Source organism: Streptomyces sp. NPDC059851 (assembly GCF_042732005.1).
Taxonomy (GTDB): domain Bacteria; phylum Actinomycetota; class Actinomycetes; order Streptomycetales; family Streptomycetaceae; genus Streptomyces.
Map to the genome: position 1 here is coordinate 1 of NZ_JBHWJJ010000024.1, position 81,991 is coordinate 81,991.

At 72.6% G+C, this 81,991-nt stretch carries 76 protein-coding genes and 1 pseudogene; 30 read left to right on the plus strand and 47 right to left on the minus strand.

From position 1 onward, the window contains the following. Positions 1 to 105 precede the first annotated feature (105 nt). From ACFV7Q_RS11310 to ACFV7Q_RS11405, 20 genes are all read right to left on the minus strand, one after another. On the minus strand, positions 106 to 1,008 hold the full coding sequence (locus tag ACFV7Q_RS11310) for a DMT family transporter (protein ID WP_385426737.1): 903 nt from the start codon (positions 1,006 to 1,008) through the stop codon (positions 106 to 108). A gap of 41 nt (positions 1,009 to 1,049) precedes the next feature. Next, positions 1,050 to 2,087: a D-alanine--D-alanine ligase gene (locus ACFV7Q_RS11315; RefSeq protein ID WP_385426740.1), complete on the minus strand. Its 1,038-nt coding sequence runs from the start codon at positions 2,085 to 2,087 to the stop codon at positions 1,050 to 1,052. Between the two features lie 125 nt (positions 2,088 to 2,212). Continuing rightward, positions 2,213 to 3,436 (minus strand): MFS transporter, encoded by a 1,224-nt coding sequence (locus ACFV7Q_RS11320; protein WP_385426743.1) that lies wholly within the window; start codon positions 3,434 to 3,436, stop codon positions 2,213 to 2,215. Then, on the minus strand, positions 3,436 to 4,764 hold the full coding sequence (locus tag ACFV7Q_RS11325; protein ID WP_385426745.1) for a Gfo/Idh/MocA family protein: 1,329 nt from the start codon (positions 4,762 to 4,764) through the stop codon (positions 3,436 to 3,438). The genes ACFV7Q_RS11320 and ACFV7Q_RS11325 overlap by 1 nt, the downstream gene beginning before the upstream one ends. Before the next feature lie 122 nt (positions 4,765 to 4,886). Next, positions 4,887 to 6,221: a M20/M25/M40 family metallo-hydrolase gene (locus tag ACFV7Q_RS11330; RefSeq protein WP_385426748.1), complete on the minus strand. Its 1,335-nt coding sequence runs from the start codon at positions 6,219 to 6,221 to the stop codon at positions 4,887 to 4,889. Next, on the minus strand, positions 6,214 to 7,098 hold the full coding sequence (locus ACFV7Q_RS11335; protein WP_385426751.1) for a sugar phosphate isomerase/epimerase family protein: 885 nt from the start codon (positions 7,096 to 7,098) through the stop codon (positions 6,214 to 6,216). Before ACFV7Q_RS11335 ends, ACFV7Q_RS11330 begins: the two co-directional genes overlap by 8 nt. Further along, positions 7,095 to 8,213: a DegT/DnrJ/EryC1/StrS family aminotransferase gene (locus ACFV7Q_RS11340; protein WP_385426754.1), complete on the minus strand. Its 1,119-nt coding sequence runs from the start codon at positions 8,211 to 8,213 to the stop codon at positions 7,095 to 7,097. Before ACFV7Q_RS11340 ends, ACFV7Q_RS11335 begins: the two co-directional genes overlap by 4 nt. Further along, complete coding sequence (locus ACFV7Q_RS11345; protein WP_385426757.1) at positions 8,210 to 9,310, minus strand: DegT/DnrJ/EryC1/StrS family aminotransferase; 1,101 nt, start codon at positions 9,308 to 9,310, stop codon at positions 8,210 to 8,212. The genes ACFV7Q_RS11340 and ACFV7Q_RS11345 overlap by 4 nt, the downstream gene beginning before the upstream one ends. Before the next feature lie 10 nt (positions 9,311 to 9,320). After that, positions 9,321 to 10,400: a hypothetical protein gene (locus ACFV7Q_RS11350; protein ID WP_385426759.1), complete on the minus strand. Its 1,080-nt coding sequence runs from the start codon at positions 10,398 to 10,400 to the stop codon at positions 9,321 to 9,323. Positions 10,401 to 10,839: 439 nt separating this feature from the next. Next, on the minus strand, positions 10,840 to 12,129 hold the full coding sequence (locus ACFV7Q_RS11355; RefSeq protein WP_385426762.1) for a nucleotide sugar dehydrogenase: 1,290 nt from the start codon (positions 12,127 to 12,129) through the stop codon (positions 10,840 to 10,842). Between the two features lie 41 nt (positions 12,130 to 12,170). Further along, complete coding sequence (locus ACFV7Q_RS11360; protein ID WP_385426764.1) at positions 12,171 to 13,262, minus strand: hypothetical protein; 1,092 nt, start codon at positions 13,260 to 13,262, stop codon at positions 12,171 to 12,173. Positions 13,263 to 13,301: 39 nt separating this feature from the next. Continuing rightward, the gene (locus ACFV7Q_RS11365; RefSeq protein ID WP_385426766.1) at positions 13,302 to 14,594 is read right to left on the minus strand and encodes a glucarate dehydratase family protein; all 1,293 of its coding nucleotides are present in this window, start codon (positions 14,592 to 14,594) and stop codon (positions 13,302 to 13,304) included. 68 nt (positions 14,595 to 14,662) lie between these two features. After that, positions 14,663 to 15,952 (minus strand): acetyl-CoA carboxylase biotin carboxylase subunit family protein, encoded by a 1,290-nt coding sequence (locus ACFV7Q_RS11370; RefSeq protein WP_385426769.1) that lies wholly within the window; start codon positions 15,950 to 15,952, stop codon positions 14,663 to 14,665. A 70-nt stretch (positions 15,953 to 16,022) separates the two neighbouring features. Next, on the minus strand, positions 16,023 to 16,922 hold the full coding sequence (locus tag ACFV7Q_RS11375) for a RimK family alpha-L-glutamate ligase (RefSeq protein ID WP_385426771.1): 900 nt from the start codon (positions 16,920 to 16,922) through the stop codon (positions 16,023 to 16,025). Positions 16,923 to 17,015: 93 nt separating this feature from the next. Next, the gene (locus ACFV7Q_RS11380) at positions 17,016 to 17,762 is read right to left on the minus strand and encodes an SDR family oxidoreductase (RefSeq protein WP_385426774.1); all 747 of its coding nucleotides are present in this window, start codon (positions 17,760 to 17,762) and stop codon (positions 17,016 to 17,018) included. 136 nt (positions 17,763 to 17,898) lie between these two features. Beyond that, positions 17,899 to 19,017: a homoserine O-acetyltransferase gene (locus ACFV7Q_RS11385; RefSeq protein WP_385426776.1), complete on the minus strand. Its 1,119-nt coding sequence runs from the start codon at positions 19,015 to 19,017 to the stop codon at positions 17,899 to 17,901. Between the two features lie 18 nt (positions 19,018 to 19,035). Beyond that, entirely contained in the window at positions 19,036 to 20,016 is a 981-nt protein-coding gene (cysK, locus tag ACFV7Q_RS11390; RefSeq protein WP_385426779.1) for a cysteine synthase A, read from the minus strand. Next, positions 20,003 to 20,857 carry a diaminopimelate epimerase gene (gene dapF, locus ACFV7Q_RS11395; RefSeq protein ID WP_385426781.1) on the minus strand — a complete coding sequence of 285 codons (855 nt, stop codon included), beginning with the start codon at positions 20,855 to 20,857 and terminating at the stop codon, positions 20,003 to 20,005. Before dapF ends, cysK begins: the two co-directional genes overlap by 14 nt. Positions 20,858 to 20,894: 37 nt before the next feature. Beyond that, a complete protein-coding gene (locus ACFV7Q_RS11400; RefSeq protein ID WP_385426783.1) occupies positions 20,895 to 21,716 on the minus strand; it encodes an arginase family protein in 822 nt (273 codons plus the stop codon). A gap of 113 nt (positions 21,717 to 21,829) precedes the next feature. Then, on the minus strand, positions 21,830 to 22,522 hold the full coding sequence (locus tag ACFV7Q_RS11405) for a YqcI/YcgG family protein (RefSeq protein WP_385426926.1): 693 nt from the start codon (positions 22,520 to 22,522) through the stop codon (positions 21,830 to 21,832). A 686-nt stretch (positions 22,523 to 23,208) separates the two neighbouring features. Between ACFV7Q_RS11405 and ACFV7Q_RS11410 the strand changes: the two genes are divergently transcribed. The 4 genes from ACFV7Q_RS11410 (at position 23,209) to ACFV7Q_RS11425 (ending at position 28,952) form a co-directional block, all read left to right on the plus strand. Further along, the gene (locus ACFV7Q_RS11410) at positions 23,209 to 24,666 is read left to right on the plus strand and encodes an amino acid permease (RefSeq protein WP_385426786.1); all 1,458 of its coding nucleotides are present in this window, start codon (positions 23,209 to 23,211) and stop codon (positions 24,664 to 24,666) included. A gap of 225 nt (positions 24,667 to 24,891) precedes the next feature. Next, the gene (locus ACFV7Q_RS11415; protein WP_385426788.1) at positions 24,892 to 25,764 is read left to right on the plus strand and encodes a helix-turn-helix domain-containing protein; all 873 of its coding nucleotides are present in this window, start codon (positions 24,892 to 24,894) and stop codon (positions 25,762 to 25,764) included. 292 nt (positions 25,765 to 26,056) lie between these two features. Beyond that, positions 26,057 to 28,204, plus strand: coding sequence for a PIG-L family deacetylase (locus ACFV7Q_RS11420; protein ID WP_385426791.1), 2,148 nt, complete (start codon positions 26,057 to 26,059; stop codon positions 28,202 to 28,204). A gap of 199 nt (positions 28,205 to 28,403) precedes the next feature. Further along, positions 28,404 to 28,952, plus strand: a complete 549-nt coding sequence (locus ACFV7Q_RS11425; protein ID WP_385426794.1) for a hypothetical protein — start codon at positions 28,404 to 28,406, stop codon at positions 28,950 to 28,952. A gap of 49 nt (positions 28,953 to 29,001) precedes the next feature. On the opposite strand, the gene ACFV7Q_RS11430 is transcribed toward ACFV7Q_RS11425, so the two are convergent. Continuing rightward, a complete protein-coding gene (locus ACFV7Q_RS11430; protein ID WP_385426797.1) occupies positions 29,002 to 30,495 on the minus strand; it encodes a hypothetical protein in 1,494 nt (497 codons plus the stop codon). 282 nt (positions 30,496 to 30,777) lie between these two features. On the opposite strand from ACFV7Q_RS11430, the gene ACFV7Q_RS11435 reads away from it, so the two are divergent. Both ACFV7Q_RS11435 and ACFV7Q_RS11440 read left to right on the plus strand, forming a co-directional pair. Further along, positions 30,778 to 32,355: a DUF6056 family protein gene (locus ACFV7Q_RS11435; RefSeq protein WP_385426800.1), complete on the plus strand. Its 1,578-nt coding sequence runs from the start codon at positions 30,778 to 30,780 to the stop codon at positions 32,353 to 32,355. A gap of 197 nt (positions 32,356 to 32,552) precedes the next feature. Then, positions 32,553 to 33,776 carry an acyltransferase family protein gene (locus ACFV7Q_RS11440; protein WP_385426803.1) on the plus strand — a complete coding sequence of 408 codons (1,224 nt, stop codon included), beginning with the start codon at positions 32,553 to 32,555 and terminating at the stop codon, positions 33,774 to 33,776. A gap of 308 nt (positions 33,777 to 34,084) precedes the next feature. Here the strand turns inward: ACFV7Q_RS11440 and ACFV7Q_RS11445 are convergent, their stop codons facing one another. The 8 genes from ACFV7Q_RS11445 to ACFV7Q_RS11480 form a co-directional block, all read right to left on the minus strand. Then, the gene (locus ACFV7Q_RS11445) at positions 34,085 to 34,324 is read right to left on the minus strand and encodes a hypothetical protein (protein WP_385426806.1); all 240 of its coding nucleotides are present in this window, start codon (positions 34,322 to 34,324) and stop codon (positions 34,085 to 34,087) included. Positions 34,325 to 34,437: 113 nt separating this feature from the next. Continuing rightward, positions 34,438 to 35,475, minus strand: a complete 1,038-nt coding sequence (locus ACFV7Q_RS11450) for a hypothetical protein (protein WP_385426808.1) — start codon at positions 35,473 to 35,475, stop codon at positions 34,438 to 34,440. Beyond that, a complete protein-coding gene (locus ACFV7Q_RS11455) occupies positions 35,472 to 38,828 on the minus strand; it encodes an AAA family ATPase (protein ID WP_385426811.1) in 3,357 nt (1,118 codons plus the stop codon). Before ACFV7Q_RS11455 ends, ACFV7Q_RS11450 begins: the two co-directional genes overlap by 4 nt. Before the next feature lie 39 nt (positions 38,829 to 38,867). After that, positions 38,868 to 40,037: an exonuclease SbcCD subunit D gene (locus tag ACFV7Q_RS11460; RefSeq protein WP_385426813.1), complete on the minus strand. Its 1,170-nt coding sequence runs from the start codon at positions 40,035 to 40,037 to the stop codon at positions 38,868 to 38,870. A 77-nt stretch (positions 40,038 to 40,114) separates the two neighbouring features. Then, on the minus strand, positions 40,115 to 41,947 hold the full coding sequence (locus ACFV7Q_RS11465) for an ATP-binding protein (RefSeq protein ID WP_385426816.1): 1,833 nt from the start codon (positions 41,945 to 41,947) through the stop codon (positions 40,115 to 40,117). A gap of 448 nt (positions 41,948 to 42,395) precedes the next feature. After that, positions 42,396 to 42,527, minus strand: coding sequence for a hypothetical protein (locus ACFV7Q_RS11470; RefSeq protein WP_385426818.1), 132 nt, complete (start codon positions 42,525 to 42,527; stop codon positions 42,396 to 42,398). Positions 42,528 to 42,929: 402 nt separating this feature from the next. After that, complete coding sequence (locus ACFV7Q_RS11475; protein ID WP_385426821.1) at positions 42,930 to 43,412, minus strand: hypothetical protein; 483 nt, start codon at positions 43,410 to 43,412, stop codon at positions 42,930 to 42,932. Then, a complete protein-coding gene (locus tag ACFV7Q_RS11480) occupies positions 43,409 to 43,648 on the minus strand; it encodes a DUF2397 family protein (protein WP_385426929.1) in 240 nt (79 codons plus the stop codon). The genes ACFV7Q_RS11475 and ACFV7Q_RS11480 overlap by 4 nt, the downstream gene beginning before the upstream one ends. 820 nt (positions 43,649 to 44,468) lie before the next feature. Between ACFV7Q_RS11480 and ACFV7Q_RS11485 the strand changes: the two genes are divergently transcribed. Both ACFV7Q_RS11485 and ACFV7Q_RS11490 read left to right on the plus strand, forming a co-directional pair. Continuing rightward, complete coding sequence (locus ACFV7Q_RS11485; RefSeq protein ID WP_385426824.1) at positions 44,469 to 44,942, plus strand: carboxymuconolactone decarboxylase family protein; 474 nt, start codon at positions 44,469 to 44,471, stop codon at positions 44,940 to 44,942. A gap of 132 nt (positions 44,943 to 45,074) precedes the next feature. Further along, the gene (locus ACFV7Q_RS11490) at positions 45,075 to 45,992 is read left to right on the plus strand and encodes an RNA polymerase sigma-70 factor (RefSeq protein WP_385426932.1); all 918 of its coding nucleotides are present in this window, start codon (positions 45,075 to 45,077) and stop codon (positions 45,990 to 45,992) included. A 25-nt stretch (positions 45,993 to 46,017) separates the two neighbouring features. Here the strand turns inward: ACFV7Q_RS11490 and cynR are convergent, their stop codons facing one another. Further along, positions 46,018 to 46,968, minus strand: coding sequence for a transcriptional regulator CynR (gene cynR, locus ACFV7Q_RS11495; protein ID WP_385426827.1), 951 nt, complete (start codon positions 46,966 to 46,968; stop codon positions 46,018 to 46,020). Positions 46,969 to 47,097: 129 nt separating this feature from the next. On the opposite strand from cynR, the gene ACFV7Q_RS11500 reads away from it, so the two are divergent. The 3 genes from ACFV7Q_RS11500 (at position 47,098) to ACFV7Q_RS11510 (ending at position 48,911) form a co-directional block, all read left to right on the plus strand. After that, a complete protein-coding gene (locus ACFV7Q_RS11500; RefSeq protein WP_385426830.1) occupies positions 47,098 to 47,688 on the plus strand; it encodes a carbonic anhydrase in 591 nt (196 codons plus the stop codon). Positions 47,689 to 47,825: 137 nt separating this feature from the next. After that, positions 47,826 to 48,296 carry a cyanase gene (cynS, locus tag ACFV7Q_RS11505; RefSeq protein WP_385426833.1) on the plus strand — a complete coding sequence of 157 codons (471 nt, stop codon included), beginning with the start codon at positions 47,826 to 47,828 and terminating at the stop codon, positions 48,294 to 48,296. 93 nt (positions 48,297 to 48,389) lie between these two features. After that, entirely contained in the window at positions 48,390 to 48,911 is a 522-nt protein-coding gene (locus ACFV7Q_RS11510) for a pyridoxamine 5'-phosphate oxidase family protein (RefSeq protein ID WP_385426836.1), read from the plus strand. A gap of 18 nt (positions 48,912 to 48,929) precedes the next feature. On the opposite strand, the gene ACFV7Q_RS11515 is transcribed toward ACFV7Q_RS11510, so the two are convergent. Then, entirely contained in the window at positions 48,930 to 49,487 is a 558-nt protein-coding gene (locus ACFV7Q_RS11515; RefSeq protein WP_385426839.1) for a hypothetical protein, read from the minus strand. Positions 49,488 to 49,687: 200 nt separating this feature from the next. Between ACFV7Q_RS11515 and ACFV7Q_RS11520 the strand changes: the two genes are divergently transcribed. From ACFV7Q_RS11520 to ACFV7Q_RS11530, 3 genes are all read left to right on the plus strand, one after another. Further along, positions 49,688 to 50,260 carry a dihydrofolate reductase family protein gene (locus ACFV7Q_RS11520; RefSeq protein WP_385426842.1) on the plus strand — a complete coding sequence of 191 codons (573 nt, stop codon included), beginning with the start codon at positions 49,688 to 49,690 and terminating at the stop codon, positions 50,258 to 50,260. A 145-nt stretch (positions 50,261 to 50,405) separates the two neighbouring features. After that, positions 50,406 to 51,614, plus strand: coding sequence for an FAD-dependent oxidoreductase (locus ACFV7Q_RS11525; protein ID WP_385426844.1), 1,209 nt, complete (start codon positions 50,406 to 50,408; stop codon positions 51,612 to 51,614). A gap of 121 nt (positions 51,615 to 51,735) precedes the next feature. Beyond that, the gene (locus tag ACFV7Q_RS11530; protein ID WP_385426847.1) at positions 51,736 to 52,938 is read left to right on the plus strand and encodes an erythromycin esterase family protein; all 1,203 of its coding nucleotides are present in this window, start codon (positions 51,736 to 51,738) and stop codon (positions 52,936 to 52,938) included. 109 nt (positions 52,939 to 53,047) lie between these two features. Here ACFV7Q_RS11530 and ACFV7Q_RS11535 read toward each other — a convergent pair whose 3' ends face one another. The 4 genes from ACFV7Q_RS11535 to ACFV7Q_RS11550 all read right to left on the minus strand — a co-directional run bounded on the left by ACFV7Q_RS11535 (position 53,048) and on the right by ACFV7Q_RS11550 (position 55,929). After that, positions 53,048 to 53,242, minus strand: coding sequence for a hypothetical protein (locus ACFV7Q_RS11535; RefSeq protein ID WP_385426850.1), 195 nt, complete (start codon positions 53,240 to 53,242; stop codon positions 53,048 to 53,050). Then, the gene (locus tag ACFV7Q_RS11540) at positions 53,239 to 53,652 is read right to left on the minus strand and encodes a hypothetical protein (RefSeq protein WP_385426853.1); all 414 of its coding nucleotides are present in this window, start codon (positions 53,650 to 53,652) and stop codon (positions 53,239 to 53,241) included. The genes ACFV7Q_RS11535 and ACFV7Q_RS11540 overlap by 4 nt, the downstream gene beginning before the upstream one ends. Before the next feature lie 97 nt (positions 53,653 to 53,749). Next, positions 53,750 to 55,195, minus strand: coding sequence for a sensor histidine kinase (locus ACFV7Q_RS11545; RefSeq protein ID WP_385426856.1), 1,446 nt, complete (start codon positions 55,193 to 55,195; stop codon positions 53,750 to 53,752). Continuing rightward, entirely contained in the window at positions 55,192 to 55,929 is a 738-nt protein-coding gene (locus tag ACFV7Q_RS11550) for a response regulator transcription factor (RefSeq protein ID WP_385426858.1), read from the minus strand. Before ACFV7Q_RS11550 ends, ACFV7Q_RS11545 begins: the two co-directional genes overlap by 4 nt. A gap of 261 nt (positions 55,930 to 56,190) precedes the next feature. On the opposite strand from ACFV7Q_RS11550, the gene ACFV7Q_RS11555 reads away from it, so the two are divergent. The 3 genes from ACFV7Q_RS11555 (at position 56,191) to ACFV7Q_RS11565 (ending at position 57,113) form a co-directional block, all read left to right on the plus strand. Beyond that, positions 56,191 to 56,505 (plus strand): hypothetical protein, encoded by a 315-nt coding sequence (locus ACFV7Q_RS11555; RefSeq protein WP_385426860.1) that lies wholly within the window; start codon positions 56,191 to 56,193, stop codon positions 56,503 to 56,505. 102 nt (positions 56,506 to 56,607) lie between these two features. Beyond that, positions 56,608 to 56,841, plus strand: a complete 234-nt coding sequence (locus tag ACFV7Q_RS11560; protein WP_385426863.1) for a hypothetical protein — start codon at positions 56,608 to 56,610, stop codon at positions 56,839 to 56,841. Then, complete coding sequence (locus ACFV7Q_RS11565) at positions 56,841 to 57,113, plus strand: hypothetical protein (RefSeq protein ID WP_385426865.1); 273 nt, start codon at positions 56,841 to 56,843, stop codon at positions 57,111 to 57,113. The genes ACFV7Q_RS11560 and ACFV7Q_RS11565 overlap by 1 nt, the downstream gene beginning before the upstream one ends. A gap of 88 nt (positions 57,114 to 57,201) precedes the next feature. Here ACFV7Q_RS11565 and ACFV7Q_RS11570 read toward each other — a convergent pair whose 3' ends face one another. Together ACFV7Q_RS11570 and ACFV7Q_RS11575 are read right to left on the minus strand one after the other, a co-directional pair. Next, positions 57,202 to 58,245, minus strand: a complete 1,044-nt coding sequence (locus ACFV7Q_RS11570; RefSeq protein ID WP_385426868.1) for a DUF6745 domain-containing protein — start codon at positions 58,243 to 58,245, stop codon at positions 57,202 to 57,204. An 18-nt stretch (positions 58,246 to 58,263) separates the two neighbouring features. Continuing rightward, positions 58,264 to 58,590 (minus strand): hypothetical protein, encoded by a 327-nt coding sequence (locus tag ACFV7Q_RS11575; RefSeq protein ID WP_385426871.1) that lies wholly within the window; start codon positions 58,588 to 58,590, stop codon positions 58,264 to 58,266. A 231-nt stretch (positions 58,591 to 58,821) separates the two neighbouring features. Between ACFV7Q_RS11575 and ACFV7Q_RS11580 the strand changes: the two genes are divergently transcribed. The 5 genes from ACFV7Q_RS11580 to ACFV7Q_RS11600 all read left to right on the plus strand — a co-directional run bounded on the left by ACFV7Q_RS11580 (position 58,822) and on the right by ACFV7Q_RS11600 (position 64,120). After that, on the plus strand, positions 58,822 to 59,778 hold the full coding sequence (locus ACFV7Q_RS11580) for an STM4015 family protein (protein ID WP_385426873.1): 957 nt from the start codon (positions 58,822 to 58,824) through the stop codon (positions 59,776 to 59,778). 11 nt (positions 59,779 to 59,789) lie between these two features. Beyond that, on the plus strand, positions 59,790 to 60,896 hold the full coding sequence (locus tag ACFV7Q_RS11585; protein WP_385426876.1) for an STM4014 family protein: 1,107 nt from the start codon (positions 59,790 to 59,792) through the stop codon (positions 60,894 to 60,896). A gap of 94 nt (positions 60,897 to 60,990) precedes the next feature. Then, positions 60,991 to 61,797 (plus strand): STM4013/SEN3800 family hydrolase, encoded by an 807-nt coding sequence (locus ACFV7Q_RS11590; protein WP_385426935.1) that lies wholly within the window; start codon positions 60,991 to 60,993, stop codon positions 61,795 to 61,797. Then, the gene (locus tag ACFV7Q_RS11595) at positions 61,794 to 63,191 is read left to right on the plus strand and encodes an STM4012 family radical SAM protein (RefSeq protein ID WP_385426879.1); all 1,398 of its coding nucleotides are present in this window, start codon (positions 61,794 to 61,796) and stop codon (positions 63,189 to 63,191) included. The genes ACFV7Q_RS11590 and ACFV7Q_RS11595 overlap by 4 nt, the downstream gene beginning before the upstream one ends. A gap of 11 nt (positions 63,192 to 63,202) precedes the next feature. Then, complete coding sequence (locus ACFV7Q_RS11600; protein ID WP_385426882.1) at positions 63,203 to 64,120, plus strand: STM4011 family radical SAM protein; 918 nt, start codon at positions 63,203 to 63,205, stop codon at positions 64,118 to 64,120. Here ACFV7Q_RS11600 and ACFV7Q_RS11605 read toward each other — a convergent pair. The 7 genes and pseudogenes from ACFV7Q_RS11605 to ACFV7Q_RS11635 all read right to left on the minus strand — a co-directional run. After that, positions 64,105 to 64,329: pseudogene (locus ACFV7Q_RS11605) on the minus strand (Dabb family protein); the annotation flags it as partial. The gene ACFV7Q_RS11600 and the pseudogene ACFV7Q_RS11605 sit on opposite strands and share 16 nt — an antisense overlap. A gap of 64 nt (positions 64,330 to 64,393) precedes the next feature. Beyond that, positions 64,394 to 65,362, minus strand: a complete 969-nt coding sequence (locus ACFV7Q_RS11610) for a branched-chain amino acid transaminase (RefSeq protein ID WP_385426885.1) — start codon at positions 65,360 to 65,362, stop codon at positions 64,394 to 64,396. Then, a complete protein-coding gene (locus ACFV7Q_RS11615; protein ID WP_385426887.1) occupies positions 65,359 to 66,777 on the minus strand; it encodes a phenylacetate--CoA ligase family protein in 1,419 nt (472 codons plus the stop codon). The genes ACFV7Q_RS11610 and ACFV7Q_RS11615 overlap by 4 nt, the downstream gene beginning before the upstream one ends. Before the next feature lie 63 nt (positions 66,778 to 66,840). Further along, positions 66,841 to 67,134: a DUF1330 domain-containing protein gene (locus tag ACFV7Q_RS11620; RefSeq protein ID WP_385426889.1), complete on the minus strand. Its 294-nt coding sequence runs from the start codon at positions 67,132 to 67,134 to the stop codon at positions 66,841 to 66,843. Positions 67,135 to 67,171: 37 nt separating this feature from the next. Further along, the gene (locus ACFV7Q_RS11625; protein WP_385426891.1) at positions 67,172 to 67,993 is read right to left on the minus strand and encodes a PhzF family phenazine biosynthesis protein; all 822 of its coding nucleotides are present in this window, start codon (positions 67,991 to 67,993) and stop codon (positions 67,172 to 67,174) included. Further along, positions 67,980 to 68,945 carry an ornithine cyclodeaminase family protein gene (locus ACFV7Q_RS11630; RefSeq protein ID WP_385426894.1) on the minus strand — a complete coding sequence of 322 codons (966 nt, stop codon included), beginning with the start codon at positions 68,943 to 68,945 and terminating at the stop codon, positions 67,980 to 67,982. The genes ACFV7Q_RS11625 and ACFV7Q_RS11630 overlap by 14 nt, the downstream gene beginning before the upstream one ends. Beyond that, a complete protein-coding gene (locus ACFV7Q_RS11635) occupies positions 68,932 to 69,585 on the minus strand; it encodes a prephenate dehydratase domain-containing protein (protein ID WP_385426896.1) in 654 nt (217 codons plus the stop codon). The genes ACFV7Q_RS11630 and ACFV7Q_RS11635 overlap by 14 nt, the downstream gene beginning before the upstream one ends. A gap of 329 nt (positions 69,586 to 69,914) precedes the next feature. Here ACFV7Q_RS11635 and ACFV7Q_RS11640 point away from each other — a divergent pair, with 329 nt between their 5' ends. Beyond that, positions 69,915 to 70,328, plus strand: coding sequence for a hypothetical protein (locus tag ACFV7Q_RS11640; RefSeq protein WP_385426899.1), 414 nt, complete (start codon positions 69,915 to 69,917; stop codon positions 70,326 to 70,328). Positions 70,329 to 70,489: 161 nt separating this feature from the next. After that, complete coding sequence (locus tag ACFV7Q_RS11645) at positions 70,490 to 70,654, plus strand: hypothetical protein (protein WP_385426902.1); 165 nt, start codon at positions 70,490 to 70,492, stop codon at positions 70,652 to 70,654. A gap of 64 nt (positions 70,655 to 70,718) precedes the next feature. On the opposite strand, the gene ACFV7Q_RS11650 is transcribed toward ACFV7Q_RS11645, so the two are convergent. Further along, positions 70,719 to 73,745, minus strand: a complete 3,027-nt coding sequence (locus ACFV7Q_RS11650) for a BTAD domain-containing putative transcriptional regulator (protein WP_385426905.1) — start codon at positions 73,743 to 73,745, stop codon at positions 70,719 to 70,721. Positions 73,746 to 73,954: 209 nt separating this feature from the next. Between ACFV7Q_RS11650 and ACFV7Q_RS11655 the strand changes: the two genes are divergently transcribed. After that, on the plus strand, positions 73,955 to 74,167 hold the full coding sequence (locus ACFV7Q_RS11655; protein ID WP_385426907.1) for an MbtH family protein: 213 nt from the start codon (positions 73,955 to 73,957) through the stop codon (positions 74,165 to 74,167). Positions 74,168 to 74,268: 101 nt separating this feature from the next. Here the strand turns inward: ACFV7Q_RS11655 and ACFV7Q_RS11660 are convergent, their stop codons facing one another. Both ACFV7Q_RS11660 and ACFV7Q_RS11665 read right to left on the minus strand, forming a co-directional pair. Beyond that, the gene (locus ACFV7Q_RS11660; protein ID WP_385426909.1) at positions 74,269 to 75,222 is read right to left on the minus strand and encodes an ornithine carbamoyltransferase; all 954 of its coding nucleotides are present in this window, start codon (positions 75,220 to 75,222) and stop codon (positions 74,269 to 74,271) included. 152 nt (positions 75,223 to 75,374) lie between these two features. Then, positions 75,375 to 76,784, minus strand: a complete 1,410-nt coding sequence (locus ACFV7Q_RS11665; protein ID WP_385426912.1) for a helix-turn-helix domain-containing protein — start codon at positions 76,782 to 76,784, stop codon at positions 75,375 to 75,377. 285 nt (positions 76,785 to 77,069) lie between these two features. Here ACFV7Q_RS11665 and ACFV7Q_RS11670 point away from each other — a divergent pair, with 285 nt between their 5' ends. The 5 genes from ACFV7Q_RS11670 to ACFV7Q_RS11690 form a co-directional block, all read left to right on the plus strand. Continuing rightward, a complete protein-coding gene (locus tag ACFV7Q_RS11670; protein ID WP_385426915.1) occupies positions 77,070 to 77,525 on the plus strand; it encodes a cobalamin B12-binding domain-containing protein in 456 nt (151 codons plus the stop codon). An 83-nt stretch (positions 77,526 to 77,608) separates the two neighbouring features. Continuing rightward, positions 77,609 to 78,943 (plus strand): methylaspartate mutase, encoded by a 1,335-nt coding sequence (locus tag ACFV7Q_RS11675; protein ID WP_385426937.1) that lies wholly within the window; start codon positions 77,609 to 77,611, stop codon positions 78,941 to 78,943. Positions 78,944 to 78,948: 5 nt separating this feature from the next. Then, complete coding sequence (locus ACFV7Q_RS11680) at positions 78,949 to 80,013, plus strand: asparagine synthetase A (RefSeq protein WP_385426918.1); 1,065 nt, start codon at positions 78,949 to 78,951, stop codon at positions 80,011 to 80,013. Next, a complete protein-coding gene (locus ACFV7Q_RS11685) occupies positions 80,010 to 81,272 on the plus strand; it encodes a glutamate synthase-related protein (protein ID WP_385426920.1) in 1,263 nt (420 codons plus the stop codon). Before ACFV7Q_RS11680 ends, ACFV7Q_RS11685 begins: the two co-directional genes overlap by 4 nt. A 131-nt stretch (positions 81,273 to 81,403) precedes the next feature. After that, positions 81,404 to 81,991: AMP-binding protein (locus ACFV7Q_RS11690; protein WP_385426923.1), on the plus strand; the 588-nt coding region annotated here is incomplete at its 3' end.

The window sequence follows — 81,991 nt, forward strand, 5'->3', positions numbered from 1 at the left end:
TAGCGGGGCTGGGGGGGTGGGGGGCTCGACCGGCCGCCGCCGGGAGGGGCCGGGCCGCGGCTCCTTCTCCGGCGCGCCGCGGCCCGGCCCGTTCCGGCGGGCGGGTCAGGACGCTCTGGCGCGCTGCGTGACCACGATGCACGCCAGGACGACGACGGCGGTGGCCGGCGCCGCGGGCGTGAGGTGTTCGCCGAGCAGGAGCACGGCCCAGACGAGCGTCAGCAGCGGCTGGGCCAGCTGGAGCTGGCTCGCCCGGGGCACCCCGATCCGGCCCATGCCCTGGTACCAGACGACGAAGGCGCCGAACTGCGACACCCCGGCGATGTACGCCATGCCGACCACGGCCTTCGCCGTGAGGTGCACGGGCTCGTGCGGGAGCGCCCACGCGGACACCACCGCGTTGACGGGGGCGGCGAGTACGACGCCCCAGGCGATGACGCGCCATCCCGGCATGTGCGCCGACAGCCGTCCGCCTTCGGCGTAGCCGGCCGCGCAGACGAGGAGGGCGGCGAAGAGGAACAGGTCCGCGACCGTCGGCCGCCCCTGGTTCTGGGACAGCGTGAAGGCGATCACGGCGAGCGCACCGGTCCCGGCCGCCGCCCAGAACACCTTCGAGGGGGAGCGCCGCGTGCGGACCGCGGCGATCGTCGCCGTCGCCATCGGCAGCAGGCCGATGACGACGGCGGAATGGGCCGTGGACGACGTCTGCAGCGCGAGCGTCGTGAGCAGCGGGAATCCGATGCCGCACCCGCCGGCGACGACCAGCAGCGCCGGCCAGTCCGCCCGCGCCGGGGCCGGTGCCCGGGTCCACAGCAGGGCCGCCGCCGCGATGACGGCGGCTATGACCCCGCGTACTCCCGTGGCGCTCCAGGGGCCGAACCCGTCGAGCGCCCACACCGTTCCCGGGAAGCTGAAGGAGAAACTCGCCACGCCGAGCGAGGCGAGGAACGTTCCGTTCGAGAGCGGCGAAACACGCGGTAACGCGATCGCACTGTGTTGTGCATCCATGATTCCCACATTGGTTCGAATGACTGGTCGGGAAGGTCTGATCAGCGCATGGCGAGGTCCACGATGCGCTCGATGAGGTCCGCGTACGTCCACCCGGCCCCGGACGCCGCGAGCGGCAGCAGGCTGGTGGCCGTCAGCCCCGGAAGTGCGTTGACCTCCAGGCACATGGGCTCGCCCGCGGCGTCGCAGCGGAAGTCCGTGCGCGAGTAGGTGTGCGCGTCGAAGCCGAGCGCCTCGTGCGCGCGCACGGCCAGCTCCTGGAGCCGGGACGCGAACTGCGCCGGGATCAGGGCCGGACACACCTCGCTCACCGCCCCCGGCTGGTACTTGGCCGTGTAGTCGAACAGCGGCGTGCTCAGTTCGATCTCGACGACGGGGAGCACCTGCCCACCGATCACGCCGACGGTGAACTCCCGGCCCGGCAGGAACGGTTCCACCAGGAGCTCGCCCTGACCGGCGCGCATGCCCGCGGCGATCCGCTCCAACTCCGCGAGGGAGTCGGCCCGGTGCACCGAAACGCTCGACCCGTCCGCGACGGGCTTGGCCACCACCGGCCCGGCGGCGAGCAGCCGCTGCACGTCCTGCGGCACCTCGTCCGTACCGGGTTGCCACAGCGCGCGCTCGGTCACGGGCAGTCCCGCGGCCCCCAGCACCGCCTGCGCCCGGTCCTTGTGCCAAGCCGCCGCACACGCGGTGCCGTTCGCGCCGGTGAAGCGGATGCCCGCCTCCCGCAGGCGTCCCTGGACCCGCCCGTCCTCGCCCCAGCCACCGTGCAGGGCCAGGAAGACGAGGTCCGCTTCGCCCATGAGCTCCCGTACCGGCCCTCCGGCCAGGGCGGCGTCCATGCGCTGCTGGAGCTGCCGCCGGACGAGACCGGACGGCGGCTCCTTGCCGACGGTGAAGCCGTCCACCACGTCACCGGGGCGCAGGGGACCGGCCAGGACCGGCGCCTCAGCGGCCGGATCGACCAGCACCACCTCGTGGCCGCGCTCCAGCAGGGCCCGGGCGACAGAGCCGCCCGACGCCAGGGAGACGTCTCGTTCCGGGCTCTCTCCACCACACAAGATCACGATTCGCATGCCGGGATTGTGTCCCCTCCTGCAACTTTCCGCACACGCCATCCGGCCGAAAACGGCCGGTCGGCTGCCGCGCACCATCCGACGGAACGACCCCCCGCCGGCCTTCGCCGGCGCAACGCACACCCTCAGGCCCGGGCCTCCGCCACCGGCTCGGCGTCCGCGCCGCGGGTGCGCAGGGCCCAGCGGACGACGGGCGAGATCAGCAGGCCGACCGCCGCGAACAGCACGCCGAGCAGCAGCCAGCCGGGGGCTCCCCAGCCGACCACCAGCACCGTGATCAGGGGCGGCGCGAAGATCCGCGACAGGGACAGGCCGGTCGAGTAGGTTGCCTGGTACTCGCCGTGGGCGTGGGCCGGGGCCAGGCCGAACGAGATGCTCCAGCCCGCCGCCGACTGCCACAGCTCGCCCGCCACGTGCGCCAGCGCACCCAGCGCCAGCAGCGCCACCGCGAGCCAGGTCGACCGGCCGCCCGCCGCGGCGAACAGCACGCACGCCAGCCCGATGACCAGCCCGGCCCGCCGGGCCGCGCGCGCCCCGCCCGCCGGTGTCTCGGTCCCCTTCGTCGCCTTCACCTGGAGCAGCAGCACGCACACGGTGTTGATGCAGAACAGGACGGACACCACCCAGCGGGGCGCGTTCGTCGCCCCGGCGATCCACAGCGGCAGCGCCAGCTCCAGCATGTAGAAGTGCATGGACATCAGGCCGTCCAGCACCGTGAACGTCAGGAACGGGCGGTCGCGCAGGGCCGCGAGCCGGGGCCCCGTGTGGGGCCGGCTCGCGGGGGCCACCGCGGGAATGCGCATCGTCGTCAGCGCGGCCAGCGCGAACGTCGCCGCATCCCCGAGGATCATCCCGACGTACCAGGGCCTGCTGTCGGCGACCAGCCCCAGCCCGGCGACCATCGCACCCACGGCGAGGCCGACGTTGGCGGTCTGCCGCATGACGGCCCGGATGCGTACGCGCTCGTCCGCGGGCACGAGCTGCGCGATCAACGCGCCCTGGGCGCCCCTGGTGCCGGCCAGGGACACGCCCGTCAGGACGGACACGGCCAGGAAGAGGGGGAAGGAGTCCACCAGGGTGAGGCACACCGAGCCCGCGCACTGCACGAGGAACGTGACGACCAGGAGGTTGCGCGGCCCCCTACGGTCGGCGAGGTGCCCCAGCGGCGTGCCGGCGACGACGGCGGCAGCCGCGCCGAGGCTGATGCCGAGCCCGAGCTCGGCCGCGCTCAGGCCCACGGACCGGGTCAGGTAGAGGGCGCTCACCGTCTGGTAGAGGCCGGTGCCGACGGCGTTGACCAGGTTGGCGAGAATCATCAGGCCGGCCGGGCCGCGCGGTACGGACGGCATCACGGCCGTGCCACCGCCCCGCCCTCCGCGAAACGGACCTCGTCGAGCGGCTCCAACCCCGCGCTCGTCGCCGTCCACAAGCGGTCGGATTCGATCACGATGTTGTAGTGGTTCGGGAAGTGGCATTCGTCGAAGCCCGCCACGGTTCCGATCAGCCGGCCGTCGGCCAGCCGTACCTCGTCGCCCACGGCGACGACCGTCCCCTCCTGGAACTCCACGAAGCCGAGGAAGCCGACGGCGTCGATCCGGTCGCCCGCCGCGCGGGGCCGGTCCGTGGTGGTGACCAGCTCGTGGATCTCGCCCGCCGGAATGCAGCGGGTACCCCACTGCGACAGGGTCATGCCCCGGTCATCGCTGGTGTGGAAGAGCAGCCTGACCATCCGGGTGGGCGTGGGCAGCTTGGACCGCCGCCGGCCCGACTCCGCGCGGCCGACCGCGTACGCGTCCTCCACCAGGCCGACGATCTCCACCCCCGTGCCGCACGACGCGCGCCCCGCCGCCACCTGGCTGCGGAAGTCGGCCAGGATCCCGTCGTACTCGTGCTGCAGCGAGGACTTGAAGGCGGTGAAGCCCTCCAGCATGTCGGCGCGCAGCACGGTCCCGTCGGCGAGTTCGGCGACCACGTCCTTCACCTCGCCGGTCGACAGCGCCCAGTCGAGTTCGACCCGGACGGGCACCCCGTCCTCGCTCACCAGGTCCAGCTCCGCGACGTACTCGATCCCGGAGCGGACGTCCCCCAGCCGGACCCCGGTGACGCTGAGGCCGCCGACGAGGGCGTGGGCCATGTCCAGGGCGTTGGGCCCGTTGTCGATCAGGCAGCCGCCGCCGCAGCGTTCGGCGTCGAGGTACCAGCGGTCGCCGCCGATGTGCTCCAGGATGTTCTCGTTGTAGCGGACGGTGAGCCGGGTGATCTGCGAGCGGTCCGCGGGAAGCGCCTCGCGCAGGCCGATCAGGTGCCGGTTGTAGCGCCGGTGGAAGGCGGTGAAGAGGGTGGTACCGGTGCGGTCGGCGGTCTCCGCCATCCGCCGCGCGTCGGCCGAGGTGATCGCCAGGGGCTTCTCGCAGCAGACCGCGACGCCGTCCTCCAGGGCGGCGATCGCCACCTCGGCGTGCAGGTGGTTGGGCAGCGTGATGATCACGGCGTCGCACACGCCCGCCGCGAGTAGCTCCCGGTAGTCCGTGAAGGCGGGCGTCCCCTCGTCCGCGAGCGGCTGAGTCCTGGCCGGATCCAGATCGCAGACTGCCGTCAGGGTCGACTCCGGGCACCGCTCGACGGCTTCCAGGAAGAAGGGGGCGATCGCCCCGAGACCTATGACGCCGTACCTCATGTGCAGGGCTCCTTCCCCCAGTTGTTCACGACGGGTTCTTCGGACGGGTTCTTCGGACGGGTTCTTCACTACGGGTCGTTCGCGGCTTTCGGGTCCGCTGCGCGCCGCGGCGCGCCCGCGGTTCACGTCCGCCGGCCCCTCACCCAGGCGCCGAAGCGCCGTACGATGTCGCGGCAGCTGCCCGCGTACGCCTCCAGGTCCCGCACCGCGACGTGCTCCTGCGCCGTGTGGGCGCCGTTGAGGTCCAGCCGGCCGGGGCCGCACGCGACCACGTAGCGGTCCGGGCCCGCGGCCCAGATCGCGTCGCAGGTGAACGCGGAGCCGTCCCGGATCCCGTCGTGGCGGTGGAGCCCCGCCCCGGCCAGGAGCCCCTCCATCTCCGCGTCGCGGTTGGACAGCGGCGGCAGACCCCGCTTGAGCCAGTCCAGGTGCACCACCCGTTCCCAGTCCTCGACCAGGCGGCGGGCGACCGGATTGTCGCCGAAGCGCCGCGCCAGCCCGTCGGCCATGCGCGGCAGGGCGCGTTCGACCGCGGCCGCCAGCTCGTCCGCGGCCGCCAGGTCGTGGTAGGCGATGTTCAGGCGCAGCTCACCCGTGCCGTAGACCCGGTTGTGGGCGTTGCCGGTGTGCAGACCGGACAGGCAGACCTTGGCGCCGAGCCGCTCCGCCAGCGGGCCCAGCACCTCCGCCAGGTGACAGGCCGCCGTGCCCAGCGCGAGCGTCGCGTTGTGCCCGTCGTACGGGTGGTCGTCGGTCGAGTCCAGGCCCGTCACGGTGATGCGCGGGGTCATCGCGGCACTGCACGCGTCGAACACCCGGCCGCCGGTCGGCTCGGCGAACACCATCAGCCGCCCGACGCGCCCGGACTCCACCAGCCACCGCGTGCCGTACACCCCCATCGCCCCGCCCTCCTCGCCGGGGACGGAGGCGACGAGCACCTGGACGTCCCGGGCCAGGGACGGGTCCTCGGCGAAGGCCGCGGCCGCCCCGAGCACCGCGGCGACCCCGGGGCCCTTGTCGTCCACCGCGCCGCGCCCGTACAGCACACCGCCGTCCAGCCGGGGCGGCAGGTGCGGACCGACCGTGTCCATGTGGAAGTTGAAGACGACGGTCCGTGCCGCGGGCTGCTCCCCGCCCAGCGCCACGACCGCCGACGGCTGGGCCCGTAGGAACGCATCCGCGTCCCCGCCCAGCGCACCGGTCACCTGCGCGGGCACGTCCGGCCGGTCCAGGAAGGACGCGGGCGGTGAGCTCAGCTCCCGCAGCGCGAAACCGCGCCGCACGGCGCCGTCGACGAACTGCTGCTGTGCCGCGGCGAACGCGGCCGGCTCGCCCCCCTCCAGCGGGGTCACCGTGTCCCGGTCCATCAGCCCGACCAGCCAGGACAGGTCGTCGGCGGCGAAGCCGACCGCCGGGGGAGCGGCGCCGTCCGGCAGCGCGGTCACGTGCTCAGCCACGGCCGGCCCCCTTCCCGGGCCGGGCCGCCGCCAGCGCGGTGAAACGGCGGGCGTAGGCGGTGTACGCCTCCTCCAGCGCGGGGTCCTCGGCAGTGATCCCCAGGTGCGGGATGAGCGCCACGTGCGGTTCGATGCTGTACCAGCCGCGGTAGCCCGCGGCCTCCAGCAGGTCCATGCAGGCCGCCACGCCGGCTTCCCCCTCGCCCGGCATGCCGAACTCCGCGGACCCGTCGGCCCGGCGGACGCCGTCCTTGACGTGGACGTGCTCGACCCAGGGCAGGGTCTCGCGCAGGAACGCGAGCGCGTCGTAGCCGTAGGCGAGGCCGTTGCCGACGTCGAACAGCAGCCGCAGCGAAGGGCTGTCGATACCGGTCACCAGCTCCACCGACTCCCGCGCGCCCCGGCTCGCCCAGCCGTGGCAGTTCTCGTGCAACAGCACGACCCCGGCGTCCTCGGCCATGGCCGTGAGCCGGCGCATGCGGCGGAACACCTCGGTGCGCCACGCGGACTCCTGCAGCCCGTCGTTGGGGTACGACATCACGCGCAGCCGGCGACAACCCAGCAGTTCCGCCCGGTGGACGGCACGCCGCAGGACGTCGGCCTCCATCGCGAAGTCATGGGTCACCGAGACCGCCCACCCCCCGACGGGAGTGTCCACCACCGGCACGCTCAGCCCCGCCGCGGCCAGGGCGTCCGCCGCGGCCCGGACCGTGTCCGGGGACAGCTCGTGCACGCCGCGGCGGTCCAGGGTGCGCAGCTCGATCGCCCGGAAGCCGAGGGCGCGGTGGATGCGGATCTGGTCCGCCAGCGCGGGCGCCGCCTCGTCCCCGATGCCGCACACACGGTCGATGCCGACGGGCGCTGCCGGGGCGTTCATCGGGTACCGTCCCGGTGCTCGGCGTGGCACTGCACGACCACGGAGGCGATCAGGTCGACGTCCGCCGGAGCCAGCCCCGGGTACAGCGGCAGCGACAGGGCCTGCTCCGCGAGCCGCTGCGCACCCGGGAACACGGCCGACGCCTCCGGGCCGGCCCCGGCGGGGCCGTGCGGGCGGAACGGCGGCACGGCCGCCTCCACACCGTGGGCGGCGAGCCGCGCACGCACCGCATCGCGCAGCGCCGTGACGATCGTCAGACCGTTGTACGGCGAGGGCCACGGCTCGGGACCCAGGACGAGCACGCCCGCCCCCGCGCCCCGCAGCGCCTCGGTGTACCGGTCGGCGAGCCCCCGCACCGCCGTGCTGCGGGCCTCCAGCTCCGGCAGCCGGCGCAACAGGAACGCCGCCACCGCCTCGTCCATGCGGCAGTTGAAGCCGACGCGGTGGTGCAGGAACCGCACCGCCAGGTCCTGGCCGTGGTTGCGGAGCATCCGGCAGGCGCGGGCCACGGCGTCATCGCCGGTGACGATGGCCGCCGCATCACCGATGCCGCCGAGGAGGTCGTCGGGGCCCAGCGGCACCACCGTCGTCACGCCCGGGGCCGGCGGCCGGTGGGGCTCGGGCCGGCCGGTCCCGACGACCGGCAGCCCGAGCCCGAGCGCCGCCGTGTGCAGAGCGGTCCGCGCCCCGCCGGACCCCGCCGGACCGAGGAGCACCGCGCGGGTGGCGGGCCCCACCGCGGCGGCGAGGACCTCCACCGCGGGGGCCCCGTCCTCGGGGGACACGTCCACGAAGACCGGGCGGGCGCCCGTCCGCAGCACGGCACCGGACAGGGCGTCGGGCGCCCAGGCGGGCACGAGCACCTCGTCCCCGGGTCCGCAGCCCAGCGCGCTCAGGACGAGCAGCAGGGCGCCCGCCGTGGAGGCACACCCCACCGCGTGAGCGGCGCCCAGCACACCGGCCAGCTCGGTCTCGAAGCGGGCCGCCCGGGCCTTCAGGATGAACTCGTCCGCCTCGGCGGCTTCCAGGACCGACTCCAGGATCTCGTCGGTGAGCGCGGCATAGCGGGCGCGGTCGCCGCGCAGCGCGATGCGCATCATGGTGTCCTCGGTCATCGAGTGCCCCCGTGGAAAGCGTGGATCAGGTCGCACACGCGGTCGACCTGTTCGTCGGTGAGGTCCGGGAAGAGCGGCAGGCCGACGGCCCGTTCTGCGGCGGCCGCCGCCACCGGAACCGGGTGCCGCGCGCCGCCCAGGTCGCGGAAGCACGGCTGGTCGGTCAGCGGCCGCGGGTAGTAGACCTCGGTGCCCACCTGATGGTCCGCCAGGTACCGGACCAGGTCGTCGCGGCGGTCGGACTCGATGAGGTACACGTACCAGACGGGCTCCGTCGCCTCCCCGGACGGGGCCGTGACCGGTGTGGTCACCGAGGGCGCGAGCGGCGCGAGCCGCCGCGTGTAGTGCGCCGCGAGCTCGGCCCGCCGCTGGATGTCCCGGTCCAGGGTGGCGAGCCGGGTCAGCAGCACGGCGGCCTGGATCTCGTCACAGAGGCTCCCCGTGTCCGCCCGCAGACCGGTGACCCGCTCGGCCAGTTCGTCGTCGTCGGTGAGGACCATCCCCGCGTCGCCCAGCGCGCCCAGGGTCTTGGTGGGGAAGAAGGAGAGCACCCCGGCCCGACCCCACAGACCGGCGTGCCGGCCCTCGACCCGCATGCCGATGGCTTCCGCGCTGTCCTCGAACAGGGCGAGCCCGTGCGCGTCGGCGAGGGCGCGCAGCGCCGCGATGTCCGCCGTCCGGTGGAAGAGGTGCACCGCCATGACGGCCTTGGTGCGGGGCCCGATGGCGGCGCGCACGGCCTCCGGGTCGAGGGCGTAGGACTGCGGGTGGACGTCCACGAACACCGGCTCGGCGCCCACGTGGACGACGCAGGACGCCGTCGCGAAGAAGCTGTACGCGGGGACGATCACCTCGTCCCCGGGTCCGATCCCGGCGGCCCGGAGCATCAGCGCGAGTGCGTCCGTGGCGTTGTTGCAGGCGATGGCGTTCCGGGCGCCGGTGTACCGCGCGACCTGTTCCTCCAGCGCGACCACCAGCCGGTCCGACACGAAGGTGCCGGCGGCCGCGGCCTGCCGGACGAGCGCGGACACCTCGGGCCACTGTCGGCGCAGGGAGACGGCTCCGCTGAAGAACGGCACGGATGAATTGCTGGCCATGAACGGCTTCTCACTCCTCATGAGCAGGGAACTCGGTCTGTCCCAGCAGGGACGGTGCCTCCCTGGGGACGGCTGCGGCGGAGGCGGCCGCGAGCAGCTCGGTCACGCGCAGGTGGAGCTGCGGGTCCGACCCCGCCGGACGCCCGCCCGTGCCGGCGAAGAACCGGTAGCAGTCCTCGACGAACGTGGTCAGGGGGGCGTCCGGCAGCAGGATCCGGCCGGGTTCGCCGGTGACCTGGACCTGCCCGAACGGGTCGTCCCCGCTGATCGGGTAGTGGGCGACGATCTCCCCGTCGGTCCCGCGCAGCCGCAGCCGCCGGACCCGGACCGGCGAGGTGAGGTCGCTGGCCAAGGTGCTGACCACCCCGCTGCGGTGGCGCAGCCGCAGCTCCGCCCCGCCGAGGGCCGGTACGCTGCCGGCCTCCGTCCGCAGCGGCCAGGACCAGGCGGCCTCGACGCCGTCGGCAGCCCCGCACAGGTGCAGCGCGAGCAGCACCTGGTGCGGCAGTTCGATCTCGAAGGCGCTGGAATGCGCGCCGTTCTCCAGGCTGCGCCGGAACCGGGGCTTGCTCTGCTCCAGGTGGAGCGAGACCAGACGGCCGATCCGCCCGCCGGCCAGCAGCGCCGCCACCTGCCGGGTGATCGTGCTGGACGGCCACACCGCGACCGTCAGCAGCTCGATGCGGGCTTCGTGGACCAGGGCCGTCAGCTCCCGTGCCGCGGCCGGGCCCTCGGCGTACGGCTTCTCCATGATGATCCGGCGGACTCCCCCCGCGGCCAGGGCCCTGACCGTGGCGATGCGGTCGGCGACCGGCGTGGCCAGGTGGACCACGGCCGACTCCGGCGCGTCGAGGGCCGCCAGCGCGTCCGGGAGCGAGCCCGCCCACCGGGTGCCCGGCAGCGGATCGGCCGGCCGGACCCGGTCGACGACGATCACCTCGCCCTCCGGTACGGTCCCGCAGCCGGCCAGCGCGGTCAGGCTGCGGTGGTGCAGGTCGCGCCCCGCGTGCCCGTACCCCACGATCACCGGTACGGGCCGCCCGGGCCGCCCGGCCCCGCGCGGCGGCGCGGCCGGCACTACTGCGCGCACGGTCACCGGTCTTCCCCCGGGAAGCCCCGACCTCCAGGCCGGGGAGCAATGGGTCCGCGGGGTGGAGCCGCGAAGTGGCGGCGTTCGCTGCACATCTGCTCTGACCTGCACTCTCATTCGTTGTCAGTGGCGGCTGTTGGCGTGCGAATCATGACGACGGCACCGATGGTCGAGCAGGTGACCGGGCGCGCCCGGTCCACGTCCCGGCTGCGTGTGTCGTCCACCGCGCGGTCAGCCCCGGAGGGGGGCGGGCGCGGTGCCGGCGGGTGTGGAACGAGTGCGTGGCGATGTCCCGCAAGGTCCACGCGCACCACTCCGCCCGCGTGATGCTCGTCCGGGCTGGTCCCGACCCGGCTAGTGATGATCTTGTAAGTCCCGCCACCTGCTAGGTGTCAGGCGAAGTGGGCTAGGAATCCCCTCCCTCCAGAGAGGGGAGGTGTCAAAGGTGGTGGATCCCGTCACCCGCTGCGGCGAGGTTCCAGGCGTCGAGCACCAGGGGGGCCGCGTACCACAGGGGGCGGTCGACGACCTGCCGTTCCGGGGTCATCAGCACCACGCAGTCGTGCTCCAGGACGGCGGAGCGGTTCCACTCGGCCCGGGCCACCTGCGCGCCGTCCACGCTGAGCACCTCCACGTGCGGGTCGACGTAGGACACCTTGGCGCCGCGCCGTTGGAGTTCCGCGATCACCTCCACGGAGGGCGAGTTGCGGACATCGGACACGCCGGGCTTGTAGGCCGCGCCGACGACGAGCACCCGGGCCGTGGCCAGTTCCTGGTCCGCGTCGGACAGCAGTTCCGCCAGCCGGTCGACGACCTCCAGCGGTCGCCGGTCCGCGCGCCGGATCGCCTCCTCCACGAGGGGCATCGACACGTTCGACTCGGCGGCGACCGACCGGAGGAAGCGGGGGTCGACGGGGATGCACTCGCCGCCGATCCCCGGGCCGGGACGATGGGCGAGGAATCCGTACGGCTTGGTAGCGGCCGCGTCGATCACGTCGTGGACCGACACGCCGATGCTGTTGCAGAGCGCCTCCAGCTCGTACGTGAGGGCGATGTTGACCAGCCGGAAGGTGTTCTCGAAGACCTTGGCGGTCTCGGCGACCTCAAGGCTGTCCACCGGCACGACGACCCGGCACACCGAGCCGAGCAGCTGCCGGGCCCGCTCTCCGCTCTCCGCGTTGATCCCGCCCACGATCTTCGGGGTGTTCTCGAGGTTCCACCCCTCCGCGTTGGCGGGGTTGATCCGCTCGGGCGCGTTGGCCACGAGGAAGCCCTCGCCGGGTGTCAGGCCCAGCCGCTCGCCGAGCAGGGCGGCGGCGCGGGCCGTGGTGCCCGGGGGGACGGTCGACTGGACGACGAGCAGCGCCCCCGGCTGCAGGTGCGCCGCCAGGACCTCGAAGACGCTGTCGAAGGCCCGCAGGTCCGGCTTCCCGTCCGTGGCCGTGGGTGTGGGGACGCAGACGACGACCGCCTCGGCGTGCTCCAGCGCGCTGCTGTCGCCGGTGACCCGGAGCGTGCCGGAGGTGACCGCCAGGTCCTCGTCGCGCACGTCGGTCAGGTAGGAGCGGCCGCTGCGCAGCGCGGCGAGCTTCGACTCGTCGATGTCGTACCCGGTCACGTGGTGGCCGGCGTTGGCCAGGCCCAGCGCGAGCGGCAGCCCGGTGTACCCCAGGCCGATGACGGCCACCCGGGTCGGGCCGGGTCGGGCGATGGTGACGTCCGATATCATGATACCCCCGTAAAAACCGGTGAAAACAGTGATGTTGCGGACTACGGCTGCTCGCCCCTGCTCAGTGCGGCGAAGCGGTGCCGGTTCTGCGCGTCGAGGCGGGCGAAGGTGCGGGTGATGTCGTCCTGGGCGTCCTGCTGCAGGAACTTCGCGTAGACGAAGCCCTCTTCGTGCAGGCAGCCGCGCAGGACCTTGACGTGGTGCGCCGATTTCCCGAAATGGACCCGCTCCAGACCGAGCTCGATGGCGATGCGCACCGGCTCGACGTAGCCCACGTTGACGTAGACGCGGGCGTCGTCCTGGTTCGCGCCGCTGTTGCCGTAGCGCAGCACGTTGAGGACGCCGTGCCCGTGGAAGCCCATGGAGTACCCCGCCAGCGCGTCCTGCGTGCGGGCCCCGCACCAGGTGGCGGAAGGGACGAGCCGGTCGAAGCGGCGGAAGGACTCCTCCGTGAACTCGACCTCCGGCCTGCGGTACTTGTCCATCAGCGCACGGTGCTGGTCGGCCATGACGGCCGCGAGTTCGTCGGCGTTCTCCGGGCGGACGAGTTCGATGCCGCTGCGCAGGAAGTGGTTCATGTCGTTGCGCAGGCGCTTGCGGGGGCCGCGCGGCAGCGAGGAGAGGAACTCGTCGATGTCGGCACCCGCCACCGGCAGGTAGAAGTCGCCCTCGTAGAACGCCCGGGCGAACCCGGCCCGTTCCAGTGCCTCCGCCAGCGCCCCGTCCGACCCCAGGGCGAACGGCAGGACGACCGCGTCGAATGCGTTCGCCGCCGCCCACTCCGTGATCTCGCCGACGAAGGTGCGCAGCGCCTCGGGGCCCGTGGCGTGGATGCGGGAGCGCAGCCGGACCGGCACGCCGACGATCAGGTGCGCGGGCGCCCGTTCCACCAGGGCCGGGTCGCCGGTGAACTCCCCGATCCGGAAGGTGAGGGGGACGTGCCGGTGGTAGACGTACGCCGGTGCGAAGGCGATCAGCCTGCCGTCGGAGTCCCGCTCGTGGAAGTACAGCGCACGGGCGCGACCGCGGTGCTCCTCCTCGACGAAAGCGAGGAACGGCTTGCCGAAGAGGCAGTCGCCGAGGTCGTCCAGCTCGGTCTCGCCGAAGTCGGCGATGTCGTCGGATACCTGCATGGTCGCACTCCTGCGGTCGCGCCGGGTCTCGGTCTTCGGTCAGAGGCTGGTGAAGCGGGGCACGGCCCCGGTCCAGTTCGGGTCCACCGCCTGCATGGGCGTGACGTCGTCCCGGGTGCGGACGCCGCACCGCTCCCACTGCTCGTGCAGCCGGGCCACCGCGTCCGTGTCGAGCTCGACCCCGAGCCCCGGCGCGTCGGGCACCTTGACCTCGCCCCGGTCGAAGGCGAGGGCGCCGGGCACCACGATGTCCTCCGTCTGCCACGGCGTGTGCGTGTCGCAGGCGTACGCCAGGCTGCGGGACACCGCACCGAAGTGGGTCATCGCGGCGAGGCTGATGCCCAGGTGCGTGTTGGAGTGCATGGACAGGGCGAGGCCGAAGGTGTCGCAGAGGACGTCCAGGGCGACGGACTGCCGCAGCCCGCCCCAGAAGTGGTGGTCGGAGAGGATGATCTGCGGGGCACCCTCGCGGACCGCTTCGGGAATGTCCTCGAACGCGGTGACGCACATGTTGGTCGCCAGCGGCATGGACACCCGGCGGGCCACCTCGGCCATGGCCGGCGTCCCGTCGACCGGGTCCTCCAGGTATTCGAGCTGGCCCTCCAGCCGCTTGCCCACCTCCACGGCGACGTCCACCGTCCAGGCGGCGTTGGGGTCGATGCGCACGGGGTGGTCCGGGAAGGCCTCGCGCAGCGCGAGCACGGTGTCGACCTCCGTCGCCGGGGGCAGGACACCACCCTTGACCTTGAGCGAGGTGAACCCGTACTCGGCGACCATGCGCCGGGCCTCCTCGACCATCGCCTCGGGGGTCAGTACCTCCCCCCAGCCGTCGGCCCCGTACGGCGTGGTCGGGTGCTCGCCCCACTTGTAGAACAAGTAGGCGCTGTAGGGCACGGCGTCCCGGATCTTGCCGCCGAGGAGCTCGTGCACCGGGCGCCCGAGGGCCTTGCCCTGGATGTCCAGGCAGGCCACTTCGAAGGCCGAGAAGACCGCGGCGCGGGTCTTGCTGGACGCGGCGTTCGCCATGGGGTAGCCGGCACCCACCGGGAGTTCGCGGGATGCGTCCCGGTCGAAGCCGGAGAGCACCTCGACGACGGTCCTGGCCAGCACGTTGGTGGCGAAGGGGTCGGTGCCGACCAGGCGGGGCGCCACGGCGCGCAGCCAGGTGAGCATCTGGTCGTCGCCGTAGGTCTCGCCGAGACCGGTGAAGCCGTCGTCGGTGTGCACCTGGATCACCGAGCGCAGGGCGTGGGTCTGGTGCACGCCCTCGGAGTTCAGCAGCGGCGGGTCCTTGACGGCGATGGGAGTGATGTTGACGGACGTGATGATCATGGGTTCGCTCTCCGGTCGGGCCTGTGGGAAGGCATGCCTGTTCGAACGGTCCTGCGGGGAAGAGGGGTTCAGGCGGTGTCGGCGGCGGTGTCGGCGGCGGTGTCGGCCGCGGTGTCCGCGATGACCGTCGCCTCGTGGAACCAGTCGTGCACCCGGGCGATGGCGTCCTCGACCTCCCGGCGGGTCTCCCCGGTCACCAGCGCGGACGCGATCATCTCCGTGCTGAGCTGCGCGGCGGAGAGTTCCGCCCCGGGCCGGGCGTGCCGGCGGTAGCTGCTGACCCCGGCGACCGGGCACTCGTCCGGGATCTCCACGAGCGTGCCCGAACGCGGCGGGAACAGCGTCAGACCGGCCATCCGCAGCGGCCGCGCCGGGATCGACGGGGGGTTGTTGCCCGTCAGGGACCGCAGGTGCAGCTCGGGCAGCCGGAAGCCGAAACCGAGCTCCAGCATGTCCTCGATCATGCCGCCGCCCATCCGTGCGGCGATCTCGTTGAAGAACAGGCCGGGGCCGCCCGTCCCGCCGTCCCGGCCGCGGAACACCTCCGCGTGGAAGACGCAGTCCTGGGGGCCGGGGAGGGCGTCCAGGGCCTTGACGGTCATCGTGCGCAGCTCTTCGGTGAGCGGGTCGTGCGCCTCCATCAGCGCACTGCGGATCGAGGTGCCGCGGCGGATGTCGAGGCAGGTGGTGTCGCCCTGGGTGGACGGCCACACCAGCCGGACCTCGCCGTCCACGAGCACCCCGTCGACGTGGAAGAGCTCGTGCTCCAGATAGGTCTCGGCCAGCAGGTGGGCTCCGTCGTCCGTGCCCAGCTCCGGGTGGCGGTCGAGGAACGCCGGGAGGTCGTCCGGTGTGTCCAGGACCTCGATGCCCATCGACCCGCCGCCCCGGCGCGGCTTCACCACGACCGGGTAGCCGTGCTCGGCGACGAAGTCGACCAGGTCCGTGGTGTGGGTGACCGCGGCGAACGGGAGCAGCGGGACGCCCGCCTCCCGCAGGATCGACTTCATCGCGTACTTGTCGCGGAAGGCGCTCACGCCCGCCGCGGTGTGGCCCGGGACGTTCATGGCCGCACGCAGCCGCGCACCGCGCAGCAGGTCGAACTCCGAGGGCGCCAGCAGCCGCTCGAAGGCCCACTTCTCGTGCAGCTGGAGCGCCAGGAGCTCCACGGCCGGATTGAAGTGGAAGTCCTCCAGGATCTCGACGTGGGCGTAACCGGCGAGCACGGCGGTCCGCTCGTCCGGGTCGGCCGGCAGGGCCGCCGCGTCCGTGATGAGGACGACATCGTGCCCCTCGCCCAGGAACTCGGCGTAGCGGCGCTGGGTGAGCGGGGTTCGGTTGAGTACGAGGAACCGCATGTTCTCTCCATGGAGGGTTGGCGGAGCGGGCCGGTCCGGCCCTGCTGCCGGAGTGCGCCGCGGACGCGTTCTACGACTTGAGCCGCTCGGCCAGGGCCTGGGCGAAGCGCAGCGCCCCGTCCTCGCTGAAGGTCAGGTTGAGCGAGGGCTCGCAGAGCTCCATCTCCAGCACCATGGGGGTGCCGTCCGCCCCGCGGACCACGTCGACCCGGCCGCAGACCAGGGGGAGGTCGAGGCCCAGGTGCGCCACCGAGGCGGCCAGCGCGGCGGCCGCGACGGCGCGCTGGTCCTCGTCGGCGTCCCGCGCCGTGCGGAAGTCGAGCGTCGGGACGTGCACCGTGCCGTCCGGCATGAGCATCGCGCCCTTGTGGATGGCGTGGCTGTAGACGCCGTCGAAGAAGGTCAGGTCGGTCTCGCCGTGCCGGTCGACGGACTCCACGTAGGGCTGGAGGATGACGTGGCTGCCGTTGGCGAGCAGCCGGGCGACGTGGCGGCCCGCTGCCTCCCCCAGCGATCGGGCGTAGCGCTGGACGTCCTTGGAATAGCAGCCGTCGGTCGGCTTGACGACGAACTCACCGGCCTCCGGGTGGGCGGCGAGGAAGTCCTGCACCGCCGGCAGGGCGGCCGACCTGGGTTCGATGATGGTGGTCGGGATGACGGGCACCCCGTGCGCGGCGAGGTCGGCCAGGTAGCGCTTGTCGAGGGCCCACCGCACCAGCGGCATGGGGGTGATGAGCCGCGTCACGCCGGAGATGCGCTCGCAGAAGTCCAGGAATTCGGCCTGCTTCTCCGCCCAGGTCCAGGGCGAGCGGAACACGACGGCCTCGAAACGCGACCAGTCGACGGTCTCGTCCTCCCAGTCGCACACCTCGGCGGTGATGCCGACCGTTGCGCACGCCTCCAGCAAGGGGGGCATGTCGTAGTCGATGGGAAGGCTGACGGCGTCGGTGACCAAGGCGAGGGTGCCCATGAGCGGCTCCAATACTGATGGGGTGGGAATGCGTCGGCGGTCGGGGGTTCCGGTTCCGGTTCGGGTTCTCGTTCCGGTTCCGGTTCCGCGCGCCTACCAGGGCACGACGTCTCCCCGGTGCACGTAGCTACCGGTGGGGCCGTCGTCGTCGAGCAGGGCCATGGCGACGCCGGTCGAGGCGCCCTCGGGGATGTCGAGGTCGCCCGCGCCGTCGTTCATGTCGGTCTTCGTGTATCCGGGATGGACGGCGTTCACCTTGATCGGTGTCCCGCGCAGTTCGTAGGCGAGGTGCACGGTCCAGGAGTTCAGCGCGCTCTTGGACGCGCTGTAGGCCGGCAGCGACTTGAACATGGGGCTGTACGCGTACGAGGTCGGGTCGCTGTGCGTGGCCAGGGAGGCGAGGAGGCTGGAGACGTTGACGATGCGGCCCGCCGGCGACTTCCGTATCAGCGGCAGGAAGGCGATGGTCGTCTCCACGACGCCGAACAGATTGGTGTCGAAGGTCTCGCGCCACTGGTGCAGCGGCTGCTCCGACGGCTGCTTGCCGTACTCCTCGATGCGGATTCCCGCGTTGTTGACCAGGATGTCGAGGCGGCCGTACTCGGCCTCGACGTGGGCGACGGCGGCGGCGATGCTGTCCGTGCTGGTGATGTCGAGCACCAGGGGTTCGACGTCCAGGCCGGTGCTGCGCAGGGCCGCCGCCGCTTCGGTGACGGCGTCGCGGTCACGGCCGCTGAGGAGCACGCGGACGCCCTTCTCGGCCAGTTGGCGTGCGATGTCACGGCCCATGCCGCGGTTCGCGCCGGTGACGAGGGCTGTTTTCGGGGACTGCCCGGACAAGTCGGACTCTCCATATCGGGAAGTGCGGAAGGGACCCGCGGACGTGCCGGCGTGCGGACGTGCGGTCATGTGGTCATGCAGTCATGCGGTCATGCGGTCATGTCATGCGGTCGTACTGCCGTGCCGACGTGGCCGGTCAGGAGACGATCGCCAGGAACTTCGCCACCGGCGGACCGAAGCGGTCGACGTCGACGAGGAAGGCGTCGTGGCCGGCCGGGGTCTCCACGGGCACGTACTCGACCTCGGCACCGCCGGCGGCCAGCCCCTCGGCGATCTCCAGCTGCTGCGCCGGGGGGAACAGGATGTCGGTCTGCGCACCCATCACCAGCGCCTTCTCGACCCGCATCAGGGACAGCGCCCCGGCGGCGCTTCCCCCGCACGAGTCACCGAGGTCGAACTGGTCCATGGCGTGGCTCAGGTAGAGGTAGCTGTTGGGGTCGAAGCAGTGCGAGAACCGCTGGGCATGGAAGTCCAGGTAGCTCTCGACCTCGAACTCCAGCCCGAAGGGCCCCTGGCCCGCCCGGCGCTGCGCGCTGATCCGGGTCCGGCCGAACCGGCCGTCCCACTCCTGCGCCGAACGGTAGGTCATCATGCCCAGCTTGCGGGCGGTGAGCATGCCCCGACGGGGATAGGTCTCCTCGTCGTAGCGGCCCCGGCGCCAGCCGGGGTCGGACCGGATCGCCTCGCGCTGGAGGGAGCGGACCGCGATCGAGAACGGCAGCGAGTGCACCGCTCCGGACAGGCTGATGTGGGTGCGCGCCAGTTCCGGATGTCGGGAGAGCAGCGCCAGCGCCGTCATCCCGCCCATGGACGCCCCCACCACGCAGGCGAGGCGGGTGATGCCGAGCGCCCGTACGGTGTGGGCCGCGGCGTCGGCGATGTCCTCGATCGACAGTTCCGGGAACGCGAGCCGGTAGGGCTCCCCGGTGCGCGGATCGACCGAGGCCGGTCCGGTGGAGCCCTTGCAGCTGCCCAGGGAGTTGACGCAGATCACGTGCCACAGATCGGTGTCGACGGGCTTGCCGGGCCCCACCATGGCCTCCCACCAGCCCGGGGCCGGGTCGCCCGCGTGCGAGGCCGCGTGCGCGTCGGGTGAGAGGCCCGTGAGGACGAGGACGGCGTTGTCGCGTTCCGCGTTCAGCCGCCCGAACGTCTCGTAGGCGATGCGTGCCCCGTACAGGGCGCCGCCGCGCTTCATCGGAAAGCCGGCCGGCAGGTCGATGAAGCGGGAGGCCGGGGGGATGAATTCCCTCATGCGCCTGCTCCCGTCGTGCTAGATGCCGGAGCCGGAGCCGGCGTCCAGCGAGGCCAGCCATTCGTCGTCCGACCCCTCGTTGACCCCGTCGAAGAGGAAGGTGGACAGGTAGCGCTCGCCGGTGTCCGGCAGCATGGCGAGCAGGACCGAGCCCTCCGGGGCGTCCTGCGCGATGCGCAGCGCCGTCGCCAGCGTGGCGCCGGCCGAGATGCCCGCGAAGATCCCCTCCTCGGCGGCGAGCCGGCGGGAGGTGTCGCGCGCCACGACCTCGTCCACGGTCACCAGGTCGTCGATGACGCTCTGGTCGAGGACGCTGGGCACGAAGTTCGGGGCCAGGCCCTGGATCTGGTGCGTGGTCCACTCCTTGCCGGCGAGCACGGCGGCGTTGCTCGGTTCGAGGGCCACGACGCGCACCTCGGGACGGGCGAGCTTCAGCATCTGGCCGACGCCGGTGAGGGTGCCGGTGGTGCCGAAACCGGTGACGAAGTAGTCCAGGCGCTTGCCGGCGAAGTCGCCGAGGATCTCCGACGCCGTCGTCTCCCGGTGGTACGCGGGGTTGGCGGGATTGTCGAACTGCCGGGCCCGGAACCAGCCGTGCTTCTCCGCCAGCTCGTCCGCGATCCGGTTGCCGCCCTTGCTGCCCAGGGCGCCGGGGAAGAGGATCACCTTTCCGCCGTAGGCGCGGATCAGCTTGCGCCGCTCGACCGAGTACGTGTCGCCCATGACGGCCACGAACCGGTAGCCGCGGGCCGCGGCCACCATCGCCAGGGCGATGCCCACGTTCCCGGAGGTGCATTCGACGATGGTGTCGCCGGGCTTCAGCTCCCCCTTCGCCTCCGCGTCCAGGATGACGGAGAGCGCCAGGCGGTCCTTGACCGAACCTCCCGGGTTGAAGGACTCCACCTTCACGTAGACGCTGGTGTGCTCGGGCGCCATCCGCTGGAGCCTGACGATGGGCGTCCGGCCGACGGTGTCGAGGATGCTGTTAAACAGGGGCATGGGGGAAAGTTCCTTCGTAAGCGAATGCGGCAGGCCCGGTCATGAGGATGTCCGCCGTGTCGTCCGGCCAGCTGATGTGGAGCTCGCCGCCGGGCAGGACGACGGAGACGCTGCGATCGACACGGCCCCGCCGCATCAGCACCGCCGCTGCGGCGCACGCGCCGCTCCCGCAGGCCAGGGTCTCGCCCGCGCCGTACTCGTGGACCCGCAGGCGTATGCGGTCGCGGGATTCCACCTGGGCGAAGCCCACGTTGACCGTCGGCAGGAAGAGGCCGGACTCCTGCACGGCCCGACCCACCTCGGCGACGGGCGCGGTGGCCGTTTCGTCGACCTCGATCACCGCGTGCGGATTGCCCATGGAGACGGCGGCGAACCGCAGGTGCGTCCCGCCGGCCAGCTCGGTCTCGTACAGGTCCTGTTCGTCGTCGAAACCGAACAGCGGAACGCTCCCCGGTGTGAACTGCGGTACGGCCAGGGCGATCCGGAAGGTGTGCGCGTCGAGCACGTCGACGGCGTGGGTTCCGCTCGGGCTGTCGAGGGCGAATCGCGGGCCCCGGGCCAGGCCGGCGCGGACGGCCCACGCGGCCACGCACCGTGCGCCGTTGCCGCACTGCTGCGAACGGGACCCGTCGGCGGTCCAGATGTCGAAGGCGACGACGGCTTCTGCGCTGCGCGGGTTCCTGATGCCGAGGACGAGGTCGCAGCCGACGCCTTTGTGGCGGTCGGCCAGCGCACGGCACAGGTCCGGTGAGGGGTCCTCCGCGTCGCGCAGGTCGAGCACCACGAAGTCGTTTCCGGCGCCGTGCATCTTGGTGAAGGGAAGCGTGGCCGGCGTTCTCATTGGTATCACCCGTGTTCAGACAGTCGGTCGGCGGCCGTCACCGTCGGGCCTGGGCGGCGTCGAACGCCGGGGCGACCATGTCGAGGATGACGGAGACGGCCTGCTCGGCCTCCTCGCTGTCCGCGGGCGCGTTGAGCTCCGCGAGTTCGACGCCGATGAGCTGCTCCGCCGGAATCGCCTCGAAGATGGCCCGGATCTGAGACGGCAGCATGCCGTCCGGAACGGTGTAGTCGGCCGGTACGGGCCCCGGGTCGAGCACGTCCCAGTCGATGTGGATCCATACGGGCGCGTCCCCGACCGCGTCCAGAACGGCTTCCGCCGTGGCTTCCTTCGGGGGGATGACCCGGACGCCGGCCGAGCGGATGAGCTCCCGTTCGGTCTCGTCGATGTCGCGCGAGCCGACGAGCACGGCCTGCTCGGGGCGGAGCCCGGAACCGTGGCCGCTGTCCCACAGCCCGCACGCCCCCGACAGGACCATGCCGCCGAGGTATCCGGTGTCGGTGGTATCCGGCGTGTTGAAGTCGCCGTGCCCGTCGATGTACAGCACCACGGCATCGGGGTGTTCCCGCGCCACCACGGGCAGCGTGGCGAGGCTGGCCGAGCACGTGTTGTTGATCAGGACGGTCAGGTTGTCGCCCTTGATGCTCTCGGTGGCCGCGTCCCTCAGTCCGATCAGGGTTTCGCGGGCCTGGGGAAGGGCGACGCTCCAGTCGTCGTCCGCGTGCGGGGCCGGCTTCCCGATGTACCGGCCCTTCAGCCCGTAGCGGTCCTCCAGCGCCCGCGCGGTGCGCGCCGCACCTTCGATCATCCAGGCCGCCCGGTCGGCCACGCGGCCCTGGGAAACGATCAGATCAATCATCGATTGGAATCCTGCTCTCGTGCGGGTGTACCGCGTCTGCTCGCGCGGTATTCGCGGTGTTCGCGAGGTGCTTGGTGTTCATCGGGAAAGACGCAGCCGGGTTTGCCGGCTGCCTAGGCTCCGCGGAAGGTGAAGGGGCATTGGTCCGCCCGCTCCCGGTTCTCCTCCACGAGGCCGTACTGGGTCCATTCGAGTGCGCCGGTTCCGTAGGAACCGAGCTGCCACGCATGCGGGGTGCCGTCGTAGCGGCCGATGCGCCCCCGGATGTTGGAGCGCACCTTGCGGCCGCTCGGCGTTTCTCCGGCGAACACGTCGAACCGTTCGCGCGGATTGATGACGAGGACGAAGTGCCGGCCGAGATTGCGACTGCGCCGCACCCGGTGGGCGGGACTGCTCATGTTGACGAACAGCGGCATTCCGTGGAAGCACATGGACCAGGCCTCGGATCCCGGATCCTTGTCGACCCCTTCCGGCCACGGCGCGGGATCGATTGCGTGCAGATCCTGGAGGACCTTCCAGCCGAAGGCGTGGTATTCCTCGACGGATTCCGCTGCCACGGCATCCGGGGAGAACACGACGACCAGAGGATACGCCGTGTCCAGTGCGCCGTCCCATTGTCTCGACAGTTCGACGTAGTCCTTGAGTCCCTCCCCCAGGTGCTCGATGCCTTCCTTCCCGGCGTCTTCCGCGAAGACGAACTTCAACAGTTTCTTCCGGAAGGCGTTCCTTGAGAATACACACGGAAAGCCGGGGTCCGTGAGACGGGACTCGACGTCCTCGAAGGCGTCCCGGTGCCAGCCGGTCACACCCTCACCGAGCTGCGCTTGAGAGACTAATGCAGTGGTGTCGCCTGACTCATTCAATTAAACGTACCCCTCAAATCCACGCACAAGAGGGCGTGGGAAGTCAACGGGATTCCTGCTGGGTTCCAGCGGAGACGCGGCGCGGCTGCGGCGGCGGCGCCGGGGAACGGTCGGAGGGTCGGCGGCTTCCGTCCATTCACAATTCGAGGATGATGCCAACGCCATTCGCGGGTGTCAAGGCCGGCCGGTCCGGCGGGAAACATGCGATGGGAAGCGGCATATATTTGCCGCTCGACGCAGCAGTTGCGCAGGCGGGACCGGCAAACATTTGCCGATTTCCAGAAAGCGCGTGCTCAGCCCTCACCGTACGCTCTGCAACCGCTGTACCGGGGCGCCCGAGAACCCCGCCGGACCGGCAAATGTTTGCCGCTTGACGGCCGGTTGTGATCGTTGGCAGCATCCTGGGCGTTACCAGCTCAACCGGTCGGTGTCGTGGCTGGTCACGCAGCAGGCGGGACGCAAAAAGAGGTCTTGCCGCTTCCACGCGGGGGAAAAGTGGAATTTGCCTTTGCTCACGACTGCGGCAGACGCCCGCGCGTCCTCACCGCCCGTGCCGGCCCCTTGGTCCCGCCCGTCGCCGCCCCCCGGGCGGATCCGGCCCGGCCATACACAGCAAAGGACTTCCCAGCATGACCACTTCGCAGCCCGAACGGGCGGAAAGCGGCTACCACCGCGGGCTCGGCACCCGCCAGGCGCAGATGATCGCCATCGGCGGGACCATCGGCACGGGGCTCTTCCTCGGCGCGGGCACCGGCATCTCCCAGGCGGGTCCCAGCCTCATCCTCTGGTACGCCGTCGCCGGAGCCATCCTCTTCCTGGTCGTCCGGGCCCTGGGCGAACTGCTGATGTACCGCCCCGCCACCGGGAGCTTCGCCGACTACGCGCGGGAGTTCCTCGGACCGTTCTGGGGGTACGCCACCGCCTGGACGTACTGGATCATGTGGGTCACCACCGGCATGGCCGAGATCACCGCCGCCGGCACCTTCGTCCGCTACTGGGCCCCGGACTTCGCGCAGTGGAAGACGGCCCTGATCTCCCTGGTCGTTCTCACCGTGGCCAATCTGATCACGGTGAAGATCTTCGGCGAGCTGGAGTTCTGGTTCGCCATGATCAAGGTCACCGCCATCCTCGGCATGATCCTCATCGGTGTGGGCGTGCTGACCCTGGGGTTCAGTGACGCGGGTGACACCGCGTCCGTCACGCACCTGTGGGCCGACGGCGGCATCGCACCCAACGGGGTGTGGGATTCGCTGATGACCCTCCAAATCGTTCTCTTCGCCTACCAGGGCGTGGAGCTGGTGGGCGTCACCGCCGGGGAGACCAAGGACCCGCACAAGAACGTCCCGCGCGCCATCAACACCCTGCCGTTCCGGTTCGCCCTCTTCTACCTGGGCGCCCTCGTCGTGATCCTCTCGGTCGTCAGCTGGACCGAGTTCCGTCCCGGTACCAGCCCGTTCGTCGCGGCCTTCGTGAAGATCGGTATCCCCGCGGCGGCCGGCATCGTCAACTTCGTGGTGCTCACCTCGGCCCTCTCGTCCTGCAACGCCGGCGGCCTGTACGCCACTTCGCGCATGCTGCGGGCCGCCGCCCTCAACGGCGACGGCCCCGAGTCCCTGGCGCGGCTCACCGATCGCGGCGTTCCCCGGACGGCCCTGCTCGTCTCCGCGGCCGTCATGGCGCTGGGCGTCGGCGTCAACGCGATCGACCCGGAGCACGCCTTCACCTACATCACGAGCGTGTCCACGGGCGGAGCCGTCATGGTGTGGAGCATCATCCTCGTGACCCACATGCGTTACCGCCGGGCGGTGCGCGAGGGGCGTGCGGCGGCGTCCCCGTACCGCATGCCGGGTGCTCCGTACACGAACTGGCTGGCGCTCGCGTGCTTCGCGTTCATCACGGTGCTCATCGGCTGGAACGACGACACCCGGGTGGCGCTGTACGTGATGGGGGTGTGGGCGGTCGGCCTGGTCGTCGGGCATGCCGTTCGACGTTCGCGCACCGCCCGCAGGCTCGGCGGCTCCGGGTACGACGCACCGGACTCCGCTGCTCCGGTGGTCGGCGCATCGCGCGGTGGCAACTCCGGCTGAAACCGGGGCGGGACGGCCCCGAGCGGCCCGTCCCGCCGCCGCCCAGACCCCGCCGCCGCCCCGTCCGCGGCCCCGCCCGGACGGGGGCCGGGCCTCCGGCCTGACGGTCAGACAGGTGGGTCGAGGTCGACAGGGTCTCGACCTGCGAGATGAAGCATGGAAAACGTTGTCATCGTCCGCATATCTATGGCTTACTCGTCAGTAGGAAGTAGAGGAGAGACTTCGATGCCATTCGAGCACTTAGGCGGCGAAGGGCCTACGGACGCGGCTGCGGACAAGGGGCTCGCCCCCCTGCTGCGGGCTTGGCGACTGACGGCGGGTCTGACGCTGGGGCGGAACAAGGCGCTTTCCCAGAAGGAGGTCGCCGAAGCGGCCGGCGTCAGCGAGCGCTGGTACCGCAGCTTGGAGGGCGGCGGGACGGTGTCCCTGCCGCCGGAGGTCCTCGACAGGCTGGCCGAAGCCCTCTCCCTCGGCGCGGACGAGCGGCTGGCCCTGTACGCCCACGCCCTGAGGGGCTCCACCTTCACCCGTCCGTACGCCGTCGACGAACACGGCATGCCGGACGCCCTCAGACAGCTCGTCGAAAGCCCCCTGCACGTGCCCGCCTATCTGACGGACCATGCGTGGAACGTCATCGGCCACAACGCGTACATGGCCACCTGGTTCCCCTGGGTCGTCCGCGACTCCTCGCCCAACCTGCTGCGCTGGGCGCTCACCTCGCCGGAGGCGCGCACGCAGCTGGCGAACTGGCACCGGCACGCCGAGCACTACCTCGCCCAGCTGCGCTTCGGGCTGCTCAACTGGCCGGACGACCCGTCCCTCGACGACCTCCTGGAAGAGGTCCTGGAGGTACCGGAGTGCCGGCGGATATGGCAGGGGCCGACACAGGTACTGGCCTACCGCCAGGGGCACCGGTTCCGGCTGCGCCTGCCGCACGTCTCCCCCGACGAGCTGACCGTCGCCTCGCAGGTGCTCCTCCCCGCGTTCCACCCCGGCGTCCGCTTCGTCATGCTGCTGCCCCAGGAGGGGGGCCGGGGTGTGCAGGCGCAGCCGCAGACCCGGGCGCGTGGTGGGGCGCAGCTGTCCGGCGCCGCCTGAAGGTCGAAGTCCTCGCCGCGGGCCGCCGGGTCCAGTGGCGCGGGTCACACCGGTGCCGGGTGTCCACCGCCCGGCACCGGGCACGATCGATCCACTCAAGTGCTGACAAATGGGACATCTCGCTCATATAGCCCATTCAATTTAGTTTTCGGCATATACCCCTTGATGGTGTGTCAGTCGGAATCGCGCGATGCATAATCGGCCCGGTCGTCTCCGGCAGTGATGGAGCCATCGGGGCACCGACACCGCCCCGGCGGCATTCCGCACCGGACCGATCCCCAAGGCGTTCCCCATGTCCCTCGTCAGCCGCGCCCGCATCGCGGGCCTCATCGCCGCGCTCTCCGTCGGCGCCGCCGGCGTGACGACCTGGGCCTACGGACACGGGGTCGAGGAGCAGCCGGAGGCGCCGCAGGCGGTCGTCCGCCCGAGTGTGACCGAAGGCACGGTCCTCCACGTCGTCGCACACCCCGACGACGACCTCTTCTTCATGAACCCCGACCTGAGCCGCTCCATATCCGCGGGCGTCAAGGTCACCACCGTGTACCTGACCTCCGGCGAGTCCGACGGCAGGAACGAGGCCCACAGCCCGCACCTGAACGACCCCGAGCGCCCCGCCGACCGCGCCGCCTACGCCGAAGCCCGCCAGAACGGCATCCGCGCCGCCTACGCGCAGATGGCCACCGGCGACCGCAGCAGCCCCTGGGAGCGCAGGTCCGTCCCCACCGCCGGCGGCGGGAGCGCGGAGGTGGACGTCCTCCTCGCCAACCCCCGGGTCAACCTGGTGTGGATGCAGCTGCGCGAGGCCCGCAGCATCTCCGGCGACAACCCGGACAGCCTGCGCGGCCTGTGGGACGACCGGGTCCCCGCCCTGGACGCCCAGCTGACCTCCGGGACGCCGGTCGAGCCCTCGTTCTCGTACACCAAGGAGCAGGCGATAGACGCCATCGCGGGCGTCCTCGCGATGTACGAGCCGACCACGATACGGACGCAGGACCCGACGCCCGGCAGGTCGGAGGGCGGCGGCGCCTTCCACGACCACCAGGACCACATGTACGGCGCCCGCTTCGTGCAGGCCGCGGCCGAGCGCTACGCGAAGTCCGCGGACCGGCCGCACTTCTCGGTCCAGAACTACATGAGCTACGCCAACACCTCCCTGCCCCCGACGCTCGACCCGCAGACGGCCGAGGAGAAGCTCGGCTACCTCAAGACCTACGCCTGGACGGACCACCAGGACTGGTGCGGCAGCCCCGCCGGCTGCGGCGACCGCAAGACCGCGACCCGCCCCGCCGGCGCCGGCTGGAGCCAGACGATCCGCTACGCCCGTGGCGACGGCACCTCCTGGATGGCCGAGGGCCGCGCCGGTCGGCTGTGGGCCTTCGCCGTCCTGGACGGGCAGATGGCGTACTGGTCGCGCAGCGGCGACCGGGCCCCCTGGCAGGGCCCCCGCTTCCTCCCCGGCACCGGCATCGACGCGGGCGCGACGGCGGCCCGGCTCCCCGACGGCCGGATCGCCGTGTTCGGTACCCGCACCACCCTCGGCGCGACGCACGAGGCGTACGGCCGGGAGGTCGTGTACGCCGTCCAGGCCGCTCCCGACGGCGCCTTCGGCCCGTGGCGGTCGCTGGGCACCCCGGACGTCTCCGACGTATCCGCCACGTCGGCGATCAGTGCACCGGCCGTCTCCGTGGACGACACGGGCCGCATCACCGTGTACGTACGGGACTCCCGGCGCACCCTGCGCGCCCGTACCCAGCCGGCCCCGGACGCCGCCTTCGGCGCATGGCAGACCCTCGGCGGCACCGGCCTGCTCGGCGACCCGGTGACCGCGACCGACGGATCCGGCCGGAGACACGTGTACGCGGCAACGGCCGGGACCGTACTGGCCTGGGTCCAGCCCACCCCGGACGCCCCCCACACCGGCCCCGCCCCGACCGGGCTGCCGGCGACCACGGGCCCGCTCTCGGTGAGCCCGCAGGGCGACGGCGGCATCCGCCTGTGGTTCCGCCGCCCCGGCACCGGCGCCGTCGGCAGCGGCCTGGCCGTCGCGGGCACGGGCGGCCCCGCGGAGACGGACTTCTCCCCGGTCACCGAGGCGGGCGGCGAGGGCGGCTACGGCGCCGTCAGCGTGGCGGGCCGCCTGCTGGCGGGCCGCGCCGGCGCGGGCACGGTCAGCGTGTCGGGCACGGACGGCCCGCAGTCCTGGTACGAGTCCCAGATGCTCTTCACGGGCGCACCGGCGGCCGTCGCCGAGCGCAACGGCAGCGCAGTGGCGGCGGCCCTCGGCCTGGACGGTGGCCTGCACGTCATGGCGGCCCCCGCGGCCGGGACCGAGCCGCCCGGCAGCCGCGCCCCCTCCCCGTGGCACAGGGCGGTCCAGCCCTGGATGGCCGCACTGGCCGGGCGCCCGGGCACGGGTTCCGCCGCGGGACCGCTGCCGTAGGCAGCTCCCCGCGCCTCCGGTGGCAGCGCTGGGCGGCGCGGGCGAGGATGGCGGCCGGACAGCCGGACACGCCGCCGGACCGACCGCACCGCCGGCAGACCACGGACGTGCGGCACGGCGGAGGTCGGCTCGCGGCGCTTCGCGGCGTCCGCGGCGTCCGCAGTGTCCGACGCTCCCGACGACGGCGATTGGGGCTCCCGTGACCCCGTGCTCCCCCCGCTCCCCGCGCTTCCCCCGCTTCCCCACGCGCGGGCGCACGGCTCCGGGCGGGGCCGCCCGGGCCGTGGCGTCCGTCGCCTCCGTCGCCGTACTGGCGGCCTTCGCCGCCGGGTGCAGGGACGACACGGCGCCGCCGTGGGGGTACCCGGACCTCGGGACGACCCTGGCAACGCTGTCCCGGGTCCTCGAAGAGGGCTGCGACGAGAGCACCCCCGAGAGCTGCGTCGACGACCTCGACCGGCTCGGCGCCCTCGCGGACCGCGCCTTCGGCCAGGTCCTTGAGCACAGGCTCCTCGACGCCCCCGCCCCCGCCCACGGCGGGGGCTACGTCGACGCCGTGAACGCTGTGCACCGGGCCAGGGGACTCCGCATCGCCGCCGCCGCGGACGCCCGGGCACGGCGTGATCCGCATCACCCGCCGTTCAAGCGGGCGGTAGCCGCCGAGAGGCTCGCGTACGCGCGCCTCCTGGCCGCCCTGGAGCGCGTACGGACCGCGCCGCCGCCCGGCGACGGAACGCAGCCCGTCTGAGACCCGGCCCCGGTGCGACCCGCCCGACCCGGTGCGCATCGCACCGCGACTACGGCTGCGAGGGCGGAGTGGGAAGCGCGTTCTCGCCGTCGAGCGCCACGAGGGACAGCACGATGATCGCCCCCGTCCACCCGAGCGGGGCGATCGACGCGGGCCGCCCCTCCCGGTCCACCTTCTCCGGCAGCTCGCCGAGCGCGTTCCGCTTCGACAGCACCCAGTCCAGGACCCGTTCGGCCTTGGCCGGCCTGCCCGTACCCGCCCAGGCGAGCGCGAAGAACGACGTACTGGGCGTCCATGCGCTCCCGCCCCACGGCGCGGTGGGGTCGTTGCCGGGGGTCAGCCCCCCGTTCGGCAGGAGCAGCGCCCCGTACGTGGAATCGAGCGCCCGGGGAAGGTCGGCGGGGGCCGCGTTGAAGGGGGGCGCCATGAACGCCACCGCGCTGTCACGTCCGTGCCGTCCGTCGACGGTGCGCTGGTACCCCGAGGGAGCGAACCCCTTTGCGATCCCGGAGGAGAGCCGTTTCGCGGCTCCGGCCCAACGCGCCGCATCGCCCGGCCGGCCCGCCTCCCGGGCGAGGTCCGCGGAGGCGTTGAGCCCGGCGAGCAGGGGCGCGGCCGTGCCGATGTTCGCCGTGGTCGTCATCAGCTCCCAGTAGTCGGGGGACGCCGGGGGCAGCCCGTCCGGCCGCAGGGACCCCGCCGCGTGGTCGGCCGCCTTGCGGATCATCGGGTAGAGGGTCATCAGCCGGGCCCGTCGGGTGTCCCGGGGGGCCGCCTGGTACCACTGCCAGGCGGCCCAGGGCACCCAGCCGTTGGCGTCCAGCTGCCACCGCCTGCCGTCCGGCGGGCCGGATCCGTCCAGCTTCGTGCGCGCCTCCCAGGTGCCGTCCCCGCGCTGGGTCGCGGCGCTGTAGCGCAGGATCCGGAAGGCCTCGGCGTCGTGGCCGGTGTGCGAGAACGCGGCGGAGGCGAAGCCGGAGTCTCGCGGCCAGGAGTACCTCCAGGCCGGTGACCAGCCCGCCGCCATGGCACCGTTCGGCTGGAGCAGGGCCCGCATCGACAACAGGGCCCGCTCGGCCGCCGCGCGCTGCTCCGGCGTCCTGCCCGGGATGCGGCCGGCGGCCAGCCAGGCGCGGCTCCGCGCGATCTGCCGTTCGGCCGCCGGATGGTTGCGGGGGACCACGGCCGATGCCGTCCTGGCGGAGGGCAGGTACGCCCACCAGCCCGACGGCAGCCGCAGCACGTTGCTCTGGCTGACGTACCGTGCGCCCTCGGCCGTGGACAGCGGGACGCCGACGGCGGTGGTCGCGTTGGCGAGGAGACCGACGGTCGGGGCGGTGAGCACCGACAGGGGGGCGTAGCTGCCCGCGACGTCACCGTGGCCGCCGCCCCGGTGCCCGGCCGGCCCGAGGAGGAATCCTCCCGGCCGCCCCGGTGCCGGCGCGGGCCGCCCGGCCTGGTGCCCCGCGACGCACACGGGAACGGCGAGGCCCGTCAGGAACACCGTGAGAACCGCCCATCGGACGAGCCGGACACCGGGCATCGCCGCCACTCCCTCCGTCGGGCCCCGTCGGCCCCGTCGGGCCCCCGCCGGGCCTCGGTTCGCCCGGCGTACGCAGGGCCCCTGATCCCCCGTCCCTCCCGCCCATCGTGGGAGAGCCGTGCGGAGGACGCCACGGCATGCCCGCCGCCCGGGTGAGCACCGCTCCGGGAGGCCGTGCGTACCCGTAACCCGTCCCGACGCGCCCGGGATGCCGGCGCCCGCGGCCCGTGCACACGATGGGTGCTCGACGCCGGGTCTGGCCTGCTGCACAAGGGGTGGTGAATGGGCACTGCTGCGATGGCGGGCGAGGACGCACGCGGGCGCTCTCCCGCGGCGACCGGCCGGGCGAACGCCGCCCGCCGCTCGCGGCTGCGCAGGCTGCTCCTGCCGGCGGTCAGCGCCACCGTCGTCGCGGCGTCCGGGGCCCTGATCGCCGTCGGCTGCTTCCTCGGGCTCTACGTACGGCCCACGTCCGACGACTGGTGCGCCGCCTGGAAGACCCGCGACCTCGGAGTGCTCGGCATCACCGCCGACTTCTACACGACCCAGAACGGCAGGATCACCAACGCCTTCCTCAGCGGTCTCGTCTACGGCTACGGCGACGGACTGACCGGGATCAAGATCCTCCCGACCGTCCTCACCGTCGCCTTCACGGCGGGCCTGGTCCTGCTCGGGCGCGAGTTCGTCCGGTACCTCGGCGGCAGGGTCCGGGGACCGACGGTGGTGCTGACCCTGACCGCCTGCGCCCTCGTCATCCAGGCACTGCTCTCCTTCGCGGGCACCCGCAGCTACCAGGTCCTGCTGTGGGCCCCCGCCACGATCTCCCACACCCTCCCGAGCACCATCGGGGTGTGGGCGCTGCTGCTGGCCGTCCGCACCGTCCGCCACCGCAGTCCCGCGGTCCGGGCGGCCGGCTTCGCCGCGGCGTTGCTCACCGGCTTCGCGATCGGCACCCTCAGCGAACCGTTCGCCCTCGTCAGCGGCCTGCTCGCCGCCGCGGTCGGCCTGCTCGCACTGCTGGGTCCCGGGCCGTCGGGCCACCGGCGCCGCGTCCTCAGCTGGTGCATGGCGTGGTGCGCCGGCCTGGCCTGCGGCCTCGCCGTGCTCTACACGTCACCCGGCGCCCGGTGGCGCCGCGCCCAGCAGCCCGAGCGGGAGTCGATGTTCTCCGCAGCCGAGCTCTGGGCCACCTTCGAGGACTGGCTGCACATGTGGGGCACGGTCACCGGTCAGTGGGCCTACCTCGGGGCCGCCGCCGTCGGCGTCCTCCTGGGCCTGGCCAGCGGACTCGGGAGCCGTGATCGGAGCCGGGGCGGCCGCCGGGGCGGGGGCGGGGGCTGCGCACCGGGGAGGCGGAAGCTGCCGCTCACCGTGCTGCTGCTCCCCGTGCCCGTGGTGCTGCTGGGGTCGTTCGCCGTGGTGGTCGGCCTGCGCAGCGGCTACGGCCCGAGCGGGTGGACGTACGCCCGTACCTGGACGAGCTACCTCGTCCCGATGGAACTGGCCCTGTGCTGCTACGGCGCCCTGCTGGGAGCCCGCGCCGCCCGGCGCGTCGCAGGCAGCCCCGCGTTCGTCGGGGCCGCCACCCTGGTGGCGGGCTGCCTGGTGCTGGCCTCGACGGCCGTGCTCGTCCCGAACGTCCGACGGCTCACGACCACGACGGTCACCCGCGCCGCGGCCTGGGACGCCCAGAACGCCCGCCTCCGCACCGAGGCCGCGGGCGGCGCCACGGACGCCGGCTACACCCCCCTGCACATCGGGAACCTCGCCGAACCCTTCTTCACGCGCACCTACGAGCGCGACTGGGTCGCCGCCTGCGTCGCGCAGTGGTACGGCCTCACCCGCATCCACCGCCGCTGAAACACGCCCCGCCGCACGGAACGACGGCGTGTCCAGGATCACGGCGGAATTTTCCGGTTCGAGACCCCGTCCGACGGTGCCGGTCTAACGTGACGATCACGCTGAGGCGCGGGAGCACGCGGCCTCGCTGCGATCGCGGGGCGCCATATCCCCGAATACAGGGGGTGTCGCGGACATCCCGAGCTTTCAGAGGTGCCATGTCCGACAGACTCCTCCGTGCCGAAGACCGCGTCCCGGCCCCGGCACCCGCCGAGGCTTCGCAGGCGCCCACCGAGCCCGTACGGCCCCGCCGTCGGGCGGTGTGGCCAGGGCGCGCCGGGACCGGCCGGGCGCCGCGATTAGCGGTACTGGACGCGTTGCGGCTGCTCGCGGCGCTGTCGGTGGTCCTGTTCCACTACCTGGCAGGCTCGGGGACGATCCCCTGGCAGCGGACGGCGGTCGAGCTGTTCCCCACGTTGCACCGGATCGCCGAGTTCGGCTGGCTGGGCGTCGTCTTCTTCTTCATGATCAGCGGTTTCGTCATCTGCCTGTCCGGCTGGGGCAAGTCGCTCCAGCAGTTCTGGCAGGGCCGGATCCTGCGCCTGTTCCCGCTCTACTGGGCCGCGGTCGTGCTCTCCTCGGCCGCAGCCCGCCTCGGCCCGCAGGTGCCGGGCGAGCCGAGGGTCACGGTCGGTCAGATGCTGACCAACCTGACGATGCTGCAGGTGCCCCTCGGCGTACCGAGCGTGGACAACGTGTACTGGACGCTCTGGATCGAGCTGTGCTTCTACCTGATCTTCTCGCTGGTCGTCCTGGCGGGTGCCACCCACCGTCGGGTCGCGAACTTCTGCTGGCTCTGGGCGTTGGGCTCGGTCCTGGCACCGGCGTCGGGCATCGCGCTGCTCGACCAGCTCCTGCAGCCGCGCTGGGCGCCCTTCTTCATCGCCGGCACCGCCTTCTACCTGGTGCGGCGGGCAGGCCGGTTCGAAGGAGAGACGCTCGGCATCCTGGCGCTGTCCTGGCTGCTGGTGCAACACCGGCTCCCGGCGATCATGGAGGGCGAGGGGCACGGCATCAACTGGAAGGTCTGCCTGACGGCGATCACCGCGATGTACCTGCTGATGGGCCTGGTCGCCCGGGGGAAACTGGACCGGATCCAGTGGCGGTGGCTCCCGGTGGCCGGTGCCATCTCGTACCCCCTGTACCTCGTCCACCAAGGTCTGGGCGTACGGGTGATCTGGCGGTGGAACGAGCAGTGGGGAGCCTGGCCGACCCTGCTCGGAGTGGTCGCGGGCGCGGTTCTGACCGCCTGGCTGCTGCACCGCTTGGTCGAACGCCCCCTCACCCCCTTGCTGCGCCGCCTGATGACTGCGCAGGCGAGCGGCCGAGGTAGCGGGTCATCGGCAGAGCGGGCCGGTAGCAGTGGCGCCGGCGGGCGATGAGCTCCGCGCCCGGCGTGGGTATCCCCCTGATACAGACGTCCTCCTACCGGGCCCCCGGCCGCACCGATGGCGGTGGGGCAAGGGCCGGAGAGGCCGCACCGGTGGACGCCCTCGCCGCGCGACGAGGGCCACGTGCTGCTCCGAGGCCCGGAGGGGAGTTGCCCCGCGGGGGGCTGCCGTACCGCCGTCGGGGCTGCCGTACCGCCGTCGGGGCGGCAGTGCGGCAACCGTGCGCACCACGGCACGCGCGGCTCCGCAGGACACGCTCCGCAGTGCCGTCGGGGCTGCGGGCCCCGACGGCCGAGTGATCACGAGCGCAGGTGCCAGGTGAACTTCCCTCCGCCCACCCACCGGACCGTGTCCAGGTCGTCGAGATCGTGGATGTGGACCCCCGCCTCCGCAGCAATCACGATCACGTCGGTCATGGACGTCGCCGTACCGACCATCTCCCCGTCGACCTCCACGATCCGGAACGGCGGATCGCCCGGCTGTACCGCCAGGACGGTGATCCTCGGCGAGGGCATGTACGGGCTCGCGCTCTCAGTCATACAGAAAGCGTTCCACGCGGCCCCTCCGTCTGCCTGGCCCATCCGAGCGACGCCTCCGGACGCCGCGGCCCCGACGCGCCGCACCGAGCCCGGCCCGCATTGGGGGCCACGGCTCAGCTCGCCGCTGCCATGCGCAGGGCCCGACTGAGCAGGACGGGATTGCCCAGGCGGCGCCGTAGTTCTCTCTCCAGCCCGGCGACCGGTACCAGGTTCTGAGGGGCCCGGGCGTCCTTGTAGGCGCAGCTGGCGTACCGCGGCAGCACCAGCTGCGAAAGGTCGGCCAGCGCGATCGCCTCTGCCGCAGGGATGTCGGCGGCGCATTCCAGCCGCACCACCCCGGCCCACGGGGGGCCGGGCCTGCACGGCAGTCTCAGGTACCAGGCGTGGCGGTCCCAGGAGGTACCCATCAGGAACACCGGACTGCGTTCGCCGGCAGCCAGAGTGCCCACCATCGCGTGCAGGTCCGGCGGCAGGTAGGCGGTGCGGTGTGACTTGATGAACCCCAGCACTCGCGGCAGATGGGTCCGGCCGCGCAGCGGTCCGTCGACGACCAGTAGGTCCGAGCCCTCGGGGACGCCGTGGCCCGCCAGAGCGGTGCGGGCGTTCGCGGCGACGAGAACCTCAAGATCGCCGAGTCGGCGTTGCAGCGCCGCGGAAAGCAGTACTGCGAGGTTCTCCTCCTGGTCGTCGGAGGTGACGTGGGCGTGGTAGGTCCCGGCCGTCGTGGGCACGTCGACGGCGTTGGCGGCGGTGGTGAACAGCCCGCGCCGGGATTCAACGGTGAGCAGGTGGGCGCCGCGCGCGGGGCAGCAGCATACGGTGCCGGCCGTGTACGAGCCGCACAGCGCCATCGCGGCGTCCCGTGCGCCGCTGACGGCGCCGGTGGCCGGCGGCTCGGCGTCCGGGGGCTGCTCGATCCAGATCCGGGCCTCCACGCGGCGCACACCGTCGACGAACAGGACCGCGCCCGGGTCGGGCATGTGCGAGGGCGAGACGGGCTTCCAGTCGGCCGGTGCGCGTTCGATGTCGGACGTGACCTTGGCGGTCGAGTCCCCGATGGCGTTCTCGGCGTTCTCGACGCTGGAGCCGTAGGCGGGGTCCCAACCGTCGACGTGGAACCGCATTCGGGCCGCAGGCGCTGCGCCCGTCATGCGCCTTCCCGGGTGACCACGGACGTCCGGCTGTCGCGGTGCAGTCGGAACCGGACCGGGATCCGTTCGGCGAGCCCGCTGACGTGGGTGATCACCCCGACCATGCGCTCGCCCCGGGCGAGGTTCTCGAGGGTGTCGGCGACGGTCTCGAGCGAGTCGGGATCAAGTGTGCCGAACCCCTCATCGAGGAAGATGGACTCCAGTTTCGTCGAGTGGCCCAGGCCGGCCAACTGGTCGGATAGGGCCAGGGCGAGGGACAGGCTGGCCTGGAACGTCTCCCCGCCGGACAGGGTGCGAACCGACCGTTTCGAATCGGCGTCGGAGTGGTCGATGACGTAGAACTCGCCCTTGTGATGGCTGAGGTCGAACCGGTCACCCGACAAACGGCGCAGCGACTGCGAGGCTCCCGCTACCAGGGTGTCGAGGGCCGAGTCCGCCAGCCACTGCGGGAACTTGTTGGCCCGCATCAGCCTGGCCAGCTCGTCGGCCACGTGGTGCCGCGCGCGGGCGGTGTCGATCCCGTCCTGTACCGAGGCGGCTTCGGCGAGACGGTGCCGGATCGCCTCGACCTGAGCGCGAGCCCGCTCGGCTGCGACTGCCACCACCTGCGGGGCACGCGCGGCGCGCCCGGGACCGTCCCCGAGCTCACGGGGGTCCAGGCCGTCACTGCGCAGCGCAGCCTCCAGCTCGGCCAGGAGCTGCTCGGCACCGTGTTCTGCGGCCCGGGCCTCGGCTTGGGCGCGCAAGACTTCCGCCTGCCGGTCGTCGGCCCCCCGGGCCGCCCAGTCCTCTAGAGCTGCCCAGGCAGCGGCGAGGTCGTCGGCGTCGAGGCGCGGCGGGTTGAGCGCTGCCACCGCATCGCGGGCGCCGGTCAATGCGGACCGGGCGGTCGCCGCGCGGGTCTCCCACTGCCGCTGCCCGGCCAGCGCAACCTTGGCCGCCTCACGCGTCCGGCTTGCCCGAGCCGCAGCGGCCTCCACGGCCGCTTCGAGGCGGCAGCACTCCTCGAGCAGGCCCGGCAGGGCATCTGCTGACGGGGCCTGGTCCAGCAGTGTCTTCAGTTCGCCCAGCCGGCGGTCCAGGACGGTCTGCTCGCTATCGGCGGCCGTCAGCACCCGGAAGGCCTCGGCCTGGGCGGTCTGGGCATCGTCGTGCGCTCGCTCGGCTGATTCCAGAGTGACCGCCGCGTCCCGGTGGACCTGCTCGGCGGTGGCGGCCTCGGTTGCGGCAGCAGCCAGGTCGCTTTCCACCGAGGCGCCCCGGAAGCGGGCCCACGCTTCCAGGGCGGCCCAAGCAGCGGTTAGTTCATGCGTGTCGACGGCAGGCGGGGCGAGTTCGGCCAACGTGCCCAGCAGGGTGTGGAAGTCGCTGCGGGTCCGGTCGAGCTCCCGCTGCAGCGTGGCGGCGGCCGCGACGGCGCAGTCGCGGCCGGTCTCCGCTTCCTGTAGCGCCTCACGCGCCTGCTGCTCCCCGGTGGTCAACCCGGCGTGAGCAGCACTGAGTTCGTCGAGACGGATGCGGTCGCCGGGGCAGTCGCGCCCGGTACCGGCAGGCCGATCGGGCAGCAGTGTGTCCAGCCGCTCGTCGAGCAGGGTGCGCCGCTCGGTCAGCGTGTCCACGGCGCGCTGCCCGGCGGAGACCGTTTCGGCGGCGTCCGAGTGCCGGGACAGCAGGTGACGGTGTGCATCAGCCGAGGCGACACGGGTGGCCTCGGCGGCGGCGAGAGCGGGGGCGGCGGACTGCAGGGGTGGGAGGGTGGTGACGTTCTGGTCGCAGACCGGACAGGCGTGACCCACCCGAAGCTGAGGACGCAGCTGCGCGGCACCGTCAAGGGCACGGGCCTCTTCGGCCGCGGTTGTGGCTGCGTCGAGGCGTGACTGCGCCTCGGTGACCGCACCGGCGGCCCGGGCGGCCGCCTCGACGGCGTCGTCCAGCTCCCCGGTGGCAGCGACGAGGGAGTCCGTGACCTGGACGAGCTGGTCGAGTGTCCGGCGCGCCTCGGTGAGCCGGCTGCCGTCGCCGGCGGCGGCGAGCGCGGAGGAAGCACGGGTGTACCGGTCGCGGGCTGCGACCAACTGTGCGGCGGCGTCCTCGGCTCGGCGATCGAGTAACGCTTTCCGGCCGGCCAGTTCGGCTACGCCGTCGGGGGTCCGGACGGCAGCCAGTAGCTGTCGGTGGCGCTGCGAGATCGCGAGCGCCTGTTGGACCCGGTCGCGGTGCGCTCCGGCTGCGTCGGCGTTGGCGCGGGCTGCGTCGACGGCGCCTTTGAACGCCCGGAGCTGCGCCTCGCACTGCGCCAGCTCCTGCCGGGCGGGCTCCGCAGCCGCGATGACTTCGTCGCGACGCCTGGCCAAGGCGGCCTTGTCCGCGTAACGGGAGCGGGCGACTTCGAGGACGGCGCGCTGCGGGCCGGACCGGGCGGCGTCGGTGGCGTCGGAGAGGGCCTGGGCGGCTGCATCGGCGGCCTCGTGGGCCTGCTGGGTGGCCTCGTGGGCCTCCTCGGCGTGCTGCTGCAGCTCCTCGATGCCGTCCGGGGTGCGCAGGGAAGTGAGCAGGGAGAGCTCGGTGCGCAGTTTCTCGACGTGTGCGCGGGCACGGCCGGCACGTGTGTGCGCCACGTCGACACCGGGCACGAGTCGATCGACGGTGTCGGCCAGCAAGCCGAGAGACGACACTCGTGCCTGTGCGTCGGCTTCGGCTTCGGGGGTGGCGTCGGCGTGCCGGGCCAGCTGGTCGGTGAGGATCTCGATCTCTTTGGCTGCTTCGGCCGCTTGGGCGCCAGCACGCTTGCCGATGCCTTCGAAGTGGGCGGCGCCGAGCAGCTTGAGGAGGATCTGCTGTCGGTCGCGGGCGTTTGCGGACAGGAAGCGGGCGAAGTCGCCCTGCGGCAGCACGACGCACTGGCAGAAGTCCTCGAACGACAGGCCGAGTAACTGTTCGACAGTGGCGTTGAGTTCCTTGATCTCGCCGGCCAGCACTTCCGGTTGGGGTCCGGTGGGATCGATGAGGACAGCGGTGGGGTCGGTGAACCTCACCAGGCTGACGGCCTTCTGCTGGATCTGCTGGCCGACGCGGCGGACCTCGCGGGCGACCTGGAAGCGCTGGGATGCGACGTCGAAGGTGAGGGAAACCGTGCAGCGGTTGCTCGTCGGGGCGAGCGCGTAGGAGATGGCGTTGCTGCGGCCCCACCGGTATGCCGAGCCGTACAAGGCGAACGTCAGCGCGTCGAGGATGGTGGACTTGCCCGACCCGGTCGGGCCGACGAAGGCGAAGTAGTCGGCGTCGGTGAAGTCGACCACGGCAGGGGAGCGGAAACCGGCGAAGCCGTTGAGTTCCAGGCGGACGGGACGCATCTGAGGGGTTCCTTCGGCAGGGTGATCGGCGTCGCCGGGTCAAGGGCGGGCGATCGAGCGGGTCAGGTCGTCGTGCAGCTGGTCGAACAGGGCCAGGACCCGGTCGTCGCAGACGCCGATGCTGTGGCAGTAGTCGGAGAACAGCTGTGCGGGTGTCCTGGCCGGCCGGTCGACGGCGATGCCCGCCGTGGAGCCGGTTCCGGCGTGATCGGGATGGATACGGATCTCAAGGGTGTTGGGCAGGGGCTCGAGCAGGTCGTCACGGATGCCGGCGTAGGCCGGCTGGGTGACGACGAGCCTGAGGTAGTCCTCCCCGTAGTCGACGCGGCCGGCGATGAGCTGGGCGACGGTTCCCTCGACGGTGCGCAGCCTGCGGCCGGAGGTGATCGGAATGTCGGTGATCTTCGCAGGGGTGCCGGGCGAGGCTTGCACCAGGCAGACCACGTGGGTGTTGTTCTGCTCGCCGAAGTCGACGGCATAGGGCGACCCGCTGTAGTGCACGGGGCACGCGGCCGGGATGTGCTGTCGGCGGTGCAGGTGCCCCAGGGCCACGTAGTGGGCTTCGACGGGGAAGACGGCGGCTGGTACGTGGTACTCCATGATCGATTGGGCGGCCCGCTCGCCGCCGCCGAAGACGCCGCCGGTGCAGGTCAAGTGCGCCATGACGATGTTGACGGCGTCCGGAGTGAAGGGCTTCGTCAGGTTGTCCAGGACATCACGGACGAGCTGGTCATAGGCGCCGATGTTCTGTGACGGAGTGTTGGCGATGATCTCCGCAGCGCGGACGGCGTAGCGCTGGGAGAGGAAGGGCAGGACGGCGACGTTGACGTACTCGTCGCTGGACTTGGCGCGGAACCTGTGCACGCCGCCGTTCGCCGCCGGCCTGGCATGGCCGTAGATGTGGATGCCGGCAACGTCCGTCAGAGGTTTGTAGGCCTCGAACGTGGCGCCGTTGTCGTGGTTGCCGGCGATGAGGACGACCTCGATGTGCTGCTCGGCCAGCCGCAGCAGGGTGCGCACCACGAGCTTCTGGGCTTCCGGGGTCGGTGCGGGGTTCTCGTAGACGTCGCCGGCGATGAGGACGGCATCGACGTCGTTGTCGAGGGCGATCCGAGTGATCTCGCGGAGTACGCCGGCCTGCTCCTCGAGCCGGTTGCGGCCCTTGAGGGTCTTGCCGATGTGCCAGTCGGAGGTGTGGAGGAACTTCACGGGTCGGTCCTCTTGGGAGGGGTGCAGCGGAACAGCCGGCTGCGTCCGGGCATGTGCTGGGAGTGAGGGGGCGAGCGTCAGAAGGGCGGCTCGTCGATGGCACCGTCGTCGAGACCGTCGAACCACGGATCGCTCCCGGTCCGGGGTAGCTTGCTGAAGGGGTCCGGCCGCGCCGCGCTGCCGGCGTGCCGATCGACGGACGGGGTGCCGGTGCCGAAGGCGGGGCCGGCAGCCTCGGAGAGCCGGGTCGCCCAAGCAGGGAACGGGAATTCGACGGCCAGCGGCACCGGGATCTCGGGCTGGGAGACGAACATGGTGCCGGGTTTGGCGAGGGTGGCGCGCTGCCGCTGCGAGGCAGGCAGGAAACGGTACTCGGGGCGGCCCGCTTCTGCAGGGTCGAGTCGGCCGACGACCTTGATCGAAGAGTTCGCCACGATGCGCCGTTCCACCTCGGAAGCGGTCTGCTGGGCGCCGATGAGGATGATGCCGAGCGAGCGGCCGCGTTCGGCGATGTCGAGGAGTACGTCCTTGATCGGGGACGATCCCTCGCGGGGGGCGTACTTGTTCAGCTCGTCGATCATCGTGAACAGCAGTCCGCCCGGGCCGGCTTGTTCCTTGCGGTCGGTTTCCGCGGCGAGCACGACACCGACGACGAACCGTTGGGCGCGCTCCGGCAGGTTGTGCAGGTCCACTACGGTGACCTGCTGCTGCGACGTGTCGATGGAGTGCGCGACGGGACGGTCGGTGGCCGTGCTCAAGTCGCCGCGAAGCAGGGGCCCCAGCGGTCTTGCGGACGAGCGCAGCCGCCTCACGAACGCGTTGACGGTGCCCAGCCCGACCGCCGGCCCCGCCCAGTCCGCGCGAGTGGCGTCGTCGGTGACCCTCTGGGTGATGACGTCGATCATTTCTGCCCAGGTGCGGACGACGGTCCCTTCAAGGACGACCGCGCCGTCATTGCCGGCGGCGCGGGCTTCGCGGCGCAGCCGGCTCGTGACCTGGTGCACGACGATCGTGTACTGGTTCTTCTCGTCATCGACGTCGGCGAACACGTACGGGAGCAACTCGCGTTCGCAGAACTCCGAGAGCGTCCACCAGAACGCGGTGACGCCGCTGGTCCGGCCCGTGACGTGGGGACGGCCGGTGGTGTCAGCGGGCAGCGGCGGAGCATAGAAGCCGGCGGAGGCGAAGGGGCGGGCGGGTAACCCGAGCCGGGCGTACGCGCCGCGCAAGGTGTCGTCCAGGCGGGCGTTGGGCTGGTCGACGAACAGCAGGTCCTCGCCCTTGACCGAGAAGATGAGGGCCTTGGCGTTCACCGCGCGGGCCCCGAGGGCACCTGAGGTGAACAGCGAGTGTAGGAGGAACAGTGCAAAGCTGGTCTTGGTCGCCACCCCGGAGATGCCCGAGATCGACACGTGGGCGCCGCGGGTTCCGTCAAGGAACTCGAGGTTGAGATAGATCGGTTCGCCGTCGCGACCGATGCCGGCGGGAATGCGTGCGCTCATCCTGTCGAAATAGAGTGCGGCGTCCCGGTCGGCGCCGGCGGCCCGTATCGCGACTTCGCCGGGGCGTGGCGGTACGTAACACTCCGGGTCGACGCGGGTGGTGGTGACCTCGGCAATCTCCTGTACGTTCGCCGGCAGGATTCCGTCGGCGATGAGGAACACGTCCGAATCGAACGCGGCTCCCTCGTGTCGGGCAACCACCTCGGTCACCACGCCGGAGGTGATGACCGTGCCGCGCCCGGGGATATCCCGACGGGTGCTGACCACGTCGTCGAGTTGCAGGTAGGCGTCGGGGGAAAGCGCGACATGGAATTTCAAGGGTGTGGAATCCTCGGTGCCTGCCACCTTCCCGACTTCCTGCTCGACGCGGCCGTCGACAGTGTCGATCTCGGGTTCGGTGTGGGTCATGAGGGGCTCCCTGGGCCGTTCGCATCGCCGGTTGTGGCGACCCTGGCGGCGGGTGGTGGACGGTGCGCCGGGGCGCCGAAAAGCCACCGGGCGAAATCCCGGACGGAAATCTGTGCAGCGGTCACGTCAGTACCTGTCCCCCAGCGGGCCGGGGCGGGCCGGCCCCGTCGAGGAGAAGCGGCCTTTGCTGATGGCATCTCCTGCGGTGAGGAGATTTCTGGGCGCGCCGAAACAGGCCCACGGATATGCCGAATACATTCAGACCCCCCGGCGTGCTGGCGCCGCGCTTCGGATGGCGCAGCCGCAATTGTTCTCCCGCGCCATCCGTCTACGGACTTTACGCATCCTACATACGCTTCCAGCGCCGTGATGCGTATTCCGGAATCTTGCTCACCGCTCTCGGAAGCCACACGGTTTGGATCCCCGGACCGGCGCCGGGCGCGTCCGTTCAGGGTGGTGCGCCGCCGGCGATGACGGTGAGGAGGACGGGCAGTAGATCCTCCTCGTACACGGGTGTGGAATGCCGCCGCATCACAGGTACGAGCAGCTCGTCCTCCCAGGGGGCAACTCCGTCCTGCACGTGCAGAGCACCGTTGCCGCCGCTCGTGCCGCTGCGGCGGGGTCCCGTCGCTGTGGCCCGGGCAGCGGCCATCAGGGCTGCGAGTGCGGCCCGGGCTGCCACCTCGTCCAGCTGCTCACCAGGCAGCGAGGCGAGGACCGCGGCGAGGGCCCTTTGGTGTGCGGCCTGGCGGTGTTCCCGGGCCTGGGTTACCTGGGCCTTGGCCGCTGTGTCGTCGCGGGGGCGGCGCCTCTGCCGCGCGGGCCGGGACGGCAGGCGGTCCGCAGCGTCGGCACCGGGACCTGGGGCCCGCCCCGCCAGGACGGGTTGCGGCCTCCATCGTCCTCCTCGCTCTGACCGTAGAGCTTGCGCCAGGAGTGGTCGCCGACCGCGGCCTGGAAGATCTGTGTCCGATCTCCGGTGTCAGTACCGCTCGGGCGAGAGCCAGGGCGCGGCTGCGGGTGAAGGCGGTGCCCGCTGAGGAGTGCAGTCGGCGCAGGTTGGCATGCATGCCCGGCAGGGCCCGTACCAGGCGGAGAGAGACCAGTGCTGCCCGTCCTGTGCGGGCGTCGAACCAGCGCACAGCCCTTCCCAGTCGTCCGTGCGCCCGCCGCGAGAGGCGTTGAGGGCTCCGGCGGCCATGAGCTCGCGGGCCTGGGAGGAGTAGACGGCTTCCTGTGCCAGCAAGCCGAACCACGGTCGCAGCACCGCCAGTGCTGCTGCGGCACGCGCGGAGCCGGAGTCGAGTTCGGCGGCAACACGGGTGGCGTAGCCGACCAGCAGGCCCTTGAGGTCGTCGGTGGGCTCCTCGTCGAGGTCGAACCGGTCCACGAGACCGATCACTGCGTCCTCGGCCCCGACCAGCGCGGCCTCCAGGTCATCGTGGCTGGTGAAGACGGCGTTCACCGCGTCCGACGCGGCACGTCGAGGCGGCCGCTCTCGGGCTCGGCCGCGCCCAGGGCTGCGGCGAGCTGCTCGAGGTGGGAGACGATGCGGTTCAGCGAAACGATCGGGATTTCCCGCACGGTGACTGTTCCCGCCAGAACCTGATGGTAGAACCGCTGAACGTGCCGGCCGGCGGGACTGGCGGTGTAGCGCCAGTTGCGGGCCAGGATCTGCCGGACTCCGGCCGTACCAGGTATCCGACGACCTTACGAGCATCAGCCACGCTGTCGGTTGCGCAGGCGTCTCTTGTTCTGGTGACACGACTCCCCCGTCCACGGCACGAAGGGACCACCCGTTCCAAGCACTTATCGGGAAAGTGGACGTCCCCACTGACAGCACTGTTGGTGAAACGTCAATTCACGGCACCTCGCTGCGGCGCGGGTGACGTGAATGCAGCGCATGCCTTTGAGCGGAGGCGATCGAGGACGCGATCGGTCGGCCAGGGCTGCTCCACGTCGCCGAGCGGCCCTGAACAGCGTTGACGGCGACGTCGGCAAGGTGACCACGCGCGGCACGGTGCGCGGGTGGGAGAATCAGGACTCTCGCGCCCGAGGGTTTGCGGATGATATTCAGCCAAGTTGCTGCATGAAGGCCGACTCATAACGCGGCCGATGGGGCTGCGCCTTTCATGTTCCGCGAATTAGATAAATCGTTCGACTTTTCGGCGGTCGATTCTCTCTGTGCCGGTCAGGTCCCGGAGTCTGGACCGGCAGAAGAGTCTCCTCGGCGTCGGACACGTCGTATGGGCGCGCCACCTCACCTGCGCTATCGCCGGACTGCTCGTGGCAGAGCACACTGCCCCTACGGCGGCGGCCCCTGCTCCGCGAGTGCATCACGAGCCGACCGGGTGCCATCCCTGGAACCGGAGGGCGGTCCACCCTGTCCGCTCGAGCGCGCGGACAACGGAGTGTCCGTCGCGGGGGGTGGGGTGATGCAGGTCACGTCCGGGCGTGTCACAGGGGGGCGGGCCGTCTCGTCTCGGGGGTGTACGCACTCACGACGACGCAGGAGCACACCATGGACGCTCGACTCGACATCCTCGCCAGCACCACGGTCGGCAAGGCCCTCAAGCACCTCATGGCGGCGGGCAAGACGGTCAAGGAATCGCCGCTGCCGGCCGCGACGCAGGAACTGGTGGCGCTGCGCGTGAGCCAGATCAACGGCTGCGCCGTCTGTCTCGACATGCACACCAAGGAGGCCGCCGCGGCCGGCGAGACCGCGGTCCGGCTGCACCTGGTCGCGGCCTGGCGGGAGGCCACCGTCTTCACCGGGGCCGAGCGTGCGGCGCTGGAGCTGGCGGAGGAGGGGACCCGGGTGGCGGACGTGGCCGGCGGGGTCAGCGACGAGGTGTGGGCGCGCGCCGCCGAGCACCACGACGAGGAACAGCTCACCGCCCTCGTCCTCCTGATCTCGTTCATGAACATGGCGAACCGGATGAACCTCATCACCCGGCAGCCGGCCGGCGACTACGTGCCCGGTCAGTTCCACTGACCACTGGCCCCGGGACTCCGGCGTGTTGCGCCGGCCCGCGGCCGGTCCGGATGATCGACAAGAGAGTGCGCGTCGGCGCGTACGCGCTGCACGGGGAGGGGATGCACCATGACCGGGGCCATGACCGGGGCGATGACCGGGGCCGAGGACTTCGAGGAACTGCGGCCGCTGCTGTTCTCCATCGCCTACCGGGTCCTGGGCAGCGTCAGCGAGGCCGAGGACGCGGTGCAGGAGACGTGGCTGCGCTTCGCCGGCTCGGCGACCCGGCCCACGTCGACCAAGGCCTTCCTGGCGGCGACCGTGACGCGCATCTCCATCGACGTACTGCGTTCCGCGCGGGTGCGGCGGGAGGAGTACGTCGGTCCGTGGTTCCCGGAGCCGCTGCTCAGCGACCCGTACCAGGATCCGGCGCGGTCGGCGGAGCTGGCTGACTCGGTGTCGATGGCCGCACTGCTCCTGCTGGAGCGCCTCAGCCCGCTGGAACGGGCGGTGTTCCTGCTGCGGGACGTGTTCGCCTTCGGGTTCGACGACATCGCCGCGGCGGTGGGCCGGTCCGAGGCGGCATGCCGGCAGCTGCTCGTACGGGCCCGACGGCACATGCAGGACGGTCGGCCGCGGTTCGCAGCAGACCGCCGGGAACGGCAGGAACTGGCGACCCGCTTCTTCGACGCGCTGCAGAACGGCGACGTGGGCGGGCTGCAGGACCTGCTGGCCGGTGACGTGCAGCTGGTCGGGGACGGCGGCGGCAAGGCCCCGAACCTGGCCAGGACCATCATGGGCGCGCAGAAGGTGGCCCGGCTCCTGGGCGCGGTCTTCCCCTTGCTGGCCCGGATCGACGTGACGCTCGAACAGCACGAGATCAACGGCCAGTCCGGCGCGCTCCTCCGCGACCGGGACGGCAAGGTCCTGCAGGCGATGGTCCTCGACGTGCTCGACGGGCAGGTCCAGGCCGTCCGCACGGTGGTCAACCCCGACAAGCTCGGCCACCTCGGGCCGGTCGCCGACGCCTGGGCCCTCGACCGCGAGCTGAAGCAGGCCCGCCGACGGTGACCGGCCCGCCCCCGCCCCCGGCGGATCACGGGGGCGGGTCACGGGCGGGGTCACGGGGCGGGGCGTATCCGCGGGCATCGACCAGGTCGCGGGTGAGCCGGGTGAAGGCGCGGGAGGCGGCGCTGCGGTACGCGCCCTCGCGTGCCAGGAGGGTGACGGTGCGGGCGGGCAGGGGAGGGTCGAGGGGCACGGGGGCGAGGTGGGGGTGCTCGTGGGTGATCGCGTCGGGGAGGACGGTGGCCAGGGGGGTGCGCTGGACGATCTCGATGAGGGCCTGCACGGAGTTGGCTTCGACCGCGATGCGGGGGCTGACGCGGTGGTCGGCCAAGTAGGCGTCGATGTGGCCGCGCGTGGCGAAGGCGGTGGTGAGCAGGGCCAGTTGCTCGTCCGCCAGGTCCCGGACCGGCAGGGCACCCTGCCGCGTCCGGGTCGCGGTCCGCGTACGGGTGTGCCGGGTGCCGGTGACGAGGCTGAGGGTTTCGGTGAACAGGGGCGTGGCGGTGATGCCGGGCAGGTGGGGTCCCGCGAAGGCGATGCCGACGTCGAGGTCGTCGGTGAGCAGCGCCGCTTCGATGCGGTCCTGGGTCGTCTCCGTCAGGGTCAGGCCGATGCCCGGGTGGCGGGTGTGGAGCGCGGCGGTGAGCGGGCCGACGAGGTAGGCGGTGAAGGTGGGGGTCACGCCCAGGCGCAGGTGGCCGCGGGACAGGTCCTGCGTGTCGTGGACGGCGCGTTCGGCTGCTTCCAGGTCGCGCAGCGCGCGCCGGGCGTGGTCGGTGTAGACCTCGCCGGCGTCGGTGAGCCGCACGGTGCGGCCCGTCCGGTCCAGCAGTTGCACGCCGAGAACACGTTCGAGCTGTCTGATCTGTTGGGACAGGGTCGGCTGGGAGACGTGCAGCTCCTCGGCGGCGCGGGTGAAGTTGCCGTGCTGGGCCACGGCGAGGAGATAGCGCAGGTGACGCAGTTCCGGAGCAGCCATGGCACTCACTATAGGCACGCTCTATGGCTCTTATGGCCAGTGCGTCTTGGAATCTATAGGTGCAGGTGGTGCAGGCTGGGCGGGAGGTCGCCGGCCGCGTGGGCCGGCAGCCACCGAAGGGAGTGACCCATGCCAGATCTCGCCGGCGGCATCGCACGGTTCCAGCGGGACGTCTTTCCGGCCAAGGCCGACCTCTTCGCCGGCCTGGCGGCGCACCACACGCCGCACACCCTGTTCATCAGCTGCTCCGACGCCCGCGTCGTCCCCGAGCTGATCACCGGCTGCGAGCCGGGCGAGCTGTTCGTCATCCGCACCGCCGGCAACCTCGTCCCGGCCTGCACTCCCCGCGCGGACGGGGTCGCGGCGAGCATCGAGTACGCCGTCGCCGTGTTGGGCGTGTCCGACATCGTGGTGTGCGGGCACTCCGCCTGCGGCGCGATGACCGCCCTCGCCCACGGTCAGGACCTGGGCACCGCGCCCGCGTTCGCCGACTGGCTGCGGCACGCAGACGCCCCCAGGGCCCGTACCGCCCCCGGCGACGTTGCCGGTCTGGTCCGGCAGAACGTGCACGCCCAGCTGGCGAACCTGGCCACCCACCCCTCGGTCGTCCGAGCTCTGGCCGGGCACGAGATCACCCTTCACGGCTGGGTCTACGACATCGGCAGCGGCCACGTCGAGGAACTGCGCACCGCCGACCACGGCCCCGCCGTCGCGGCCTGACCACCCCGGATCCGATGCCCGCCGCACGGCACCGCGCCACGATGCGCCGTGCCGCGCCGCCCCCACCCGCCGCTTCGCGGCCCCCTACCCACGGGTTCCGCGAACCGGTTCACCGAGAAGGAACGGAAGTACTGACCATGGTGCACGCCCAGTTCGACCCCACCGTCCGCCAGGCCCTGGCCCGCACCGCCGTCGAGGCCAAGACCCGCAAGGACCTCACCTGGCAGCAGATCGCCGACGCCGCCGGCCTGTCGGTCGCCTTCACCACCGCCGCGATCCTCGGCCAGCACCCGCTGCCCGAGGCGTCCGCCGCAGCCGTGGCCGAGCTGCTCGGCCTCGACGACGACGCGGCGATGCTGCTGCAGACCATCCCCACCCGCGGTTCGATCCCCGCAGGCATCCCCACCGACCCGACCGTCTACCGCTTCTACGAGATCGTCCAGGTCTACGGCACCACCCTCAAGGCCCTGGTCCACGAGCAGTTCGGCGACGGCATCATCTCCGCGATCAACTTCAAGCTGGACGTGCAGAAGGTCGCCGACCCCGAAGGCGGCGAACGCGCCGTCATCACCCTCGACGGCAAGTACCTCCCCACCAAGCCCTTCTGACCCGCGCGGCCTCGGGCTCCTCGGACCCGGCCGGGGTCCGGCGCGGACCGGAAATCCGTACCCGGAGCGCCCCGTCGTGGCTACGCTGACCCGATGCGCGAAACGCCGGACGACCTCGAAGAGCTCCAGGCCCTCCTCAACGCCTCCCTCTCCCGTTCCACCTCGCACCTGCGCTCCATCATCAACACCGAGCGCACCCTGACCGCGGAGCAGCTCACCCAGGTGCTCACCGGCGTGTGCACCCTCGCCCTGTCCACCGTGACGGCGAAGGGCGAACCGCGGATCAGCGGTGTGGACGGGCACTTCCTTCGCGGCAAGTGGTACTTCGGCACGGCGCGCGACGCCGCCAAGGCCCGTCATCTCTCCGTGCGGCCCGCCGTCAGTGCCGCGCACCTGCGCGGTGACGCCCTGGGCGTGTTCACCCACGGCACGGTCGAGATCCTCAATCCGCAGGACGGCGAGCCGGCGGCGGACTGGCCGGACCTGCTCGCCCACTTCAAGGACTTCTACGGCGAGGACGCCTTCGACTGGGACGACGAGGTGGTCTACTACCGGCTGCATCCGCACTGGATGACCGCGTACGCCCCCGACGTCGCGAAGCTCACCGAGGCGTGACACCGGCGCACAGTGGCGTCAATCCGTCGTGTTCACGCTGCCGCAGCCAGCAGCTCCGTCAGCAGAACCAGAACCAGAACCAGCATCCGGACGCAGACAGCCGTTCCTCGGCTCCACGCGCGCGTCGTTGACGTACAGGTGGAGTGCGCCGTCCTCCGGGCAGCGCAGGGCGGCGGAGAGGCGCCGGGCCCTGCCATCGGCGCCGAACGCCAGCGCGACGGCCACGTGGAACACATCGTGGCCGACGGGGCACCGGAGCCCGGGAGCGTCCGACGGGACGAAGGCCCCGCCGGAGGCGGCCGGGGGCCCGGCCGACGGGACGAGCCGCCAGGCGAATCCGTCGGGTACGTAGTCGCAGCCGTTCGCGATCCCGAGCGGGATGCAGCAGGCGTCGCAGAAGCAGTCGCCCCGGACCGCCTCATAGGTGTCGGCACCGCACAGCGGGCACGTCACGGACCCGGCTGCCACCTCACCGTCCCACTCGGCCGGCACGGCGCCGGCCGCCAGGGCCACGAGGGCGTCGTCGCCCGTGCCGGGACCGTCCTCCGGCTCGATCCACACGAGTCCCCCGCCCATGGAGTGGATCTTCGCACGCCCGGTCGGCGCCACGGAGTCCCGCCTAGAGTTCTGCACGACCACCCGGGGTGCGGCTCACCCGCCCCCTGGGGCCGACGGCCGACGGCGGACGGCCGACGATTGACGGCCGACGACCGATGAATTCCTCCGCGCTCCACAGTCAGACGTTCAACCGGACAAGAGAAACCGAGGAGCCTCCCATGCGTACCCTGATCAGCACCGCCTTCATCTCGCTCGACGGCGTCGTCGAGGCTCCGGGCGGCGAGCCCGGCTACCGGAACTCGGGATGGACCTTCAAGAACGTCGAATTCCTCCCCGAGGCGTTCGAGATCAAGGACCGGGAGCAGAAGGAAGCCACCGCGATGCTGCTGGGCCGGACCAGCTACGAGGCCTTCAGCAAGGTGTGGCCCGACATGGAGGACTTCGCCGACTACAAGCTGATGCCGAAGTACGTCGTCTCCACCACCCTCACCGAGGACGACCTGGTGTCGAACTGGGGAGAAACGACCATCCTGCGCTCGCTCGACGAGGTCGCCGCCCTGAAGCAGACCGAGGGCGGCCCGATCATCATGCACGGCAGCGCGACCCTCAACCGGAGCCTGTCGGACGCCGGCCTGATCGACCGCTACCACCTCCTCGTCTTCCCGCTCCTCCTCGGCGCCGGCAAGCGCCTGTTCAGCACCACGGACAAGGACGCCCAGAAGCTGGAGCTGGTGGAGCACGAGGCGTACGCCAACGGCTTGCAGAAGAACGTCTTCGACGTCGTCCGCTGACCACCCCGCCGCACGCCCACCGCCGTACGCGACGCACCGCCCTACGCGCACCGCCGGGGGCGACGTGCGGCCGCCGCCGAACGGCACCCCCACCCGTACCCTCGGTGACGGTTGGGGGTGCCCGACCCGAACGGAGGGGTGTTGCATGCGGAAACTTCACGCGGTGGTGGTCGGCGCAGGAATCGGCGGCCTCACGGCCGCCCTTGCACTGCACGGCCGCGGCTGGCAGGTCACCGTCTGCGAACGGGCTCCCGAACTCCCCGCCACCGGAGCGGGCATCGGCCTCGCCCCCAACGCCCTGCGCGCGCTCGATGCCATCGGCGTGGACGCCGCCCGTGCCGCCGGCAGCGCCGTACCCGCGACGATGGGAGTGCGCCGCTCCGACGGCCGGTGGCTCACCCGGGTCGGCACCGCGGACATGGCGGCCCGCTACGGCACCGCCCCGATCGCCGTCCCCCGGCCGGCGTTCACCGCCGCCCTGGCGGCCGCCCTGCCGCCGGGGGCCATCCGCTACGGCACCGCCGTGACGGCCGTCGACGACGCCGCGGACCGACCGTCCGTCCGTACGGTGGTCGGTCCGCCCCTCCCCGCCGATCTGGTGGTCGCCGCCGACGGCATCCGCAGCCCGCTGCGCCACGCGCACTTCCCCGCCCATCCCGGCCTGCACTACCTCGGCGAGACTGCTTGGCGTACCGTCCTGGACGCCCCGGACCTCGGGATATCCGCCATGAGTGAGACCTGGGGGCGCGGCGAGCGGTTCGGCGTGACCCCGCTCTCCGACGGCCGCTTCTACCTCTACGCCACCGCCCTCGTCCCCGCCGGCAGCCGGTCGGCCGACCCCCGGGCCGAACTGCTGGACCGCTTCGGCTCGTGGCACCACCCGATCCCCGCCCTGCTGGACCGCGTCCGCCGCCTCGACCCGGCCCGGGTCCTCCAGAACGACCTCTACGACCTGGCCGCTCCGCTCCCGGCGCTGCACCACGGCCGCATCGCCTGGCTCGGCGACGCCGCCCACGCCATGGCCCCCAACCTCGGCCAGGGTGGTTGCCAGGCCATCGAGGACGCGGTGGTCCTCGCCCACCTGCTCCCACCCGGAGACGACCCCGACGGCGCCGACGGTTCGGGGAGCAGGCGCAGCCCGGCCTCCGTCCCGGCCGCCCTCGCCGCCTACACCGCCGCCCGCCGCGACCGCACCGATTCCGTACGCGTCCGGGCCCGCCGGGTCGGCCGCCTGGGCGCCCTCCGCAACCCCCTCGCGGCGGCGGCCCGCGACCTCGTGGTCCGTACCACCCCGGACCGGCTGGCCCTGCGCGGCATGGACGGCCTCTTCAACGGCTTCAACCTCCCCCGGTGATGCGCTCCTAGACGGCGGCGGCCGGCCGTGCGGCACCCGCCGCTTTGAGGGTTTCACCCCATCCGACCGGGTAGTTTCGCGGAAAAGTTTCAACCGAAGCTTCAACGATACGGTTGAAGCCATGGCTACCGACATCAAGGACATGGCCCACTCCGTCGACGCTGCCTCCGTCATGGGGCTGCTCCCGTCCCGGCCCCGCCTGCTCGCCCTGGGCGAGCCCACCCACGGCGAGGACGCCCTGCTCGACCTGCGCAACGAGCTCTTCCGCCAGCTCGTCGAGCAGGAGGGCTACCGGACGATCGCGATCGAGAGCGACTGCCTGAAGGGCCTCGTCGTGGACGACCACGTCACCTCGGGCGCGGGCACCCTCGACGAAGCCGTGGAACAGGGGATCAGCCACGGCTGGGGCGCCTCCGCGGCCAACCGCGAACTCGTGCGCTGGATGCGCGCCCACAACACCGGCCGGCCCGCGTCCGAGCAGCTCCGCTTCGCGGGCTTCGACGGCCCTCTGGAGATCACCGCCGCCGCGAGCCCCCGCCAGGCCCTCACCGCACTGCACGGCTACCTCTCGGCCCGGGTGGACGCGAACCTGCTCCCCTGCACCGCGGAAACACTCGACCGCCTGCTCGGCGCCGACGACCGGTGGACCGAGCCCGCCGCGATGACGGACCCGGCCCGGTCCGTGGGGCGGACGGCCGAGGCCGGGGAGCTGCGGCTGCTCGCCGACGACCTTGCGGCGCTGCTCGACGAGCAGACGCCGCACCTGCTCGCGACGACCTCGCGGGACGACTGGGACCGGGCGCGCCTGTACGGGCGTACCGCCACCGGCCTGCTGCGCTACCACTACTGGATGGCCGACACCTCACCGGCCCGCCTGGCACGACTGGTGGGCGTGCGGGACCAGATGATGGCCCGCAACCTCCTCGCCGTCGCCGAGCGGGGCCCAGCACTCGTCCACGCCCACAACTCCCACCTCCAGCGGGCGAAGAGCTCGATGCGGATGGGCGGGAGGCCGTTGGAGTGGTGGGGCGCCGGTGCGCTGGTGAGCGCCCGGCTCGGCGAGGAGTACGCCTTCGTGGCCACGGCCCTCGGCACCATCCGGCACCGGGGAGTGGACACGCCGCCGCCGGACACCGTCGAAGGACTCCTGTACGCGCTCCCGGAGGACCCCTGCGTCATCGACGCCCCGCGACTGGCCACCGCCCTCGGCGACACGCTGCCCGCACCGCGCACGTCCCCCTGGTTCGGCTACGCCCCGCTCGACCCGGCCCATCTGGCGGACGGCGACGGGATCGTGTTCGTCAAGGACGTCCCGCAACGCTGAGCGCTCGTGCCGCCGTCAGCCCCCGCGGGGGTCCAGGACCGCACCCGCCCGGGAACGCGGGCTCCCGGGCGGGTGGGGTGGCGCTCCCGGGCGGTGGGGCGGCCGCCGGTCAATTGCCCTCGCTGGCGTCCCGGTCCGCTTCGGACGCCGCCTGCTCGGCGGCGTCCAGCTTCTGCTGAAGGTCCGCGACCTCCGACTGCCCGGCGGGCGCCGACTCCTCGCCGCCCCCGCAGCCGGTGAGGAGCAGCGCCGCCCCGGCGGCCAGTGCCGCGAGGGCGGCGGCGCCTCGGATCCGGGCGGTCACTTGGTCCCCCGGGCGGCGCACCAGGCGCTGACGCCCTTCAGGTCGGCCTGGCGCTGCTGCAGGGTCGCCGGCATGCCCTTGCGGACGGTCAGGCGGTTGTTGAGGTACGTGTGCACCTCGGTGTGGCCGGCGGCCTTGGCCTCGGCGACGCGCTTCTCCAGCCGGGCGATCGACCCGGACACGGTGGCGTCGCCGTTCAGCCGGGTGAGGGCGGCGGCGACCCGGGCCTCGACCTTCGGCAGGCGCTTGCACAGGGCCTCCGCGCCGGCGCTCTTCGGGGCGGACCCCGCCGGCGGCGCGGCGGACGGGGCGCCGGCGCCGGCGTCGGCCTGCGCGGGCGAGGCGCACAGCAGCGCGCCGGCCAGTACGACGGTGCCGAGCGCGGCAGCGGTCCTGCGGTTCGTGAGCATGACGGTTCCCCTTCGTCGGTACGGACTCGGCCGCCGCACGAGCGGTTCGGCGACCGGATGGGACCGTAGGGACCGTTCTTGTGGATTCTTTGTGGGCTCAGGCGTCCGACGACAGCCACGCGCGCCGTGCCGGCAGGCGGGGCGCGGGGGAGTCCGGGACGGGGAGGGGGAGGCGTACGGTGAAGCGCGCGCCCGTGCCGTCGGGCGCGTCCTCCACGGTGACGGTGCCGTGGTGCAGGGACACCTGCTGGGCGACCAGGGTCAGCCCCAGACCGGAGCCGGGACTGCCCGGCCGGTGGTGGAACCGCTGGAAGACCGCCCCGCGTTCGGCGGGCGGGACTCCGGGCCCCGCGTCGTCCACGGTGAGGACGGCGCTGCCGTCCTCCGCGCGCAGCCGTACGGTGACCAGCGGCGACTCCTGCGGGAGGCGGCCGTGTACGACGGCGTTGGCCAGCAGGTTGGCGAGCAGGATCCGCAGCCCCGCCTCCCAGCCGAAGAACCGCAGCTCCGCGGGCAGATCGGCGGTCAGCCGCGCCTCGGGGTGACGGCGGGTCGCTTCGCCGACGGCCGAGTCCACCAGTTCGCACAGGTCGAGCGAGCCGAACGAGGAGACGTCCACCAGGTCGCCCACGGCGAGCATGCGCAGTGCCGTCAGGAGTTCGAGCAGCCGCGCGTGATCGCTGCGGAGGTCCTGCACCACCTCCGCCCGCTCGTCGGCGGGCAGGTCGGGGTGCGTGGCGAGGACGTCGAGGTCGGTCCCCATGCTCATGAGCGGTGTCCGCAGTTCGTGCGAGGCGGCCGAGGAGAAGGACCGGGCGGTGTCCAGCGCCTGCGCGGTCCTGGCCGCCTGCTCGTCGTAGCGGGCCAGCAGCTCGGCGATCGCGGCGGACAGCTCGTCCACCTCGGCCACGCCGGCCGGCGCGGTGGCGAAGGCCGCGGCACCCGCCGCCGGGTCGAGGGCGGCGGCCCGGCGGCTCAGCCGCCGTACGGAGGCGGTGGCGCGCCCGGCCAGCCCGTAGGCCACCAGGCCGGAGACCGGGGCCGCCAGCACGGCGACCAGCAGGACGCGGCGGCGTACGGCCGCGAGCTGCGGATCCGTCGCGGACGCCGGGGCGAACAGCCACAGCGTGCCCGGCGCGGGCCCGGCCACCGGGACGCTGAGCACCCGCCAGGCGCGGCCCTTGGCCCGGACGGTGACCGGGCCGTCCGCGGTCCGCTCCGGCAGCTGCACCGCGTCGGCGGGCTGCGGTCCGCCCTCCAGCACGACCGACCCCTGCGTGTTCCGGACCCGGATCCCGGCGTCCATGACGCTGCCGAGGACCTTGCGCTGCTGGTTCTGCTCCACCTTCGGCCGGTCGTTGCGGTCGGCGTTCAGCAGCGCCCTGACGTCGGGGAGCACCGCCGAGGCCCGGTCGCGCAGCCGGGCGTCCTGCTGCCGGCGCAGGTCCTGCTGGACCAGGCCGAGCAGCAGCAGGCCCGCGGCCAGTACGAGCAGCGGCACGACCACGGTCACCGAGACCGCGACACGGGTGGCGAGCTTCACGAGCCGCTCCGGCCGTCGTCCCCGGGGCTGGCGCGCAGGACGAAGCCGACGCCGCGCACGGTGTGGATCAGGCGGGGCCTCCCGCCCTCCTCCAGCTTGCGGCGCAGGTAGCTGACGAAGGTGTCGACGGCATCGGTGCGGACCTCGAAGTCGTAGCCCCACACCCGGTCCAGCAGCTGGTCCCGGGTCAGGACGATGCCGGCGTTGCGCACGAGCGTGGCCAGCAGCTCGAACTCCCTGCGGGTGAGGTGTACGGCGACCCCGTCGCGGTGCACCTCACGGGTCGCCGGGTCCACCACCAGCGGGCCGGCCCGCAGCGGCGCGTCCGGGGCCGTCCCGGCCGGACCCGCCGGCCTGCGGCGCAGCAGCGCGCGCAACCGCAGCACCAGCTCCTCCAGCGCGAACGGCTTGACCAGGTAGTCATCGGCCCCGGCCTGGAGCCCCGCGACCCGATCGGAGAGCTCGTCCAGAGCCGACAGCATCAGCACGGGCGTCTCGTCGCCCCGGGCCCGCAGGGTCCGGCACACCTCCGTTCCGGTCAGGCCGGGCATCGACACGTCCAGGACCAGGACGTCGGGACTCCGCTCGGCGAGCAGCGCGAGCGCGCCGGGCCCGTCCGCGGCGAGCAGCACGGTGAACCCGCTCAGCCTCAACCCGCGTTCCAGCGAGCGCCGGATGGCGGCGTCGTCGTCCGCGACGAGCACCACCCCGCCGGTGGCCGCACTGCCGGCCATTCGCCCCACCTCCCCGTCCCGGCCCCTCTCCGGAGCCGGGGCCCGACCCTCTCACGCCGACCCTTACGATGCGAAGCCGGGCGGGAGCCGGGGCCGACCGCCGACCCGACCGCGATCCCTCCGGGCGACCCACCACACCGGCCGACACCAGCCGTGGTGGGAACTGCCGTAGCAGGATTTCCGCGGAGGAGAGGGAAATCACCCCCGCCACCGCGTCCGTGAGATCGCCGCGTCCCTGCTCCAGCCCGTTAGCGTCCTGCCATGACGACCGAGAACCTCCACCGCGATCTCACTGCCCTCTGCAAGGCCACGGACAGCGGCTATCTCCTGCAAGTGGTCCGCGAGGGCAGCAGCGAGCCGCTCGCCGAGAAGGACCTCTCCCACTGGCCCGACTGGCCGGCGTTCCCGGCCGACGCCGCCCATGCGGCGGGGTGCGAACTCGTCGTGCTCGGCTACATGATCTGGCCTGACACCCTCACCCCCGACTCGCTGCTCGGATGGCATCCGCTACCGGACCAGCAGGGGTGGTCGGCGCAGGTCGGCAGCTTCGCCCAACTGCAGGCCGCCGGGATCTGACGGAATCCGCGTCCACGCGGGCTCGCCCGGAGTGGCCCCCGACCGCGAGGTCCGGCGATACCGTGGGGCACACCCGTTCCGCGCCGTCCTACGGAGCCCTCGATGAGCGAACAGCCGGCCCCCGCCGACACCGCCCGGCAGCAGCTGGACCCCGCAGCCGCCGACGCGGTGCGTGCGTACGCCGCCCGTACCCGCGCCAACGCCGACCAGTTCGCCGCCGTCATGGAGGACATCGCCACCAACGGCCTGCCGTCGGTGGAGGAGTGCACCCCGTGGGAGGAGCTGCGCGAACAGCACCTCGCCCGCCTCGCCGCCCAACGCCCGGCCGTCGCCTGATGGCTGCCCAGTACGGGCCGCGCCGTGCCCGGATCGCGTTCTCGGACTCAGCCGCGAAGCAACTGGAGAACATCACCAGCGAGGCCGGGATCCACGCCCTGGACCGTGCCCTGGTCGTCATCTCCGTCGACCCGGAGGCGGGCGAGCCGATCCCCGGCGCCACCGCCGGCCCCCGGCTCCGCCATTACACCGACGAGATCGAGTCCGTCCGCATCCTGTACTTCGTGACCGCGCTCAAGACCGTGGTCGTCGTCGCCTACATCGAGGTCTGACAGCGGTGATTCTCCGGCTCCGCTGCGGGGAAGCATGCACTGCCCGCCGGCGCCCCGACCCCGCCCGCCCCCGGCCGCCGCCCCGCCGTCAGGTCTCGCGCAGCGGCTCGTACGCCTCGGCGGCGACCCCGAAGGTCCAGGCAACGCCCTGCCGGGCGGTCCGTGTGTCCGGCGGCACCCGCAGCCAGTACGTCCGGTACGTACCGTCCGGCTCCGGCGTGGAGTTGACGACCTCGACCATGACGACGTCCTCGTCGTCCGGCAGCGGTATCCGCCACAGCACGCCCGCCCCGTCCCGGTGCACCGGCTCGGCCCCCGACTCGTCCAGGTAGCGCTCGTAGCCGTAGTGCTCCAGCATCACCCGGCGCAGCTCCGCGTTCTCCTCCCCGCGGATCCGCTCCGGCGTCAGCGCGTCCAGCTCGGCCAGGAACGCGCCGGGCACGGGCATCCCGCGCCACGCGTGCAGCGCGAACCCGTCCGGGAAGGCCAGGGCCGGGCCGTCGGCGCGGTCCAGGCGGCCCGCCTCGTCCCGGTGGAGCTCCACCGGCCGCTCGCACACCACGGCCAGCCGCTCGTACGGCCACCACCAGCCGGCCGACCGCGCCACCTCGGCGAGCCCGGCCAGCGGCCCCGCCCCGGTGTCGAACGCGCACAGCCAGGCCGCGTCGTGCTGGCCGAGCACCGCGTCGAGGAGCAGCAGCCGCACCTCGGCCTCCTCGGAGCGGTCCTCCGCCAGCTCCTCGACCAGCCCCGCGCGGATCCGGTCCGCCAGCCGCTCGGTGTTCTCCCACAGGCGGGCGCCGGTCGACGCCCAGCGCCGGCCCCAGCCCTGCGGCCCCAGGATCCCGTGCAGCCGTTCGCGCTCGGCCGCCCACGGCCGGCTGCGCACCTGCTCCCGGACGCTGCGCCCCCTGACGTGCGTCCCCCACGCCCCGTCGGGGTCGCCCAGCAGGCGCACCGCGGCCCGGGGCGAGTCCGCCCACACGATCCGTTCGGGCTCGGGCAGGCCGACCGCCCGGTAGGCCAGGCGCACCCCGGCCTCCGCGGCGGCGCGGTCCGCGGCCCCGGTGGCCGCCGCGGCCGCCCGCCACACGTCGGTCCCGTCCGTCACGACCTCTGCGGTTTCCGCCATCACGTTCCTCACGCCCCCTCAGTCAGCCACGATCCGCACGGCGCCCGGGACGTACTCCCGCTGGCGCACCACCCGGTACCAGCCCTTCGGCAGCGGTATCGCGGCGTGCTCCTCGTGCACCACCCGCCCGCCGTCGGGCAGGTGCAGCAGCTGCGGGCCGAACGGGCCGGCCTCCCGCACCAGTCGGCCCGGGCCGACCACCGCGTGCGCGTGCCCCGTCACCTCGCCCCGGGCCAGCACCATCCGGCCCCGCCCGTCGCGCGGCTCCGCCGGTCCGTCGGCCGCGTGCGGCGGCACCGCCGCCTCCGCGATCGGCACGATGAGCACGTCCCCCTGCCGGTACATGGCGTTCCCTTCCCCACGCGCCGCCCGCTGCGCCGCGTCTCTTCCCGAAGCTAAGGGGAGGGTCTGACAACGGCCGCCCGCCACGGTGCCGGCCGCCCGCCGCCCCCGCCACCAGAGCTGTCAGTGCCGCTTGCTACAACTTGCAGCACGTTCGTGCAGCGCACACCACGGCGCCAGGCACACGCACACGACGCACGCGACGCACCCGACACACGAGGAACGGCGGGGACCATGAGCCACCCGAGGCATCTGACGGATTCGTACGGCCTGCCCGTCTTCACCTTCCCCGGGCCGGACGACGAGGATCCGACGCTGCCCGAGCCGGACGCCGTCGCCTGGCGCATCGCCTCCGACACCTACGACGCCGACGAGAGCTGGACCGAGGCCTTCGCCCGCTTCACCGCTGCCGTCGACACCACCCGCGTCCGCGCGATCGTCGTCGGAGCCTGGGAGGACGCGTACGACAACGGGCCGGAGGAGATCATCGACGCGCTCGTGGCCGCCCGCGACGGGCTCCCCGCCCTGCGGGCCCTGTTCCTCGGCGACATGGAGTCCGAGGAGTGCGAGATCTCCTGGATCACCCAGGGCGACGTCGGACCGCTCCTGAACAACTTCCCCGACCTGGAGGAGTTCGGCGTCCGCGGCGGCAGCGGCCTCGTCTTCCAGCCCGTCACCCACCGCAGGCTGCGCTCCCTCACCGTCGAGACCGGCGGCATGCCCGCCCGGGCCGTGCGCAACATCGCCGCCAGCGCCCTGCCCGCCCTGGAACGCCTCGACCTCTGGCTCGGCACCGCCAACTACGGCGGGGAGTGCGAGCTGACCGACGTCGAGCCCATCATGGCGGGTGACCGGCTGCCGAGCCTGCGCCACCTGGCCCTGCGCAACAGCGACATCCAGGACGAGATCGCGACGGCCATGGCGTCCGCGCCCGTCGTGGCCCGGCTCGACACCCTCGACCTGTCCATGGGCGTCCTCACCGACGAGGGCGGCACCGCGCTCCTGGGCGGCCAGCCGCTCACCCACCTCAAGAAGCTCGACCTCCACCACAACTACCTCAGCGCCCCGCTGCAGCAGCGCTTCCGCGAGGTCCTCGAAGGCGCCGGCGTCAGCCTCGACGTCGACCGGGGCCACGCCTACGAGGACGAGTGGAGCGGCCGCACCTGGCGCTTCGTCGCCGTCGGCGAGTAGCGAGCCGGACCGTGACGCAGCACACGCCCCCACGCTGGGCGGTCGTCGGCAATCCGGAGAACCGCCGCGTCGCCCTCTTCACCCGGGCCGTGCGCGAGGCCGGACAGCCCGCGCCCCGCGTCCTGCCCTGGACCTCCGTCCTGCGCGGGGGCGGTGCGGACTTCGACGCCGACGAGCTGGTACGCCTCGACTCGCCGGGGGAGGACCCCGAGGTCGACCGGATCCTGCGCGGCGTCGCCGACCCCACCCGCGTCGAGGGCGGCGCCCGCTGGTACGCCCGCTTCACCGCGGCCGTACGGACCCTCCGCGGTGGCCTCCGCCTCGACGACCCCGACGAACTGGCCGTCCTGTTCGACAAGCGGCACTGCCACCGCGTCCTCCGGGACGCCGGGGTGCCCGTACCGGCGTCCCCGACCTCCGGCGGGGCCGCGCCCGTGCGCGGCTGGGCCGACGTACGGGACCTGATGGCCGCGCACGGGATGCCCCGCGTGTTCGTCAAACCCGCCCACGGCTCCTCCGCGTCCGGCGTCGTCGCGGTCGAGACGGCCGGCCGGGGCCGCATCCGGGCGACCACCTCCGTCGAGACCGCCGAGGACGGCAGCCTGCACAACTCCCTGCGGGTGCGCCGCACCACCAGCGAGCGGGAGACGGCCGCCCTGATCGACGCCCTCGCCCCCGATGGGCTGCACGTCGAACGCTGGTGGCCCAAGGCCTCCCTCGGCGGCCGGCCGGCGGACCTGCGCGTGGTCGTCGTGGCCGGCCGCGCCACCCACGCCGTCGTACGCACCAGCAGCTCGCCCATGACCAACCTCCACCTCGGCGGCAGCCGCGGCGACCTCGCGGCAGTGGCCGAGGCCGCGGGTCCCCGCTGGGCCGACGCACTGGAGACCTGCGAACGGGCCGCGGCCTGCTTCCCCGGCACCTTGTGCGTCGGCGTCGACCTGCTGCCCGCCGTCGGCTGGCGGCGGTTCGCCGTCGCCGAGGTCAACGCCTTCGGCGACCTGCTGCCCGGCCTCACCGGCCTGCCCGGCAGCGGAGCCGAGGGCCTGGACACCTACGCGGCCCAAGTCGCCGCCGCACCGCACCACATCGCAAGGAACCACCGTGCACCTGCCTGACACCCCCCTGCCGCCGCACGGGGACCACCCCGCCCCGAAGCCGCCCGCCCCGGAGCTCCCCGCCCCGGAGCCGCCCGCCCCGGAGCTCCCCGACATGAACGAGGTCGTCGGCCGTGACGACCTGCTCCTGCTCACCCTGGACACCCTCCGCTACGACGTCGCCGTCGAGCTGGCAGCCGCCGGCCGCATCCCCCACCTGGCCCGCCACCTACCCGGCGGCGCCTGGGAGCGGCGGCACGCCCCCGGCAGCTTCACCTACGCCTCCCACCAGGCGATGTTCGCCGGGTTCCTGCCCACGCCCGCCGCCCCCGGCCCGCACCCGAGGCTGTTCGCCGCACGCTTCGCCGGCAGCGAGACCACCGCCGGCCGCACGTACGTCTTCGACACCCCGGACCTGGTCTCCGGCCTCGCCGCGGCCGGCTACCGCACCGTCTGCATCGGCGGCGTCGGCTTCTTCAACAAGCAGGGCGCACTGGGCGACGTACTCCCAGGGATGTTCCAGGAGAGCCACTGGGAGCCCGCGTTCGGCGTGGCGTCCCCCACCTCCTTCGAGGCCCAGGTCGAGCGCGCCGAGCAGGTCGTCGCCGCACTTCCCGCCGACCGGCGGCTGTTCCTCTTCCTCAACGCCTCGGCGCTGCACCAGCCCAACTGGTTCCACCTGCCCGGCGCCACCCGCGGGGCCGGTGACAGCCGCGCCAGTCACGCCGCCGCCCTGGAGTACGTCGACCGGCACATCGGCCGGCTCTTCGCCGCGATGAGCTCCCGCCGCCGCTGCTTCGCCATCGTCTGCTCCGACCACGGCACGACCTACGGCGACGACGGCTACACCGGCCACCGCCTCGCCCACGAGGCCGTGTGGACCGTGCCGTACGCCCACTTCTTCCTGGAGCCGTCCGCATGACCGCCCCCGCCGCGCCCCTGCCCGTGACCGCCCCCGCCGTGCCCGCGGCGGCTCCCGCCGTCCGCCCGTACCAGAGCTACGTCTACGCCTACCCCCACAAGACCGCCTACCGGCCCCTGCCCGACCGGCCCGCCCTGCGCGACCTGTGGCGCGGGGAGCCCAAGGGCGCCCTCTCGCTGTACCTCCACATACCGTTCTGCGAGGTCCGCTGCGGTTTCTGCAACCTGTTCACCCGCATCGGCGCGCCCGAGGGCCTCACCGGCCGCTACCTCGACGCGCTCGACCGCCAGGCCGCCGCCGTCCGCGAGGCGCTCGGCGACGAGGGCCCGGTCCGGTTCGCCAACGCCGCGTTCGGCGGCGGCACGCCCACGTTCCTCACCGCGGACGAACTCACCCGCCTCTGCGACATCGCCGAGCAGCGCATGGGGGCCGACCTGCGGGCCGTCCCGCTCTCCGTCGAGGCCTCGCCCGCCACCGCGACCGCCGACCGGCTCGCCGTCCTCGCCGAGCGCGGCACGACCCGCCTGAGCCTGGGCGTCCAGAGCTTCGTCGACGACGAGGCCCGGGCCGCCGTGCGCCCCCAGCGCCGGGCCGACGTCGAGGCCGCCCTCGGCCGGATCCGCGGGGCCCGCATCCCGGTCCTCAACATCGACCTCATCTACGGCATCGACGGCCAGACCCCCGCCACCTGGCGCACCTCCCTGGACGCCGCCCTCGCCTGGGAACCCGAGGAGCTGTACCTCTACCCCCTCTACGTCCGCCCACTGACCGGTCTCGCCCGGCGCACCGCCCACACCGACGTCGAGTGGGACGCACAGCGCCTGGCCCTGTACCGGCAGGGCCGCGACCACCTCCTCGCGCACGGCTACGAGCAGGTGTCGATGCGCATGTTCCGCCGCCCGGGCGCCGCACCGCAGGGACCGGACGACCACGCCTGCCAGACCGACGGCATGATCGGCCTGGGCTGCGGCGCCCGCTCCTACACCTCCGCCCTCCACTACTCCTTCGACTACGCCGTCGACATGGGCGAGATACGGGCGATCATCGACGACTACACGGCCACCACCGGCGCCGACTTCGGGCACGCCGTGCACGGCCGGTACGTCGACGGCCGCGAGGCCCGCCGCCGCCACCTCCTGCAGTCCCTCCTCCAGGCACGGGGCATGCCGGTCGCCGACTACCGCGACCGCTTCGGCACGCACCCGTACGACGACTTCCCCGCCGAACTCCACGACTTCGCCGCCCGGGGCTGGCTGGAGGAGACGGGGGACCCCGCCGGGCCCGCCCGGCTGCTGCGCCTCACCCCGGACGGACTCGCGCATTCCGACGCGCTCGGCCCCGCGCTCTTCTCGCCCGCCGTCCGCGCCGCCATGGCCGCCTACGCACCGAAGTAGGCCGCCCGCGCATGGACCTCACGATCCTCTACCGCGGGCCGCTCGCCTCCTGCGACTACGACTGCCCGTACTGCCCCTTCGCCAAGCGCCGCGACAGCACCGCGCAGCTGCGCTCCGACCGGGCCGCCCTCGAACGCTTCACGGCCTGGGCGGGAGCGGCCACCGACGACCGGCTCTCGGTCCTCTTCACCCCCTGGGGCGAGGGGCTGGTCCGCTCCTGGTACCGGCGCGCCCTGGTCGACCTCTCGCACCAGCCGCACGTCGAGCGCGTCGCGATCCAGACCAACCTCAGCTGCCGCACCGACTGGCTCGCCGCGGCCGACCTCACCACCCTCGCCCTGTGGTGCACGTACCACCCCGACCAGACGCCCTACGCCCGCTTCCTGGGGAAGGTCCACGACCTCGCCGACCGGGGCGTCCGCCACAGCATCGGCATCGTCGGCCTGCCGGAGAACCTCCCGCACGCCCGCCGGCTGCGCGCCGACCTCCCGGCACACGTCTACCTGTGGGTGAACGCCGCCGAGGGCCACACGTACACGGACGCCGAGGCCGACGCCTGGACCGCCCTGGACCCCCTCTTCCCGTACAGCCGCCACCCGCACCGCTCCGCCGGGCTGCCCTGCCGCACGGGCCGGTCGGTGGTGTCGGTCGACGGCGAGGGCACCGTCCGCCGCTGCCACTTCGTCCGCGCCGAACTCGGCAACCTCTACGACGGCTCGTACCGCGCCGCGCTCGGCCCGCGCCCCTGCCCGCTGGCCGTCTGCGACTGCCACATCGGCTACGTGCACCTGGAGACGCTCCCGCTCTACGACGTCTTCGCCGGCGGCGTCCTGGAACGCGTCCCCGCACCCGCGAAGTCAGCGACCACCCAGGTGGCGATCTCGCGCCACAGTTCGACACCGCGGACGTGGTCGGGGTGGGCCAGGTAGCGGTCGACGGCCTCCTGATCGGCGAACGTGCCGATCAGGGCGAAGTCGTAGGCCACCGGCCGGTCGGTCAGGTTGCGCCCGAACTCCCAGCCGAGGATCTCCTCGATCCGGTCCGGGTGGCCGGCAGTGGCCGCTTCTGCCTCCCGTGCCCGGGGGTCGGACCAGTCGATCCCCGGCTCGAAGCGGAACAGGACGGTGTGGCGGATCATTTCCTTCTCCTTCCGTGGCTTCCCTGCGTGCCTGCTCTCCCTCTCCCCCCGCTCCCCCCGCTCCTCAGAGGCGGACCGCCGTCCTGTGGACCGGGGCCAGCCAGTCCCGGGTGCGGGGGTCCAGGCCGCGGACCGAGCGGTCGTAGGCGTTCATCACCCTTCGCGTGACGGGGCCGGGGGTGCCGGAACCCACCGGGCGGCCGTCCATGGAGGTCACGGGAACGATCTCGCAGCCCGTGCCGGTCAGGAACACCTCGTCCGCCGTGCCGAGCTCCGACCGTAGGACCGTGCGCTGTTCGACCTCGATGCCCTCGTCCCGCCGCAGCAGCGAGATCACCGAGTCCCTGGTGATGCCCTCCAGGATGTCGGAGGCGTGGGACGGGGTCGCGACGCGTCCGGCGCGGACCAGGAAGACGTTGGCGGTGGTGGCCTCGGCCACGTGTCCGGCCTGGTTGAGGAAGATCGCGTCGTCGTACCCGGCCTGCGTCGCCTCGTCGGTGGCCAGTGCGTTGTTGGCGTACGCGCCGGTGATCTTCGCCCGGGCGGGCAGCGAGCTGTCCGGGATGCGCCGCCAGGAGGAGACCCCGCAGGAGATGCCCTCCTTCGGCACGTAACTGCCCATCGGCAGGCTGACCACGGTCAGCGAGGAGGAGACGCCCTGCAGACGGACACCGAACGGCACCCCCGGCTCCAGGGCCGTCTTGTACGCGAGCGGCCGGACGTAGGCGTCGCCCGTGTGGCCGTTGCGCCCCAGCAGCTCGGCGGTGATCTCGACCAGCTCGTCGGCGCTCGGGCCGACCGCGATGCGGAGGATGCGCGCCGATGCGATCATCCTGGCGAAGTGGTCGCGGGCCCGGTACAGGTGGGAGGTGTCCGGCCCGGACGCGTACGCGCGGATGCCCTCGAAGACGCCCGTGCCGTACTGGAGGGCCTGGAGGCCGGGCCCCAACCGCAGCTCCGCGGCGGGGAGGAAATCGCCGTCGTGGTACGCCCACTGTCCGCGGGCCGGAGCGGCGGTGCGTCCGGCGCTCACCGCGCGTCCCGCTCGCGGGCGATGGCCAGGGCCGCCTCGCGCTCGGCGTCGACCGCGCTCCGCAGGTCCTGCACGCGCGCCGCCTTCCAGCTGACCATGGCCCCGGTCGTGGTGATCGCACCGAGCCGGGCGGTGCGGACGGTCACCGGGCAGCCCCAGGCGTCCGCGGCCGACGCGACGAGTGCCGCGTGGGCCTCCTCGTCGGGGGCGTCCAGTTCGAGGTCGACGGTGAGGACGTCGACGCCGGACTCCCGGTCGATGGTGATGTGGTAGTCCCGGCAGCCCCGCACCCGGGAGAGGACGAAGTCTTCCAGCTCGTATGCGGTCACCGTCCTGCCGTTGAGGTCGATGCGGTCGCGGACCCGCCCCATCGGCGTCAGGATCTCCGAGGGGTAGCTTTCCCCGGGGCCCGCCGGCTCCAGCCGGACCAGGTCGCCGGTCCGGTAGCGCACGAGGGGCTTGGCGCCCCGGTACAGGTGCGTGATGACCAGCTCGCCTTCGCGCACCTGGCGGGCGTCCGGTTCGACGGGCTGCCCGCTGTCCGGATCGACGACCTCGTAGAACACGTTCTGGGGGACGGTGCGCAGCCGGCCGTCGACGTGCGCGAGACCGAGGATGGAGGCCTCCTGCGAGGCGTACATGCAGCTGTACGCCTGCGCGTTCCACAGGGCTCCGAGGTTCTTCAACAGCTGCGGGGTGACCAGTTCGCCGACGAACATCAGCAGCCGCAGGTCGAAGTCGGCGGCCGGGTCGAGGCCCGCCCTGCGGGCCTCCTTGGCCAGCGTCATCGCCATCCCCGGTGTGCAGAACACGGCGGTCACGCGGAGTTCGCGCAGCATCTGCAGGGCGCGGTCGAAGCCGACGACGGGGGAGTGCGGCCACATCTTGACGACGGCGTGACCGAGGTTGCGGCAGACGTCGCCGAAGGTATCGCCCGTCGAGTGCAGTTCGGTCGGCCCCAGCACGGCGACGACGTGGTCGTCGCCGTGCTCGTCGAACACCTCCCGGTAGGCCACCGTGAGGGCGGCGTTGTTGACGATGGAGTCGGTGTTGTCCCGCGGGCAGGGAGTGGCCGGGCCGGTGGTGCCGGTGGTCTCGTAGAACACCCAGGAATCGCTCACCGGCTTGGAGAGGAGGTCGTACCGGCCGTCCCGCAGGTCCTGTTTGGTGGTGAAGGGCACGGTACGGGCGAACCCGGCGGCGTCCAGGCCGTCGATCCCGGGTTCCGTGAGCCCCGCCAGCCGCTCGGCGTAGAAGGGGGAGCGGCCGCGCGTGTAGCGCAGCGTCTCCCGGAGGCTGCGCCACTGGTGGGCCGCCAGACGTTCCCCGCTCCACCGCCCGCCGTGGAACTCGCGCTGCTGAGCGACCGAGCGCCGGGCGAGGGCGTCGAGCTCGTCGTCGAAGATGGTGAACACGTGAAGCGCAACCCTTCTTGGATACTTGGGTGGACGAACTGGTTCGGCGGTGCCCGAGGCAGGTCAGCCGGCGCTCTCGAGCAGGACGAGCTCGGTCTGCACGCTGCCCCTCCGCAGGTCCGCGATCGCGCGGTACTCGGGGGACGCGAACCACGCGCGGGCGCTCGCGCCGTCCGGGAACTCGATCAGCGTCAGGTGGACGGGGGACCAATCGCCCTCGAAGACGTCGACCTTCCCTCCCCTGATCACGAAGCGCCCGCCGTGCTGCTCCACCGTGGCACCCACCAGACGGCGGTAATCGGCGAGTTCGGCGCTCGTCTCCAGCGTGGTCACGTTCCCCAGTACGTACGCGGGCACGGCGTGCCCTCCTTCCGTTCCGTTGCGTTGCGCCGGGTCACTGGATCGACGTGCCGGCCGTGATGGTCACCGCGGTGCCGCCCAGCAGGACGTGGTCTTCGGCGACGGTGACGTGGACCGTTCCCCCGCGGCGGGACATCTGGTAGCCCCGCAGCTCGGCGCGGCCCAGCCGCTCGGCCCAGTACGGGCCCAAGCAGCAGTGGGCCGACCCGGTGACCGGGTCCTCGTCGACCCCGTACGCCGGTGCGAAGAACCGGGAGACGAAGTCGAACTCCGTGTGCGAGCCGCCGCGGGCGGTCACGATCACCCCGCGGGTCGGCACCCCGGCGAGGGCGGCGAAGTCGGGCTTGAGGTCGCCCACCACCTCCGCGTCGGCGACCTCCACGAGGTAGTCGAACCGGTTCCGGCCGATCCACACGGGCTCCACGCCCAGCGCCTCGCACAGGCCGGCAGGCCGCTCGGCCTCGACCGCGCGCTCCGCCGGGAAGCGCATGACGATCCCGTGGCCGTTGCGGTGGACGCTGAGGACGCCGCTGCGGGTGTGGAAGTCGATCTGCCGCTCCCGCGCGCCGCGCTGCCACAGCACGTGGGCGCTCGCCAGGGTCGCGTGGCCGCAGAGGTCGACCTCCTTGGCCGGAGTGAACCAGCGCAGCTCGTACCCGTCGCCGCGGGAGCTGACGAACGCGGTCTCGGAGAGGTTCATCTCCCGGGCCAAGGACTGCATCCACGTCTCGTCCCGGGGCTCCTCCAGCAGGCACACCGCTGCCGGATTGCCCGTGAACGGACGCTTCGCGAAGGCGTCGACGACGAAGAGCCGGGTACCCCGCAGACTCGGCGGCCGCACCTCAGAGGTCAGCACCGGTACCGCCCTTCCGCGCCCGCGCCGCGATCGAGAATCCGGCGGCCACGTCCTCGACGGCCAGCCCCAGGGACTTGAACAAGGTGATCTCCTCCGGCCCGGTGCGTCCTTCGGCCGTGCCGAGGAGCACCTCTCCGATCTCGCCCCTGATGTCCTTCTCGCCGATCAGGCCTTCGGCGATCGGGTCGCAGAGGTCACTGGACTCGTTCAGCGCCGACTCCCTGCTGTCCACGTAGACCCGGCAGCGGGCGACCTCGGCGGGGGCCAGTTCCCGGGCCCCGCGCACGGACGCGCCGACGGCGTTCACATGGGCGCCCGGGGCGAGGTGCCCGGGCAGGACCACCGGCTCGCCCGCCGAGGTCGTCGTGCACACGAGGTCCGCGCCGCGCAGCGCGTCCTGCGCGGTGGCCGCGACCTCCACGGCCACGCCCCGGCCGCCGGCCCAGTCGCGGAAGGCCCGCGCGTGCCCCGCGGTACGCGACCACACCCGGACCCGGCGTACGTCCCGCACCAGCCGCATGGCTTCGAGGTGCGTCCGCGCCTGGGTTCCAGAGCCGAGAATTGCGAGATCGCCCGCATCTTCCCGGGCCAGTGCCCGGGTTGCCACGGCGGAGACGGCGGCCGTGCGAATGGCCGTTACCGCACTGCCGTCGAGAACCGCCGACAATTCACCGGTGACCGGGTCGAAAACGCAGACCGTGCCGATGTGCGTCCCGAGTCCGCGGGCCCGGTTACCAGGATTGTGCATGATGGCCTTGAATCCGTAGCCGAGGCCCTCCACATGGGCCGGCATCATCGCGAACACCCCCTGCTCGGAAGGTGGCGCGAGGACCGAGCGGAGCGGCTGGGTGACCTTTCCGGAGGAAAATCCGCGCAGTGCGTCCGCCATGACGGAAATCGCCTCGGCCATGGGGAAGGCGGCGCGGACCTCCTTCCCGTCAAGCATGAGCATGGGTCGTCCTCCGTACGTCGGCGGTGTCCGTGGCGAGCTGGGCGAACGCGTCGTCGTCCGTCGTGAAAACGGACCAGAGCATCCTGATCACGCGGGTCCTGGAGATGAATTCCAGGCCGGTGGCCTCGGCGGCCGGTTTGGTCGTCAGGGCCAGGTCCGTGATGCCGTCCCGAACCGCCCTGGCGGCCATGCTCGTCGACGTGACCTGCAGGATCTCGCGGTCGCTGAACGTGCTCGGCAGGAGTTCGTCCACCAGTGCGCGCGGCGCCGGGTGGGTGGCGACCACCGGCCTCTCCGGGACGGGCCGGCCGGGCACCCGGGCGATTCCGTAATGCGGCGTGTCCATCACGAAAACACCGGCGAGGGTGAGCCGGGTGTTCATGTAGAACTCGCTGATCCCGCTGTACGCATTCGCCACGACCAGATAGTTCACGTCACGATTGAGCAGCGCTTCGGCTGCGTCCTCGTACGTCCGGTGCAGCTCGATGTCGCGGATGTCGGGGACGGTGCCGTCCAGGCTCTGCCAGACGACGCCCGCAGCGACTTCGCTGCTCGTTCCCGCGGGTCCCAGGGTGGCTATCTTGGGACGGTCGTGAAGGGCGGCGAAGGAAGGCGTCAGCCAATTTACCATCTGCCTCATGTGTGCGGTTCCTCCGAAAGGCTCCGGTGAGCGGCGCAAACGAATAGCGGTCGTGACGGGACCCAGACGGTCCGATGCGCCGCCGGGTGAGGGAATATGGAGACGCTAACCCCATCCGATGGGGAGAAGCCATGAATTCGCGCATACGGGAGTGAAACTGCCGATCGAAGGTGCCCCTTGATGCCGCGGCCCGCGGTCGACCGGCAACGGCACCGTTACCCCTGCCGGCACCGGCGGCGCGGGAGCCGGGAAGGAGCCGGGAGGAGAACAGGACCGGCAGGCGGCACCGTGTCCCCCTGAGGCACCAGCCCTTTGCAGAGGAGCATCACGTGGGACACCCGTACCGGCCGCCGACCGCGGACCGACTGAGCCGTACCCTCCAGGACCTGACGGCCGTCGAACGGTGGGCCGAGCACATCGGCACCGAACGCCCCCCGGACAGCGGCAGCGGCCACCGCGCCTGGGACGGCATCGAGTTCGGCGTCGACACCATGACCCGGACCGGCATGCACCACGTCACCCGCATCACCGCCCGACTCCGCAGCGGCACCGGCACCACCGGCCCCGCCCCCGAGCCCGCCGAGGCCGACCGGGCCGTGCTGCGCTCGGCGGTTCGGGCCCTGCTCGACATGGCGGGGCACGAGTCCGGACCCGCGCACACCGTGGTCGCACTGACGCCGCAGGGACCCCGCGTGCTGTCCTGCCGGCTGCGCGGCGGCACGGAGACCGTCCCCGAACCCTAGGCCCGGGCCCGCAGCGGACCCGGCTCCCGATCGTTCCCGCAGGCCGGCGGCCCGCTCCCGCTCCGTTCCCGGCGGCGGGAACGGAGCGGGAACCTTTGAGGAATTGCTCCAGCCATATTCGAGGTGTCGGACAGAGCAGGCCAGACACAGGGGGCGGGAACATGGGACGCAAGCTGACCAAGTCGATCGGGATCGTCGTCGCGGCGCTGGCGCTGGGGCTCGGCGCGGCGGCCGGCATCGACCACCAGACGGGGCAGCAGGGCGGCCACCACATCTCCGCAGAGGACAAGGGGCCGACCGTCATCATCCCCGTCCCCAAGGGCTGACGGCCCGCCAGCACCGCAGGCGGCCCGCGAGACTCCTGGCGGGCCGCCTCCACGCGTACGGCGGTCAGCTGCGCCGGACCCCGGGCGCCACTCCCATCGCGGAGAACAACTCCTCCGCAGCGGCCCCGTGCTCGGCCGCCTCCTCCTCGGCACCGAGGGCCGCGGCCGCCCGGGCCATCCCGGCCAGGGCGTACGCCTCCTCGATGCGGTAGCCGACGCCCGAGGCGAGCTCGTACGCGCTGCTGTGCAGGTCCAGCGCCCGCGCGTGCTCCCGCTTCCGCTCCAGGACCCGACCGATCATGTTCTCGACCTTCGCCTGCCGCAGCGGCGACGAGCCTTCCCGGACCAGGGCCAGCGCCCGGTCCGCGAACCCGGCCGCCTCCTCGGGCCGTTGCAGCCGCTCGGCCGTGTCGGCGGACAGCGCCAGCGCCATGGCCGCATGGCCCTGGTCCATTGACTCGTCGTACAGCCCGCGCGCCCGGGCCAGCGCCCGGTCGGCCGCCTCGTACTCGCCGAGACCGGTGTGCGCGAAGGCGAGGTCGGTCAGTGCGACGAGCTCGACGCCCCGCCGGCCCAGCTGCGCGGCGAGGTCCACCGCCCGGCGGGCCGCCTCGACGGCCTCCCGGTGCCTGCCCCACTGCTCGTACAGCGCGCTGAGGGCGGTGAGGCTCTCGGCCTCCGCCCGCGGCGAGTTGAGCTCGCGCTCGCAGGCGACCGCCCGCCGGAGGTGGGCCAGGGCTTCGGGGAACTGCCCCAGCAGGCTCTTGTACAGGCCGAGCGTGCTCTCGCTGTGCGCCTCCGTCTGCAGGTCGCCCATCCGGGCGGCCACGTCACGGCCCTCCTCGGCCACCGTCACGCCCTCGCCGAGCCGGCCCAGCTTCCAGCAGGCCACACCCAGGTTCGACAGGCTCACCCCCAGCAGCGCGAGGTCGCCCAGCCGCCGGGCGGCCGTGACCGCCAGCCGGCAGAGCTCCGCGAACTCGTGCAGTTGGCCCCGCGCGTTGAGCTGGAAGACGATGTTGCGCGTCAGGCACACCGCGTGCCGGTCGTAGCCGAGCCGCTCGGCCAGGGCGACGATCGACAGCAGCCCGGCGTGCTCCCTGGTGAACCAGGCCTGGGTGCGCTCGGCGTCCCGGAAGTCGGGAAGCCCCGCCGTCCACTCCACGATCCCCGTGGGCCGGCGGTGCCGGCCGGGGAAGAGGATCTCGCAGGCCGCCTCGGTGGCCGTCAGGTAGTAGTCGAACAGCCTTTCCAGCGCGTCGGCGTCGGCGCGTCCGGTGGGCTCGCCGCGCAGGCTCTGAGCGAAGCTGCGCACCAGGTCGTGCAGGGTGTACAGGCCGATCTCGGGCTGCTGCACCAGGTGCACGTCGAGGAGCCGTTCCAGGATGTCCTCGGCGTCGCGGGTGCCCATGCCCAGCAGCGCCGCCGCCGAGTGGACGTCGATGTCCCCGCCGGGGTGGAGCGCTAGGATCCGGAAGGCCGTCCGGGACTCCTCGTCCAGGGTCTGGTACGACAGCCGCAGCGTGGCGGCGACGCTCCGCTCGCCCGAGCTGAGCTCGTCCAGCCTGCGGGTCTCGTCCCGCAGCCGGTCGACCAGGTACGCCACGGTCCACCGCGGGCGGTTGCGCAGCCGGGCCGTCGCGATGCGCAGGGCGAGCGGGAGGTGCCCGCACAGCCGGGCCAGCTCGGCGGCGGCCTCGGGTTCCGCGGCCACCCGCTGCACGCCGAGGGTGTCGGCGACCAGGGCCGCGCTCTCCTCGGGCGCCATGATGTCGATGGAGATCCAGTCGGCCCCGTCGAGGTCCACCAGCCGCGCCCGGCTGGTGACCAGGACCAGACTCCCCGGCGAGGCGGGTAACAGGGGCCGGATCGCGGCGGTGTCCGCCGCGTTGTCGACGAGGAGCAGCAGCCGTTTGCCGACGAGGGTGGCCCGCCACAGGGTCGCCCGGCCGACGACGTCCTCCGGTACCCGGTGCCCGGGCACACCCATGGCCTGCAGCAGGGTGTCGAGGGCGGCGCCGGTGGTGATCGGCTGCTCGCCGGGCGTGTAGCCGCGCAGGTCGATGTGGATCTGGCCGTCGGGATAGTCGGGGGTGAGCCGGTGTGCGGCCCGTACCGCCAGCGAGGTCTTGCCGCTGCCGCCCATGCCGTCGAGCGCCACGATCTGGGTGGCCCGTTTGCTTTCGGCGCGTGCGTAGTGCAGCAGCTCCTGGAGTTCCCGTTCCCGGCCGGTGAAGTCCGCGAGGTCGTTGGGCAGAGTGGAGGGGGCCCGGGACCCCTCGGGCGCGGGGGCGGGGAGCACGGCGAGCGAGGGCGGTTCGGCACCCGCCAGTTCGGGGCTCTCCTGGAGGATCCCCTCGTACATCCTGGTGAGCTGCGGACCCGGATCGACGCCGAGCTCCTCGACGAGCAGCTCGCGGACCTTGGTGTACTCCTCCAGTGCCGCGGCCTGCTGGCCCGACCGGTACAGCGCGAGCATCAGTTGGCCGCGCAGTGTCTCGTGCAGGGGGTGCTGGTGGACGAGTCCGCGCAGGTCCACCACGACGTCCGCGGCCTCGCCGAGGCTCAGGCGGAGGTCGAAGAACTGCTCGGCGGCGGCCAGCCGGCTCTCCTCGAGGACGACGGACGCCGTCTCGATGACCGGGCCGCCCTCACCGGCGAGGAGCGGACCGCGCCACAGGGCCAGGGCGGCGCGCAGCATTTCGACGGCCTGTGCGGGGCGCCCGGCGGCCACCGCTTCCTTCGCCGCGTGCACCCGGTTGCCGAACTCGTTCAGGTCCAGCTGGGTGTCGGTGACGGCGGCCCGGTAGCCGGGGCCTTCAGTGACCACGACTTCTCTGCCGCCCGGAATGCGCCGGCGTAAGTCCGCTACGGCCTTGCGTATCTGGTGGGCGGCGGTCGCGGGCGGATCCTCGTCCCAGGCGGTGTCGACGAGCCGTGACACGGGCAGCATCTTGCCGGGCTCCAGCAGCAGCGCGACGAGCACCCGTTCCTGGATCGTGCCGCCGAGGCGGAGCTTCACGCCGCCCGCCCAGCCCTCCAACGGCCCCAGGATGTTGAACCGCAGTGGCCCCCCATCAGCATCCGCCACCCTGATCCCCCCACGGCTCGGATCGCAAGATTTCGTCAACTGATGGATCATATGTCCTTTGAAAGATGAGCGGTACCACGATGTGGACGCCTTCGGACACTGCCGCCGATCTGCCTTCGCCGCTGCCCGAACCCCGCATGACCGGCTCCTAGTGTGGGCGCCGGAACAGCAGGCCGGATTGCGTCATCGCTTGAGCAAAGGCAGGAATCGTGGCAACGAACCCTTTTGAGGACCCGGAAGGCCGCTACGTCGTACTGGTCAACGAGGAAGGGCAGCACTCCCTGTGGCCGGCTCGCATCCAGCAGCCGCTCGGCTGGGAACTGGCCCGGGGCGAGGGCACCAAACAGGAATGCGCCGACCATATCGAGGCCCACTGGACGGACCTGCGGCCGAAATCGGCGGTCGCGGCCATGGGCGGCTGAGCCCGCCCCGAACGACACCGCCGGCGGTGGTGGCAGTGCCCTCCGGGGCGCCGCCGCCACCGCCGGCGTCATGTTGCCGTTGCCGCCGCACACGCCCCGGATCAGGCAGCCGCCCGGGCGCCCGCCCGGGCGGCGTCCGCGCCGACGACGCACCACTCCAGCACCGCCATCGCGGCCGTCATCTTGTGGTGGGCCTGGCGCCAGGCGAGGCTGCGCTCCCCGTCCAGGACTTCGTCGGTGACCTCCTGGCCGCGCACGGCGGGCAGGTCGTGCAGGAAGACCGTGCCCGGGCCGCCGAACCGTTCCAGGAACCCCCGGTCGATGCGGAACCCTTCGAAGTCGGCCAGCCAGTCCGGGTTCGCCTTCGGCACGCCCATCGTCTGCCAGCGGCTCGTGTACACCGCGTCCACCGGGCCCGACACCTCGTCGGGCGAGGTCACCTGGCTGACCAGGGCCCGCCCGCCGCCGAGCCGGTCGACGAGGTCGAGGGTGGCCTGCGGCACCTCGTACCCCTTGGGGCACAGCAGGGTCAGCCGCAGCCCGGGCGTGAGCGCCGCGGCCAGCGCCAGCGCCGCACCCGAGCTGTTCCCCTCGCCCACGGCCAGCACGTGCAGCCCCGCCAGGTCGCCGAACGCCTCGGCGAGGGTGGCGAGATCGGCGATGGCCTGGGTCGGGTGCTCGTCCAGGCTCAGGGCGTTGACCACCGCGAGGTCGGGGTTGCTGCCCAGCCGCCGGATCTCGTCCACGTCCCCGTTGGTGCGCACGACGAGCGCGTCCAGGTACTCCCCCAGGACCCGGGCGGTGTCCTCGACCGTCTCCCCGGTGCTGAGCTGGAGCTCGTCCGGACCGAAGGTGATGACGTCCGCGCCGAGGCGGACGGCGCCGCTCCAGAACGAGGTACGGGTCCGCGTCGACGACTTGCGGAAGAAGACGCCGACCCGGCGGCCGTCCAGCGGCCGGTCGTCCACCTCTCCGCGGCCGAAGGCGACCGCTCGCCGGACGATGAGGGCGAGTTCTTCGGAGGACAGATCGGAGAGCGAGATGAGATTGCGCATGACGGTGTGCCGTCACCTTTCTTCCAGGGGAACGGGAAACGGGAATGGGAACGTGAACGGGAACGGGAACGGTCGGAGCGGAGCGGAACGGGAAGGGGGGGCAGGGCAAGGCGAAGGGGGGAGGGGAACGGGGGAGGGGAGCGGTCCGGCGGCTACGCGGGACCGCCGGCCATGAGCTGCGCCGCGGGCCGCGCCCCGCCGCCGTCGTCGGCGGCGTACCCGCCGGCCGCCACGAGTTCGCGTACGAGGTGCAGCACCGCGAACCGGCCGGGCCGGCCTGCGGCGCCGCCCGGCTCGGCCGGAAGCTGACGGATCAGGCCGTGCAGGAGCAGTGCGTGGACGTCCTGGGCCGCCTCGGCCGGCGGGACGCCCAGGGCGCGGGCCACCTCGTCGACCGTCCACGGGGAGTCCTGGGACACCCCCGCGGCCAGCAGGGCCTTCCCGCGCGGCCGGAGCCCCGTGACGGCCGCCGACAGCAGGTCGCCCAGCGCGCCGGTGGTACCGGAAGAGAGCGAGGCCGGCCCCTCGACCAGGGCCAGTGGCCTCTCCCGGGCCAGCACCAGCAGCTGGTCGAGTGAGTAGAGCAGCAGCCAGGAGGCGGCCGCTTCGAGGGCCTGCGGGATGCCGTCCAGCGCCTCGCAGACCTCGGCCACGGTGGCCGTGACCGAGTCGGTGAGCAGCAGGTCGGGGCGCATGTGGCTGACGTACGAGAGCATCAGCTCGACCGCCGGCCGATGTGCGCTGAGCGAGTCGCCGGGCAGCGGGCGGCCAGCCGCCGGCCCGGACTGGCAGGTCGTCGGCAGCGGCGCGAGGGGCAGCAGCCGGCCGCCGGGGAAGTGGTGCGAACGGCGGGAGGTGACCAGGACCTTGAGCCGCCGACAGGACTGCAGCAGGTGCATCAGGGCGGGGCTGGCCGCGGGCGACACCTCGTGGCCGTCCAGGACGAGCAGGGTGGCCTTGTCCCCGAAGAGCGAGGCCAGTTCCTCGTGGTTGCCGCCCTCCGCTATCAGCGAGCGGACCCAGCTGACCATCGCCGACTGCGGTCTGCCCGGCACCTGGGTCACCACGTCGTCCGGGCGGTCCATCGGCAGCCACAGCACGGGCGTCCCGCCGTGCGCGTGCACCCGCAGCGCGGCCTCCTGTGCGAGCCGGGACTTGCCCACGCCGGGCAGTCCCACGATGGTGACCAGGCGTTCCCTCTCGCTGCCGAGCAGCTCGTCCAGGGCGCGCAGTTCGGCTCCCCGACCGAACAGACTGCGCAGGGGTGAGGGCGGGAAGGCGAATTCGGCGCTGTACACGTCGCGCAGGGCCTTGCCCGTCGAGGCGCCCTCGACGGCGAGCTCCAGCGCGGCGCGGCGCGTGTCACTGAGGCGCATGGCATCGGCCAGGAGGCGGATGGTGTCCTTGCGGGGGCGCCCCACCTGGCCCCGCTCCAAATTGCGGATCGCTCGGACGCTGACCGTCGAGAGCCCGGCAAGCTGTTCCTGGGTGAGCCCGGCCGTCCCGCGGGCGCTCCGCAGCGCGGCGCCGAATTCCGCCGACGGAGCCTGACGGTTCGTCATCGATGTCTCCCTGGTCTGGATGCTTACGGGAGTACCTTCCGGGACCGCCTTCCTGATCCCTTCCCGCGGCGATACCGATTCCGGGGAAGGGAAAGGACCGGGTTCCCGCGGGCGGCAACTGCCGCTGCGCTGCCGCCGCCGACGCCGGTGACGCCCCCTGCCGGCTTCTAGGCTCGTGGACGTAGGGAGTTCCGAACGCACCGGCCGCGAGACCGCGAGACCGAGACCGCGAGACTGCGAGACCTCCTTCTCCCGTTGTCATCAATGATGTGGACGAAGCGAAGAATGAAGCCTGCAGAATTGGCGACCTGTAACCGCTCGGCGTCACTCGACGTGGTCGTCACCGGATTGCCGTCCGACGCCCACACCTGGAATCTCGTATTCATTCAGCTGATGCTCGAGGACCTCGGGCACGAGGTCGTCAACCTGGGGCCCTGTATTCCCGAGGATGAAATCGTCGAGTCCTGCGCGAAATACCAACCCGATCTGCTGGTCGTCAGTAGCGTCAACGGCCACGGGTTCAACGACGCCAGGCCGCTGATCGGCGCCCTGCGGTCCCGCCCGGAGCTGGACGGGATGCCCGTCGTCATCGGAGGCAAGCTCGGCGTCTCCGGCGACCGGCAGGAGGAGCAGGCGCAGGAACTGATGGCGGCCGGATTCGACGCCGTCTTCCAGGAGGGCGTCGAACTGGCCTCCTTCGAGGCCTTCGTCGGCTCACTGCACAGAGAGGTGGCCCGGTGACCGGCCCGCTCCGACGTACGGCCCCGCCGCCGTCCCCGTCCCCGTCCCCGTCCCCGCAGACCCGATCCCCCGCCACGGCCACGGTGCACGCGGCACGGACGTCCTTCGGACGGTACGTGGCGGACGCCCACGCCCGCGGCGTCCTCGTGGTGCAGCCGCGGATGGGGTTCTCCGACCCCACCTTGATGCGGGCGGGCCTCCGGGCCACCAAGGCGGCCGCCCCGGCCACCGTCGGCACCGTCACCATCGACAGCTACACCCGGGTGGGCGACGAGCAGTCGGCGGTGCGTGCCCTCAACGACGGCGTCCCGCTCAACGGCTACCCCATCACCTCGTTCAGCCCGCACACCTCGCGCTGGGTCCTGGACGGGGTGCGCGACGCCTCGTTCCCCGTACAGATCCGGCACGGCTCGGCACGCCCCCAGCGGATCATCGCCGCCCTGGCGGTGCTGGGCCTGGACGCCACCGAGGGCGGGCCCGTCTCGTACTGCCTACCGTACGGGCGCACCCCGCTGGTCGACTCCGTGCGCAACTGGCAGCAGAGCTGCGAGTTCCTCGCCTCGCTCCGCTCCACCGGCACCGAGCCCCACCTGGAGACCTTCGGCGGCTGCATGCTGGGCCAGCTCTGCCCGCCCGGCCTCCTCGTGGCGATCAGCGCCCTCGAAGCGCTGTTCTTCCACCGGGCGGGGCTGCGGTCGATCTCGCTGAGCTACGCCCAGCAGACCAGCCCCGAACAGGACCGGCAGGCGGTCCACGCCCTGCGCCGGCTGGCGGCCGAGATGCTGCCGGACACCGACTGGCACATCGTCCTGTACACCTACATGGGGCTGTACCCGCGCTCCCCCGAAGGGGCGCTGGAACTGCTGGAGCGGTCGGCCGAACTCGCCGTGCACACCGGCGCGGCCCGGCTGATCGTGAAGACGGTCGCGGAAGCACACCGCATCCCCACCGTCGCGGAGAACGTCCAGGCGCTGCGCGCCGCCTCGGCCGCCGCCGCCCGGGCCTCAGGTCCCGCCATCGGCGCCGCCGTCGAACCGGCGGGAGCCGCCGACAACCCGGTCTACGCAGAGGCCCGCGCCCTCGTGGACGCGGTGCTGAACCTCGACGGGGACATCGGCCAGGCGCTGCTGAAGGCCTTCGAACGCGGCTACCTGGACGTCCCCTACTGCCTGCACCCCGACAACGCGGGCCGGACCCGCAGCTACATCGACGGCTCGGGCCGGCTGACCTGGTCCGAGATCGGGTCGATGCCCCTCGCCCGCAGCAGCCGGCGCAGCGGGCGGCTCACCGCCCGGGGGCTCTACGACGCCCTGTCGTTCGTCCAGAGCCGGCACGACGACCCCGCCCTCACACCGACCCCTTCGCCGACCCGGCGCCGTCCGCTCGCCGGCCTGTCCGGCGGCACTTCCAGGAGCTAGCACCCATGACCGTGGTATCCGCCGAAACACCCGCCCCGTCCGCCCCGCCGGCCCCGTCCGCCCCGCCGGCCCCGTCCGCCCCGTCTGCCGCGCCCGTCCTCCCGGCCTCCATCGACGCGCACCTGGCCTCCGAGGAGACCCGCGCCACACTGCGCGTCCAGAGCCGCATGCTCGCCGCCACCCGCGCCTTCCTGACCGGCCGCGGCTTCCAGGAACTGCTGCCCCCGGTCATCGGGCCGGTGACCGACCCCGGCATCCGTGGCTCCAAGCAGGTGGACGTCGACTTCTACGGCCACAAGTACAAGCTGATGACCAGCGCCATCCTCTACAAGCAGGCGTCGCTGACCGCCTTCGACAAGATCTTCTACATCGCCCCCAACGTGCGGCTCGAACCCCTGGAGACCGCCGTCACCCACCGCCACCTCGCGGAGTTCCACCAGATCGACGTGGAGATCCGCGACGCCCGCCGCGAGGACGCGATGGCCGTCGCCGAAGCACTGGTCTCCCACGTCGTCGCCGAGGTCGTCCGGGACCTGCCCGCCGAGCTGGAGCTCCTCGGCCGGGACACGGACGCCCTGCGCGAGGCCGTGGACCAGGCCTTCGGCCGGGTCGACCACGCCGGGGCCACCGCCGACCTGATCGCCCTCGGGCATCCCCAGGACCCCGCCGCCGAGATCGACTGGGAGGGTGAGGAGAAGATATCCGCCGCGTCCACCCGCCCGTTCTTCGTCGTCGACTACCCCAAGGGATCCCGCGGCTTCTACGACTGCGAGCGCGCCGACGCCCCCGGCATCCTGCGCAACTTCGACCTCATCGCCCCCGAGGGCTACGGCGAACTCGCCAGCGGCAGCGAACGCGAGCACGACTACGCCACCCTCGTCACCCGCATCCGGGAGACGGGCGAGAACCCCGCCAAGTACGGCTGGTACCTGGACCTGGCCCGCCGCGGCATCCCCGCCAGCTCCGGATTCGGCATCGGACTGGAGCGCTTCACCCGGTACGTCACCGGCCGCCCCGCCGTCTGGCAGGCCAGCGCCTACCCGAAGCTCCCCGGGGTGGTCTCCGCATGAGCACCGTACTCACCGCCGCGGGCTTCCCGGAGCAGCAGGTCCGCCACCGCGCCCGGCGCGGAGCCGAGGCGGCCTTCCCGGACCCTTCCGGCTACGGCAGCGGCATGCTGGGCTCCGCACCGGCCGGCCGCGACCCGCACGACCTGCTGGAGAACGCCCGCATCGTGCCGCCCGTCTTCATGCCAGACCGGCTGAAGAAGCTCATCGACCTGGCACGCGAGCCCCTGTACACGGACGTCGACCTCACCACCCGGATCGGCGGCTTCACCTCCCGGCTGCCGCTGTACGTGTCGGCGTTCGGCTCCACCCAGGTCGCCAGCCACGACCTCGGCGAGGCCGCCGGCCGACAGGCCGGGGCCCTCGGCATCCCCATGGTGATCGGCGAGAACGTCGTCCCCGTCAACGGCTACCGCGCCGCCGCCGACACCCAGGCCTCCCCGCTCCTGGGCCGGATCGCCGCCTACACGGCAGCCGCGGACGACGAGCACGGCGGCGTCACCGTCCAACAGTCCACCGAAGACGCCGACGCCGAGGTGTGGAACCTCCTCTACAGCGACCCCGTCTCGGAACCCCTCCTGGCGACCGGCCGCCTCGCCTTCGAACTCAAGGTCGGCCAGGGCGCGAAGCCCGGTCTCGGCGGCCTCACCGTCCTCGACCGGGACGCGGCCCGCAGGCTCGACGAGCAGTACGCCACCGACGAGGTCTTCGGCGACGACGAGCGGATCCTGCGGATCAGCAGCCCCGGCACCTTCACCGACGAAATCCTGCGCCGCCAGGTCATGCTGATGCGCAACAACTTCCCCCGCGCGAAGGTGTGGGTCAAGCTGCACCCGGGCCGGGACGTCGCCGACGCAGCACGGGTCGCCTGGGCGGCCGGCGCGGACTCCGTCACCGTCGACGGCGCGGAGGCCGGCACCGCCTGGGCACCCACCGGCTTCCTCGGCCACGTCGGCCTGCCGCTCGCCGAAGCCCTGCTGCGCATCGGCCGCACCGAGCACTGCCTGCTCGCCAGCGGCCGCATGTGGGAGGGCACCCGCGCCGTCAAGGCCCTCGCCCTCGGCGCCAGGGCGGTCGGCCTCGGCCGCGCCGCACTCCTCGCCGTCGACGAGGACGGCGACGCCGGACTGCGGCGTCTCGTCGCCAGCATCGCCCTGGAGCTGCAAATGCTGACCAGTGCCGTCGGCAAGTACCGGACCGGGGACCTGTCGGCGGAGGACCTCCTGCTCCCCGCCGTACCGCCCCCGCCGCCCGTCGGCTGACCGCCCCGCTCAGCCCCGTCCCACCCCACCCCGCCCCGCCCGCCCCGCCCGCGACGCCGGTCCGGCCGCAGCGGCCCCGACGGGCCGCGCGCCCCGGTGCAGCCCCGAACTTTCGAGAATGGTGTGTCGAGATGCCCCAGCAGCAGGCCGGTCAGGCCCACCCGGTCGACATCGACGGGTACAACAGCACGGCGGTGGCCCTCCCCGAGCTTCCGCTGCACGAGTTGTTCACCGCCCGGGCGGCGAGGTCACCGCAGTCCGTCGCCCTGGTCTGCGGGGAGCGCGAGCTGACCTACGGGCAGCTGGACGGGGCGTCCGACGCGCTCGCCCGACGGCTAGTAGACGCCGGCATGCGCCCGGGGGACAGGGTCGCACTCTTCCAGGACCGCTCCTTCGCGTACGTCGTCGCCATGCTCGCGGTCCTGAAGGCGGGCGGCACCTTCGTCCCGCTGGACGCGCGCCAGCCGCAGGAGCGGCACGCCTGGATCCTGCGGGACACGCAGGCCGCCCTCCTGCTCACCGACCGCCTTCCGGGCGGGGCGGAATTCGCCGGGGAGCTGCCGGTCATCCGGGTGGGCGAGGAGACCGCCACGGAATACGAGGAGACCGCACCGCTGCGGCTGCCCGTTCCGCCCGACCAGGCGGCGTACGTGATGTACACGTCGGGGTCGAGTGGGACGCCGAAGGGTGTGGTGAACACGCACCGGAACGTGGTGGAG

What these genes read in the sequence shown, in the direction of transcription:
- ACFV7Q_RS11310 (WP_385426737.1), bottom strand. Translation starts at nt 1,008, where the DNA reads ATGGATGCACAACACAGTGCGATCGCGTTACCGCGTGTTTCGCCGCTC.
- ACFV7Q_RS11315 (WP_385426740.1), bottom strand. Translation starts at nt 2,087, where the DNA reads ATGCGAATCGTGATCTTGTGTGGTGGAGAGAGCCCGGAACGAGACGTC.
- ACFV7Q_RS11320 (WP_385426743.1), bottom strand. Translation starts at nt 3,436, where the DNA reads ATGCCGTCCGTACCGCGCGGCCCGGCCGGCCTGATGATTCTCGCCAAC.
- ACFV7Q_RS11325 (WP_385426745.1), bottom strand. Translation starts at nt 4,764, where the DNA reads ATGAGGTACGGCGTCATAGGTCTCGGGGCGATCGCCCCCTTCTTCCTG.
- ACFV7Q_RS11335 (WP_385426751.1), bottom strand. Translation starts at nt 7,098, where the DNA reads ATGAACGCCCCGGCAGCGCCCGTCGGCATCGACCGTGTGTGCGGCATC.
- ACFV7Q_RS11340 (WP_385426754.1), bottom strand. Translation starts at nt 8,213, where the DNA reads ATGACCGAGGACACCATGATGCGCATCGCGCTGCGCGGCGACCGCGCC.
- ACFV7Q_RS11345 (WP_385426757.1), bottom strand. Translation starts at nt 9,310, where the DNA reads ATGGCCAGCAATTCATCCGTGCCGTTCTTCAGCGGAGCCGTCTCCCTG.
- ACFV7Q_RS11355 (WP_385426762.1), bottom strand. Translation starts at nt 12,129, where the DNA reads ATGATATCGGACGTCACCATCGCCCGACCCGGCCCGACCCGGGTGGCC.
- ACFV7Q_RS11360 (WP_385426764.1), bottom strand. Translation starts at nt 13,262, where the DNA reads ATGCAGGTATCCGACGACATCGCCGACTTCGGCGAGACCGAGCTGGAC.
- ACFV7Q_RS11365 (WP_385426766.1), bottom strand. Translation starts at nt 14,594, where the DNA reads ATGATCATCACGTCCGTCAACATCACTCCCATCGCCGTCAAGGACCCG.
- ACFV7Q_RS11370 (WP_385426769.1), bottom strand. Translation starts at nt 15,952, where the DNA reads ATGCGGTTCCTCGTACTCAACCGAACCCCGCTCACCCAGCGCCGCTAC.
- ACFV7Q_RS11375 (WP_385426771.1), bottom strand. Translation starts at nt 16,922, where the DNA reads ATGGGCACCCTCGCCTTGGTCACCGACGCCGTCAGCCTTCCCATCGAC.
- ACFV7Q_RS11385 (WP_385426776.1), bottom strand. Translation starts at nt 19,017, where the DNA reads ATGAGGGAATTCATCCCCCCGGCCTCCCGCTTCATCGACCTGCCGGCC.
- cysK (WP_385426779.1), bottom strand. Translation starts at nt 20,016, where the DNA reads ATGCCCCTGTTTAACAGCATCCTCGACACCGTCGGCCGGACGCCCATC.
- dapF (WP_385426781.1), bottom strand. Translation starts at nt 20,857, where the DNA reads ATGAGAACGCCGGCCACGCTTCCCTTCACCAAGATGCACGGCGCCGGA.
- ACFV7Q_RS11400 (WP_385426783.1), bottom strand. Translation starts at nt 21,716, where the DNA reads ATGATTGATCTGATCGTTTCCCAGGGCCGCGTGGCCGACCGGGCGGCC.
- ACFV7Q_RS11410 (WP_385426786.1), top strand. Translation starts at nt 23,209, where the DNA reads ATGACCACTTCGCAGCCCGAACGGGCGGAAAGCGGCTACCACCGCGGG.
- ACFV7Q_RS11415 (WP_385426788.1), top strand. Translation starts at nt 24,892, where the DNA reads ATGCCATTCGAGCACTTAGGCGGCGAAGGGCCTACGGACGCGGCTGCG.
- ACFV7Q_RS11420 (WP_385426791.1), top strand. Translation starts at nt 26,057, where the DNA reads ATGTCCCTCGTCAGCCGCGCCCGCATCGCGGGCCTCATCGCCGCGCTC.
- ACFV7Q_RS11430 (WP_385426797.1), bottom strand. Translation starts at nt 30,495, where the DNA reads ATGCCCGGTGTCCGGCTCGTCCGATGGGCGGTTCTCACGGTGTTCCTG.
- ACFV7Q_RS11435 (WP_385426800.1), top strand. Translation starts at nt 30,778, where the DNA reads ATGGGCACTGCTGCGATGGCGGGCGAGGACGCACGCGGGCGCTCTCCC.
- ACFV7Q_RS11440 (WP_385426803.1), top strand. Translation starts at nt 32,553, where the DNA reads ATGTCCGACAGACTCCTCCGTGCCGAAGACCGCGTCCCGGCCCCGGCA.
- ACFV7Q_RS11445 (WP_385426806.1), bottom strand. Translation starts at nt 34,324, where the DNA reads ATGACTGAGAGCGCGAGCCCGTACATGCCCTCGCCGAGGATCACCGTC.
- ACFV7Q_RS11450 (WP_385426808.1), bottom strand. Translation starts at nt 35,475, where the DNA reads ATGACGGGCGCAGCGCCTGCGGCCCGAATGCGGTTCCACGTCGACGGT.
- ACFV7Q_RS11455 (WP_385426811.1), bottom strand. Translation starts at nt 38,828, where the DNA reads ATGCGTCCCGTCCGCCTGGAACTCAACGGCTTCGCCGGTTTCCGCTCC.
- ACFV7Q_RS11465 (WP_385426816.1), bottom strand. Translation starts at nt 41,947, where the DNA reads ATGACCCACACCGAACCCGAGATCGACACTGTCGACGGCCGCGTCGAG.
- ACFV7Q_RS11485 (WP_385426824.1), top strand. Translation starts at nt 44,469, where the DNA reads ATGGACGCTCGACTCGACATCCTCGCCAGCACCACGGTCGGCAAGGCC.
- ACFV7Q_RS11490 (WP_385426932.1), top strand. Translation starts at nt 45,075, where the DNA reads ATGACCGGGGCCGAGGACTTCGAGGAACTGCGGCCGCTGCTGTTCTCC.
- cynR (WP_385426827.1), bottom strand. Translation starts at nt 46,968, where the DNA reads ATGGCTGCTCCGGAACTGCGTCACCTGCGCTATCTCCTCGCCGTGGCC.
- ACFV7Q_RS11500 (WP_385426830.1), top strand. Translation starts at nt 47,098, where the DNA reads ATGCCAGATCTCGCCGGCGGCATCGCACGGTTCCAGCGGGACGTCTTT.
- cynS (WP_385426833.1), top strand. Translation starts at nt 47,826, where the DNA reads ATGGTGCACGCCCAGTTCGACCCCACCGTCCGCCAGGCCCTGGCCCGC.
- ACFV7Q_RS11510 (WP_385426836.1), top strand. Translation starts at nt 48,390, where the DNA reads ATGCGCGAAACGCCGGACGACCTCGAAGAGCTCCAGGCCCTCCTCAAC.
- ACFV7Q_RS11515 (WP_385426839.1), bottom strand. Translation starts at nt 49,487, where the DNA reads ATGGGCGGGGGACTCGTGTGGATCGAGCCGGAGGACGGTCCCGGCACG.
- ACFV7Q_RS11520 (WP_385426842.1), top strand. Translation starts at nt 49,688, where the DNA reads ATGCGTACCCTGATCAGCACCGCCTTCATCTCGCTCGACGGCGTCGTC.
- ACFV7Q_RS11525 (WP_385426844.1), top strand. Translation starts at nt 50,406, where the DNA reads ATGCGGAAACTTCACGCGGTGGTGGTCGGCGCAGGAATCGGCGGCCTC.
- ACFV7Q_RS11530 (WP_385426847.1), top strand. Translation starts at nt 51,736, where the DNA reads ATGGCTACCGACATCAAGGACATGGCCCACTCCGTCGACGCTGCCTCC.
- ACFV7Q_RS11540 (WP_385426853.1), bottom strand. Translation starts at nt 53,652, where the DNA reads ATGCTCACGAACCGCAGGACCGCTGCCGCGCTCGGCACCGTCGTACTG.
- ACFV7Q_RS11550 (WP_385426858.1), bottom strand. Translation starts at nt 55,929, where the DNA reads ATGGCCGGCAGTGCGGCCACCGGCGGGGTGGTGCTCGTCGCGGACGAC.
- ACFV7Q_RS11555 (WP_385426860.1), top strand. Translation starts at nt 56,191, where the DNA reads ATGACGACCGAGAACCTCCACCGCGATCTCACTGCCCTCTGCAAGGCC.
- ACFV7Q_RS11560 (WP_385426863.1), top strand. Translation starts at nt 56,608, where the DNA reads ATGAGCGAACAGCCGGCCCCCGCCGACACCGCCCGGCAGCAGCTGGAC.
- ACFV7Q_RS11565 (WP_385426865.1), top strand. Translation starts at nt 56,841, where the DNA reads ATGGCTGCCCAGTACGGGCCGCGCCGTGCCCGGATCGCGTTCTCGGAC.
- ACFV7Q_RS11570 (WP_385426868.1), bottom strand. Translation starts at nt 58,245, where the DNA reads ATGGCGGAAACCGCAGAGGTCGTGACGGACGGGACCGACGTGTGGCGG.
- ACFV7Q_RS11575 (WP_385426871.1), bottom strand. Translation starts at nt 58,590, where the DNA reads ATGTACCGGCAGGGGGACGTGCTCATCGTGCCGATCGCGGAGGCGGCG.
- ACFV7Q_RS11580 (WP_385426873.1), top strand. Translation starts at nt 58,822, where the DNA reads ATGAGCCACCCGAGGCATCTGACGGATTCGTACGGCCTGCCCGTCTTC.
- ACFV7Q_RS11590 (WP_385426935.1), top strand. Translation starts at nt 60,991, where the DNA reads ATGAACGAGGTCGTCGGCCGTGACGACCTGCTCCTGCTCACCCTGGAC.
- ACFV7Q_RS11595 (WP_385426879.1), top strand. Translation starts at nt 61,794, where the DNA reads ATGACCGCCCCCGCCGCGCCCCTGCCCGTGACCGCCCCCGCCGTGCCC.
- ACFV7Q_RS11600 (WP_385426882.1), top strand. Translation starts at nt 63,203, where the DNA reads ATGGACCTCACGATCCTCTACCGCGGGCCGCTCGCCTCCTGCGACTAC.
- ACFV7Q_RS11630 (WP_385426894.1), bottom strand. Translation starts at nt 68,945, where the DNA reads ATGCTCATGCTTGACGGGAAGGAGGTCCGCGCCGCCTTCCCCATGGCC.
- ACFV7Q_RS11635 (WP_385426896.1), bottom strand. Translation starts at nt 69,585, where the DNA reads ATGAGGCAGATGGTAAATTGGCTGACGCCTTCCTTCGCCGCCCTTCAC.
- ACFV7Q_RS11645 (WP_385426902.1), top strand. Translation starts at nt 70,490, where the DNA reads ATGGGACGCAAGCTGACCAAGTCGATCGGGATCGTCGTCGCGGCGCTG.
- ACFV7Q_RS11660 (WP_385426909.1), bottom strand. Translation starts at nt 75,222, where the DNA reads ATGCGCAATCTCATCTCGCTCTCCGATCTGTCCTCCGAAGAACTCGCC.
- ACFV7Q_RS11665 (WP_385426912.1), bottom strand. Translation starts at nt 76,784, where the DNA reads ATGACGAACCGTCAGGCTCCGTCGGCGGAATTCGGCGCCGCGCTGCGG.
- ACFV7Q_RS11670 (WP_385426915.1), top strand. Translation starts at nt 77,070, where the DNA reads ATGAAGCCTGCAGAATTGGCGACCTGTAACCGCTCGGCGTCACTCGAC.
- ACFV7Q_RS11680 (WP_385426918.1), top strand. Translation starts at nt 78,949, where the DNA reads ATGACCGTGGTATCCGCCGAAACACCCGCCCCGTCCGCCCCGCCGGCC.
- ACFV7Q_RS11685 (WP_385426920.1), top strand. Translation starts at nt 80,010, where the DNA reads ATGAGCACCGTACTCACCGCCGCGGGCTTCCCGGAGCAGCAGGTCCGC.